Below are 111,062 nucleotides of genomic sequence, written 5' to 3' on the forward strand. Positions count from 1 at the left end.
ATGTCACGATGACCCGAGTGATGTTCTAGAAGCCCGAGTTGTTCTAGAAGGAGGTCATGTGACGGGTCTGCAACTCCCAGACGAGCTCGCCGAGCGGGCGAGGGACATCCTCGCCGGACGCGTCCAGCCGGTCCCCGCGCGGGACGCCGCCACGGTGGTCATCCTGCGTGAGGGGCCGGAGGTCTATCTGCTCCGGCGCAAGTCCACGATGGCCTTCGCCGCGGGCGCGTACGTCTTCCCCGGCGGCTCGGTCGATCCCCGTGACACCGACCACGCCGTCGCCTGGGCCGGGCCGTCTCCGGCGGACTGGGGCACGGTCTTCGGCGCGGACGAGGGGGTCGCGCGCGGGCTGGTCTGCGCGGCCGTACGGGAGACGTTCGAGGAGTCGGGGGTGCTGCTCGCGGGGCCGGGGCCCGATTCCGTGGTTGACGACACCACGGGAGACGACTGGGAGGCCGACCGGCTCGCGCTGATCGACCGGAGCCTGTCCTTCGCCGACTTCCTCGCCAAGCGCGGCCTGGTGCTCCGCTCGGATCTGCTCAAGCCGTGGGCGCACTGGATCACGCCGGAGATCGAGACCCGGCGCTTCGACACCCGCTTCTTCGCCGCCGTACTCCCCGAGGGGCAGCGCACCCGCGACGTCGGCGGCGAGGCCGACCAGGTCGACTGGAAGCGCCCGGCCGACGCCCTCGAGCTGGCGCACGAGGGCAAGATCTTCCTGATGCCACCCACCTATCGCACGCTGACCGAGCTGGCCGCCTGCGACTCCGTGGCGGACGTCCTGGCCGCGCGGCGGGAGATCGTCACGATCCTGCCCAGGGTCGTGGAGGTCGACGGCGAGTTCCAGTTGGTGACGACATGAGCGGTCTGCACATTCCGGCCGGCTCGCCCGACGGATCCCGTACGACCCACGCCGAGAACCTGCTCGCGCCCAACCCGTCGCCCATGACCCTCGACGGCACCAACACCTGGATCATCGGCGACCGGGACACCATCGTCATAGACCCGGGCCCCGACGACGAGAGGCACCTGCGCCGGGTCGCCGACCATCTGGCCGAGCGCCGGGTGAGCTGGATCCTGCTCACCCACGGCCACCACGACCACAGCGGCGGTGCCCGGCGCTTCGCCGAGCTGGTCGGCGCGCCCGTGCGGGCGCTCGACCCCAAGCACCGGCTCGGCGATGAAGGGCTGGGCGACGGCGACGTGGTGACCGCCGGTGACGTCGAGGTGCGCGTGTACGGCACGCCGGGGCACTCGTTCGACTCGCTCTGCTTCTGGCTGCCCCAGGACCAGGCCATGCTGACCGGCGACACCGTGCTCGGCCGCGGCACCACGGTGATCGCCCCCGACGGCGACCTCGCCGACTACCTGCGCAGCCTCGACCGGCTCAGGGCCATGGCCGATGAGCTGGGCGTGGCGGCACTGCTGCCGGGCCACGGACCGGTGCTGGCCGACCCGATCGGCGTACTGGACGGCTATATCGCGCACCGGCGCCAGCGCCTCGACCAGATCAGGGCGGCGCTGCGCCAGGGCGCCAAGACGCCCCGCCAGATCGTGGAGATCGTCTACAGCGACGTCGACACGTCGCTGTGGCCCGCGGCCGAGATGTCGGTACGGGCCCAGCTGGACTATCTCGACTCCCTGTAGCGGCTACCTGGAGCGGTTGTAGAGGCGGTCCATGTCGAGGATGACCACGGCCTTGGCCTCGATGCGCAGCCAGCCGCGCTGCGCGAAGTCGGCGAGGGCCTTGTTGACCGTCTCGCGGGAGGCGCCGACGAGCTGGGCCAGCTCCTCCTGGGTGAGATCGTGGTGGACGCGCAGCCCGTCGTCGGTCTTGGTGCCGAACCGCTCGGCCAGGTCGAGCAGCTGCTTGGCCACCCGGCCGGGCACATCGGTGAAGACCAGGTCGGCCAGCACGTCGTTGGTGCGCCGCAGCCGCTGGGCCAGCGCCCGCAGCAGGTGGAGCGCCACCTCGGGACGGCCGGTGAGCCAGGGGCGCAGGTCGTCGTGGCCCAGCCCGGCCAGGCGCACGTCGGTCAGCGCGGTCGCGGAGGCCGTACGGGGGCGCGGGTCGAACAGCGACAGCTCGCCGAACATCTCGCTCGGGCCGAGCACGCTGAGCAGGTTCTCGCGGCCGTCGGGCGAGGTGCGCGACAGTTTGATCTTGCCTTCGAGCACGACGTAGAGCCGGTCGCCCGTCTCGTTCTCGTGGAAGAGCGTCTGCCCCTTGGACAGCTGGACTTCGGTGATGCTCGTCCGTAGCGCCGCGGCGCTCTCGCGGTCAAGCGCGGCGAACAGGGGGGCCTTGCCCAGCACATCTTCGGTGTTCACTCTGCCTCCTCTGCTGCCATTGTGACGCACCCCACTCCAGGCGGCGCACGTAGGCTATGGGAATGCCCACTGAGTCCAGGCTCGCCCTCGTGCGTCGCGCACGCCGGATGAATCGCATCCTGGCGGAAACCTACCCCGAGGCTCATTGCGAGCTCGACTTCGGTACCCCGCTCGAACTGCTGGTCGCGACGATCCTCTCGGCGCAGTGTACGGACAAGAGGGTCAACATGGTTACTCCGCTACTTTTCGCCAAGTACCCGACGGTGGATGACTATGCGGGCGCCGACCGAGCCGAGATGGAAGAGATCATCCGCTCGACGGGGTTCTTCCGCGCCAAGACCAACAGCATCATCGGCATGGCCCAGGCGGTGTGCGAGCACCACGGCGGGGTGGTGCCCGGCAAGCTGAAAGACCTGGTCAAGCTGCCCGGCGTGGGCCGCAAGACCGCCAACGTGGTGCTCGGCAACGCCTTCGGCGTGCCCGGCCTCACCGTCGACACCCACTTCCAGCGGCTGGTCCGCCGCTTCGGCTGGACCGACGAGACCGACCCGGTCAAGATCGAGCACGTGGTGGGGGAGCTGATCCCCAAACGCGAGTGGACGATCTTCTCGCACCGGGTCATCTGGCACGGGCGCCGCATCTGCCACGCGCGTACGCCGGCCTGCGGCGTCTGCCCGCTGGCCGCCCTCTGCCCCTCGTACGGCACCGGCCCCACGGACGCCGTCAAGGCCCAGAAGCTCGTCAGACCGGGCCCGTTTTCCTAAGTAGGGAAGTCCCCGAACCCCTGGTGTGTTGGAGATTGCGTGACTCAGGTGCCCGACTGGCTCGACACACTCGCGGCGCAGGCCGTACTCACTTCGGTGCCCGCCGGGCTGCGCCCGCCCGCTGGGGGTGGGCGGCCCGCGGCGGTCCTGCTGCTGTTCGGCGAGGGGCCGCTGGGGCCCGATGTGCTGCTCATCCAGCGCAGCTCGCGCGGGCGCAGGCACGCGGGCCAGCCGGCCTTCCCCGGCGGCGGCGTGGACCCGGAGGACGGCGGGCCCGTCGGGGCGGCGCTGCGCGAGGCCGAGGAGGAGACCGGTCTCGATCCGCGGGGCGTGACCGTGCTCTGCACGATGCCCGAGCTCTACATCTGGCGCAGCGACAACCGGGTCACACCGGTCGTCGGCTGGTGGCGCACCCCGTCGGCGGTGCACGCGGCCTCGCCCGCCGAGGTGGAGTCCGTGGAGCGGGTGCCGATCGCCGAGCTGGTCGATCCGGGCAACCGGTTCACGCTGCGGCATCCGGGCGGCTACGCCGGGCCCGCGTTCCGGGTGCGCGGGATGCTGGTGTGGGGGTTCACCGCGATGGTGCTCGACGGGGTGCTGCGCGAAGGCGGGCTGGAACGGCCGTGGGATCCCGGGCGGGTGGAGGAGATGCCGCCGGACGTCCTGGACATGGCCTCACGGGGCTGAAGCACCGCTTCAGGCGGAGCTGTGGGCGGCCCGCTTCAGACGAGCGGGTCCAGGCGGTCCTGGTCGCCTGTGGCCAGGGCGACGCCGAGCGAGGCCCAGTCGGCCACGTCGGCGTCGCTGTCGGCCGCCAGCGCCCGCAGCGCGTTCAGCCCGGCCCGGTCCGGTGGGTCGCCCAGCACGTGCTGGAGCGCGTACGCGGCGCCGTACCTGACCCGCGGGTCCTCGTGCCCGGCCAGATCCATCACCGACGGTAGCGACCGGGGGTCGGCCAGGTGGCCGAAGGCGATGAGCACCGAATAGAGCACCATGACGTCGTCCTCGCTGGCCGCCAGGTAGCGCAGGACGGGCAGGATCCGATCCACGTACGCCTCGAGCATGCCCAGGATGTCCACCCCGAGCAGGCGCTGGGTGACGTCGTCCGCCGCGCAGAGCCGCCGCGCCTCGATGAAGGACTCAAGATCGCCGCGCTGCCGTAGTACGGAGATCACGTGCCAGCGCACCGCCCCGTCGGGATCGTCGTCGTCGAGAGCCGCTTCGATGAGGCCGCGCACTGTTTCGTCGTTGGGCGGCATGCCGCCCAACGTAACCAGCGCGTGTCGCCGTCCTGAGGAAGACGTGCACACTTGACCGAATCGCTGGTTACCTTTGAAACGTGCGCGGTGATCTGCTTGACCTCATATTGATCGGCCTCGTGATCGCCTTCGGCGTCTCGGGTTACCGGCAGGGCTTCATCATCGGTGCCATGAGCTTCGTCGGCTTCGTCGGCGGGGCGGTGCTCGGGGTCTTCATCGCGCCCCCCATCTCCAAGGCGGTCGTCGACGGTGACACGCCGCAGGCGTTGCTGGCCATCGTGATCGTGTTCCTGGCCGCGACGATCGGCCAGTTCGCCTCCTCGACGATCGGCGCCGTGGTGCGCAGCCATGTCACCTGGGAGCCGGCCAAGGTCGCGGACGCGGTCGGCGGTACGTTCGCCAGCGCGCTGTCTGTGCTGGTGATCGCCTGGCTGATCGGCTCGCTGATCGTGTCGACGGCATTCACCCCGCTCGTCGACCAGGTGAAGAACTCCATGCTGCTCACCACGGTCGACGACTCGATCCCGCAGACCGCGCGCAACTGGCAGCAGCCGTTCAAGAAGTTCATCGACCGGTCGGAGTTCCCGCCGGTGTTCGACGCCATCGGCGCGGGGCAACTCGTCGACGTGCCGCCGCCGGCGCGCAGCATCCTCCAGGGCGCCAAGCTCGAACGGGCGCAACGGGCCATCGTCAAGGTCCAGGGCAACGCCGAGAGCTGCAACAAGCTCATCGAGGGCACCGGCTTCGTCTACGCCAAGGACCGGATCATGACCAACGCGCACGTGGTCGCCGGTGTGACGCGTGACCTGCAGGTCCTCGCCTACGACAACAAGCGTCACCCGGCCACCGTCGTGCGCTACAACCCGCAGCGCGACATCGCCATCCTGTACGTGCCGGGGCTGGGCCTGCCGCAGCTCTCCTTCGACGGCGAGGCGGAGAAGGGCGAGAACGCCATCGTCGCCGGGTTCCCCAAGGGCCAGGGCTTCACGGCCGAGCCCGCCCGCATCCGCAGCCAGCTCAACGCCGAGGGCCCCGACATCTACCGCAGCCGCAACGTCACCAGGAAGGTGTACGCGATCCGCGGCAAGGTGCTCCCCGGCAACTCCGGCGGCCCGCTCCTGACCGTCAACGGCCAGGTGTTCGGCGTCGTCTTCGCCGCCGCGGTCAGCCAGGAGGACACGGGGTACGTACTGACGGCCAACGAGGTCAGGCCAGACGCCGACCAGGGCCGAAACGACACCACCCCGGCAGGCACGCAGGAGTGCGACTAGCCAGGCAGCTGACTGAGGATCAGCTCGATGGCCTGCGCCGGGTCGCTGTCGTCGCTCAGGCCCGACGCCGCCCGTCCCACCGAGTCGTACGGCACCCCGTACGACTGCACGCGCGCGGCACCCCGGCTGAAGAGGGTCAGCGCCCCGCGCCCGTTGCCGCGCTGCAGGTGCGTCAGCCCGACGCAGATCTGCGCCAGCCCCTGCCACAGCTCCCGCTCGTCGTCGGGGGCGCACTTCCAGCGGCCCTCGAACACCTCGTGGGCGTTGAACGGCAGGCCCTCGCTCAGGAAGCGGCGCCCGTCGGACAGGGCCTGCGGCGTGGTGGGCGCGTAGTCGTCGGGCACTCGGTCCACACCGGTCGAGCCGTAAGGCATCGGTCGGCCATAGGCGTCGCGTGGCCGGGCGTTGCGCGGCTTGCCTTCGGGGTCGCGGTCTCTCATCGGCCAGGCTCCGAATCGGACAGCCAGCCGATCAGCTCGGCGTCGAACACGTCAGGGGTCTCCTCATGGGGGAAGTGGCCTGCGCCCTCGATCAGCCGCCACCGGTATGGGGCGGCCACGTAGCGACCCGAACCGAGGGCCGTACGCGGCAGCACCCGGCGGTCGAGGGCGCCGTGCAGGTGCAGAGTGGGGGCCTCGATCTCGGCGCGCATCGTCCTGGCGAAACGCAGGCCGTCGGGGCGGAACTGGGAGCGGCCGAACCAGCGGTGATACTCCAGCGCGCAGTGGGCGACGGTCGGGATGCGGATCGCCTCGCGATAGACGTCAGCGGTCTGCTCGTCCGGCCAGCCGGGCCCCGACCAGGCGTCGAGCATCTTGCTGACCAGCGAGCCGCCGTTACGGGTGAGCCGGTGTTCGGGCAGAAACGGCACCTGGTAGCCGATCGCCGGGCTGGTCGCCCTCAGCTGGCCGAGCGGGTCGGTCAGCAGCGACCTGCGCAGCCGCAGGGGGTGCGGCGCGGACACGGTGACCAGCCGGTGTACGCACTTGGGGTCGAGCACCGCCATCGTCCAGGCGAGCAGCCCGCCCCAGTCGTGGCCGACCACGATGGCCCCGGTCTCGCCGAGCGCCCGGATCAGGCCGCTGGCGTCGCCGGCCAGTGTGGGCAGGTCATAGCCGCGCGGCGGCTTGTCGCTGCCGCCGTAGCCACGCAGGTCCACCGCGGCCGCGCGGTATCCCGCCGCCGACAGCGCCCGCAGCTGGTTGCGCCATGTCCACCAGAACTGCGGGAACCCGTGCAGCAGCAGGACCAGCGGCCCCTCACCTGCCTCCACGACGTGGAAGCGGGTGCCGCCGGCGTGCACCTGCCGGTGCTTCCACGGTCCCTCGATCTGGACGACCGACTCGTCAGGTGCCATCACTGGTCACCGGCTCTATCTCCTTCTCCGGACTGGCGATCTCCTTGAGTCCCTTGATCGACCTGGCCGTACGCTTCATCCCGGCCAGCCCCTTAAGCCTACGGATTCCGATGAACACCAGCAGCCCGGCCACCAGTAGATAGAAGACGGTGACGATGAGGAAGGCCACCCAGTTCGGCAACCATTGGGCGAGCACGTAGGCGATCGTGAACGAGGCCAGGATCAGGCACAGGTGCGCCATGAAGGCGGCGGCGGCGAACAGGCCGCCGGCCGTGCCGACCCGCTTGGCGTCGAACCTGAACTCGGCCTTGGCCAGCTCGATCTCCGAGCGGATCAGGGTCGAGATCTGATCGCTCGCCTGGGCGACCAGCGAGCCCAGGGATTCTTCCTCGGGAGTCTGGGGCATGAACGTCTCCTATCGAGGCCTGGTGGCCGTGTCAAACATCATCCAGCGCGATGCGCCGCTTGCGCATCCGTACGTGAAGCAGTAGCGCCGCCAGGACGGACGCGGTGAGGCTGGCGAACAGGATCCCGGTCGTCACAGCGTCGACCCGCTCCCGGTCGGCGCCGAACGCCAGATCGCCGATCAGCAGCGACACCGTGAACCCGATCCCGGCCAGCAGCGACACCGCCGCCATGTCCCGCCAGTGGAGCTCTTTGGACAGTTTCGCCAGGCCAAGCCGTACGGACAGCCAGGCACCGCCGAACACACCCACAAACTTCCCGATCACGAGCCCGGCTATCACTCCCAGAACTACCCGATCGGAGAAGATACCGCCGATGCTGGAGCCGTCGAGCTTCACCCCCGCCGACAGGAACGCGAAGACCGGCACCGCGAGGCCCGCGGAGATGGGGCGGAGATAGTGGTCGGCGGCCTCCGCCGGGGAGCGGGTCTCGTGCTCTCGCGTCGTGACGCGGGTGAGCAGGCCGAGCGCCACTCCGGCCACGGTCGCGTGTACGCCACTGGCCTCCACCGCGTACCAGGCGCCTACGGCCAGCGGCAGGTACATCCACAGCCGTCCGGCGCCCGAGCGCTGCAGGACCCAGTAGACGGCGATCAGGGCGGCGCCGGCCAGCAGCATGAGGAGGTTCAGATGGGCGGTGTAGAAGGCGGCGATGATGGTGATGGCGCCGAGGTCGTCGACGACCGCGCTGGTCAGCAGGAACGCCCGCAGCGCCGGAGGCATCGAGCTCGCGGTCACGGCCAGCACGGCGAGGGCGAAGGCGATGTCGGTGGCGGTGGGAATCGCCCAGCCACGCGCCGCGCCCGGCGCTCCCCAGCTCACCGCGAGGTACACGAGCGCGGGCACGGCCATGCCACAGAGGGCGGCGAAGATGGGCAGTACGGCCTTACGCAGGTTGGCCAGCTCCCCGTGGACGAACTCCTCCTTGACCTCCAGCCCCGCCACGAAGAAGAAGATCGTCAGGAGGCCGTGCTGCGCCCACTCGTAGAGCTCCATCGGGCCGAACGCGGTGTGCTGGAGCGCGGTGTAGCCCTCATGGGCGACGTTCGCCCAGATCAGCGCGGCGACCGTGGCCGCCAGCATGACGATGCCGCCGATCGTCTCGGCACGCAACGCCTCGGCCACGGTACGGGCGTAGCGAACGGTCGGTTGGAAAGGCCACATTTCGGCGGTTGGGCGCACGAGGTCTCCTTTGGCGGCTGTCGCGAGGATCGCTTCCCCGTGACGCCGACCCGACTTCCCGGCACACCGATATCCACCCTAACCCGGTAACCGGCCAAGAATGCGCACGTCACGGCGCCCGACCCTGTGCGAGATCTGAGGCCGCCCGCCACCCACGGCGGGTGGCCTCAGATCGCCGTCCTGTAGAGGAGCGGGTTTCGCCTTTCGCCCTTCGTTTCCCCCGTCAGTCTTCGCTCTTCGCCGACGGGAGCTTCTCCGAGATGAGGTCCATCACCGTGCTGTCGGCCAGCGTGGTGACATCGCCCACGCTCCGGTTCTCCGCGACGTCCCGGAGCAGCCGGCGCATGATCTTCCCCGAGCGGGTCTTGGGCAGCTCCGGCACCACCAGGATCTGGCGCGGCTTGGCGATGGGCCCGAGCGCCTTGGCCACGTGATTCCGCAGCTCAGAGGCGATATCGGCACCCTCCTCCGCGGCGCCACGCAGGATCACGAACGACACGATGGCCTGCCCGGTCACCGGGTCGGTCGCGCCCACGACGGCCGCCTCGGCGACCTTCGGGTGGCTCACCAGCGCGCTCTCCACCTCCGTCGTGGAGATGTTGTGGCCCGAGACGAGCATGACGTCGTCGACGCGGCCGAGCAGCCACAGGTCGCCGTCGGAGTCCTTCTTGGCGCCGTCGCCGGGGAAGTACATCCCCTCGAACCGGCTCCAGTACGTCTCGATGTAGCGCTGGTCGTCGCCCCAGATCGTCCGGAGCATGGCCGGCCACGGCTCGCGTACCACGAGGAAGCCGCCGCCCCCGTCGGGCACGCTGTTGCCCTGGTCGTCGACCACGTCGGCGCTGATGCCCGGCAGCGGGCGCATCGCGGCGCCCGGCTTGCCGCTGGTGACGCCCGGCAGCGGGCTGATCATGATGGCGCCGGTCTCGGTCTGCCACCAGGTGTCGACGACCGGGCAGCGGTTGTCGCCGATGTGCTCGCGGTACCAGACGTACGCCTCGGGGTTGATGGGCTCGCCGACCGAGCCGAGGATGCGCAGGCTGGACATGTCGTACTTGGCGGGGATGTCGTCGCCCCACTTCATGAACGTCCGGATCGCCGTGGGGGCGGTGTAGAGGATCGTGATCTTGTACTTCTGCACGATCTCCCAGAACCGGCCCCGGTGCGGGGTATCCGGAGTGCCCTCGTAGATGACGCTGGTCGCGCCGTTGGCGAGCGGGCCGTACACGATGTAGGAGTGTCCCGTCACCCAGCCGATGTCGGCGGTGCACCAGTAGATGTCGGTCTCCGGCTTGAGGTCGAAGACCGCGTGGTGCGTCCAGGCCGTCTGGGCCAGGTATCCGCCCGAGGTGTGCAGGATGCCCTTGGGCCGGCCGGTGGTGCCGCTGGTGTACAGGATGTACAGCGGGTCCTCGGCGTCGTGCGGCTCGGCGGTGTGCTGGTCGCTCTGCCGCTCGACCAGGTCGTGCCACCACACGTCCTTGTCGTTCGTCGCCACGTCCTGACCGGTACGCCGTACGACCAGGACGTGCTCGACCTGCGGGCACTCGGCGACGGCCTCGTCCACGGTCGGCTTGAGCGCCGAGGGGGCGCCGCGGCGGTAGCCGCCGTCGGCCGTGATGACCACCTTGGCGTCGGCGTCGTCGATGCGGCTCTTCAACGCGGTCGCCGAGAACCCGCCGAACACCACCGAGTGCACCGCGCCGATCCTGGCGCAGGCCAGCATCGCGATCGGCAGTTCGGGGATCATCGGCATGTAGACGGCGACCCGGTCGCCCTTGCGTACGCCGAGCTCCAGCAGGGCGTTGGCGGCCTTGCTGACCTCGGACTTCAGGTCGTTGTAGGTCAGGGTGCGGGTGTCGCCCTCGGGCTCACCCTCCCAGTGGTAGGCGACCTTGTCGCCGCGACCCTCTTCGACGTGGCGGTCCACGCAGTTGTAGGCGACGTTCAGCTCGCCGCCGACGAACCATTTGGCGAACGGCGCGTTCCACTCAAGCGTGGTCTCCCACCGCTTGGCCCAGGTCAGCCGGTCGGCCGCACTCTCCCAGAACGCGAGCCGGTCGGCCGACGCCTCGGCGTACGCGGCGGAGGTCACATTCGCCGCGGCCGCCAGGTCGGCCGGCGGTGCGAACCGGCGGTTCTCCTGCAGCAGGTTCGACAACGCCTGGGGCTCGTTGCCAGGGGTTTCCGGGGCCACCTCGTGCTCCTTCAAGGGCCAGATCGGACAGGTCGAGTCCCACTCCACCAGCTCACGTGCTCCGCACACAAGAGGTCTAGACAGGTCTGTACATGTGGCGCCGCGAGGGTGATCCGGTTATCAACGGGACTAACAACTGCTATTGAACTGTTGTCATTTTGGCACCACACCAATATGGAACGGGCCAATGGGTGGGTTTATTGGGTCCCCCGCTAGGGTGGAATGCCGTGAGTGATCCACTGGCTGTCATCGCGGCACTTCCCGGCGTTCCCGAGGCGGTGGAGGAGGCCAGGAAGGCCGTCGACGGGCTCTATCGCCATCGCGTCCTGCGCCGCGCGAGCCCGGCGGTCTCGGCTGAGTCGTCCCTGCGCGGGGCGCGGGCCTCGGCGGCCATCGAGGGCGTCGACGTACCTCTGGACGAGCTGCGCCGGGGCTCGATCGAGGACCCCGTCGTCCAGGGCGCCCTGCGAGCGTCGGCGGAGCTGGGCCGGTTGGGCGCCACTTGGCGCAAGGCCCCCCGCCAGGTGCTGGCCCGCCTGCACACGGTCGCCGCGGCCGGTCTCACGGACGCACTCGGCCGCCCGCGCACCGAGGACCAGGAGCTGGCGGCGCGTCTGGAGAGCCTGTTCGGGCTGCTCGAAGCGCCCACGAAGGCGCCCGCGCTCGTCCTGGCCGCCGTCGTTCACGCGGAGCTGGCCGTGCTGCGGCCTTTCGGTACGGCCGACGGCGTGGTCGCGCGCTCGGCCGGACGGCTCACGCTGGTGGAGTACGGGCTCGACCCGAAGTCGCTGGTGGCCGTCGAGGTGGGGCATCTGGAGCTGGCTTATGCCGATGGCCTGCGGTCGTACCTGACGGGGTCACCCGAGGGGGTGGCGGAGTGGGTACGACATTGTGCCGCCGCGGTCACCCTCGGCGTACGCGAGACGACCGCGATCTGCGAGGCGCTGCAGAGGGGTTGAGCTGCAAGAGAGGCTGGTCAGCGAGGCGCTGACCTGCGCGGTGCCGCGGAGGGGCCGATCTTGGGGCGCCGCAAGGGTCCTGACATAGCTGACGGCGTCTCAGTCATGAGACGCCGTCTGCCGATACGTCACACCGGGTTACCAAGCGTGCACCTCTATTCGTCGGAGCGGGACAAGCCCGTCACGACGCGCCTCCCGCGGCTGGTCGCGCGTGGGTGCCTGGTTGACGCACCCGGACAAGTGGTCCGTGTCCCCTTTGTACGACGGATCCGCCCTGATGGGAACCCCTAGAACCAAGACCTTTACCCGTGCGGGGCTCTGCGGGGGTGAAGATTTCGGGGGCCCGTGGGTTTTGTTACGGTTATCAACCTGTGACGATCACGCAGAGTGATCTGCTTTATGTGATCGTTATGGGAGCACGAAAAAAACTTGGCGAAAATGCGAGATTGCTCCTCGACGAAACTCGAGTCGATCGGGCAGCATACGGGGGTATCTCCGGAAACTGGGGCGACTGTGCATGGGTTTGGTCTGCCAGTCTCTTGCCATGCTCCGGTCAAGTGATGAAAGCTTTCTTCTGAAACGGGACCGGCTCTACCCCCCCGGAGCCGGACCGATCAGGCGACCCCCGCTCTCCCCCCCGGCGGGGGTCGCCCCATTTCTGCCCGGGGCCGTTTCCGGGTGGGTCCCTCTGCACCTGGATCCGCCCTGAGGGCCGCGCGTCGTCGCACAGGGACTCGCGCCTTCAGGCCGGTCGTCTGTTATCCACAGGGACTCCCCACCTCGAGCCCTCTCATCCACAGAACCACGTTCGGTGGCCCGCCGCCCCACCCTCGCGACGCATGGTGTACCTCCCGATCCGCAGATCAGGAGGCCCCTCATGCACCGCCCACTGGTCATCACCGAAGACCGCGACCTGCTCGACGACCTCGTCCGCATGGCTGCCGCAGCGGGAGCCCAGCTCGACGTGGCCCACGCCCCAGCCCACGCGCGCCCTTTCTGGAACCTCGCGCCCCTGGTGGTGATAGGCGGCGACCTGGCCGACGCGGTGGCCGCCACCTCACCACCCGCCCGAGACGGCGTGCTCCTGGTCACCCGCGGCCCTGAAGATCCCGACAGCTGGCGACGATGTGTGGCCGTGGGCGCCCAGGCCGTCGTCGACCTGCCGGGAGGTGAGCGGCGCCTGGTGGAGGAGTTCGCCGACGCCATGGAGCCCGATCCCCGCTCCGGCGTCGTGCTCTGCGTCATCGGCGGCCGGGGCGGGGTGGGAGCGAGCGTCCTGGCGGCCTGCCTGGCCCTGCGGGCCTCCGGCGACCGCCTGCGCACACTGCTGATCGACGCCGACCCACTGGGCGGCGGCATCGACGCGTTGCTGGGGCAGGAGGAGGCCACCGGCGCGCGCTGGGGAGACCTGGTAGCCCGCGAAGGCCGTGTCGGCTCGGCAGCCCTGCGGGCCGCGCTGCCCGCGTTCGGCGACCTGACGGTCCTGTCCTTTCACCGCGGAGAGGTACGGGCGATCCCCGCCCAGGCCATGCGCTCGGTGCTGGAAGCCGGACGCCGCGGCTTCGACGTGGTGGTCGTCGACCTACCACGCCACCTCGACCCCGCCGCCGTCGAGGCACTGACCAGGGCGAGCGGCACGCTGCTCGTGGTTATGGCCGACGTACGCGGCGTGCTGGCGGCCGCCCAGGTCCTCACAGCGGTAAACCAGCACACCTCGGACATTCGCGCGGTCATCCGTCCCGGAATCCTCGACGACGCCGTGGTGGCCAGTTCCCTCGGCATCCCCTCCGCCGGCCACCTACCCGAGCAGCCCCGCCTCCCCACCACCCTCAATCGCGGCGAACTCCCCAAACTCGGCCCCCGCACCGTCCTCGGCGCCCTCTGCACCTCCCTCCTACGCGACCTACTCCCATCGTGACCAGCCAGACGAACCCCCAGCACCCCCTACGCCCTGACAGGTCCGCTGCGCACGGTCTTCAGTTGTCCGCAATGAGGAGCGCGGTGACGTCCGCATCCGTGCCCACGCCCACCCCCACGCCGGCGCCGACGCCCACCCCCATTCCCACCCTCGCGCCGACGCCGTTGCCGACGTGGGCGTCCGGGTCCGTACTCGGGCTCCCATCCGCGTTCGTGCCTGCGCCCGCATCAACAATCTCTGTACTCGCGCTGGGACTGCCGGAACTGCTGGAGCGGACAACAGAGGTGAGCCCATGAATGCAGGAGGCGTGTCACCCGAGCTGATCGAGGCCGTCCGCGTACGGCTGGCACGGACCGGCGTCGAGCCCAGCGCCGCCCAGGTGGCAGTAGCCCTACGAGCCGAAAAATCCGTCTACGGCGACGCGGAGATCCTTGCCGTTGCCCGATCCCTTTGCGCGGACCTCATAGGAGCCGGCCCCCTGGAGCCCCTCCTGGCGGAGCCCGACGTCACTGACGTCCTGGTCAACGGCTCTCGCGAGGTATGGGTCGACGACGGCCACGGTTTGCGCAGAACCCCAGTGACGTTCGCCGACGACGGCGCCGTCCGCAGACTGGCCCAACGCCTGGCCGCCGCCGCGGGCAGACGCCTGGACGACGCCTCGCCGTACGTGGACGCCAGACTGGCCGGAGGCGTACGCCTGCACGCCGTCCTCCCACCCATCGCCTCAGGAGGCACCTGCGTGTCGCTGCGCCTGCCACCGAGACGTACATTCACGCTGCCCGACCTCGTGGCGGCGGGCACGATCCCGCAGTCGGCGGTACCTCTGCTGACGGCCATCGTGACGGCCAGGCTGGCGTTCCTGGTCACAGGTGGCACCGGCACAGGCAAGACAACGCTTCTGTCCGCGCTGCTGTCACTGGCCGATCCGGGTGAACGCCTACTGCTCGTGGAAGACTCGGCCGAACTCCGCCCGCTCCACCCTCACGTCGTACGCCTGGAGTCCCGTCCGTCAAACCTCGAAGGTGCCGGCGGTGTCGGCCTACGAGACCTGGTACGCCAGGCCCTGCGCATGCGTCCCGACCGAGTCGTGGTCGGAGAGGTCAGGGGCGCAGAGGTGGTGGACCTGCTGGCCGCCCTGAACACCGGCCACGAGGGCGGCTGCGGCACCCTGCACGCCAACGCGGCCGCCGACGTACCGCCACGGCTGGAGGCGCTGGGCTGCGCGGCGGGCTTGAGCAGGGAGGCCGTGCACAGCCAACTCGCCGCCGCCCTCGATGTGGTCATCCACCTGACCCGCAACCACTCCGACGGCCGCCGCCGCGTAGCGGAGATCTGCCTTCTGTCGAGAACCCCGACCGGCTTCGTCGAATCCTTGCCCGCCCTGACCTTCGACGCGCACGGCCGACCCCAAACCGGGCCGGGATACAACACCCTGGCGCAGAGAACGCCTCCGTAACCACCCTCCAAACCAGCTCCTACCCCCACCCATCCCACCCACCGGCACCCTGCCGCCACCCATCCCACCCACCCCCACCCGTGCCGCCAGCCATCCCACCCACCCGCATGCGGACCTCCACCCACCCACCCATACCTCCACCCACCATCCACCTGTACTTCCACCGGTGAGCTTCACCCGAGCAGACCCGCGACGAGCGAACGGAGGCCCAAAGCCGTGATCGCAGCCTTGGTGGCCGCATTGTCCACAGCAGCCGCCGTATGGCTGTGGACCGGCCCGAACACCGCCACAGCCCGCCTCAACAGGCTGACCTCAGTCCGCGAGCCATTCCCGCAGCGATCCATAAAGCACCTGATCACCCGCCCCAGCCCAGCCCGTCGCGCCGACGCCTGGCGTCAGGCATCGATCGAACTCTGCCAAGCCCTCTCAGCCGAACTGACCGCAGGCCGTACTCCGGGCGAAGCCCTCACCAGAGCGATCACCGCAGTCGACTTCCCCGACCCGGAAGCCCTACGCCCGGTGGTGGCGGCGGCAAGAGATGGCGGCGACGTGTCCACAGCCCTTCTGTCAGTGGCCCCCCAGCAGGGCGGCGAGGGACTACGCCGCCTGGCCGCCTGCTGGAACGTCAGCGTGACCGTAGGCGCGGGACTGGCAGCCCTCGTCGAGCGTGTCGGCAGCACGTTACGTTCAGCCCAAGCTCACCGCCGGGACGTCACGGCACAACTGGCAGGCCCACGCACCACTGCGAGAATGCTGGCCGCGCTCCCTGCCCTGGGCCTCCTCATGGGAAGTGCGCTGGGCATGCGCCCGCTCGCCTTCCTCTTCGGCAACCTCCCCGGCCTCGCCTGCCTCACGGCCGGAATCGCCCTCGACGCCTGCGGCCTGTGGTGGACCCACCAGATGGCAACTCGCGCCGAAAACTCATAGCGACGCCCGCTCCACCACCGCCCGCCCGGATCTCCGTCGCCCGCCCGGATCTCCGTCGGACGATCACGCCGCTCCGTCGGACGATCACGCCGCTACCTCGGACGATGACGGCGCTACCTCGGGTGATCACGCGGCTCCCTCAGATGATCGCGCGGCGCAACCAACCGGAACGGACCCCAGACGATGTTCGAGCTGCTCTCCGCAGTCTGTGCCTGCGTGGCGACCTGGCTGTGGATCCCCCCGACAACTCCGGCCGAACGCCTGACCCGCCTGCTACCACCAGAAGCCGCCCCCCAACCCGGGCCGAGGGCAGGCATGCCCCTGCACCCGACCGGAAGACACCTGCACCCACCCGGAAGACATCTACACTCACCCGGAACACACCGACTCCCGAACTCAGGCTCCACGGACCCGGATGCCGACACATTCGCCCCACCGACCTGGCTAGATCACCCCGCGGCCTCACCTCGCCGCATCAACCGCCGCACGCTGGTCGGAGCACTCGGGACCGCCCTCATCACCGCCCTACTCATAGGCGGGGGAGCCGGACTCATAGCCGCTCTGCTCGCCACCCCCATCGTCGGCGTGATCCTGCACAGACAAGTCGACCCGGAAACCCGCCGAGACAGCAAAAAGATCACCACTGACCTGCCGTTCGCCGCCGACCTGATGGCAGCTTGCCTCCTCGCCGGGCAGCCGGTCAGCGCAGCCACCGAGATAGCGGCTGGCGCGTTGGGCGGCCCGCTCGGCCAACGCCTGTCGTGGGTGAGCCGGCAACTCCGACTGGGCGCCGACCCTGACCCCACCTGGGCCTTCCTCGCCCAAGAACCCGCCACGGCACAACTGTCACGAGCGATGAGCAGAGCGGCTCAGACCGGCGCCCCGGTTGCCGACGTCCTGACGCGCCTTGCCGACGACGCCCGCCAATCCACCCGCACCACGTCTGTGGCCGCAGCCAGGAGCGTCGGCGTGAAGGCGGTAGCACCCCTCGGCCTCTGCTTCCTACCGGCCTTCGTCCTCCTGGGCATCATCCCCGTCGTCGCGGGCCTCGCCACCGCCATCACCGTCCCCTAACACCTAGTGACCCATCACCGAACGTTGGACAGGTAGTCGATCTTGGACGCGAGCAAGGCACTTGCGTCAGGTGTCAACGGGGGAAGGTCTGCCAGATGCTGTGGGCGGACCCAGCCATCACCCCAGGCGATCTGATCCGTCGCTTGTCGCTCAATATCGGCTTCTTCCTTGATCACGAAGTACGGCAGGCGCCCGGCTACCGTCCCGACCTGGCCACCCTGGACGCCCAGCGGGAGCGGATCGTGCTGGCCGGCGGCCGGGACTCCCGCCAGCACTTCCCCTACCGTCCCGGCCTCGCCCTGGCCGACCGCTGGGGGAAACCCATGATCGATTTCCCGGGCGACCACACCGGCTACTGGTCCCAGCCCGACGAGTTCGCCGCCACCCTCATCGACGTCCTGACCAGCCCGACGACCTAGGGCCACCGAATCTGGAAGGCCTGATTGATTACAGGCGCGGAACTCATCAGGCTGGCCGCTTTTTCGATGGTGGGAGGTACTCGCGCGGATCTGGCTCGTCTGGAGCGTGAGCTGGACAGCCGCCGTTACCCCGACGCCGCGGCGTTCGGGGCCTGCATCGCCGCGCTGATCACGGTCATCTGCCTGGCTCGGTGCCCGCCTTCTGGCTGGTCGAACGCCAGGTTCGCCAAGTACTGACCGCACGAGGCGTCACCAAGGCCCGACGGCTTGTATGCCGGTCAAACTGCTGTCCCCACTGGTCGGCTCATTCTGGAGGCGCCAGCCGGCATCCGTCAGATCCTGGGGATCGGCCAGTCACCACCGAGCATCCCGCAGTCCACTGGCCTGGACCTGCTCGTCATCGATCGACGAGACCTCCGCTGAAGATCACTCACATGCGAAAACGGGGCTAGCCGTCGACGATCACACCTCCGAGCGCAGTGCGGCCGGCCGGGGTGGCGACGAGTTCGACCGTGATGGTGTCGCGCAAGTGCGCTCCGAGGACGTCGGCGACGGCATCGGTGACGGTTCGTACAAGCTTGGCAATGAGCTCGTCGCTGTCGGGACGGTTGAACGCCGCCTCGCGGATGCCGAACATGATCGCGGGTGGCGCCTCGTCGACTGGCTTGCCCCGCAGACCCAGTCGTCCGGCGGGTACGCCGTCGAGGTGGATGACCGCGATGTCGCGCGCCCACTCGCCGTATACGTCGACCACCGCGTCGGTCAGCGCGGCAATCAGGGCCGTTTCGTTGCCCTGCAGCTGTGACTCCAGGACCCGGACCGTCAGGTGTGGCACGATGGACCTCCTGTTTGTTCCTAAATTAGCTTTAATCTCAAAGGTAATTGGTGAAGCGCCAGATGGTCAACAACGCGGACGGCATGACCACTGACCAGGCGGTGCGGTTCATGCTGCTGCTGATGCCCAGGATGGTCGGGCGAGCCAAGCGGCTGCCCGTCCCAGAGGCACTGCGGACGCTCGATCTCGCACCCCGCCACCTGTCACTGCTGGCCTATCTGCAGTACGACGGGTCTCTCACGGTGAGCCAGCTGGCGGAGCGACTGGAGATCGCTCCGACGACCGTCAGTCTCATGGTGGGTGACTTGTCTCGCCGCGGCGTCCTGACACGGGAAGAGGATGATGCTGACCGGCGACGACGGGTCGTCGCGATCGCACCGCAGTACGTCGAGCCGATCCGCGAGTGGCTGTCGGGCAGCGCACTGGCGTGGACCGAGGTCCTGTCCGACCTCACGCCGTCCGAACGCGCCACGATCGTGCGGACGATGCGTGCCTACGAGACCGCCTTGGGCAAACGGATGCACGGTTGAGCTGAAGATCACGCATGCGCGGAAAACGCGGCGAGCGCCTCGTCGGTCGTTCAGCCCCGAATTCCTCGATGGCCATCCGAGCTGGCGTAAGAACAGGGCAGTCTTCGCTGACCGGCCCGGCCGGCTCCTCCTAGTCTTGCCTTGGCGGCGCCCGATCGCCAGCGGTGGCCTCGACGCCTACGCGGTGCCCGGTTGCCAGCGGTGACCTCGACGCTTACTGACGCCACCGCATCGCGTAGGAGCACAGCACCACTGTGTCCACCGCTAACGCGACGGATACGCCTCTCACGGCCTGACCTGCCTTGCTGTGCTCCACCCGACGACCCGCACCCCGACGACCGGCACTCGGAAGGCCCGCACCCTGACGACCGGCACTCGGAAGGCCCGCACACGGCTCGTAAGGCCGCCCTGCACGCTTTTGAGGCCGCCGGGCGTCCCAATCAATGGCCGGTTTGGGATGCGTGAACGCCTGCGCGCTCATGAACGCCTGCGCGCTCATTCACACAGGCATGGACATGCACGGGGGAGGGCTGCCGAGCACCTACACGTACCGGATCGACGTCGGGAGCACGCGGAGAGACCAACTGTCGCAAGACGGGCAGCGCGCCCGTAAACCTCCAGGTCAGCCCCCTGCTTATGGGGCAGTCCAACGTTTTCCACAGAACGTCGTTCGGCTCATCCGACGCACGCAGCCTTGAGCCACTGTTGGACCCACGCCGGACGACACCCGGCTCCGATCACCTGGAGGCACCATGCATCATGCGGCAACCACCCCGAACGCCGCCGCCACACCGCCACAAGACCCGCCGACCGCCACACCGCCGCAAGGCCCCCCGACCGCCAAGGCAACCAGCCCAGCCGTCCGCCACCACGGCTGGCTCGCCGACAGGTGGGCCCGTTGTTCGGGACCACACCGCGAGCGCGGCATGTCCACAGCCGAATATGCCGTTGGCACGATCGCCGCGTGCGCCTTCGCGGCGTTGCTGTTCAAGGTGGTCACCAGTCCCGAGGTGCATGAGATGCTCTCGAAACTCATCGACAAGGCGCTCAACACAGCCGGATGACCGCGCCCCAAGCCGCGACCTCCAAGCGCGTGAAACGGCCGACATCAGGTTCGAGGCGGTCGGTGTCGCTCGCGAAGCGATCCGTAGCGCGTCGTAAACGGCCGACATCAGGTTCGAGGCGGTCGGTGTCGCTCGCGAAGCGATGCCTATGGCGTCGCAATTGGCCGACATCAGGTTCGAGGCGGTCGGTGTCGCTCGTGAAACGATTCGTATGGCGTCGTAATTGGCCGACATCGCGGCTGAAGCGGCGGCCGACGTCGCGCGGCTCCGTCACCGCCGAGACCGCTATGGTCCTGCCCGCGCTCATGGTCGTCTTGGCCGCCGCATTGTGGACGATCCAAGTAGTCGGGGTCCAGTTGGAATGCGTCGACGCGGCTCGCGCCGCAGCCCGGGCCGCAGCCAGAGGCGAGCCACTGGACGAAGTGCGCGAACTCGTACGATCCGCCACCCGCCCCAACGCGCAGGTGGACATCAGCCGTAGCCCGGAGAGCACAAAAGTAGAGATCTCGGTGGAGGTACGACCAGCATGGGGAGCGTCCCTGCCCGCAGTACAAGTGGCCGCCTCTGCGACAGCCGACACGGAGTCATGACACGCTGGCGCACCTCGGCGAAGAAGGATCGAGCGGCAACGTTCGTCAAGCGAGCAGACCGGGGCTCCGCGACATTGTGGGGAGTCGCGCTCATGGGCCTGCTCATGGCGGTCGCCACGGCCCTCGCTACTGTGGGCTCCGTACGCGTCGCCCGCCATCACGTACACGACGCAGCCGACCTGAGCGCACTTGCGGCGGCGAGGCTGGCAATCTTCGATCCCCAAGCAGCCTGCGACAGAGCGAAGACCGTAGCCGCGAAAAACGGCGCCCACCTCCTTCAATGCACGCTCACAGGTGAAATCGCGGATGTCCGAACCTCATTGACCATCACTCTGCCCGCCTTAGGAACCCGAACCCTGACGGGTAGGGCCCGCGCCGGCCCAAGCGAGTACCCGGCCTCGGCAGAGCACCCCCACAGATCGCAGTAGGGATGTGGCCTGTGCAGGGTGCGCACACAGTCCGAAGTAGGGATGCGGCCTGTGCGGAGCCCCCACCGACCGGAGAAGGGATGCGGCCTGTGCAGAGCACCCCACGGACCGGAGAAGGGATGCGAGCCATGGCAGGGCGCAACAAGCGGGAGCAGGAACGCAGGCCAGACAGAGCAGGCAAAGGCCGAAGGGTGTGGGCCCGATAGAGCACTCACGACAGGAGTAAGCGTGCAGACCCGGTAGAACGCGACGGCCTGCGGCGGGGTGGACCTGGTGGGGATGCGCACGAGCAAGGCCGACAGGCCAAGTGAACGAAGAGCGGGCGAGCGGGTGAGGAGCGAGTGAGCCGGACGGAGCTCGGTCGGCAGGGACGTCGGTTCCTGCTCGGCCGGAACAGGAATGTCGGTTCCTGTCTCGGCCGGAACGGGACTTCTATACCCGCTCGGCCGGGGTGACCTCCTTGATGACCACGTGCATACGCAGAGGGAAGACCTTGTCCGGCAGTTCTCCTGGCCGGTCAGATCCTTGTGCCACTGAGCAACAGGAAGAGCGGCACGCGGCGGCGGCGCGCCAGTTCGGCCAAGTCGCCGTCGAACCGCTCTTCCTGAGGGGCGCACTCACGTAGAGCCGACAGTGCAAACCCGGCGTTCATCAGCGCATCTACATAGTCCTCAACAGTCCGGTGAAACCAGACGACACTGCCGCCCAACCAGTTCCGCCGCCGTGGCCCCTTGAGGAAGTAGTCATCGACGATCCAGTTCGTGCGCGGCTTTCCCGTCCCGGCGTCATATGAGCTGAGAACGGGATGAACAACCGAAAGAATGATCCGCCCACCAGGCGAAAGGCATGTGTGGCAAGCCGTCAGCACCGCCTCCAGATCCTCGACATAGTGCAGGGCCAGACGAGAAATGATCAGATCGAACGAAGACGGCGGGGCGGAAAAGTCCTCTATGTCCGCTCGCTCGGCTCGCCCACAGGTGCCTCGAAGGGTCGCGCTGGCATCCTCCACCATGGCTGCCGAGCCATCCAGGCCCAGGTAGCTACGGCAGCCGGCGTCCAGCAGAGTCCGCCCGATGGCCGCATCCCCGCAGCCGAGATCCAAAACGCGCAGATCGGTGACCGTGCCAAGGGCATCCAGTAGCGCTGGCTCCTCCATGACGTGGTTTGGGCTCGTTATTCCACTGTGCCGATGGTCGCGATACCTCTGGGAGATCTTGGGTGAGTCGTAGAAGGAGCCACCACGCTGAGATGCAGCAGTCACGATGCGGAGTTTGACATGCTCCTCGCCCTGAAGCGGCGAAGATTCCCGTGCTGCTCACGCAGCAGTCCATGCTGCGCAAGCAGCACGAGCTGTGGAACGGGATGCATGACGCTTCAGTGTGCCACGAACGCGGAAGGTGGGGTTGTTGTGGAGTAGGTGACCTTGCTGGATGCGGTGCTGTGCAGGAGATGAAGGTCTGGCCCTTCGGTGTCGCCCTGCGGGGGGAGACATCAAACCGCCTCAAGCTGCGTTGGCTGAAGACCGTCGTGGTGAGCGTTGAGGAAAAGGCGCACGTGATGCGTCAGGTGGGGACCGGGAAGGCGAGCGTGAGCGAACCGCTGACGACGTGTCGTAACAAGAAGATGACATCGAAACCGGGGCGATGAAGTGGTCTCGGGATGAACCTGGCGGGTGCCCGTCTATTGGCTAGGTGGTGTCCGGCATGGAGGCGGCGCGAGTCCGGTCTGCGGCTTCTGCATGGAACGTGGGAAGGCGGACGCTGACACGTTCTCCCTGGCCATATGCGGCCGGGGAGGTGAGAGGGAGCGCGTCGAGCGGCAGGAACCGTAAGACGTTGAGTACCGTCGCGGCGTCCGCTGGCGGACCGGCTCGTAGTAGTGGTGAAACCCCTGTAATCGGGGTGGAGCGAAGGGGCCGGCTCATCTGTCGATTGTGTTCGCACGAACAACCGGGCGTTGTCTCGGGAGGAAGCGGGTGGGCATGTCGGAACCGCAGGATAAGCCGTTCAAGATTTCGAAGCGGCTGGTGTGGGAGGCATACGAGAGAGTCAAGGCCAGCAAGGGGGCCGCCGGAGTAGACGGACAGTCCATCGCCGACTTCGAAGCGGATTTGAAGAACAACCTGTTCAAGATCTGGAACCGGATGTCGTCGGGGACCTACTTTCCGCCTCCCGTGAAGGCGGTGGAGATACCCAAGGCTGGGGGAGGAGCCCGGATCCTCGGGGTGCCGACCGTGGCCGACAGGGTCGCCCAGACGGTGGCGGCGATGACGCTGGAACCCCGGACGGAGTCGATCTTTCATGACGACTCCTATGGATACCGGCCGCGTCGCTCTGCTTTGGACGCGGTGGCCAAGTGCCGTGAGCGGTGCTGGCGGAAGGACTGGGTGATAGATCTCGACGTCGCCAAGTTCTTCGACAGCGTGCCGTGGGACCTGATGGTCAAGGCAGTAGAGGCCAACATCACCACCGAGCAGCGGTGGGTGCTGCTGTATGTGAAGCGGTGGCTCGCCGCTGCGATCCAGCAGCCCGATGGAACCCTGGCCGAGCGGGACCGGGGAACCCCACAGGGTTCAGCGGTATCGCCGGTCCTGGCGAACCTGTTCATGCACTACGCGTTCGATACCTGGCTGCAACGCGAGTTCCCGACCGTGGAGTTCGAGCGGTACGCCGACGACGCTGTAGTGCACTGTGTGACCGAGCGGCAAGCACGCAACGTGCTGGCCGCGCTCGCGATGAGAATGCAACAGGTCGGGCTGCGGTTGCATCCCGACAAAACCAAGATCGTGTACTGCAAGGACATGCGAAGGCGAGGCTCGTCCCAGCACACGTCGTTCACGTTCCTCGGCTACACGTTCCGTCCCCGCAAGGCCCGATCATCGGGCGGGAAGGCGTTCACGGCGTTCCTGCCCGCGGTCAGCGCGGAGGCACTCAAAGCGATGGGTGAGCAGGTCCGCTCCTGGCGGATCCACCACAGAACAGGAAGCGATCTCGCAGAGCTCGCCACATGGATGAACCCCATCGTGACGGGCTGGATGACCTACTACGGCCGGTTCTACCGGTCGCAGTTGTATCCCCTCCTGCAACGCGTCAACACCTACCTGGCGCGCTGGGCGCGCAAGAAATACCGGCGGTTGCGCTCATTCAAACGGTTCAAAGCCTGGTGGGCCGGGCTCCTCAAGAGAGAACCCGGGCTTTTCCGGCACTGGGCCTGGGAGGGCCAGTCCTACTGGAAAGGGTGAGAAGAGCCGTGTAACAAGAGATTGTTACGCACGGTTCCGTGGGAGCCCAGGGCTGCGATGCTCTGGGCGACCCGACCTGACCCGCCTATCGGCAAGTCTCCACGTCCTGTCACCGCCCGTCCGGCGGCCTCGTTGTACCGATGAATCCAGGAAGTGATCTTACGGTCAGCTTGGTTGTCGCTTGCCCGTTCGATCACGAAAACCTTACCGTACGTGATTGAGCCGTCGCAAACAGTTCCAAGCACTGCACGCTCGCGCCCCAGAGGGCGCTGGCGCGCGGGTCTACACCATCGCGCCTGAAGACGGGAGCACTGGCCCACCTCTTGGTAGATCGATCGGCCGGTATGACGACGCGCTGAGGTGGACGGAGGTGTGGGTGTGCTTCCGTCTTGGCCCCTGGCTTCGTCCTGGCCCTGGCCCCGATCCGGCCCTGGGTTCCGATCCCGGTCCCAGGGCCCAATTCTGGGTCCTCGCCTCGTATGCCCCGACCTGCGCTGGGAGGCTGCGGGCTGTGAGCCTTGGTTTAGGTGGCTCCTGGTTCTGGGCCGGGGAGTGGACCCCGGCCCATGCTGAGGGCTGAGCCTCGCTCCCGCAGAGCAGGGTGGGCCGTTATTTAGCGCATTGTTCGTGAAAGCAGAGGCGTTTTTGACTTCCACGAACAATGTGGCTTGTGGGGCTGCCGGGGCTAGGTCGCAATCGAATTACGACTTCTTAGACAGAGTGTCCAAGAGTTAGATAGCTCACATAAGGTGCCGCTTACTCGTGAGTCCATGCCGTCTGGGGCCGGAGTCTGGGATAGCCCGGACCTGAGCCGTTAGGGTGCGGGTTCAGGGGCGGTCGGTGATCGACATCGGCCAAGCGGACTGCATTCCGGTCGTCGCGTGAACGCCCCAGGGTGGTCAGGCGGCGCGAGGCTCTCTATGGAGGGAAGCGCCGTGACGGTTGGCAGAGCGATAGTCGCGACGGCGGTCGTCGCGGGAACCATCGTGCTCGGTGGGTCCGCTCAGGCGGCCGTGGTGGCGCGGCAAGGTGCGGGCCCGGGGGAGATCACGTCTCCGTCCGACGGTCAGGTGGTCACGAGTGGATCCGTGCCGATCTCAGCGCATACCGGGTTAATGCAGCTCAACATGGGCGTGTACGTGGAGGGCCCCTCGACCACCAGGCAGAAGGTCGCCGGTGGGGGTGCCAACCAGACGATTTCCGGGACGTTCGACGCGGGCAGCGCACCCAACGGGACCTTCAACGTGGTCCTCAAGGGTGAGATCACCGGCAGCACCTACGCGACGAGCACCTTCAAGCTGAGGCGGCCCGCCGCCGCGCCGGACAACGTCGCCGCGGCCCTGCAGGGGGCCGAGAAGATCGTGGTGACCTGGAGCAAGGGCTCGGAGCCGGACCTCCAGTCGTACGAGGTGGCAACCAGCCAGTCCGGCATTGTGGGCAGGCTGCCCGCCGACAGCGCCTGCTCCGGATCATCGTGCAAGGCCGTGCTCGCCGTACCGACCAAGGCGGCCGGGCAGCGGGTGGGCTTCACCGTGAAGGCGTTCAGGGGCGACGGCGATGGCGGGTCGATCGAGTCCGGCAATTCTGGCGCCGCGTACGTGACCATCCCCGCACCACCGGCCGCCCAGCCGAAGAAGACGGCCACGAAACAGGAGACCACGGGCACCAAGAAGGGCGTCGAGACCCTCCCTACGCTGCCCGTCAAGAAGCACGCGCAGTCCACGGTCGCGCCCACGCACAAGGCGACCACGACGAAGAAAACCGACAAGCTCCCCGCCATGCCCGACACCGACCCCAAGGGCAATCTCCCGATCCCGACCGCCGACACGACCGGAGATTCGAGCAGGACCGACGGCCTCGCTCCGAACGGCTCCACAGGCGACGCCGACTCTGCTGCCATCGATTCCAAGGTGAAGGCCCAGTCGTCGGAGTCGGCCGCCGGAGGCATCGGCCAGTACGGCCTGTACGTCGCAGGCGGGCTCGTCTTGCTGCTGCTGGCCGCGCACGGAGGCGCGTGGGCGCGTCGCCGGTCTCTTGCCGCCGCTGGTGCTGGGGGTTCGGTGCCGCACTCGGCTGCCGCTTCGCCAAGTCTCGGCATTTCCGCTCAACCCAGTACGGATAGCGTCCCGCCCACCGCTTCGGTCCCCCGACGCCCTGCCGTGGTGCTGGCAGTCGCCAAGGTCCGACCGGCCAGTGAGCATCCTCGTACGCAGTCCCCTGAACAGTCCCGCGCGCCGGAGCGGTCGGGTGCTCAGGTGTCTGAGCGTTCGCGCGGGTCAGAGCGGCTTGGCGCCCAGGCTCCCGGAGCCTCGCGTACGCCACCAGGACGTTCCGGTGCGCAGACGCCCGCACGGTCTCGCATGCGGGCACTGGAATCCCACATGCAGGCGCTGGAACAACCTGGCTCGGCGGCGTCCGATCGACCCAGTTCGGGGGTGTCCGATCGGCCCGGCCCGGGAGCACCTGGGCTGGAAGCGTCCACCCTGGGAGGGTCCACTCCAGGGGCTTCCGGTCTGGGGGTGTCCGATCGGTTTAGTCAGGGGATTGCTGGTGTGGCCGGTTCGGGCGGCTCCGATCGGTTCGATCCAGGGGCGTCCGACCAGTTCGGTCCGGAGATGTCCGACAGATCTGGTCGGGGGGTTTCCGACAGGTTCGGTTCGGGTGGGTCCGATGGGTTCGGTTCGGGTGGGTCCGACGGGTTCGGTTCGGGTGGGTCCGAACAGCTCGGTGTGGTGTCGTCCGATCGCTTCAACTCGACAGCGTCTGGCCTGCTGGCCACGCCGTCCGCAGCACGGCGTCACGCAGAGGGGCCGAGTGCCGGTCGGGCTAACGGGCCGGTGCCGGGGCAGGCTCGTGCGCAGGTACGCGCCGCCCTCCCGCTGCACCTCAGCGACGCCGATATGGGGGCTGCTGATCCGGATGACTGGGCGTCCGGCGAGCAGGATGGCCCGGCGGGCGCTGGACAGGCTTCCTGGTTGTCCGGCGAGCAGGATGGCCCGGCGGGCGCTGGGCAGGCTTCCTGGTTGTCCGGCGAGCAGGATGGCCAGGCGGGCGCTGGGCAGGTTTCGTGGGTGTCTGGGGAGCGGGATGGCCGGGCGGATGCCGGTCGATATGACCGGGTTTCCGTTGATCAGGATGGCTGGAGGGGAGCGGCTCAGGGTGATCGAGAGCCTCTCGACCAGTCCGGTCGGATGCGTGCTGAGCTGGACGGTCGGACGGTCCGTCAGGAGCCCGTACGGATCGCGCTGCCCAGCTCGGCCGTGATCGAGGTGCCCGAGTCGGCCGCCGCCGTCACGCCGCCCGCAGTACGGATCGAGGAGCGTTGGGACGACTACCTGCCCCCTGCGCCCAGGGCGATGGAGGACAGTGGCTTCTGGGAGCGTCCGCAGCCCGGAGCGGGTGACTTCTGGGCGGCTGACGACGACGAGAACGCCTTCGCGGGCCACCGCCATCGCGGCGGCGACAGCTAACCCACGACCAACCCACCAAGCCCTCCGAAGGAGTCGGCCGGTGGGGAGCACTTGCCTCGGCCGGCGCTAGCCCTTCGGCGGGTTCCTCCGTGTCGAGGGCGTGCCTGATGCGACCGGTCTTGCCGAGATCATCGGTATGCCGTCGGACTTTGAGTCCCTGGCATGGGCACTGATGTGGTGGGTGAGGTCATCTGGCGCAGCGAGCAAGCCGTTGTTGAGCCGAGGCCGGACGGGCTCTGTTGTGCGTCAAAGGGCTGCGGATCCTTGTGAATCCTGAGTCTGGTACTGGCCGGCGTACTCGGCGGTGGGAACGGTGGGTGTGATGACGTCGATGAGCACTCCGTTGGGGTCGGCCACGATGAAGTGCCGCTGCCCGAAATCCTCGCTGCGCAGTTCGAGCACGGCCGGCAGACCTCCCCGTACCACGAGCCGTTCCCACTCCCCGTCCACGTCCTCGACCTCGAAGTTGAGCAGCAGCCCCTGAACGTGTGCGCGGTGGCCCTCGGGAAGCGTCGGATGGCGGTGGTCGAGAAGCGCGAGCTCGTAAGGCGGGGTCCCCGGCCGGCGCAGGCTCACGTACCAGTCCGCCTCGAACGTCGCCTCGAACCCGAACCACCCGACATAGAAGTCCCGGGACTCCTGCAGCAGGGAGGTGCAGAGGACCGGATAGAAGCTGGTCAGCATTACGGAAAGCTCCTTCGCATACCGTTGGTATGTCAAGCTACGCTATTGGCATACCATCGGTATGTCAACAGGGGTGGCGCGATGCACAAGGGCAGCAGGATCGAGCAGCGCGAGCAGACCCGGCGGATTCTGGTACGCGAGGGCAGGCTGTTGTTCGCGAGCCGGGGTTACGGGGCGGTGGGCCTGTCGCAGATCGTCGCCGCTGCCGGGGTGACCAAGGGCGCGCTGTACCACCATTTCGAGAGCAAGGCCGACCTGTTCCGTACAGTCCTGGAGCAGGTGCAGGGGGAGGTGGCCGAGACGGTGGCCGCGACCGCCGAGGTCCAGGACGACCCATGGGAGCAACTGGTGGCCGGGTGCCGGGCGTTCCTCACAGCCTGCACCAATCCGGACATCCAGCAGATCATGCTCATCGACGGCCCCGCAGTCCTGGGCTGGAGCGAGTGGCGCGCGCTGGACGAGGCCGCCTCCGCCCGCCATCTGGCCGAGGCGCTCTCCGGCCTCATCGAGGCAGGGGTTATCGCACGACAGCCGGTCGCCCCGCTGACTCACCTGCTGTCGGGGGCGATGAACGAGGCCGCCCTGTGGCTGGCCGGCTCCGGAGATCCCGGCGACCTGGACGACGTGTGGGCCGCCTTGTCCCGGATCCTGCAGGGGTTGCGCCTCGAGTGAGTGCGCGCATCGTTGTGTTCTACGAGTGGGTCTGGCAATGCGGTCAGTGGGTGGTCTCGCGACCAACCCGCCAAGGACCCTGAAGGAATCGGTCAGTGGGTGGTCTCGCCTCGACCAACCCGCCAAGGACCCGGAGGGATCGGTCAGCGGGTGGTCTCACCTGGGCTTATCGAGGTTCGGGCGGTCGCGCGCTGCCTGGTGCGGTGACCACAGTGGCCCCTGGGTTTGGTCCGGTCCCTGCGACAGTCCGTCGTGTCAGGGGCCCTGGAAGGTTTGTCCCGCCGGGTGGCCCGAAGGGGTTGCGCCGCCGGGCCACCCGGGCGGGATACCCCTTCGGGGAGAGGGAGAGCGGACATCCGGCGAACGTCCGTCGACACCGGACTAGCTTGCGGCGGAAGCGGAGCGTAGCAAGGTGTCCAAAAGGTGGATGGCGCCGCGTTTGTCCAGGGGCTCGTTGCCGTTGCCGCATTTGGGGGACTGGATGCAGGATGGGCAGCCGCGTTCGCATTCGCAGGAGGCGATGGCCTCGCGGGTGGCCGTGAGCCAGTCGGTGGCACGGGCGTAGCCGCGTTCGGCGAATCCGGCGCCTCCCTCGTGACCGTCGTACACGAACACCGTCAGCAGGCCCGTGTCCGCGTGAAGTTCCGTGGACACGCCGCCGATGTCCCAGCGGTCGCAGGTGGCGAAGAGGGGGAGCAGGCCGATGGCGGCGTGTTCGGCGGCGTGGGCGGCGCCGCCCAGGTCGAAGCCCTCCTGGGCCAGAGTGGCGACTTCTGAGGCGGGGAGCGTCCACCAGACCGCGCGGGTGCGGAGGGTACGCGGCGGGAGGTCCAGGGGCTCGTCGCCGAGCATCTCGCCGGACTGGAGGCGGCGTTTGAGGTACGAGACCACCTGCCTGGTCACCTCCACCTCACCGAAGTGGAGGCTGCCGGGGCCGAGGTCGTGCGAACGCAGGGAGGCGAGCACCGAGATCTCCGTCACGTCGCGCGCGAACGTCGTGTAGTCGGGCTCCGCACCGCCCACCAGGGCGACGCCGGCTTCGAGGTCGAGGAGCTCCACCAGGTACGTCTCACCCTGATGCAGGTAGACGGCGCCGGTGTGGACGGTGGTGTGGGCGGACGGCTCGTCCACGCTGCCGAGGAGACGGCCGGTCGCGGACTCCACGACCTGGATGGGCGCCCCTCCGCCGCCCCTGATATCGGCCAGGTCGGTGGCACGTTCGCGCCTGGTCCAGAACCAGCCTGCGGGGCGCTTTCTGAGCAGGCCCTCGGTGACCAGGTCGTCGAGGACGTTCGGGGTGGTGGGGCCGAAGACGGGCAGGTCGGCGTCGGTCAGCGGGATCTCCGCGGCGGCCGCGCAGAGGTGGGGGCCGAGAACGTACGGGTTGTCCGGGTCGAGCACGATCGCCTCTACGGGCTGACCGAAAAGGGCCTGGGGGTGGTGTACGAGGTAGGTGTCGAGGGGGTCGTCCCTCGCGATGAGTACGGCGAGTGCCTCCTGGCCGTCGCGGCCGGCTCGGCCCGCCTGCTGCCAGAGGGAGGCGCGGGTGCCCGGCCAGCCGGCGATCAGGACGGCGTCCAGGCCGGAGACGTCCACGCCGAGCTCAAGGGCGTTCGTGGTGGCCAGGCCCATGATGGAGCCCGAGCGGAGGGCCTTCTCCAGGAGCCTGCGGTCTTCGGCGAGGTATCCGGCCCGGTAGGCGGCGATCCGGTCTGGAAGGTCGGCCCAGTCGGCGGACTCGGACTCGGACACGGGCACGGACACGGGCACGGACTCGGGCACGGACACGGGCACGGACGCTCCCCAGGACAGCGTTCCCTGGTCTGAGCCTGGTGGAGCGGTGCCCTGGTCTGGGAGCGGTGTGGTGGTGCTGCGGGTGGAGGGTGCCGGCCGAGTGCCCTGGTCTGAGGGCGGTGGGGTGGAAAACGCTGGGTGAGTGTCCTGGGTGGGGGATGACAGGGAAGGGCGGTGGTCCGGGGACGCCATGGGGACGTCGTGGTCTGGAGACCCTGGGTGAGGGGCAGAGGGGAGCGGGGAAATGCCCCGGTCCGGGGGGATGGCGTGGCCACCAGACAGGGGGAGCGCGCCGGGATGACCTCCTGCCGGGGCGAAGGCCGTACTCGATGAGCCGCCAATCGGGGTCCCGGCCAGGGAGAAGGCGACGTCGGCGAGTTTGGCGCGGGCGGTCAGGGCGACTGTCTCGGCGCCGCGTCGGGAGCGGACGAAGGCGAGGGTGCGGACCTTCGCCAGGACGAGGTCCGTGAGGAGGTCCGCGGCCTCCGCGGTGGCCGTGCGGCGCACCGGAGCCCCCCTCTCGCCCCGTAGCTCGGTCAGGGGCGGCTCCCAGAGCGCGATGGTCGTCGCACCCTTGGGAGACCCGTCCGACGTCACCTCGGCCATCTCAAGCCCCGTCAGCCGCATCGCGAACGCCCCCGGCTCGCTGGCCGTCGCTGAGGCCAGCAGGAAGACGGGCTGCGAGCCGTAGCGGGCGCAGACGCGGCGCAGGCGGCGCAGGATCTGGGCCACGTGCGAGCCGAACACCCCGCGGTAGCCATGGCACTCGTCCACCACGACCATCCGCAGCCGCCGGAAGAACGACGACCACTGGGCGTGCCGGGGCAGGATGCTGCGGTGCAACATGTCGGGATTTGTTAGTACGTAGTTGGCGTGCTGCCGGACCCAGGTACGTTCCTCGAACGGCGTGTCGCCGTCGAAGCAGGCCGCGCGGAGCTGGGTGATGCGGAGCTCGCGGAGGCCGCGGAGCTGGTCGGCGGCCAGGGCCTTGGTAGGCGTGAGGTAAAGGACCGTGCCGCCGCCGAGGCAGGAAGTGACCGCCGGAGTGAGGTACGCGAGCGACTTCCCGGATGCCGTTCCGGTGGAAATGATCACATTTCGGCCACGATGGGCCAGATCAGCGGCTTCGTACTGGTGTGGCCACAATCCCGGGATTCCGCGGTTCGCCAAGCGCGTAACCAGGAGTTCCGGCGCCCATTTCGGCCAACCCACTTGACCCGCCTGACGTGCTGGAACATGCTCCACATGAGTGACGCGCTCATGACGTGCGGGAACACCGAGCAGGTGACCGAGGAGTGGACCTGGCCGGTGTGGGGAGGAAGCGGAGGAAGTCACTGTTTCCAGTCTGCATCCGTGGGCAAAGTCGCCGGGAATCGTGATTTCGTATAGACACAAGCCAGACGCGTGGTTGAATGCCGCGCGTCAGGGTCAGACGGTCTGGAGCCCCGTTCCAGACTGCCAGGCCCGCAAGGGTACTTTCGCAGGCGAGGCGCTGGAGGATCTGTGGATCTGAAGTTGGATCACCACAACGAGGACCGACTCACCATCGTCGAGGTTGAGGGTGAGATCGATGTCTACACGGCGCCGAGATTGCGTGAGCTCCTCATCGACCTGGTGAACAAGGGCAACTTCCACCTTCTCGTGAACATGGAGAAGGTCGACTTCCTCGACTCGACGGGCCTCGGTGTCCTGGTCGGGGGGCTCAAGCGGGTTCGGGCGCACGACGGTTCGCTCGAGCTGGTGTGCACGCAGGAGCGCATCCTCAAGATCTTCCGGATCACCGGACTCACCAAGGTCTTCGGGATCTACGCTTCGGTCGACGAGGCCAAGGAAGCTCACGGCAAAGACAAGTAGTCATGGCTACCGTCGAGCTGACGTTCAGCGCCCTCCCCGCGCATGTGCGGACCGCCCGGCTGGTCGCGACGGCGATCGCCCGGCGCACCGGCGTGGAGGAGTCACTGCTGGACGAGGTCAGGCTCGCCGTCGGTGAGGCCTGCTCCCGGGCGGTTGAGGCGCATCGCGCGCACTGCCCGGGAGAGCCCATCCGCATCGAGCTGAAAGACGACTCGGGACGGTTCGAGGTCACGGTCAGCGATCAGGCCCCCAGCGATGAGATCAAGCAGGAGCAACCTCTCGATTTGGGCATGCTCTCTGACTCGTTCATGTCGGGGTTCGGCATCGCGGTGATCGCGGGGCTGGCCGACGACGTGGAGGTGTTCCCCAGTCCGAAGGGGATGCGCATCCGCATGAGCTGGCCCGCCGCCACCAATGGTCACGCGCCAATTTAAGACAATCTTTCTTTTACGGCACGGCACGGTGGGCCCCGCCCGCCGACCGTGGCTGAGCCCTGTCCAGGGGTACGCTCCTCTGGTGATACGGGGCTGGGCGCCGATACGAGGCACGGCACCCATGGCTTCCACAAGCCAACAGCCAGAGAGCACCAAGCCACCCGACGGCCAAAGGGCACCAGCCGACAGCCGTAGGGCCGTCGCCGTCCCTTCCTAGTGACCGGCCGGGTCGTGGGTATCCATGGCCCGGCTCTGGCATGTCATCCCGGCCGTTGGCCGCTGAGGACATCTCCCAGCCGGTTGCGGGCCGTGCCCCACAGCTCGGCTTCGGCGTGTCGTCCCTCTGGGATGTCCCAAACCCATGTTTCGGGCGTGTCGTATCGGGCACCTTGTCATGGCCGTAAACCCGGGGAAATATCGGTTGTCAGATGGCAAATCGCCTTGCTGGCTGGGGATTACTGGGGGATTACTGGACGCGTGGCCAAATAGCGACCGGCAGAGCCTTCATATCCGCGCAGCCCGTGCGTAGACTCCCGGCACCGGCCAAGGTGATCCGGCGAAACTGCGGACTCAACCGGAAGCGGCACCCACAACCCGGATGGTGCCGCACCAGCCCGCCGATCTTTGCGCACCGCCCGGGCAGGACGACCGGTCTTGCCGAGGAGAACGATGTTTAGGCACATGCTGGCGGTGGAGCCAGCGTCCAATCTGGCCCTGAGCGGTAACAATCTCACCATCGTGATCGTGGTCGCCGCGGTCGCACTGATCGCCCTAGCCGTCGCCGGCGGCTTGGTGCGCGAGGTGCTGTCCGCCGACCCCGGCACGGAGCGCATGCAGGACATCGCCCGTGCCGTACAAGAGGGAGCCGCCGCCTATCTCGCGCGGCAGTTCCGCACGTTGGCGGTCTTCGTCGTCGTGATCCCTTTCCTCCTGCTCCTGCTACCGGGTGAGACCGATGTGCGCATCGGCCGCTCGATCTTCTTCGTGGTCGGGGCGGTATTCTCCGCGCTGACCGGCTTCATGGGCATGTGGCTGGCCGTACGCGGAAACGTACGCGTCGCGGCCGCCGCCCGTGAGGCGGGCGAGAAGCGCGCCATGCGCATCGCCTTCCGTACGGGCGGCGTGGCCGGCATGTTCACCGTGGGCCTCGGCCTGCTCGGTGCGGCCGTCGTCGTCTTCGTCTACCAGGGTGACGCGCCCGGTGTCCTTGAGGGCTTCGGTTTCGGCGCGGCGCTGCTGGCGATGTTCATGCGAGTCGGCGGCGGCATCTTCACCAAGGCCGCCGACGTGGGCGCCGACCTCGTCGGCAAGGTCGAGCAGGGCATCCCAGAAGACGATCCGCGCAACGCGGCGACGATCGCCGACAACGTGGGCGACAACGTCGGCGACTGCGCGGGCATGGCCGCCGACCTGTTCGAGTCGTACGCGGTCATGCTGGTCGCCAGCCTCATCCTGGGCAAGGTGGCCTTCGGCGAGCAGGGACTGATCTTCCCGCTGATCGTGCCCATGATCGGCGTGCTCACCGCGATCATCGGCATCTTCGTCACCCGGATGCGCGACGGCGACCGCAGTGGCATGGCCGCCATCAACCGCAGCTTCTTCATCTCGGCCGGGATCTCCGCCGTGCTGGTCGCGGCGGCGGCGTTCTGGTACCTGCCCAGCACCTTCAGCGACCTGACCGGCTCGGCCGTGCAGTCCACCGCCAACCCGCGGCTCATCGCCATCGGCGCGGTGATCATCGGTCTGGTTCTGGCCGGCGCCATCCAGCTGCTGACCGGCTACTTCACCGAGACGACCAGGCGTCCGGTCCGCGAGATCGGCGAGAGCTCGGCCACCGGGCCGGCGACCGTCATCCTGGCGGGCATCAGCGTCGGCCTCGAGTCGGCGGTCTACTCGGCGCTGATCATCGCCGGCGCGGTCTACGGCGCGTTCCTGCTGGGCTTCGGGAACGTGACGATCGCGCTGTTCGCGGTGGCGCTGGCCGGCACCGGCCTGCTGACCACGGTCGGCGTCATCGTCTCGATGGACACCTTCGGCCCGGTATCCGACAACGCGCAGGGCATCGCCGAGATGTCCGGTGACGTCGAGGGTGAGGGCGCGCGCGTGCTCACCAGCCTCGACGCCGTCGGCAACACGACGAAGGCCATCACCAAGGGCATCGCGATCGCCACGGCGGTGCTCGCGGCGACCGCGCTGTTCGGCGCGTTCCGCACGGCCGTGGAGCTGGAGCTCGGCAAGGCGAGCCAGGCGGCCAAGGAGGCGCTCGGCGCGTTCTCCACCTTCAGCCTGAGCATCGACCAGCCCAACGTGCTCGTCGGCCTGGTCATCGGCGCGGCGGTCGTGTTCCTGTTCTCCGGGCTGGCGATCAGCGCGGTCGGGCGGGCCGCGATGCGCGTGGTCTTCGAGGTACGCGACCAGTTCCGCAACCACCCGGGCATCATGGACGGCACCGAGAAGCCCGAGTACGGCCGCGTCGTCGACATCTGCACCCGTGACTCGCTGCGCGAGCTGGCCACGCCCGGCCTGCTGGCGGTCATGACGCCGATCGCGGTCGGGTTCGCCCTCGGGTACGCGCCGCTGGGCGCGTTCCTGGCCGGGGCCATCGCCTGCGGCACGCTCATGGCGGTCTTCCTGTCCAACTCGGGCGGTGCCTGGGACAACGCCAAGAAGCTGGTCGAGGACGGGCACCACGGCGGCAAGGGCTCCGAGGCCCACGAGGCCACGATCATCGGTGACACGGTCGGCGACCCGTTCAAGGACACGGCCGGGCCGGCCATCAACCCGCTGATCAAGGTGATGAACCTGGTGGCGCTCCTGGTGGCGCCCGCGGTGGTCCTGTACGCGGGCAACCCGGCCCTGCGCATCGGGATCACGGTCGTGGCGGTGGGCGTGGTGGTCGGCGCCATCCTCGTCTCCAAGCGCCGCTCGGTCACCAGCGAGTCGGCCAGCAACGACAACAACCGGGAGCAGCAGCCGGTGGCTTCCTAGCGACCCCGTCCGGACGCCCGCTCCTCCGAGGTCTGGGGGAGCGGGCGTTCCGCATTTCAAGAAACGAGAAGGATCGCGGGTCAGGTGCGGCACCCGCCGCCCCCGGTGGGAAACTGGGCGGATGGAAGACAAGCGGCCCAGCGGCGGCAAGGCGCTGGCCTACATTCTGCTGGCGATGCTGGCCATCCTCGCGGTGATCGTCGCGCTGGGTGTGTGGGCGACGAGAGGAACATGAGCACGTGCGTACGTTGATCGTGCTCCGCCACGCCAAGGCCGCGCAGGTCCCCGGCCTGGAAGACAGCGAGCGTCCGCTGACGCACCGGGGCGAACGCGACGCGAAGCGGGCCGGCGACGAGGTGCGGGCCCTCGGGCTGGCTCCCGACCTGGTGCTGTGCTCCCCGTCCCTGCGTACGAAGCGCACCGCCGAGCTGGCCTTCCCCGAGGTGGCGGTCAGCTATGAGCGTGACGTCTACCAGGCATACCCCGAGGAGCTGCTGGCGCTGGTCAAACTGACCGATCCAGAGCTGGAGACGGTCGTGCTGTGCGGTCACAACCCGGGCGTGCACGAGCTGGCGATCTCGCTGGCCGGGGGCGACTACGGGTTCCGGCCGGGGTCGTTCGCTGTCATCCGTACGGAAGCGAACTGGGTGGACCTGTGGCCGGGCGAGGCGCAGCTGATCACCCGCTGGGACCCCAAGGAGGGAGAGGTCAGCGGGTGAGCACGCCGTCCTCGGCGTCCGCCGCCTCCACCTCGTCCCGGGAGATCCCGAGCAGGTAGAGGATCGAGTCGAGGTAGGGGGTGTTGACCGCGGTGTCCGCCGCCTCCCGGACGACCGGCTTGGCGTTGAACGCGATCCCGAGCCCGGCCGCCGCGATCATGTCGAGGTCGTTGGCCCCATCACCGATGGCCACCGTCTGGCTGATCGGCAGCCCCGCCTCGCGGGCGAACCGCTCCAGCGCGCGGGCCTTGCCCGGCCGGTCGACGATCTCGCCGACGACGCGGCCGGTGAGCTTGCCGTCGACGACCTCCAGCACGTTCGCCGCCGAGTAGTCGATGCCCAGGTCCTCGACCAGGCTGTCGGTGATCTGGGTGAAGCCGCCGCTGACGATGGCGAAGCGGTAGTCGAGCCGCTTGAGCGTGCGGACCAGCGTACGGGCGCCGGGGGTGAGCACGACCTGCTGCCGTACCTGCTCGAACACCTCGGCCGGCAGCCCTTCGAGCAGCGCGACCCGGCGGCGCAGGGACTCGGCGAAGTCAAGCTCGCCGCGCATGGCCTCCTCGGTGACCCGGGCGACCTCTTCGAGGCAGCCCGCGTGGCCGGCCAGCAGCTCGATGACCTCGCCCTGGATGAGCGTCGAGTCGACGTCCATGACGACCAGCCGCTTGGCCCGCCGGGACAGACCGGTGCGCTGCACGGCCACGTCGACGTGCAGGGCGGCGGCCTCGGCGGCCAGCTCGACGCGGAGCGCGCTCGGGTCGGCGCCGGAGACCGACAGCTCGATGCAGGTGACCGGCCACTGGGCGAGGCGTTCGATGCGGTCGATGTTGGCGCCGGCGGCGGCGATGCGTCCGGCGATGCCCGCGATGGCGGCGGGCTGGAGCGTCGCGCCCAGCACGCTGACCGACAGGCGGCCGCGCCGGCGCTGCTCCTTGGTCTGGGAGCCGGTGGAGAGCTCCAGCTCCAGGCCGAGGTCCTCAGCCACCCGTTCGACGGCGGTCCACATGGCGCCGAGTGTGCTGCCGGTGCCGGTCGACGGACCGCCCGCGTAGGCGACGAGCACGCCGAGCGTGAGCCGCCCGCGGATGACGACCTGCTCGATGTCGGCCACGGTCACCGGAAAACCCGACAGAACTGAGAAGAGCCTCGAGGTGACGCCCGGTCGGTCCGGGCCGGTCAGGGTGATCAGGAGGGTGCGCTGGTCCACATTGAGCCAGGCTACTGGGCGTACCCTGACACATGAGCACGAGGGGCCACTATCGGCGCAGCAGCAAGTGGGTGTCACCGAACTCGTGCCAGAGATACCCCTCCCGCAACGCCGCCATGTAGGCGCGGGCGAGCGGCTCCCGCTCGGCGATCGCGGTGAGCATCATCAGGTGGCTTGACCTGGGCTCATGCAGCCCGGTGAGCAGCCCGCTCACGGCCTTGACCCCGACGTCTGGCGTCACGATGTGCCTGGTCCAGCCCGCCGAGGCGGCCACCAGCCCGTCGCCGCCGACGGCCGTCTCCAGCGCGCGCACCACGGTGGTGCCGGCGGCCACCACCCGGCCGCCGTTCGCCGTGGTCAGGTTGACCAGGCGGGCCGTGGCCGCGGGCACCTCGTACCGCTCCGCGTAGGGCGGTTCGTCCTTCTCCGGCGAGGCGACCCCGGTGTGCAGGGTGATCGGCGCGATCCCGACGCCGCGCGCCACCAGAGCCGTGACCAGCTCGACGGTGAACGGCCGGGCCGCGCTCGGCATCTCCGCGCTGCCCGGCACGGTGGCGAAGACGGTCTGGTAAGCGTCGAGCGGCCAGTCGCGCGACACGTAGGAGTAGCGGATCGGCACGCCGTGATCGCGCAGGTACGCCTCCACGTCACGGTCGAGCCTGGCTCGCCACAGGCGCGGCGTCTCGCGTTCGATGAGCCGCAGCGTCGCCCGTCCGGGCAGCGGCAGCCATTCGCCCGGCTCGCCGCCGCCGTACGGCTCGGAGGACTTCGAGGTACGGCGGCGCAGCTCGACCAGCCAGGTGCCGTCCTCGCGCGCGGTGGAGAAGTGCACGGCGAGCCGGTCGAGCCTGATGGCGGCGGGCAGCGTCGCCGAGTTGTTGACCACGATCAGGTCGCCGGGGTCGAGCAGCCCCGGCAGGTCGGTGAAGCGGCGGTGCTCCGGCGGGAGATGGCCGCGCGAGACCAGCAGCCGTACCGAGTCGCGGGTCAGCCCTCGGGCCTCGGGCGGCTCGTGCGCCGACAGGGTGTCCGGCAGCGCGAAGTCGAGCGCGGCGGTCATTGCAGGCTCACCCGGCCGCTGGCCGGACGGGCCCTGACCAGGTCGTACAGTGCCGCGGCCACCTTGGCGGGGTCCGCCCCGCCAGCCGCCTCCTCCGCGCCGACGGCGTCGGCCAGCATGCGGGTGTTCATCTCGCCGGGGTCGGCCCACCAGACGGCCAGGTCGGGTTCCTCGGCCGACAGGACGTTGGACAGCTGCTCCAGGGCGGCCTTGGTGGCGCCGTAGCCGCCCCAGCCCTCGTAGGCGCCGGTGGCGGCGTCGGAGGTGATGTTCACGATCGCGCCGCGCGTGGCGCGCAGCGCGGGCAGCGTCGCCTGGATGAGGGCCAGGGGAGCGATCACGTTGGTCTCCAGCAGGGCCCTGAACTCGTCCCTCGGGTACACCGACAGCGGAGGCAGCGGGGTCACGCCCAGCCCGCTCGCGTTGTTGACCAGCAGGTCCAGCTGGGGTACGGCCCGCGCGAGCCGCTCGACATGTGCCGGGTCGCTCACGTCACCGGCGATTGCGGTGGCGCCCAGTTCGGCCGCGACCCGCTCCAGATCCGCCGCGCCGCGGGCGGTGAGCAGGAGCTCCCATCCGGCGCCGGCGAGTGTCGTCGCCAAGGCCAGGCCGAGGCCGCGGGAGGCACCGGTGATCAGTGCGGTGTTCGTCATGTCTTGACGGTAGGAGCGCGGAACCGGCCGTACATCGGGCTGAGGGGCCGCCTCCGCCTGGGCACATGGACCTAGGACCAATGGCGCCCGGGCATGACCGCCCAGGACCATAGAGTGGGTGCCGTGGCCTCCGACAGGGACGAGATCATGCAGGCGGTGAGCACCGCCGTGCTCGCCGTGACCCGGCACCTTTCGGTGCGCGAGGTGCTGCAGGTCATCGTCCGCTCGGCCCAGCGGCTGCTCGACGCCCGCTACGCCGCGCTCGGCGTGCCGGACGAGGACGGCTCGTTCGCCGAGTTCGTCGCCGAAGGGCTGACCGACAAGCAGTGGGACGCGATCGGCCCGCTGCCCAGGCAACACGGCATGCTCGGCGCGATGCTCCGCGACGGGGCTCCGGTACGCCTGCCCGACCTGCGCGAGGACCCCAGGTTCGAGTGGTGGCCCAAGGCGCACCCGGTGATGAAGGACTTCCTCGGCGCCCCGATCCGCGACGGCGAGGAGGTGCTCGGCATCATCTTCTTGGCCAACAAGCGCTCGCCCGACGGGTTCACGGAGGCGGACCAGGACTTGCTCACCCTGTTCGCCGCGCACGCCGCCATCGCGCTGACCAACGCCAGGCTGTACGAGCGGGGCCGCGAGCTGGCCATGCTCGAAGAGCGCAACCGGATGGCCCGCGAGCTGCACGACGCCGTCACCCAGAAGCTGTTCTCGCTCAGGCTGACCGCGCAGTCCGCCGCCGTCCTGCTGCCCAGCGCCCCCGACCAGGCCGCCGCCGAGCTCGAACGCGTGCAGCGCCTGGCGGGCGAGGCGCTGGCCGAGCTCCGGGCGGTGATCGTCGAGCTGCGCCCGGCCGAGCTGGACCGGCACGGGCTGGCGGAGACGCTGGGCAAGCACGTACGCCTGCTCGACCGGCTCCATCCCGCGAGCGTCACCTTCGAGTGCGGCGAGCTGCCGCCGCTCGAGTCGGCGGTGGAGGTGGCCGTGCTGCGGGTCGCGCAGGAGGCGCTGCACAACGCGCTCAGGCACTCGGACGCCGGCCACGTCGAAGTGCGGCTGGCCGACGAGGGCGGCAAGCTGGTGCTGACCGTACGCGACGACGGCAAGGGCTTCGAGCAGGCCGAGTCGCGCGGCCTGGGCCTGGTGTCGATGAGGGACAGGGCGGAGTCCGTGGGCGGCGTCATGACCGTCGCCTCGGCCCGCGACGAGGGGACGACGGTCCGCGTGGAGGTGGGCGTGTGATCCGGGTGCTGATCGCCGACGATCACCCAGTGGTACGACAGGGCCTGCGGACCTTCCTCGACCTCCAGGAGGACATCACGGTCGTCGGCGAGGCGGCCGACGGGGCTCAGGCCGTGGAGCTGGCCGACGAGCTCGTTCCCGACGTGCTTCTGCTCGATCTGAAGATGCCGGTGCTCGACGGGCTCGGCGCGCTGGGCCGGCTCTCGGGGGCGCTCCCCAGGGTGATCGTGCTGACCTCGGTGAGCGATCGGTCCGACGTGGGTCCGGCGATGCGGGCGGGCGCCTCCGGGTTCCTCTACAAGGACGTGGATCCGAACGCGCTGGTGCAGGCGGTGCGGGCCGTACATGGAGGGCAGGTGCTGCTCGCCCCCGAGGCGGCGGAGGCGATGCTGTCCGGTGGCAACGGCGCGCCGTCGCTGACGGGTCCGGTGTCGCTGACGGAACGCGAGCGCGAGGTGCTGGCGCTCATCGCCGCCGGTCAGTCCAACCGCGAGATCGCCAGGAGCCTGTCGGTCGCCGAGAAGACGGTCAAGACGCACGTGTCCAACGTCCTGATGAAGCTCGGCGTCCAGGATCGCACCCAGGCCGCCCTGTACGCCGTCCGCCACGGGTTAGCTTGACCTCGCGATTCAGGATGACCTCGCGATGTGGATGGCCAGCTGAGTGCGGTCGCGTAGCCGCAGTTTGCGCAGGATGCTGGAGATGTGGTTCTTCACCGTGCCCTCGGTGATGAACAGCCGCCTGGCGATCTCCCGGTTGGTCGCACCATCGCCGACCAGGACGGCCACCTCGTGCTCGCGTTCGGAGAGCTGGTCGGCGAGGTCCGGCGTGGCGGGGGCGCTGCGCAGCTCGGCGACCACCCGCTCGGCGGCGACTCCGCCCAGCACGGTCTCGCCCCTGGCCGCCTTGCGGATGGCCGCCACCAGCTCGTCGGGCGGGGTGTCCTTGAGCAGGTAGCCACGGGCGCCGGCGCGCAGGCCGCCGAAGATGTAGTCGTCGTCGTCGAACGTGGTCAGGATGATCGCGGCGATGTCCAGCCGGGCGACCAGCTCGATCCCGTCCATCCTCGGCATCCGCGCGTCCACCAGCGCCACGTCGGGCCGGGCCGAGGGGAGCAGGTCGAGCGCGGCCAGCCCGTCGGCGGCCTCGCCCACGACCTCGATGCCCTCCTCCAGCTCCAGGAGCTTGCGCAGGCCCTGGCGCATCAGCACCTGATCGTCCACGATCAACACCCGGACGATCACAGGGCCGCCCCCGTTCCGGCCGGCAGGTTGACCCGTAACGCGAATCCGCCCTCCGCGCGGCTCCCCGCGTGGAGTGAGCCGCCGAGCGCGGTGACCCGCTGGCGCAGCCCGGCCAGGCCGTGCCCGCCGCAGACCTCCTCGTCCGCCGCGCCGCGCCCGTCGTCGGTGACGGCCAGCTCGACGCGGCCGTCCGAGGCGCCGAGCACGACCGCCACGCGCCGCGCCCCGGAATGGCGCGCGGCGTTGGTCAGCCCCTCCTGCAACGCCCGGTACATGACCAGTTCGGCCTCCTCGTCAAGCGCCGGCCCCGCGCCCTCCGCCTGGAACGTGACGTCGAGCCCGGTGCCCTCGAACGAGCGCGCCAGCTCGGCCAGCGCGGTGGCGCCCGCCTTGCCCTCCAGCGCCAGCGGCTTGAGCGCCCGCACCCAGCGTCTGGTGTCGGCCAGGGCCTCCACGGTGAGCTGCTGGGCCTGCCGCACCTCGGCCCACGCCTCGTCGGGGCGGGCCGAGCGGTAGCGCTGGGCGTTCTCCAGGCCAAGGTTGATCACTGTGAGGTAGTGGCCGACGGAGTCGTGCATCTCGCGCGACATGCGAGCCCGCTCCTCGGCCACTGTGAGCTCGCCCACCCTGGCCGCGTACCGCCGCAGCTTGGCGTGGGCGTCGGTCAGCTCGGCCAGCAGCCGTTCGTTGTCGGCGGCGCGCTGCCTGGCGCCCAGCAGCACGCGGGTGGCGATCAGCGCCCACACCGTGAACACGGCCATCACGATCGTCTCGGCGAGCGACCGCCAGGCATCTCGCCCCATCATCAGATTCGCGGTCAGGGTGAAACCCACCGCGACCGCGCTGAACCACACGCCGCCGCCGAACCCGAACACGGAGACGATGTGCGTGAGCACCACCACCACCAAGGGGATGGTCGTGATCGCGCTCCCGGTGCCCATCCCGCCCAGCGCGGCCAGCACGAAAAGGAGGCTGACCGCTCCATGGGTCCGCGAGGCCGCCCGATTCCACCGCAGGAACGGCCACATGCCCAGCATCGCCAGGGGAGGCACACAGAAGAACCACAATCTGTGGTCACCGGCCGCGATCTGGAGCGCGGACCAGAGAAGGATCAGGTCCGAGCCGCCGAAAAGGGCGCTCAGAATGTACGGGGCCCGCTCATCGGTGCCATGTGTCCAACGATCACTTCCGGCCACGCTTCCACGCTAACAGCGGGGATGGCGAAGCCCTCGGGGTCGGCGGCCGAACATGACCTGCGACACATACGAAGACAGGCCGTGATCGGTCTGGGGCAGGATTCGCCCGGCTCGGCCGATCTTTACGTTCGGCGATATGAACAACGCTTTCGTCAATGCTTCGACGGCCGGGAAACGCGGCACCCATCCGCTCGTGACGGTCCTGCTGGCGCAATTGATCTACGCCGCGGGGATCGTCATCGGAATGGCGCTCCTGCTGCCTCTCGGCATGCTCTTCCCCGGCAGGCAGTCGGGCCCGCTCTTCGCGGTCCTGCTGCTGCTGACGAACGTGATCCAGCACGCGCCGATCTTCGCGCTGCTGTGGCTCTGGACGCGGTTCTACGAGAAGCGCCCGTTCGTCTCGCTCGGCCTCACCTGGAGCCGCGGCGCCTGGCGGCAGCACCTGATCGGCTTCGGCCTGGGCGCGGCCTTCATCGCGGGCTGGCTGGCCCTGCAGTACGCCACGGGCAACCTGCGCGTGGACGGATCGCGGTGGAACTTCGCCCTGCTCTACCTGCTGCCCGTGGCCTACCTGGCCAGGGTCATCATGATCGCTATCGAGGAGATCCTCTTCCGGGGCTGGATCCTGCAGAGCGCCGGGGCGCGGTGGGGCGTGCCCGCGGGCATCGCCGTGTCGTCCGGGGCGTTCGCGCTCTTCCATTTCGTCGGGCCGCTGATGCTGATCGCGCCGCTGCACACCTTCCACTGGGTGCTCGCGACCAACCTGGTGCTCTGGTCGGTGCTGGCGGCGCTGCTCACGCTGACCGGGCGCAGTCTGTGGGCGGCCATGGCGTTCCACGCGACCCCGCTCTGGCTGGCCACCTACGCCTTCGTGGTGGCTGTGCCAGGGCAGCGGCTGCCGGACATGGCCGTGCTCCTGCTGAGCCAGCCGAAGGCGAGCCCGCTGGCCGGGGAGGCGGCGCTGGCCGGACCCTTCACCGGCCTGCCGACCACGCTCCTGCTGGCCGTCCTGTGCGCGGGCGCCCTCGCGGTCTACCTGAGGAGGTCTCGCGTGAGGGAAGTCACGGCCGCCGCCTGACCGTTACGGAAACCCGCGTGCGGCTATGGCCTGACCGGCTCGAAGATGGAGTGGTGCGCGGCTACGAGGGCGCGGCGTACCGCGCGGTCGAGCTCGCGCAGGGCCTCGCCGCTCGCGGCGATCTGGCCCGAGGTGAGCCCTCTCTCGTCGGCCACCCGCAGCACCGCGTCAAGCCGTGTGGCCAGAGTGGAGACGCGGTGCGCCCGTCCCGGATAGCCGGGGGCCAGCTCGCCACCGAGCCGTCCCAGCCGGTCGGGCCGCTCCGGTGCGGGGCCGTCGACCGAGGCCAGCGCGTCTGTCGCCGACCGCATCGCGATCGACAGCTCTCGCTCCGCCTCGGCCACCGAGGGCAGGTCCAGGCGTACGGGCCCCGAGGGGTGTACGGCCAGGCGTACCCCCACATAGGACGACCCGCGCAGGTCGGGCGAGGGCACGAGCCCGAGGCAGTGGCCGGAGAGCACCGCGATGACCGCCTGACCGGCCTCCACCGCGGCCGCGTTGAAGGCGGGCGGGCCGGAGAGGCCGAGCGGGTCGCCGGGCGCGGGCAGTGCGAGCCGGAGCTCGGTCAGCCCGTCGGTTCGCAGCTCGGCGAGGTAGGCACGCAACGGCAGGTCGCCCACGACGGGGCCCACGACGGGATCCACGGCAGGGCTCGCGGCGGGGCCCACGACGGCTGGACCTGCGGCGGCTTCGACCCGGTCCACGGCCTCGTCGAGGCCGACGTGACCGGCGAGCCAGGCGTTGCCCCAGGCGACCAGCGGAGGAGAGACAGGTGATTCAGGAGGCACCGATCCACGATATGCGCTCGCCCTGCAATAGGTTTGTCCCGAGCGTTACTCCTAAAGGAGGGATACGGGGATGGGTGGTCAGGTGCTGCGGCTCCAGGACGTCGCCGTCCGGCGCGACGGAGCAGCCCTGTTGCGCGGCATCGACTGGACGGTCAACGAGGACGAGCGCTGGGTCGTCATCGGGCCGAACGGAGCAGGCAAAACGACCTTGTTGCAGGTCGCGGCGACGCTGCTCTATCCGAGCGAGGGGATCGTGGAGGTGCTCGGCGAGCGGCTGGGTCAGGCCGACGTCTTCGACCTGCGGCCCCGCATCGGCCTGGCGAGCGCCGCGCTGGCCGAGCGCATTCCGCCGGAGGAGAAGGTCATCGACCTGGTCCTGACGGCGTCCTACGCGATCATGGGCCGCTGGACCGAGGAATACGACTCCAACGATGTCACCAGGGCCGTCGAGCTGATCGACATGATGGGTGCCGCGCATCTGATCAGGCGCAGGTTCGGCACTCTGTCCGAGGGTGAGCGTAAACGGGTGCAGATCGCCCGTGCGCTGATGCCCGACCCCGAGATGCTGCTGCTGGACGAGCCGGCGGCCGGGCTCGACCTGGGCGGCCGGGAGGACCTCGTACGCCGGCTGTCGGTGCTCGCCAACGACCTCCGCTCACCCACGCTGGTGCTGGTCACGCATCACGTGGAGGAGGTGCCCAACGGGTTCACCCACGGGCTGCTGCTCAAGCACGGCTCGGTCGTGGCCCAGGGGCCGCTGGAGCACGTGATGACGGCCGACAACCTGTCGCAGACGTTCGGGGTGCCGCTGACGCTCGACCGCAGCGCTGAAGGACGCTGGTACGCCCGTGCGCACTAGACGTTGGTACGCCCGCGCGCACTAGATCGCGTCAATCCGCTGAACGCCCATTAGCATTTACCAAGGCGATCCCCTCGGCCTCGGAGCGTTGGCATGTCCACGGAGCAGCTCATCGTCGCCATCGTCGTCGTCGCCGCGGTGGGGTTCGGGGTGACGCGGACGGTCCGCATCATCCCCCAGGCGACCGCGGCGATCATCGAGCGGCTCGGCCGCTATCACCGCACGCTGAAGCCGGGGCTCAACCTGGTGGTGCCGTTCGTCGACCGGATCAAGGATCTGATCGACCTCCGCGAACAGGTCGTCTCGTTCCCGCCACAGCCGGTGATCACCTCCGACAACCTCGTGGTCTCGATCGACACCGTCATCTACTTCCAGGTGACCAATCCGAAGGCGGCCACGTACGAGATCGCCAACTTCCTGGTCGGCGTCGAGCAGCTGACCGTCACCACGCTGCGTAACGTGGTCGGCGGCATGGACCTGGAGAGCACGCTGACCTCCCGCGAGGAGATCAACACCGAGCTGCGCGGCGTGCTCGACGAGGCGACCGGCAAGTGGGGCATCCGGGTCAACCGGGTCGAGCTCAAGGCCATCGACCCGCCGTCCTCCATCCAGGACTCGATGGAGAAGCAGATGCGCGCCGACCGCGACAAGCGGGCCGCGGTGCTGGCCGCGGAGGGGCAGCGGCAGGCGGCCATCCTGACGGCGGAAGGTGAGCAGCAGGCGGCGGTCCTGCGCGCCCGTGGCGAGGCGGAGGCTGCCGTGCTGCGCGCCCAGGCGGAGGCCGAGGCTCAGGCCATGCGGGCCAAGGGGCAGGCCGACGCGATCGGGATGGTGTTCAAGGCCATCCACGAGGGCAAACCGGACCAGCGGCTGCTCGCCTACCAATACCTGCAGATGCTCCCCGAGATCGCCAAGGGTGACGCCAACAAGATCTGGATCGTCCCGTCGGAGATGGGCCGGGCACTGGAGAATCTGGGCGGTCTCTTCTCGCCGCCCAAGGATGACCCCGACCGGTAGCCGGGAAAGGATCCGCCTCTAAGCTCTGTCGGATGACAGTGTGGGAGGCGGTCGCGGTGTTCGCGGCGGGGGTCGCGGCCGGAGCCATAAACGCGGTGGTCGGGTCGGGCTCGCTGATCACCTTTCCCACGCTCGTGGCCGTCGGCATCGACCCGGTCGTGGCGAACGTCTCCAACAACATCGGCCTGGTGCCCGGCTCCTTCACCGGCGCGTACGGCTACCGTGCCGAGCTCGCCGGGCAGCGCGAACGGCTGCTGCGCCTCGGGCCCGCCTCGGCGATCGGCTCGCTGATCGGCGGGATCCTGCTGCTGTTCCTCGACCCGAGGGTCTTCCAGGTCGTGGTCCCGGTGCTGATCGGGCTGGCCTGCGTACTGGTCGTGGTGCAGCCCAAGCTCAACGGCTGGCTGTCGGCCCGGCGCGAGAACGACGATCCCCACGGCGGGGTGCTGCTCTGGCTCGGCGTGCTGGGAGCGGGAATCTACGGCGGCTACTTCGGCGCGGCCCAGGGCGTGCTGCTGATCGGGCTGCTCGGCAGCTTCCTGACCGAACCCCTGCAGCGGGTGAACGCGGCCAAGAACGTGCTCTCCCTGATCGTCAACGGCACCGCGGCCGTGCTGTTCGTCTTCATCGCCCACGTGGATTGGTGGGCGGTGCTGGCGGTGGCGCTGGGGGCCACGGTGGGTGGGTTCGTCGGGGCCAAGGTCGGTCGCCGCATCCCGGCTCCGGTACTGCGGGGCATCATCGTTTGTGTGGGGATCGTGGCGATTATCAAACTGGTGTACGGATAAATACCAGGCATTCTGGGTATAAATCCGTACATGAAGGGTGATCGGGTGGAGATCGTCATCGACGCGGGCGACTCATCCCCGCGCACCTACGAGATCGCCGCCACCCGCGCGGGCCGCCGTGTCGAGGTGGCCACGCGGCGGGGGCTGGTCGAGGTCAGTGAGGTGACCAGGAGCGGCACCGCGGTGCGTACGGCGCGGTTCATGTCCAGCCGGATCCTGGCCCTGGTGGAACATCCGGCCGACGAGAGCTGAGTCAGCGGAAGTCGGCCGCGTGGTCGGTGGCCCACTGACGGAAGGTCAGCGCGGGGCGGCCGAGGAGCTTCGGGACCGTGTCCGTGATCCGCTCCGGCGTGTCCACGAACGCGCCCCAGCCCGCGAGCGCGCCGTCCACGAACCGGGCATCGCCCCAGGCGGCCAGCAGTTGCTCGCGGGCGACGTCCAGCGGCTGCTCCGCCCACCGGACCTCCCGCCCGGCCGCCTCGCCGATGATCCGCGCCTGCTCGGCCTGTGACAGCTGCTCGGGCCCACTGAGGACGTACTTGCCCCCGGCGTGCCCGGCCGAGGTGAGCACATGCACGGCCACCGCCGCGATGTCCTTCTCGTGGATCAGTGACCTGCGCGCCTCCCCGTACGGCCAGCGCACCACGCCCTGCCTGACCTGGTCGGCCCAGCCGAGCGTGTTGGCCGCGAAACCGACGGGCCGGAGGAACGTCCAGCTCAGGCCAGTGTGCCTGATCAGGCGTTCCACCTCCTGGTGGAACAGCGTCGGCGATTCACCATCGGCCAGATCCTCGACGTCGGCCGACAGGTAGACGACCCGGCGCGCGTGGGCGGCGATGACCTCCACCACGTCCCGGGCGGTCTCGGCGGCGAAGCCGGGCCAGATCAGGAAGACGGATTCGACGTCCTTCAGCGCCGGTTCCAAGGTCTCGGGGACGGACAGGTCGCCCTTGACCGCCTCGACCCCTTCCGGGAGTTTCGCCCGGTCCGGGTCGCGGACCAGGGCGCGGACCTGGAGGCCCGCCCCGGCCAGCTGGGAGACCACGTGCTTGCCTACGTTGCCGGTCGCGCCGGTCACCAGAATTCTGCTCATGGACAGGACCGTAGAACTTCAACCAATGTTTAGGTCAAGCTCCGTACCTGGAACGGCTCAGGCCATGCTCGGCCGTACCTGGAGCGTGCCGTCGCTGCGGATCCGGGTCTCGAAGGTCGGCGCGGGCGCGGTCGCCGGACCGTGCTTGACCGAGCCGTCCACCAGCCGGAACGTGCTGCCGTGCCAGGGGCAGACCACGCACGCCTCGCCGTTCTCCACGACGAGCCGGCCCTGGTGGAGTGGGCCCGCGAGGTGCGAGCACCGGTCGGCGAGCACGGTGACGCCGGAGCTGTGCCGCAGTACGAAGAGCTGGATGTAACCGAGCCGCCGCGACACGGGGCGACCCTGAGGCAGGTCGTTGACCAGGCAAAGGTCGTGCCAGCCCAACGGTACGAGATGGGTCACCTGGGGCGCGTGGTTGGCGCCCGCCGCCTGCCGATAGGCCAGATTCCCGCCCAGGTAGGCGCCGAGACCGCCGACGCTCAGACCGGCGATGGTCAGCATCTTGCCGGCGCGCTCGTTCCCGCGCAGCCGGGCCAGGAGCGAGGCGGAGAAGAACCCCAGCGCGGTCACGTTCGACAGCATGTGGACGAACCCGACACGCTGCTGCTCGCGATGGAGAGACGACCAGTCGGTCAGGCCGGCGGCCGCGGTGGGCAGCGCGCTGCCGATGCCCGTGGCCAGCAGGAGTCGCGCGGCCCGGGGATCGGTGCTGGTCCAGTCGAGCACCGCGGTAGACGTCCAGCAGCCCAGGCTGAAGGTGGCGAGCGGCGGGTGCAGTGGTTTGCCCGTGGGCACGCCGTGCAGCCAGTCGCGCAGCCGTCCCGGCCGGATCCCCTTGCGTATGGCCTTGGCCAGCACTCGGATCGGCTCGTCCATGGCTTTGGACCTCTCGAGCCGGTCGGCCAGGTCGACCGGCCCCACGAAACGCCGCGACTGCCGCCTTCTCGCTCGTACTTTCTCTTTCACGACAAGTCCCCTACCCCGGCCATAAGGGCATCACTCGGACAGGTGGCCCCTGGCGATGGAGAGCTCGACCAGCTCGAGCGCGTACGCCCCGAGCGACGGCGAGCCGTCCTCGATGAGCCGTACCTTCTCCTTGACCTGCGCGGCCGTCACCTTGAACAGCGGCCAGGTGCCGCCCTCCGTGTGATGGTTGGCCAGGATCGGCGCGAAGCGGTCGAGCGCTCGGGCGAACTTCGCCTCCGGCGTCTCCCTGGCCTCGAACTCATCCCAGAGTGCCCGCATCGCCGCCCCCTGCTCACCCGGGAGCAACGCGAAGATGCGGTCCGCGGCGGCCCGTTCCGCTGCGGGCTGGGCGGCCACCGCGGCCGTGTCGTAGATGAAGGTGTCACCGGCGTCGATCTCGACCAGGTCGTGCACGAGCAGCATGGACACCACCCGTTGGATGTCGGTGTCGGGTGGCGCGTGCTCGGCCAGGACCATGGCCAGCATGCCTACGTACCAGGAGTGCTCTGCGTCGTTCTCTCGCCGTGAGCCGTCCATGAGATGGTTGCGGCGGATGATCCGCTTCAACTTGTCGATCTCGACGGCGAAGGCGATCTGGGCGGTCAGGCGGTCCTCTTCTGGTGCGATAGTCACGCGCGACACCTTAATGTGCGGTGATCACCCCGGTTGGCAAAATCGTCACCGGAACCCCATTGAACACGGCATTTCCCGACGGAACGTCGATTGTCGACTCATCGGTCAGTATGTTCGCGCTCACCCCGGCGTGTTCGGCGGCGATCAGCTGAGCGCTGCCCGCGTGTCCCCAGCCGTGGGGCAGGCTGACCACGCCCGGCATGATCGTGTCGGTGGGTTCGAGCGGCACTCTGAGCTCCCCCGTGGCCGAGCGGACCAGGGCCTCCCCGTCCAGCCCGAGCCTGGCCACGTCGGCCGGGTTGATCTGGAGCGTGCAGGTGTTGCTGCCGCCGACCAGCGGGGCCACGTTGTGCAGCCAGCTGTTGTTGGAGCGCAGGTGGCGCCGCCCGATCAGGACGATCTCCGGCGGCTCCTGCTCCAGCCCGGCGCGCAGCCGCTCCACGTCCTCGATGAGCTGCGGTGGCGCGAGCTCGATCACCCCGGAGGCGGTCCTCAGCACCTCGCCCAGCCGGGGCTCCAGCGGCCCGAGATCCAGCCCGTGCGGGTTGTCGAGCAGCTTGCGCAGCGACAGGTCGCCCTTGCCCGTCCACTCTCCGTACGGGCCCAGCTTGAGCATCAGGTCGAGCCGTCGCTCGGCCCCGCAATCGCCTTCGAGCGCGGCCCGCAGCTCGGCCACGTCGCGCCCCTCCACGCCCGAGCCCGGCAGGCCGACCGCCTTGCGCAGCATCTGGTCGAGGACGAACTCGTCGAGATCGCCTTCCAGCCCGGAGGCGATCATGGTCAGCCGGGCCAGGATCTGCGCCTCCGACGGCTGCCCGTCCAGCGGCAGCGACGGCGGCGAGTAGCGGGCGTAGTTGCGCACCGCGAAGTTGAGCAGGGCGAAGTCGTAGTGCCCCGACTGGAGGGCCCGCGGCGGCGGCAGGATGACGTTCGCGTGCTTGGTGGTCTCGTTCAGGTAGGGGTCGACGCTGATCATGAAGTCGAGCCGCTCGAGGGCCGCGTCGAGCCGGGTGCCGTGTGGCGCGGAGAGCACCGGATTGCCGGCCACGGTGAGGAGGAACCGGATCTGCCCGTCACCGGGCGTCTCGATCTCGTCGGCGAGCGTGGCGACCGGCAACTCGCCGTTGGCCTCGGGCAGGCCCCTGACCCGGCTCTTCCACCGGCCCACGGTGTAGGGGCGGCGGGCCAGGCCGAACTCGGTGGCGGGTTTGGCGAACATGGCGCCGCCGGGCCGGTCGAGGTTGCCGGTCAGCACGTTGAGCACGTCCACCAGCCACTGGGCCAGCGTGCCGAACTCGGCCGTACACGTGCCGATCCTGGCGTAGACGGCCGCCGTCCTGGCCGCCGCCAGCTCCCTGGCCAGCCGGACGATCACCTCGGCGGGCACGCCGGTGCGGCGGGACACCACCTCGGGCGGGAAGTGCTTGGCCGCTTCGCGTAACTCCTCCAGGCCGTTGACCTCATGGGACACCGTGGTCAGGTCCTCGGCGAAGAGCGTGTGCGTGATCCCGAAGAGCAGGTAGGCGTCGGTGCCCGGACGTACGAACACGTGCTCGTCGGCCAGTCCGGCGGTCCTGGTGCGGCGGGGATCGACCACGACGAGCCGGCCGCCGCGGGCGCGCAGCGCCTTGAGCCGGCCGGGGAAGTCGGGCGCGGTGCACAGCGAGCCGTTGGACTCCAACGGGTTGGCGCCCAGCATGAGCAGGTAGTCGGTCCGGTCGAGGTCCGGCACCGGGACGGCGAGCGGATGACCGAACATCAGCCCGCTGGCGACGTGCTTGGGCATCTGGTCGGCGGTGCTGGCCGAGAAGATGTTGCGGGTGCCGAGGGACTTGAGCAGCGGCGTGCCGTAGAGCTGGCCCGCCATGTTGTGCACGTTGGGGTTGCCGAGATAGACGCCGACCGATTGGCGGCCGTGCCGCTCCGTGACCTGGTCGAGGCCCTGCTTGACGGCGGCGAACGCCTCGTCCCAGCCGACCTCGCGCCAGAGCTCGCCCTCCCTGATCAGCGGCTTGCGCAGCCGGTCGGGGTCCTCGTCCAGGCGGCCCAGGCTGGCGCCCTTGGGGCAGATGAAGCCCTTGCTGAACGGGTCCTCCTTGTCGCCCCGCACGCTCGTCACGTGCCCGCCCTCGTCGAGGGTGAGTGTCAGGCCGCACACGGCCTCGCACAGGGGACAGGTCCGGTGAACGGTCGACGTCATCACGGCTCCTGAGTTCGTCGGTGGAACTCATCTTTGCTCGTACGACACATATGGGGAAGCCCCGGAGCCCCCGCGGTCTCCGGGGCTTGCACTGGGGAGCGTTCGGCCCAGGCCCGAGCCGCCACTCCCCAGGTCATGGGCAGGCAGTCAGCCGACCTGCGGCAGGGCGAACGGCCTGGCCAGATCAGGGGGCTCCTCGAGGTCGGTCCTCAGAGAGGCCCAGGCGCGGCCGTAGAGCCGGTCGAGTCCGGGGGAGACGGCGCCGGGCAGCTCCTCACGCCGGACGATCTCCACGATCAGCAGGTGCGCCCATTTGCGGTGCCGGTAGACGTTGGCGCTCCTGGCCCAGCACGCCGCCGCGATCTCCTCGGCGTACGCCTCGAACTCCGCGGCGGAGATGCCCGCCCTGGTCATCACCAGGGCCTTCTCGCCCGTACGCGTGGGCGTGATCCACAACACCAGCGGGATCCGGCCCGCGCGGGTGTGCATGGTGGTCTCCAGGCAGGTCTTCTGCAGCCGGTGCCTGGACGCCACGCACCAGAAGTGCGCCATCACCCAGTTGCGACCGGTCCTGGTCACCGCGGGCGCGGAGATCGCGCTGGTCAGCATGATGAACGGCCACCACCGGCCCTGCTGGGTGGCGCCCAGGAGGGTCAGCACGAACAGGCTGAGCGCCCCGATCAGCAGCAACTCGGTACGAATCCGCCAGAGCCTGGCCAGCAGGCCGGTACGGGTGGGCGGCAGGTCCTCGTTGGCGGGGTAGATCTGGTTGCGCGGGTTCCTCGACATCTCAGGACACCTCCTCGGCGATTCGGGAGGGGATCGTGAGCTGGTCGAATCGGGGGTCGCGGTAGCGACGAGCGCCGAATCCGATCTTGGCGACGGTCCAGCCGCGCCGGTAGGCGAACTCATCCGGCTCCATGCAGATTTCTCGATCCGCCCATGCCATGAGTTCCCGGATCCGGGTCTTGATTCGGCTGAGTCCCTTGGTACCTTGTGAGTACATGGAACACCTCTTTCGCGGCATTACTCGAGGTGGGTTCTTTCGCCGGATCGCAGGCTGATGACCGGTGGCGCCGCAGGGTGGCAGCCCTTTTGAGCGGCTAATAGGTGGTCAGCCTGGGTCCGGCTTCTTGGTGTTTCTGCGCGCTCGAATGAGCGACATGCGCTGTGGTCAGTCAGATGCGTGCGGGGTCCTTCCGGCAAGCGGCCTCCCTGGGGCAGAGATTCAAATCCGGGACGGCGACGTTGCCGGAGGTGCGGCCCGCGTGGCCGCCAGCGATGAAGAGCGGTAGGCCCGGTGTGGTAGGCCGTGTCGTCATCTCGGCCCCCCATCCGTCGGTTACCTTCCAGGGCTCGATCGTCTCTCCCGGATGGGCCTGGTGCAATACATTCAGCAAGAGAAGATTTAGTTTTCTTCGGACCTTGCTTGATATTTTGCGGTGCAACTTGCACGTCAACTGTTAGGCGCTCCTGGCGCATGAGCGGTTCAGGGAGGTCGTCGGCTGCCGTCCCGCTCCGGGTTGGGCCCCCTCTTGCCCCTTAAGCTCACTCCGTGAAACCCTTACGGCAAGCCTCAGTGGCAGTGCTCGTGCAAGTTGCAGTGTAAGATTGGCCGAACGGCTAAGTGACCTTTCCCCGTTTCACCTTCACCTTCATTCCCGACGAGGAGAGTGGACGGTGCCATCGCAGCAGGGCAGTCCGACTGTTCGCAGGCTCAGACTCGGTCAGGAGCTACGCCTCCTCCGCGAGCGAAGGAAGCTGACGGGAGCCAGAGCGGCCGGCGATCTGGGCTGGAGTCCCAGCAAGATCAGCCGGATCGAAGCGGCCAAGACCATGCCAAGCGCCGAGGACATCAAGGCATTGGCAGAGCTCTACAAGATCGACAGTGAGAAACGTGACGAACTCTTCGCCCTGCTGAGGGATGCGGATCAGCGTGGGTGGTGGGAGGATTACGAAGACGCCCTCCCGGAGGAGTACACAAGATTCCTCGGGCTGGAAGCGGAGGCGACCTTCCAGCGCAACTGGGAACCCCAGATCGTGCCTGGTCTCCTCCAGACTGAGGACTACGCACGGGAGGTCGTCCTTTCCGTCCGTGGCATCTCACGGATCACGCACAGCGGTGTCCGGAGCCGGGTCGAGGCGCGCCTGGATCGGCAGCAGCGGGTGTTGCATCGCCCACAGCCGTCCCAGCTGCGTTTCGTGCTCGACGAGCCGGCGCTGATGCGTCGTTTCGGTGAGCCCTCGGTCATGCGTGCGCAGATGGAGCATCTCCTGGAGATGTCGCTGTTACCGCACGTCAGTGTGCAGATACTGGCGACGGATGCGGTGCACCCCGTCAACACGGGGGCGTTCATCCATCTGAAGTTCGCGGAATTCGACGATGTTGTATACCTGGAGCAGCTCTACACGGCCAACTTCGTCGAAGACCTCGAACGTGTAGCCGGATATGAGACGGCCTTCGACTACATCGAGTCCCAAGCGCTTGACGAGGACGAGTCACGTGTCCTCATCCAGCGCAAGGCCATGATGTGGCGGGGCTAGCGACAAAGATCACAACAAGGGGCAATGGTGCCCCTTTCGCCCGTTTGGGGAGAAAATGTACATCGATCCCGTGGTAGCGACCTGGCAGAAGAGCAGCTTCTGCAACGGCGCGAGCAGCTGCGTCGAAGTCGCACCCCTTGCCGACGGAAACGTCGCTTTGAGGGACGGCAAGGAGCAGGACGGTCCCGTCCTGGTCTTCACGCCGAGTGAATGGGCCGCCTTTACGGCCGGGGTCCGCGATGGCGAGTTCGACCTGACCTCGCTTGCCGCTACCGCTTCATGAAAAACGGCCCTGGCAGGTTGCTGGCACAACACCATCAGGGCCGCCACGCACTCCAGTTCGACCTTGTACGCGAGATCTGAAGATCTTCATATCTTGGCCTGAACCGCGTTGGAGATCAACTAGCCACACCAGGTTCGAAGCAGGGGATCAGTCCTCAATCGCGGAGTACGGTCTGACGACTCCAGCCGAAGAGCCCTCTGCCCTCCATTTGGACCGCCCACAACGGGCACAGCCCGCGCCGCACATGGGCGCGGGCTGTTTCACGTGCGGCGTCAGGAGAGGCCGAGGCCGTGGGAGACGCCCTGGCCCAGGTCCTTGTGGATGTTGTTCCAGTACTCCACGACGCGCTGCTTCATCTCCGAGGTGACCTCGGGGGCCGAGGCGTGCCCGACGATGTTGCTCACCAGGTGCGCGCGGTCCGTTTCTGACAGCACGTTCTCCCAGAGGGCGCGCGGCTGGACGTAGTCGTCGTCCTCCGCGTGCTTGGTGTACGCGGACCGGATGATCTCGCCTGCCACCTGGTAGTTCTCGCCCGCGTACAACGCCGGGTCCGCCGCCGGGCCGTTGACGCTGTTGGGGGCGTACACCGGGTCCTGCGAGTTGCTGAAGGTCATCGGACCGTCGAAGTTGTAGGAATTGACCGCGGCCCGCGGCTGGTTGATCGGCAGCTGCAGGTAGTTGGGGCCGATCCGGTAGCGGTGCGTGTCGGGGTAGGAGAACAGGCGGCCCTGCAGCATCTTGTCCGGTGAGGCGCCGATGCCGGGCACCAGGTTCGACGGCTCGAAGCCCGCCTGCTCCACCTCCGCGAAGTAGTTGCGCGGGTTGCGGTTCAGGGTGAACCGGCCGATCGTGATCTCGGGGTAGTCCTCGTGCGGCCACACCTTGGTCAGGTCGAACGGGTTGAAGCGGTAGTCGGCCGCGGCTTCGAACGGCATGATCTGCACGTTCACCTTCCACGACGGATGGTCGCCGGCCTCGATGGCCGTGTGCAGGTCGCGGATGTGGTGGTCGGGGTCGACGAGCAGCGCGGCCGCCTCTTCGCCCGTGTAGTTCTTGATGCCCTGCTCGGTCCTGAAGTGGTACTTCACCCAGAACTTCTGACCTCCGGCGTTGTACCAGAGGAAGGTGTGCGAGCCGAAGCCATGCATGTTCCGCCACGAGGCGGGGATGCCGCGGTCGGTCATGAGGAAGGTGACCTGGTGCGCCGACTCCGGCGACAGGGTCCAGAAGTCCCACTGCATGTTGTTGTCGCGCAGGTGGGTGTCGGCCCGGCGCTTCTGGCTGTGGATGAAGTCGGAGAACTTCTGCGGGTCGCGGATGAAGAAGATCGGGGTGTTGTTGCCGACGAGGTCGTAGTTGCCCTCTTCGGTGTAGAACTTGATCGCGAACCCGCGTGGGTCGCGGGCGGTGTCGGGGCTGCCGAGTTCGCCGGCGACGGTCGAGAAGCGCAGGAAGAGCGGGGTCTCCTTGCCCTTCTGGAAGAGGCCGGCCTTGGTGAACTGGCTGACGTCCTCGGTGATCCGCATGACACCGTGGGCGCCGCCGCCTTTGGCGTGTACGACGCGCTCGGGAACCCGTTCCCGGTTGAAGTGCGCCATTTTCTGGATCAGATAGTGATCCTGCATAAGAAGTGGGCCGTTGGGGCCGACGGAGAGCGAGTGCTCGTCGCTCGGCGCGGGAATGCCGGCGTCGTCGGTGGAGATAGGCCTGTTCGTCATCAGCGCGGTCCTCCGAAAATCATCGTTGACAGCTCGGGCAGACGCCCCAGTAGGTGACGTCGGCTTCGTCCACGACGTATCCGGCCGCGTCGACGGGCACCAGACACGGGGCGAGCCCGGTCGCGCAGTCGACGTCGGTCATGGCACCGCAGCGCCGGCAGACCAGGTGGTGGTGGTTGTCACCCACCCTGGCCTCGTAGCGCGCCGGACTGCCCATGGGTTCGATCTTGCGGAGCAGTCCGGCCTGGTGCAGCGCGTGCAGCGAGTCGTAGACGGCCTGAAGGGACACCTGACCCACACGGTCGAGCACGCCGCGGTGAACGGCTTCCACCTCGAGGTGGTCGCCTTCGCGCACGGTCCGCATGATCGCCAAGCGGGCCGCGGTCACCCGCAGCCCTGCCTGGCGAATTAGGTCGTTGTCCCCCATATCCGGACACGCTAGTGCTAAACCTGAATGATTCAAGTAAAGGACTGGTACAGGTCTCGGTCGGGCCGTACCAAGAAGAGTCTCAGCGGCGCCGTACCAGGAAGATCGAGCTCACTCCGGCCAGTACGGCCAGCGCCGCGAGCGCCACGGCGGTCGCCATCGAGGCGGAGCCGGTGCCCCCGCCCTGGCTCAAGGAGATGAACAGCGTGCCGACAGTCGACACCCCGATCACCTGGCCGAGCTGCATCACGGTGAGGAGCGCCCCGCTCGCGTCGGCGGCGTAGACGTCGTCCACCTGCTGGGTCGCCATGTTGGTCACCGCGACCTGCACGCCGAGCCCGGCGCCGATGAGCGCGCTCATGACCGCGTAGAGGACGCCGCCTCCGGAGGCGAGCCCGAGGCCCAGGTAGGCCGGCGCGGCCACCACGTAGCCGAAGGGCACGAGCGAGCGCTGCAGACCGGGCGGCAGCAGCGGCCAGCAGAGCCCCACGAGCGCGAACGCCAGCGCGCACGGCACCAGCATCATGCCCGAGGCCAGCGGCGACAGGCGCAGGTCACCCTGGAGGTGCAGCGCCGAGGTGAACAGGAACGCGCCCCAGGTGGCCGGCCCGAGCAGCAGCACGGCGAGCCCCGGCCGCATGCCGGGCGCGCGCAGCACGCCCGCGTTGACCAGCGGGCGCCCGCCGCGGCCCGTCACCCAACGCTCGACACGGACGAACACCACGAAGACCACCGCGCTCAGCGCCATCGAGGCCCAGCCCCACAGCGGCCAGCCGAGGTCCCTGCCCAGCACGAGCGGCACCACGAACAGCAGCACGGCGGCCGACAGGCTCACCAGGCCCCACGGGTCGAGCCCGCCCTGGCCGCCACCATGGTCGGCGGGGAGCACCCGAAGCCCCGCGATCAACAGCAGCGCGCCGATCGGCACCAGCACGAGGAAGACGATCCGCCAGCCGGCGCCGAGCCCGAGCAGGATCCCGCCGAGCGCCTGGCCGACCACGATGCCACCGCTCACCACCGCCGACCACAGGCCCAGCGCCCGGCCTCTGGCCGCGCCCTGGTAGTTTCGCTGGATCAGCGTCATGACCTGGGGCATCATCAGCGCGGCCCCGGCGCCCTGGGCGAGCCGGGCGGCGACCAGCGTGCCGGTCGTGGGCGCGAGCCCCGCGGCCAGCGTGGTGATCGTGAAAAAGGCGAGCCCGGCGAGAAAGGCCTTGCGGTAGCCGAGCAGGTCGCCGAGCCGGGCACCGGTGATCAACAGGACGGCGTAGACGATGGTGTATCCCGCCACGATCATCTGCAGCCCGGCACCTGATGAGTGCAGATCGGCCTCGATGGTCGGGGTGGCCACGTTGACGATGTTGACGTTCAGGATGGCCAGGAACTGTCCTACGAGGATGATCGCGAGGAGCAGCCCGCTGGCCTTGCCCTTCTCCGGCTGTACGGCCGGGATCGGGGGAGCAAGATGGGCAGATTGGGTCATAGATAGAGTCTGGCGGCAAACCAGTACCAGTAACGAGAGCCCCTTTATACTGGTATTAACAGCACCTGGATGGCTTACGCCCGCTCCACCATAGTGAAGGGGTGACCGTGACAGAGGCAAGGCGCTCCGATTTGTCGGCGTTCCTGCGCACCCGGCGCGAGCGGATCACCCCCGAGATGGTCGATCTGGCGCCCGGGCCCCGCAGGCGCACTCCCGGCCTGCGCCGTGAGGAGGTCGCCCAGCTCGCCGGGGTGGGCGTCACCTGGTACACGTGGCTGGAGCAGGGACGGCCGATCAACGCCAGCAGCCAGGTGCTCGACGCGATCTCGCGTACGCTCCGGCTCGACACCGCCGAGCGGGAGCATCTCTACCGGCTGGCGGGCCAGCCGGGCACACCCGTCCTGGCCGGCTCCACCCCGGTGACGCCGGAGATGCAGGCCATACTCGACCAGCTCGGCGCCATGCCCGCGTGCATCACCAACAGCCGCTGCGACGTGCTGGCCTGGAACCCCGCCTACGCGACGATCTTCCCCGAGATCGTCGACGCCCCGGAGGGCGAGCGCAACTCGCTCTGGCAGACGTTCGTCAGCCCTTCGTGGACGACCATGCTCGTCAACCGCGACCATGAGCTGCCGCGCGCCGTCGCCGTCTTCAGGGGTGCCTACAGCCGCCACACCGACGACCCGTGCTGGCAGGACTTCGTCCGGCGGCTCGCCGCGGAGAGCGCGGAGTTCGCCAGGCTGTGGGCCAGGCAGGACGTGGCCGAGCCCGGGCCGCGGGTGAAGACGTACGAGCACCGTGAGATGGGCCGGATCGGCTTCAGCACGACCAGCTTCCACCTCTCCTCGGCGCCGGAGACCCGCATGATCGTCTACTCGCCGCAGGACCAGCGGTGCCTCGACGCCATGACCCGCCTCATGGCCGGCGCCGCCTCGATGTCGTAACCCCGCTCCACGGCCGGCGCTGCCTCGATGTCGTGACCCCGCTCCACGGCCGGCGCTGCCTCGCCGTGACCTTGCGGTGCCTCGGCCTCATGACCGGCCTCATGACCGAAGGTCAGCGCCCCTAGGCCGCGCGCGATTCATCCGCTCATGGCATGCTCGATGGCTGAAAGTCAGGATCGAGCGGAAGTAGCCGCACATGAGAGTCCCCCGCCCCCTTCTCGCGGCGCCCCTCGCCGTGATGCTGGCCTCGGCCGCCGCGTGCTCGGCGGCCGAGTCGGAGCAGCCGCCGAAGAGCGAACAGGCGGCGGAGAAACCGAAGGACGCGTCCGTCAAAACCACCCCTGCCGCCCCCGCCCGGAAGCCGTACACGATCTCGTTCGGCGGGGACGTGCACTTCGAGGGCGGGCTTCGTAACCGGCTCGCCGCGCCGCGCACGGCGCTCGGACCGATCGCGCAGGTGCTGCGCTCGTCCGACCTGGCGATGGTCAACCTGGAGACGGCGATCACCACGGGCGGCACGCCCGCACCCGGCAAGCAGTACACATTCCGGGCGCCCGAGACGGCGTTCGGCGCGCTGAAGGCCGCCGGCGTCGACGTGGCGTCGATGGCCAACAACCACGGCATGGACTACATGGAGACCGGGCTCGCCGACTCGCTGGCGGCGATCAAGCGGAGCAAGTTCCCGATCGTGGGCATCGGGGCGAACTCCACCCAGGCCTACAAGCCGTACAGGAAGACCGTCAACGGCAACCGCGTCTCCATCATCGGGGCCACGCAGGTGCTCGACGCCGAGTTCATCCAGGCCTGGACGGCTACGTCCGACAAGGGCGGGCTCGCGTCGGCCAAGGACGAGGATCGCCTGCTCCAGGCCGTACGGCAGGCACGCAAGAACTCCGACACCGTCATCGTGCACCTGCACTGGGGCACCGAGATGCAGAAGTGCCCGAACCCGGCGCAGCTCGCGCTCGGCCCGAAGCTGGTCAAGGCGGGCGCCGACGTCGTGGTCGGCGGGCACGCGCACATCCTGCTCGGCGCCGGGTACATCGGCAACGGCTACGTCAGCTACGGCCTGGGCAACTTCGTCTTCTACAACTCCACGCCCGGTACCACCGGCAGGACCGGCGTGCTGACGCTCACCATCAAGGGCCGCAAGGTGCTCAAGGACCAGTGGACGCCCGCCACCATCCAGGGGGGTATACCGATCCCGATGACGGGCACGGCCAAGACACAGGCGGTGGCCGACTGGCGGGCCCTGCGATCCTGTACGGGGCTGGCAGCCCGCCCTTGACGAGATCTATCATTGGACTCCACGTCCAATAGGAGGTCGCCATGCGCTTGGTCGAGTCCGATGACGTACGGCTGGCGGTCTTCGAGGAAGGCGATCCCGGCGACCCCACGATCGTGCTCGTCCACGGTTATCCGGACACGCACCGGGTCTGGGACGAGGTCTCCGAGCGGCTGCGTGACCGCTTCCACGTGGTCCGCTATGACGTACGCGGTGCGGGCGCCTCGACGGCCCCACGCCATACCGGTGACTACGCCTTCCACCGGCTGGCGGCCGACCTGGCGGCGGTGCTCGACGCGATCGGCAAGCCCAGGGTCCACCTGGTCGGGCACGACTGGGGCTCGCTGCAGGGCTGGGACGCCGTGTCCCGTCCCGGCATCCGGGATCGCATCGCCTCCTTCACCAGCTTCGGCGGTCCGGGTCTCGCGCAGGCGCGCCACTTCATGCGGCACGGCAGGCGGCGCGACGTCCTGGCGCAGGCGGTCAGGTCCTGGTACATCGGCGCCTTCCGGCTCCCGGTGCTGCCCGAGCTGGCCTGGAGCACGTTCATGCCCCGGGTCCTGGAGCGGTCGATGCGGCGGGACGAGGGCCTCGAACCCAGACCGGGCCACCCGGCCGACACTCTGAGAAGCGACGCCCGCAACGGACTGCACCTCTACCGGAGCAACATGGGCGGCCATCCCAGCGGCGACGTGCCCGACCACGTTGCCGTGCCTGTTCAGCTCATCGAGGCGACGCGAGATCCGTTCGTCGGCCCGGCGCTGCTGGCCTCGCTGGGGGAGGGGGTTCCCAGGTTCTGGCATCGCAAGATCGCGGCCGGGCACTGGGTCCAGCGCAGTCACCCCGACGTCATCGCCAGGATGATCGCCGAGTTCGCCACCCACGCCGATGGCGGCGCGCCCACCAGGAGCCTGCGCGGGGCCCGCGTCGAGGAGGGGCGCAAGGCGTTCGACGGGCAATTGGTGGTGATCACCGGCGCGGGCAGCGGCATCGGGCGCGCCACCGCGCGGGCCTTCGCGGCGCACGGCGCCGAGGTGGTCTGCGCGGACCTCGATCGCGAGGCGGCGGCTCGTACGGCTGACGGCATCGCCAAGGACTTCGGCGGTACGGCACACGCCGTACGAGTCGATGTCGCCGACACCACCCAGATGGAAGACTTCGCCAGAAATATCCGCACTGAGTATGGAGTGCCGGACATTGTGGTGAACAATGCCGGGATCGCGGTCAGCGGGCCGTTCCTCGACCACTCGGTCGACGACTGGCGCAGAACCCTCGACGTCAACCTGTGGGGCGTCATCCACGGCTGCCGGCTGTTCGCCGCCCAGATGGTCGAACGCGGAGAAGGCGGCCACATCATCAACATCGCCTCGCTGGCCGCGTTCGTACCGTCGCGACTGCTGCCCGCCTACTCGACCTCGAAGGCGGCGGTGAAGATGCTGAGCGACTGCCTGAGAGCGGAACTGGCCGGACAGGGCATCGGGGTCAGCGTGATCTGCCCCGGTTTCGTGTCCACGCCCATCGCGCACAACGCCACGTACGTCGGACCGGACATGAGGGACTCGGCCGAACAAGGGCTGGCCCGCCGCGGCTACCCGCCCGAGCGCGTCGCCGCTCATATCCTCCGGGCCGTACACCGTGACCAGGCCGTTGTGCCGGTCAACGCGGAAGGGAAGATCGGTTACGCGCTGTCGAGGATCTCGCCGGGAGCGCTGCGCCGGTTCGCGAGAGTGACCGGCGTCACGAGAAATCCGCCATTCGCCAGGTAACGATCGTGCACTTGGGGGGAAGATGGAGCACGTGTCCTCCCCGATGATTGAAGACGGCTGCGCGGCGCCCAAACCGCTCCGGCGGCAGCCGACGCAGCGCCGCAGTGCCCGCCGCGTCGAGCGGATGCTCGACGCGACCGCCGAGCTGCTCGACGAGATCGGCTACGAAGGGCTCTCCACCACCCGCATCGCCGAGAGAGCCGGCGTCGCGATCGGGTCGGTCTACCAGTTCTTTCCCGACAAGCGGGCCATCACGCAGGAGCTGACCCGGCGCAACGTCGAGCAGTTCGTCTCCCGGGTCGGCCGCCGGTTCCTCGAAGAGGACTACCGCGGCTGGTGGGAGGCGGTCGACGCGATCATCGACGAGTTCGTCGACATGCACCGGAGCGTGCCCGGGTTCAGGAATCTGCGCTTCGGCGACGTGGTCGACCTCAACCTGCTCGACTCTGACTCCGACAACAACATGGTGATCGCCGGGCGGCTGCGCGGGCTGCTGCTGAAGGAGTTCGGGCTGGCCGACAGCCAGGAGCTCGACATGGCCGTGCTGGTCGCGGTCGAAGCGGGCGACGCCGTGCTGAAGCTGGCCTTCCGCCGCGATCCGGACGGCGCGCCGGAGATCATCGAGGCGGCCAAGCAGCTGATCCGCGGCTTCCTGTCCCGCCAGCTCAAGTCGTGGCCTTCGGGAGGCGCCCGGGCCCTCGATGAAGGGTCACAGCCCTCGTGAAGCGTCACGCGCCGGGCTGCTGGGCCGTCAGTGGGCCGCGTGCAGCTCTCTGAGGAGCTCCGGCAGCCAGGCGGGAGTCGAGCCGCGAGGGTCGTACCTGGACTGGAGCCGGTCGCCCGATTCCGGGACGAGCGCGGAGGCGGGCGGCGGGTGCGGCTGGGTGCGAGAGGTGTCGGTGCCCGGCGCGCACGGTGTCAGGAACGTCACCGACCGTGCGTCGCGGGCCTCCCTGATCATCCTGGTGTGCAGCCTCGCCTCAAGCGCGTGCAGGTTTCGCTCCGCCGATTCGATGGCCTCCAGTCGGGCCGAAAGGTAGCCGACCGCCCCGGGAATCACGGCGGACAGTACGACGAGGCAGACCAAAATGAAGGTCATCTGCCTGGACAGGCCCATCGCGACTCCCTCCACTAGCGGACGAGCGCGACGGTAATATCCCCTCCGACCAGCACAGACACGCTGACTGTAGGCACACTTTAACGCTACGTTGCCGAACCTGTGCGAGATCCGCGATGTGTATTGACCGGGCAAAACCGCAAGCGGCTCGGTAGTCTCGCGGTGTGGCGCATGTGACCCGTGAGCACCTTGATCGCCTGCTAGAGCAGGCACTGCTGGCCGACGACCACGGTTCGCTGGCCAAGCGGCTGTACGACGTCGCGCTCGGCTATTCGACGGGCGACGTTTCCAGGGCATCCATCCTGGTCCTGGCCGCCGAGGAATGGCGGGCGGCGGGACAGCCCGCGCGTGCGATGGAGTGTTTCCAGCGTGCGATGGAGGACGGTGGTGAGTCGAGCATCGACCCGCGAGCCGGCATCGCCGACACGCTCTTCGAGCTCGACAGGCCGGACGAGGCCAGGGAGGTCATCGAGACCATCCGTGCGGAGGGCAGAGCCACCACGGCGACCGCCCACACGATCGCCGAGACCCTGGTCGCCTACGGTGACCTGCGGGCTGGGCACGAGTGGGCGACCCAGGCGGTGCTGGCCTGCGACGAGGACGACCCCGAGCACGTGGCCCTGCTACGCACTCGCTACCGCATCAGGGTTGACCTCGGCCTACCGGAGGACGACCTCGACGCCCTGGTGTCCTGACCAGGGACGTCCCGAGAGGGCGGAGGTGACCGGCCCGGTGGTGGCGTGAGCCTGCCCACCTGCCGTGATACGTGACGCCCGGGAACCGATCGGTTCCCGGGCGTCACGTATCAGACCTCAGCCGCGGACGATGGACAGCTCGTCGTCGCCCAGGTCCACCAGCACCCGGTCGCCGTCCACGACCTCGCCCGACAGCACGGCCTTGGCCAGCTTGTCGCCGATCGCCGACTGGACCAGGCGGCGCAGCGGGCGCGCCCCGTACATCGGGTCGTATCCGGTGAGCGCCAGCCACTCGCTGGCCGCGTCGGTGACCTCCAGCGTGAGCCTGCGGTCGGCCAGCCGCTGGGCCAGGCGTTCGATCTGGAGGTCGACGATGCGCGTCAGCTCTTCCGAGCCGAGCGCGTCGAACAGGATCACGTCGTCGAGCCGGTTGAGGAACTCCGGCTTGAACGAGCTGCGCACCGCGCCCATCACGGCCTCGCGCTTGGCGCCGTTGGCCAGTTTGGGGTCGACCAGGAACTGCGAGCCGATGTTGGAGGTGAGGATCAGGATCGTGTTGCGGAAGTCGACGGTACGGCCCTGGCCGTCGGTCAGCCGGCCGTCGTCGAGCACCTGCAGCAGGATGTCGAAGACCTCGGGATGGGCCTTCTCCACCTCGTCGAGCAGCACGACCGTGTAGGGCCGCCGCCGGACGGCCTCGGTGAGCTGGCCGCCCTCCTCGTAGCCGACGTAGCCGGGAGGCGCGCCGACGAGCCGGGCGACGCTGTGCTTCTCGGAGTATTCGCTCATGTCGATGCGGGTCATCGCCCGCTCGTCGTCGAACAGGAACTCCGCCAGCGCCTTGGCCAGCTCGGTCTTGCCGACACCCGTCGGGCCGAGGAACAGGAACGAGCCCGTGGGCCTGTCGGGGTCGGAGATCCCGGCCCGGCTCCGGCGTACGGCGTCCGAGACGGCCTGTACGGCCTGCTGCTGCCCGATGAGGCGCCGCCCCAGCTCCTCCTCCATCCGCAGCAGTTTGGCCGTCTCAGCCTCCAGCAGCCGCCCCGCCGGGATGCCCGTCCAGGAGGAGATGACCTCGGCGATGTCGTCGGCGCCGACCTCCTCCTTGACCATGGCGTGGTCGGGCGTCGCGGCGTCGGAGGCGGCTTGCAGAGCCTGCTCCAGGCGCGGCACCTCGGCGTACATGAGCCGGGAGGCGGCCTCGAAGTCGCCGTCGCGCTGCGCCCGCTCAGCGCCGCTCCTGGCCTCGTCGAGCTGCTTCTTCAGCTCGCCGACCTTGTTGAGACCGGCCTTCTCCAGCTCCCAGCGGCCGACGAGGGCGTTGAGCTCCTCCTGGCGGTCGGCCAGCTCCTTGCGCAGGCGTTCGAGCCGCTGGATGGAGGCCTCGTCGGTCTCCTTGGAAAGGGCCAGCTCCTCCATCTTCATCCGGTCGACGTTGCGCTGGAGCTGGTCGATCTCGACGGGACGCGAGTCGATCTCCATGCGCAGCCGGGAGGCGGCCTCGTCGACCAGGTCGATGGCCTTGTCGGGCAGGAAGCGGTTGGTGATGTAGCGGTCGGAGAGCGCGGCGGCGGCGACCAGCGCGCTGTCGGCGATCTGGACCTGGTGGTGGGCCTCGTAGCGGCCCTTGAGCCCGCGCAGGATCGCGATCGTGTCCTCGACCGTGGGCTCGCCGACGTAGACCTGCTGGAAGCGGCGCTCCAGCGCGGGGTCCTTCTCGATGCGCTCGCGGTATTCGTCGAGCGTCGTGGCGCCGATCATGCGCAGCTCGCCGCGGGCCAGCATGGGCTTGAGCATGTTGCCCGCGTCCATCGCGCCCTCGGCGGCGCCCGCCCCGACGACCGTGTGCAGCTCGTCGATGAACGTGACGATCTGCCCGTCGCTCTCCTTGATCTCGGAGAGCACGGCCTTGAGCCGCTCCTCGAACTCGCCGCGGTATTTGGCGCCCGCGACCATCGCGCCGAGGTCGAGTGAGATGAGCCGCTTGTTGCGCAGCGACTCGGGCACGTCGCCGGCCACGATGCGCTGGGCCAGGCCCTCGACGACGGCCGTCTTGCCGACGCCGGGCTCGCCGATCAGCACCGGGTTGTTCTTGGTGCGCCGCGACAGCACCTGCACGACCCGGCGGATCTCGGAGTCGCGGCCGATGACCGGGTCGAGCTTGCCGTTGCGGGCCCGCTCGGTCAGGTCGACGCCGTATTTCTCCAGCGCCTGGTAGGTGTCCTCGGGCGTCTCACTGGTGACACGGGCGTGACCGCGTACCTTCTCGAAGGCGTCGAGCAGCGCCTGAGGCGTCGCCCCCTGGGACTTCAGCAGCTCGGCCGCCTGGCCGCCGTCGGTGGACAGGCCGACGAGCAGGTGCTCGGTGGAGACGTACTCGTCTTCGAGCCGCTTGGCCCGTTGCGCCGCGGTGTTGATCACGGTGAGCAGCTGGCGGGAGCTCGACGGCGCGCTCACGGTGGAGCCCTGCGCCTTCGGCAGCCCGGCGAGCTGCTCCTCGGCCTTGGCGCGCAGCGTCTTCCAGTCGGCGCCGACGGCTTCGAGCAGCGGAATGGCGGTGCCGCCCGTCTGGGCGAGCAGCGTGGTCAGCAGGTGGGCGGGCGCGATCTCCGGATTGCCCTCCGCGGCGGCACGCCGCATGGCCCCGGAGAGAGCTTCCTGGCTCTTCTGGGTGAGCTTGTAGTCCATGTGTTCTAGGCCCCCGGTGGCAGCTCGTAGCGGATCAGCGCCCTGACCATCTGCATCTCGGCGCGGAGGCGGTGAACCTCCTCACGCAGCCGCAGAGCCTCGTTCTCGAGCTCGAGAATCCGCTTGATGCCCGCGAGGTTGATGCCCTCCTCCTGGGAGAGCCGCTGAACCTCGCGGAGCTGGATGATGTCGCGGGTGGAGTAGAGGCGGCCGCGCCCCGCCGTGCGGCCTGGACAGACCAGTCCGAGCCGGTCGTACTGCCGCAAGGTCTGCGGATGGAGGCCCGACAGCTGTGCGGCCACCGAGATCACATAGACCGGAGTCTCGTCTGACAGGTCGAAATAGTTGGCGTCCATCGGCTACTCGCTTCTGGCTCTCTGTATGAGATCAGCCCGCGGGTCCTCGCCCGCCGTCGCGGTGTTGAACTCCGTGAGGAGCTCGCGGGACTTGTCGTCCAGTGTCTTGGGGACGAGCACCTCGACGGTGGCGAGCAGGTCGCCCTTGGTGCCGTCCTTGCGGGCGACGCCTCTGCCACGGATCCTGAACGTGCGGCCGTTGGGCGTGCCCGTCGGGATGCGCAGCGTGACCGGCAGCCCCTTGAGTATCGGCACCTTGATCTCGGCGCCGAGCGCGGCCTCGGAGAAGGTCACCGGCACCGTGATGGTCAGGTTGTCGCCCGTCCTGCCGAAGACGGCGTGCGGTTTGACGTGCGTGAGGATGTAGAGGTCGCCGGCCGGGCCGCCGTTCTCGCCCGGAGCGCCCTTCCCCTTGAGCTTGACCCGCTGTCCGTCGGCCACCCCCGCGGGGATGCGCGCCTGGATGTTGCGGGTGCTCTTGGCCCGGCCGCTGCCCTCGCACACGGGGCAGGGGTCGTCCACGAGCAGGCCGCGGCCCTTGCAGTCGCGGCAGGGCTCGGAGAAGGCGAAGTTGCCCAGGTTACGGCTGGCCGCCCCCGTGCCCTCACAGGTCGGGCAGACCCGTGGGGTGGTGCCGGCCTTGGCCCCGGTGCCGCTGCAGGCCGTGCAGGCGGCCGAGCTGGTCATTCTGAGCGACACCGTGGAGCCCTCGACCGCTTCGGAGAACGTGAGCGTGACCTCGGACTCGACGTCCTGGCCACGCCGCGGCCTGGTGGCGCTGGTCGTACGGGCCGAGCCGCCGCCACCGCGGTTGAACAGCCCGCCGAACAGGTCGCCGAGCCGCTCACCCGCCCCGTGGCCCTGCTGCTGCTGGTTGGCGGTGCCCCCGAACAGGTCGCCGAAGTCGAACGGGAAGCCGCCACTGCCGGGACGCTGGGCCCCCACCCCGGACCCGAACAGCGTGCGCGCCTCGTCGTATTCCTTGCGGCGCTTGCTGTCGGACAGGATGTCGTTGGCCTCGGAGATCTCCTTGAACTTGGTCTCCTTGGCCACGTCGCCCTGATTGGTGTCGGGGTGGTACTGCCTGGCCAGCTTGCGGTAGGCCTTCTTGATGTCTTCGGCCGTGGCTGACTTGGGCACACCAAGGACGGCGTAGTAGTCCTTCTCCAGGTAGTCCTTGGTGCTCATCTATCGCCCTTCGTTCTTCGTCAGTTGTCGTCGTCGGACGCCGGGGGGGCGTCTTCTGGCTCCGCCACGGCCACCCGCGCCGGGCGGAGCACCCGGTCACCCATCCGGTAACCGGGCTGGAGCACCTCGATCGCGGTCGGCTCGGTGACGTCCGGCGAGTAGCTGTGCATCAGCGCCTCGTGGACGGTCGGGTCGAACGGGTCGCCCTTCTGGCCGAAGGAGTTGAGCCCGAGCTTGGTGACGGCCGCTTCCAGTGACTCTGCCACTTTCGCGAAGCCACCGGTGAGCTCGCCGTGATCACGTGCCCGGCCGATGTCGTCGAGCACGGGCAGGAGCTCCTGGAGGGCGCTCGCGACGGCCTGCTCCCGCACGGCTCCGCGGTCGCGTTCGACCCGCCTGCGGTAGTTGGTGTATTCCGCCTGGAGGCGCTGCAGGTCGGACGTCCGCTCGGAGAGCTGGGCCAGCAGGTCCCCGTCCTGCGCCGCCGCCTCACTGGCGGCGGGAGGAGGGGGAGTGTCCTGGTCCTGCGGTCGTTCGCGCACCTGGCCCGTCTCCGGGTCGATCTTGCGGTTGTCGCGGATCACCGGCTCGTCGTGCCCGTTGTCACGCGTCGGCATCACTTGTCCTTCTTCGGCTGGTCTTCGTCGACGATCTCGGCTTCGACCACGTCGTCATCGGCCTTCTGCTGCTCGCCGGCCGCGGCGTCCTGCGGGGCGCCCTCGCCGCCGGGCTGCTGGGCCTGGCTCTGCGCGTAGATCGCCGAGCCCATCTTCTGGCTGACGGTCGCGAGCTTCTCGGCCGAGTTGCGGATGACGTCGGTGTCGGTGCCCTCCAGAGCCTTCTTCAGCTCGGCGAGCGACTCCTCGACCTCGGTCTTGATCTCGCCGGGGACCTTGTCGTCGTTCTCGCGGAGGAACTTCTCCGTCTGGTAGGCGAGCCCGTCGGCGTTGTTGCGGACCTCGGCCTCCTCGCGGCGCTTCTTGTCCTCGTCGGCGTAGGACTCGGCCTCGCGCATCATCCGCTCGATGTCGTCCTTCGGCAGCGCGGAGCCGCCGGTGATCGTCATCGTCTGCTCCTTGCCCGTGCCCAGGTCCTTGGCGGAGACGTTGACGATGCCGTTGGCGTCGATGTCGAAGGTGACCTCGATCTGCGGGATGCCGCGCGGCGCCGGGGCGATGCCGGTCAGCTCGAAGGTGGCCAGCTTCTTGTTGTAAGAAGCGATCTCGCGCTCGCCCTGGTAGACCTGGATCTGCACCGACGGCTGGTTGTCCTCGGCCGTGGTGAAGACCTCGGAGCGCTTGGTCGGGATCGTCGTGTTGCGCTCGATGATCTTGGTGAAGATGCCGCCCTTGGTCTCGATGCCCAGCGACAGCGGGGTCACGTCGAGCAGCAGGACGTCCTTGACCTCACCCTTGAGCACACCGGCCTGCAGGGCGGCGCCGATGGCGACGACCTCGTCCGGGTTGACGCCCTTGTTGGGCTCCTTGCCGCCGGTCAGCTCCTTGACGAGCTCGGAGACGGCGGGCATGCGGGTCGAGCCGCCGACGAGCACCACGTGGGCGATGTCGGAGATCTTGATGCCGGCGTCCTTGATGACCTGGTGGAACGGGCCCTTGGTCCGCTCGAGCAGGTCGGCGGTCAGCCGCTGGAACTCGGCCCTGGTCAGCTTCTCGTCGAGGTGCAGCGGGCCCTCGGAGGAGGCGGTGATGTAGGGCAGGTTGATGGTGGTCTCGGCCTGGCTGGACAGCTCGATCTTGGCCTTCTCGGCGGCCTCACGCAGGCGCTGGAGCGCCATCTTGTCCTTGGACAGGTCGACGCCGTGGGCGTTCTTGAACCGGTTGGCCAGCTCGTCGACGACCCGCTGGTCCCAGTCGTCACCACCGAGGTGGTTGTCGCCGGAGGTCGCCTTGACCTCGACGAAGCCGTGGCCGTCCTCCTGGCCGACGTCGAGCAGGGACACGTCGAAGGTGCCGCCGCCGAGGTCGAAGACCAGGATCGTCTGGTCCTGCTCCTTGTCGAGCCCGTAGGCGAGGGCCGCCGCGGTGGGCTCGTTGATGATGCGGAGCACGTTGAGGCCCGCGACCGTGCCGGCCTCCTTGGTGGCCTGGCGCTGCGCGTCGTTGAAGTAGGCCGGGACGGTGACCACCGCGTCGGTGATCTTCTCGCCCAGGTAGGCCTCGGCGTCCTGCTTCAGCTTCTGCAGCACGAAGGCGCTGATCTGCTGGGGGGAGAACTTCTTGCCGTCGATCTCCTGGGACCAGTTGGTGCCCATCTCCCGCTTGACGGAGCGGATGGTCCGGTCCACGTTGGTGACGGCCTGTCGCTTGGCGACCTCGCCGACCAGGACTTCGCCGTTCTTAGCGAAGGCGACCACGGACGGCGTGGTCCGCGAGCCCTGCGCGTTGGCGATGACGGTGGGCTCACCGCCCTCGAGGATCGAGACGACGGAGTTGGTCGTCCCAAGGTCGATACCTACCGCACGTGCCATGAGTACGTCCCTGTAGTTAAAGTTGAGTCGGTCAGACTCAACGTACGAATGCCCGGGGTGTTTGTCAAACAGCTTGAGCCTACTCGACTCAACCCGACCCCGGGCACCCGTATTCCCCCTGAGAGTTCCCCCCTCAAACCCTGACGAGACCCCGGCGCGACAGGGGTCGTGTGCGGGGGTCTGGTCGTTCCGTCCTGAAAGTCTCCCGTCCGATACTGGCGGACCCTGGCGCTACAAGGGTCGTGTGCCGGGGTCTGGTCGTTCCCCCCGAAAGTCCCCCACTCGAAACTGGCGGACCCTGGCGCGACAAGGGTCGTGTGCCGGGGTCTGGGTCTGGTTGAGGTTCAGGGCTTGGCGCCGTCCAGCACCTTGCGCTTGCCGAGCGGGGTCTTGAGCTTGACCGTCGTCGTCTTCTCCACCGCGATCATGATGCAGGCGACGTCCTTGGCCTTCGGGGCGGTGCCCTCGTACAGGGTGACCTTGACGCTCTTGCGCGTCTCCTTGACCTTCACCCGGTCCAGGACGGTGCACGGGGCCACGCCCGACCACCAGATGAGCTTGAGCTTGCGGCCGTGGGACGTCGGTTGCGCCTTGGTCCAGCGGACCTTGTGCGTGTTGATGGTGTCGCCCGTGGGATTGACCGGTTTCGGAGCCTTCGTGGGAGTGGTCTCAGCGGGAACACTCGCCACGGGGTCAGTGGTGACCGGCGTCTGTGGGGCGGGGGCGGTGGCCTGCTTGGCAGGCGCGGGGGCCCCGCAACTCGTCGCAAGCACCAGACATCCGGCCAGAAGAGTCGCTGTCATTGTGCGCATACCTCTTGGACGAATGGGACGGCTCGCAGGTTCAGCTACCGAATCCGGCGGGTTTCGCGCCGGCGAAGTTAGGGTGGAATATGTGCTGCGTCAGGCCCTGCTAGCCGTATCCAGGAGTGACCTCGTCGAGCGGGTCGTCACCACCTCGCCGCTGACCAGAGACGTGGTCAAGCGCTATGTCGCCGACGACGTCGAAGCGGTCGTCGCCCGGCTGACCCGCGACGGGCTGCTCGTCACCATCGCCCGCCTGGGCGAGGACGTCACCGACCGGGCGCAGGTCGAGCGTGCGGTCCAGGGCTACCTCACGCTGCTCGGCCGGCTGCCTCGCGACGCCGACGTGTCGGTCAAGTTGACCGCGCTGGGGCTGCGGCTGTCCGAGCAGCTCGCGCTCGACAACGCGGCCACCGTCTGCGAGGCCGCCGCGGCCAGGGGAGTGACGGTCACCCTCGACGCCGAGGAGCACGACACGATCCCCAGGCTCGACTCCGTGCACGCCACACTGCGCAAGGAGTATCCCGACGTGGGCATCGTGGTGCAGGCGTACCTGCCGGACGCCCGTGAGCGCTGCGAGCGGCTCGACGGCGCCCGCGTACGGCTCTGCAAGGGCGCCTACAGCGCGCCCGGCGCCCTCACCTCCCGGGCCGACATCGACCGGTCGTTCGCGCGCTGCCTCAAGGTGCTGATGGCGGGCACCGGCTATCCCATGGTCGCCACGCACGACCCGCGGCTGGTGGAGATCGCCTCGGCGCTGGCCGTACTCACCGGGCGGGACGCGACGGGCTTCGAGTATCAGATGCTGTACGGCGTGCGGCCCGCCGAGCAGGCCCGTCTGGCCGGGCTCGGCGCGCAGGTGCGCGTCTACGTGCCCTACGGCGCCGACTGGTACGCCTACCTCATGCGCCGCCTCGCCGAGCGCCCGCGCAACCTGGCCTTCTTCGCCCGGTCGCTGCTGAGCCGGCACTAGCTTCGCCCGGTCGCCCGGTCGCCCGGTCGCCCGGTCGCCCGGTCGCCCGGGTCGCCCGCGTCGCCGGTCAGCAGGCACCGGCTCGGTAGGCTACTGGGGTGATTGCGATTCTGGGCACGGGCAAGATGGGCGAGGCCCTCCTGTCCGGGCTGCTGCGAGCGGGGTTCGATCCGGGCGACATCATGGCGACGTCCCGCAGGCCGGAGCGGGCGCAGGCGCTGCGCGAGGCCTACGGCGTGCGGACCGTGACCAACACCGAGGCCGCCAAGGCCGCGGAGACGATCATCCTGGCGGTCAAGCCGCAGGACATGGCGGCGCTGCTGGCCGAGATCGCCCCCTATGTCCCCGCCGACCGCCTGGTGATCACCGCCGCGGCGGGCATCACCAGCGCCTTCGTCGAGCAGCGTCTCGGCGTCGAAGTGCCGGTCGTCAGGGTGATGTCCAACACGCCGATCCGCTTCGACGAGGCGATGAGCGTGATCTCGGCGGGCGCCCACGCGAGCGAGGAGCACCTTCAGCACACCGAGGACCTGCTCAAGCCGGTCGGCAAGGTGCTGCGCATCCCCGAGTCGCAGCAGGACGCGGCCACCGCGCTGTCGGGCAGCGGGCCCGCCTACTTCTTCTACCTGGTCGAGGCCATGGTCGACGCGGGGATCCTGCTCGGCATGCCCAGGGCGGCCGCGCTCGACATGGTCACCCAGTCGATCGTCGGCGCCGCCGTGATGCTGCGCGACTCGGGCGAGCACCCGGTGATCCTGCGCGAGGCGGTCACCTCGCCCGGCGGCACCACGATCGCGGCGATCGCCGAGCTCGAACGCCACAGCGTCCGCGCCGCCTTCCTGGCCGCCATCGAGGCCGCCCGCGACCGGAGCCGCGAGCTGGCCTCAGGCTGAGCCGCGACCGGAGCCGCGAGCCGCCCGCGACCGGAGCCGCGAGCCGGCCTCGGGCTGGGGCCGGAGTGAGTCCGGGCTGTGTCCGGCCCGAGTTCGGGAGGCCCAAGCCACCCCGGGCACCCTGCTCCTACGATGGGTCGGGTGACGATCCGTCGCGGCATCCCCCCGCTGCTCGTCCTGCTCGCGCTGACCGGCTGCTCGGCCGAGGCACCGGCCGCCGTACAACTGGCCGACGTCAAGCGCGCCCCCGTCACCGAGGTCGTCGAGGCGCCCGCCACCATCGGCGCCCGCGCCACGGCCACCCTCCGCTCGCCCGCCCAGGGCACGATCGCCCACCTGTACGTACGCGAGGGCGACCACGTGCGCAAGGGCCAGATCGTGGCCAAGATCCGTTCGCCGCAGGCCCAGGACCAGCTCAAGCAGGCCCGGCGGGCGTCGAAGTCGGCCGCGCCCGCGACCCCGAGCCTGGGCCGCCCGAACGTCCGGCTCGCCTCCTTCGACACCGGCGCGTTCGACCGCAAGGTGGCCGCGCACTTCGCCAAGGCGCGCAGGGAGGCGAAGAAGATCGACGACGCTCAGGCCCGCAGGCAGCTGCTCAGCGCCATCGGCCTGGCCGAGGCCCAGCACAAGGCGCAGTCCAGGGCCCTGAAGTCGATCACCGCGCAGCTCAACCGGTCGATCAACAGCGTGCTGGCCGGGGTCACCAGCGGGTTCGGCGGGCTGACGTCGTCCATGGCGTCGTTGCAGGCGGCCTCCAGGTCCCAGGCGAAGGCCGCGGTCAGGGCGGCGGAGAGCGCGGTGAAGTCGCTCACCGTCAAGGCGCCGTTCGGCGGGGTGGTCACGCTCGGCCGGCCCTCGGGCGGCGGCGCCGCGAGCAGCCTGAACGGCCTGCTCAGCCAGCTGCCCACCGGCGGCCAGCAGCTGCCCGCCGACACCTCCGGCGGCTCGGCGAGCGGCGGCACGCCGGTGGCGACCGGTGTTCCCGTGTCGGTGGGCGACCCGATCGTCACCGTCACGGACGTCTCGGAGCTCACGCTCTCCGCCGACATCGACGAGACCGACGTGCTGCTGGTCAAAAAGGGCACCAAGGCCACGGTCGAGCTCGACGCGGTTCCCGGCGCGGCCTACTCCGCGCGGGTAACGGGCGTCGGCGTGACGCCGATGCCCGGCACGACGGGCGGCGTCAGCTACCCGGTGCAGCTCACGCTCGGCGCGGGCCGGTTCGACGACGGTGCCGCGGCGCCCACCCCCAAACCGGGTATGAGCGCGGTGACGCGGCTGACGGTCCGCGAGTCGCCCGCCGCCATCGCGGCCCCGGCCTCGGCGATCGTCTCCAGCGGGCGCGAGAGCGTGGTCTGGGTGGTCAGGAACGGTACGGCGGAGCGCCGCGTGGTCAAGCTCGGCGCCCAGGGAGAGGCGGTGGTCGAGGTGCTGAACGGACTGTCGGTCGGTGACCGGATCGTGGTCAAGGGCGCGGACTCGGTACGGCAAGGGCAGCGACTGCCATGACCGCCGCCGCGTCGGACGCCGCATTGGAAGCCGTCGATCTCACCAGGCGCTACCAGCTCGACGGCGTCGCCGTGGAGGCGTTGCGCGGTGTGTCGCTGCGCATCGGCCGCGGCGAGTTCGTGGCCATCATCGGGCCGTCCGGGTCCGGCAAGTCCACGCTGATGCACTTACTCGGCTGCCTCGACCGGCCCACGTCCGGGCGGCTCCGGGTGAACGGGGTGGAGATGTCGCAACTGTCCGACACCCAGCTGGCCGAGCTGCGCAACAAGACGATCGGGTTCGTGTTCCAGTCGTTCCACTTGCTGGCCAGGACCTCGGCGCTGGAGAACGTGGCGCTGCCGCTGGTCTACCGGGGGGTGGGGAAGGCCGAGCGCCGGGCCAGGGCGCGGGCCGCGCTGGAGGCGGTGGGTCTGGGGCACCGGATGGAGCACCGGCCCTCGCAGATGTCCGGCGGCGAGCAGCAGCGCGTGGCGATCGCCAGGGCGCTGGTGGGCGAGCCGAAGGTGCTGCTGGCCGACGAGCCGACGGGCAATCTCGACACTCGCAACGGCGCCGAGGTCATGGCCATACTCGACCGGCTCAACAGTGACAGCGGGGTGGCCGTGGTGCTGGTCACGCACGAGCCGGAGGTCGCGGGGCACGCCCGGCGGCAGATCCACGTACGCGATGGGCTGATCGAGCTGGACACCGGCGCCCAGGAGAGCGCGGAGAGCGAGCAGAGCAAAAGGAGCGAGCAGGGCGAAAGGGAGAAGAGGAACGGCGGCGGCGCGGGGTGAGGGGGCGCGAGGCGTTCGGCATGGCGCTGGAGGCGCTGCGGGTCAACCGGATGCGCAGCGTGCTGACCATGCTCGGGGTCGTCATCGGCGTGCTCGCCGTGGTGATCCTGGTGGCCGTCGGCACCGGCGCGAAGGACGCGGTGGAGAAGGAGATCTCCGGCCTCGGCACCAACATCATCCTGGTCGTCCCTGGCCGGCTCACCGTGGGCGCGGCGCCGACCCAGAGCAAGCTCAACCTGGCCGACGTCGCGTACGTGCGGCGCGTGGTCGGCGACCCGGCCAAGGTGACGGTGTCGCTGCAGTCGGGCGAGACCGTACGCGTCGGCGGGACCGAGGCGTTCGTCACCGTCGTCGGCACCGACCAGAACCTCACCAACATCTTCGACCGCCCGCTCGACAAGGGCCGTCACCTGAGCGGGACCGACGTCGACACCCGGCGCCGGGTCGCCGTGCTCGGCTCCGAGGTGGCCGACAAGCTGTTCGGCGACCTCGATCCGATCGGGCGGCAGCTGACGATCTCCGGGGCGCGGTTCCGGGTCGTCGGCGTCTACGCCAAGATCGGCCAGACCTTCGGGGTCTCGCGCGACCAGGAGGTGCACATCCCGGTGACGACGGCCCAGCGGCTGCTCGGCGTCGCCAGGGTCAACGGCATCGCGGTGGGCGCGTCGGGGCCCGACGAGATCGAGCCGCTCCAGAGCCGGGTCGTGGCGGCGCTGACCGACAGGTATCCGGGGGAGAAGTTCTCGGCCGTCACGCAGACCCAGCTGCTCGGCACGATCGGCAGCGTGCTCGGCATGCTCACCGGCGTGCTGGCCGCCATCGCCGGCATCTCGCTGCTGGTGGGCGGCGTGGGCGTGTCCAACATCATGCTGGTCAGCGTCCGGGAGCGGACCCGTGAGATCGGGCTGCGCAAGGCGCTCGGGGCCAGGCAACGCGACGTGCTGACCCAGTTCCTGATCGAGGCGGTGCTGCTGACGACGATCGGCGGTGTCATCGGGATCCTGCTCGGCGTCGGCGGCGCCCTCGCCATCCAGGCGCTCACGCCGGTGCCCGCCTCGATCACCTGGTGGTCGATCGCGCTGGCGTTCGGCGTCTCGGCGGCGGTGGGCGTGTTCTTCGGCGTCGCGCCCGCGCGGAGGGCCGGCCGGTTGGACCCGGTCATCGCCCTCCGCGCCGAGTAACGGGATCAACGGCGATTACGCGTCGCGGCGCCGCATCAGCACGGCGCCCGCGATCACCGCGACCGCCACCCAGGCGAGGTAGACCGCGAACCCGCTCCACGGGCCCAGGGAGCCGCGGCTGTCGCCGGACACGACCAGCAAGCCGGCGTTCGTGGTGAAGTATGCGGCCACGGTCCTGCCCCACTCGCCCGGGAGCTGGATCGCGACGCTGGGCAGTACCAGGATCAGTGAGATGGCCGACACGATCGCGCCCGGCGTGTGCCTGATCAGTGTGCCCAGTCCGAGCCCGAACAGCCCGCACGCGGTCAAGTAGAGACCGGACCCGAGCGTAGCCCGCGCCACCTCCCCCATCTCGATGGACGGTGGCTGGGCGATCGCCAAGCCGACGCCCACCGCGACGGCCGACGCGACCAGGCACACGACGAGCGACACCGCGACGAACACCACGATCTTGCCGGTCAGCAGGCGCATGCGCTGGGGCACTGCCATGAGCGAGGTGCGGATCCCCCCGGTGCGGTATTCGCTGGAGATCACCAGAACGCCCAGGGTGGCCATGGAGATCGAGGCCATCATCGCCCCGGTCAGGCTCAACATGATCGCCTCCGAGCCCGGGACCGGCCCCTTGGCCATGCCCTTGGCCGAGGCGTTGAGGAGGACGGAGAAGCCCAGCATCAGCACGGCGGTGGTGGCCAGGGTCCACACCGTCGAGCGGACAGAGCGGATCTTGGTCCATTCGGACCGGAAAATGTCGATCATGATGAGTACTCCAGGCTGTCCTTGGTGAGCTCCATGTAGGCCGCTTCGAGCGAGGGCTGGACGAACGTCAGTTCCTCCAGCGGCAACCCGGCCCGCGCGGTGATCGTGCCGATCTCCAGCGGCGTCACCCCGGTCACCCTCAGGTGGTCGGTGTGCAGGTCACCGACCTTGATCAGATCGGCCACCTCGGCCAGGCGGGGCGAGCGCACCCGTACGTACGACTGAGAGCTGCGCCCGATGAACTCCGACATGCTCGTGTCGGCGATCAGCGCGCCCTTGCCGATCACCACCAGGTGGTCGGCCGTCTGCGCCATCTCGCTCATCAGGTGGCTGGAGACGAACACCGTGCGCCCCTCGGCCGCCAGCTTCCGCATGAACGTGCGGATCCACAGGATGCCGTCCGGGTCCAGCCCGTTGACGGGCTCGTCGAAGAGCAGGATCTCCGGATCGCCGAGCAGTGCGGCGGCGATGCCGAGCCGCTGCGACATGCCGAGCGAGAACCCGCCGACCCGCCGCTTGGCCACCTTGGTCAGGCCGACCTCCTCCAGCACCTCCTCCACCCTGCTCGCCGGGATGGCGTTGGTCTGGGCGATGGCCAGCAGGTGGTTGCGGGCGCTGCGCCCGCCGTGCACGGCCTTGGCGTCGAGCAGCGCGCCGACCTTGCGCAGCGGGTGCCGCAGCTCCCCGTACGGCCTGCCGTCCACGAGGACCGACCCGCCCGACGGGTGGTCCAGGCCGAGGATCATGCGCATGGTCGTCGACTTCCCGGCGCCGTTCGGTCCCAGGAACCCGGTCACCTGGCCGGGTTCGACGTCGAAGGACAGGTCCGCCACGGCCACGGTGCCGCCGTAGCGCTTGCTCAGGTTCGTTGCCCGGATCGCGGTCATGATCCAAGCGTGGCCGTGCGGGAACGGGATTTCGTCCTGCTGGAGGACCGTTCGCGGGCGCGGTCTCTGGGACCCTGCTCCTACTCTCCAGGGGTGATCAGCGCCGCCTCGTAGGCCACGATCACCGCTTGGGCCCGGTCCCGGACGCCGATCTTGGCGAACAGGCTCGTCACGTGGTTCTTGACGGTCGAGGGGGAGACGTCCAGCTCCTCGGCGATCTCCGCGTTGGACCTGCCGCGGGCGATCAGGACGAGCGTCTCGCGCTCGCGCTCGGTCAGCCCGTCCAGCTTCGTGGGAGCCGCCCGGCGGCGCGGCCGCGCCGCCCGTACGAACGTGCCGATCAGGCGGGTCAGCAGGCGCGGCGCCACGGCGGACTCCCCACGGTGCACCACACGGACGCCCTCGACCAGCTCCTCGGGGGAGACGTCCTTGGGCAGGAACCCGACGGCGCCCGCCCGCAGGGCCGCCACCACGTTCTCGTCCAGGTCGAACGTGCTCAGCGCGAGCACCCGCACACCGGGCGACTCCACGGTGATCCGTTCGGTCGCGCGAACCCCGTCGAGACCCGGCATGTGCAGGTCCATCAGCACCACGTCCGGGCGCAGCCGCTCGCACAGCGCGACCGCCTCCGCGCCGTCGGCCGCCTGGCCGACCACGCGCATGTCCGGCTGGGCGTCGAGCATGAGCTGGAAGCCCTTGCGCACCAGCGCGTGGTCGTCGGCCAGCAGTACGGTGATCATGTCGTCTCCAGGGGAATGCGGGCGCGCACCAGGAAGCCGCCCTCCAAACGGGGGCCCGTGCTCAGGAGGCCGCCGCACAGGGTCACGCGCTCGGCCATCCCGTCCAGCCCGAACCCCGGAGCAGGGGCGTTCCGGCTGCCCGCCGCGGGCAGGCCGTCGTCGATGACCTCCACCTCGACCGCCTCGCTCTCGTACGCCAGCCGGACGCTGGCCCGCGCCCCCACGGTGTGCTTGCGGGTGTTGGTCAGCGCCTCCTGCACGATCCGGTAGACGGCGTGGTCGACGGTCGTCGGCAGCGTGACGGGCTCGCCGATCACGGTCAGGCTCGTGGGCAGTCCGGCGGTCGCGGCCTCCTGGACCAGCGCCGGCAGCCGGGCGGCGCCCACCCCGGTCGCGGCGTCGGCGCCCCCCTCGACCCTGAGCAGCCCGTCCGTGGTGAACACGCCGCCGGCTCCGACCGGGTCGTCGGCCCTGAGCACGTTGAGGAGCTGGCGCATCTCCGCCAGTGCCTGACGCGCGGTCCGCTCCGCCCCGGCCAGGGCGTCATGGGCGGCGTCCTCGCTCGGCGGCAGGGTGGCCCTGGCGCCGCCGACCAGCACGTTGATGACGCTGATGTGGTGGGCCACGACATCGTGCAGTTCCCTGGCGATGCGCCGCCGCTCGGCGCGGACCGCGCTCTCGGTGGCCTCCCGCTGGCCGCGCTCCCTGAGCTCGGCGCGGACTCTGACGAACTGGCCGACGACTATGGGGGCCAGCGGGTACAACCCGATCATCCAAGCGCCGGGTACCGGCCTGGTCAGGTGGTTGGCCAGAGCGTAGACCACGCCCCCGCCGACGGCGGTGAGCGCGGCGGTCCTGCCCGGGGTGTAGCGGCCCACGCTGTAGAAGGCGATCGTCGAGGAGATGTTGGCCGACGCCATGATGCCGGCGGCCATGCCGAAGATCTCACCGGCGGTCTCGATCGCGGCGACCGTGACGGGCCGGGTCCGCCGTAACAGCAGCGGGAACGTGCTGAGAATGAAGAGGCCGGCGCCCATGGCGACGTCCGGGTAGCCCTGGCGCAGCACGGAGACCAGGCCGACGCTCGCGGCCCCGACGAGCACGGTCACCAGCGTGATGTCGAAGACGCGCGGACGCTTGAAGAAGCGCCATGCGGCCGTGACGCGTCGCATGAAGCGCATGATCCAACCCTATGTGGCAGTTATTGAAAAGCGGCGATATTTCGCCGGAACAGCCCCCGTCACCGTCTGGACGCGGCCAGTTGACGCTGCGGTAACGTCGCTTCAAGGGCGAGGGACGGGAGCAAGAATGAGTTCTACGGCACGGGCCATCTGGGACGATGCTCTCACTTCCTACGATTTCGGGCCGAGTCATCCGCTGGCGCCCGTCAGGGTGGAGCTGACGATGGCGCTCGCCCGTGAGCTCGGCGTGCTGGACAAGATCGAGGTGGTCGGCTGTGTGCCCGCCACCGACGACGAACTGGCCCTGGTGCACCGGCGCGACTACATCGAGGCCGTCAAGCGCGTCTCCGCCTCCGGCGGGGCCGACCTGTCCGTGGGGCTCGGCACGTCCGACAATCCGGCCTTCAAGGGCGTACACGATGCCTCGGCGCTCATCGCGGGCGCGACGCTCGCGGCCGCCCGCGCGGTCTGGGAGGGCACGGCCGAGCACGCGGTCAACATCTCCGGCGGTCTGCACCACGCGATGGCCGGTAACGCCAGCGGCTTCTGCGTCTACAACGATCCGGCGCTGGCCATCGCCTGGCTGCTCGCGCAGGGGGTCGGCCGCATCGCCTACGTGGACGTCGACGTGCACCACGGCGACGGCGTGCAGGCGATGTTCTACGACGATCCCCGGGTGCTGACGATCAGCCTGCACGAGAGCCCGCGCACGCTGTTCCCCGGCACCGGCTACCCGGGGGAGACGGGCGCGGAGGGCACGGCGGTCAACGTGGCGCTGCCCGCGGGCTGTGGAGACGAGGGCTGGCTGCGGGCCTTCGACTCGGTCGTGCCGCCGCTGCTGCGTGAGTTCCGGCCGGAGATCCTGGTGACCCAGCACGGCTGCGACAGCCACGCGCTCGACCCGCTCGCCAACCTGATGCTCAGCCTCGACGGTCAGCGCACCGCCTACTCCGCCCTGCACCGGCTGGCGCACGAGACGGCCGGCGGCCGGTGGCTCGCGACGGGCGGGGGCGGCTACGAGTTGGTCCAGGTGGTGCCGCGGGCCTGGACGCACCTGATGGCCGAGTTGTCCGGGCATCCGCTCGACCCGGCCACCCAGACACCCCCGGCCTGGCGGGCGTTCGTACGAGAGCGGACGGGCGAGATGCCCCCGCTGACCATGACAGACGGCCGAAATCCGGAATTTCGCGACCTAGCTGGTGGTTATGACCCAGCAGACCCCATCGACCGTGCGGTCATGGCGACCCGACAGGCGGTCTTCCCCCTGCACGGCCTCGACCCGATGCCTTAGGGAGAGTTGTGCTCAGCCGCGACCAATTCCGCGAACACCTGGTCCGCACCCGGATCGCCGGCGAGGTCGCCACGTCGCGCGAGAACAATCTCGACCACTACAGCTCGGTGGCCAACCGCGATCCCTATTACATGCTGGGACTCACCCTGGAACAGCCGTGGTCGTTCCGTGACGTCCTCGCGCAGATGGTCAAGGCGGCCGGCGTGCAGGCCGACGCGGGACACCGCTGGGGCCAGGACACCATCGACCCCGACCTGACGATCGACGCGCTCGACGCCATGGCCGACCGGATCGCCGGCGTGCTGTCGCGGGACAAGCCGCGGCTGCTGTTCGCCACCGGGCACCCCACGGGCCTGCTCGTCGTCCACTTGGCGCTCGCCCGGTTCGCCGTGGAGCGCGGGGCGACGCTGCTGACGCCGGCCGAGGGCTGGACCTACTCCGGATCGGGTTTCGGACGCGCACGTAAGATCCGCTACCTCCAGGACATCGCCATGCTCGATGACAAGGGCGGATTCGTGCACACCCACGACTCCGCCCCGATGGAGCGGATGCTGACCGTCCTGGGCGAGGTCACGCCGGACCTCGTCATCGCCGACCACGGCTGGGCGGGAGCGGCTGGAGAGGCGGGTGTGCCGACGGTGGCGTTCGCCGACAGCAACGACCCCGGACTCTTCCTCGGCGAGGCCGAAGGCAAGATCGACGTGGTCGTACCCCTCGATGACAATGTGCTACCGCGCTACTACGAGCCGCTGATCGCCCATCTTGTCACACGAGCCTCACAGGCCCTTTGAGTTCAATTCGGTCATCCCCATACTGTCTTTTCGCGCCTGCATTCCAAGAGGCTCGCAGTCCCTTTGCCAACTTTTGAGGGGGCCTGGGCGACTCTTATGTGTGACAAGTTGGACAGTTCCAACGTCCAGGCGAGGTGCTCAAGCCGGTGGTTAACCAGCGATTTTGCTGGTTTGGCTGACAGGTAGCTCCGTCAGCTGAGAAAATAGGGGGTTTGCGCTGTCGGAGTCCCGACTTACGCTGACGGCAGTACACGTGCGTGAGCAGTGGCACCAGTGGGGATAACCCGTAAACACGTGCGGAAGAGGCGTCCGATGGGTGCAGGCGAAAGACCTCTCAGTGAGGTGAAGTTCCTGACGGTGGCGGAAGTGGCCACGGTCATGCGGGTGTCCAAGATGACGGTGTACCGCCTGGTGCACTCTGGCGAGCTGCCGGCCATCCGAGTCGGTCGGTCGTTCAGGGTGCCCGAGCAGGCGGTCCACGACTATCTGCGGGAGGCCTACATCGAGGCAGGGTAGATCTTGAGGTAGCGGCGTATGCCACACGCCGTGAATGCCGTCGTGGGAGACGCCCGGTCGCCACCGAGCGGCCGGGCTCACCCCCAGGGGGCGATCCACAGCCGATCGCCGGTAGTCTGTGATCCGGTGTGCGCTCGCGCATCGGTTCAGATCTGCTATCAGTACCTGGGGGTCCCGTGGGCTCTGTGATCAAGAAGCGCCGCAAGCGGATGGCCAAGAAGAAGCACCGCAAGCTGCTCAAGAAGACGCGCATCCAGCGGCGCAACAAGAAGTAACAGACGCAGCTGCGAGGCGCTGATGACCCACACCGTGCTCGTCACCGGGGTCTCGCGCCACGTGGGCGCTCGGATGGCGAGCGTGCTCGCCGCCGACCCGGACATCAGTCGCGTCATCGGAGTGGACACCGTGCCGCCCCCCTCGCTGACGCGAGATGGCGGCATCTCCCTCGGCCGGACGGAGTTCGTCCGGGTCGATCTGCGCAGCCCCGACATCGCTCAGGTGATCGCGGCTGCCGACATCGACACCGTTGTGCACATGAGCCTGGTCAGCGCTCCGTCGCGGGGCGCGGGCAGGGCCGTGATGAAGGAGCACAACGTCATCGGCACCATGCAGTTGCTCGGTGCCTGCCAGCGGTCGGCGACCGTGCGGCGCGTGGTGGTCCGTTCGACCACCGCCGTCTACGGTTCGTCGCCACGGGATCCGGCGGTGTTCACGGAGGACCTGGAGCCGCACGACGGCCCGAGCCACGGCTACGCCAAGGACGCCGTCGAGGTGGAGGGCTACGTGCGCGGTTTCGCGCGTCGTCGGCCCGACATGGCGGTCTCGCTGCTGCGCTTCGCCAACTTCATGGGTCCCGGCGTCGACTCGCCGCTCACCCGCTACTTCATCCAGCCGGTGCTGCCGACCGTGTTCGGCTTCGACCCGCGGCTGCAGTTCGTCCATGAGGACGACGCCGTCGAGGTGCTGCGGCGGATGGCGACCGAAGATCACCCCGGCACGTACAACGTGGCCGGGGCAGGCGTGTTGCTGCTGTCGCAGTGCGCGCGCCGGGCGGGGCGGCCGTCGTTGCCGCTGTTCGCGCCCGCCTTCCGCCTGCTGGGCGATGCCGCGCGCCGCGCCGGACTGGTCGACTACTCGCCCGAGCAGGTCCGGCTGATGAGCCATGGCCGGGCGGTCGACTGCTCCAGGCTGGAGGCCGAGCTGGGCTGGAAGCCCAAGTTCACCACCGGAGCGGCTTTCGACGACTTTCTGCGCTCGCGGGGGCTGCACCCGCTCGGAGGTGTGCGGCATTGAGCGTTCCGGACGACGAGGCCCGCGTGATCCCCATCAGCTCGGCACCCTCCTTCGAGGAGCCGGAGCCGCTCGCCAGGCTGCTGGCCTTCATCCGCCGGCGCATCACCGGCGACTACGAGGTCGACGAGTTCGGCTATGACGCCGAGCTGACGGACAAGGTGCTGCTGGAGCTGATCAGGCCCCTCTACCACCACTGGTTCAGGGTCGAGACGGTCGATCTGAAGAACGTGCCCGATGAGGGCGGCGCGCTGGTCGTGGCCAACCACTCCGGCACGCTGCCGGTCGACGCGCTGATGATGCAGGTGGCGCTGCACGACGAGGCCGACCGGCCGCTGCGGCTGCTCGGCGCCGACCTGGTCTACCAGCTTCCGATGCTCGCCCACCTGTCGCGCAAGACCGGCCACACGCTGGCCTGCCGCGAGGACGCCGACCGGCTGCTGCGCAAGGGCGAGCTCGTCGGGGTGTTCCCCGAGGGGTTCAAGGGCGTCGGCAAGCCGTTCTCCGAACGCTACAAGCTGCAGCGCTTCGGCCGCGGTGGGTTCGTCGCGTCGGCGATCCGCGCCGGGGTGCCGATCCTGCCCACCGCCATCGTGGGCGCCGAGGAGATCTACCCCAAGATCGGCGATCTGCCGACGCTGGCCAGGCTGCTCGGCCTGCCCTATCTGCCGATCACCCCGCTCTTCCCGCTGCTCGGCCCGCTCGGCCTGGTGCCGCTGCCGTCGAAGTGGATGATCCAGTTCGGGGAGCCCATCCGTACCGACGAGTACGACGCGGCGGACGCCGACGACCCGGTGCTGGTGTTCAACCTCACCGATCACATCCGCGAGATCATCCAGCAGATGCTCAACGAGCTGAGGCTGCGCCGCGGCCCCGCCTTTCCGCCATTCTTCTGAACTCAACAGAATCTTGACATGATCGGTCAAGCCATCAAGGATGGGGAAACCGAGCAAGGCAAGACGGCGGCTGGACACCCATGGGTTCGACACCTAGGGAGCGTGCATGAGACGGCTCGTCGACTCCGTGCTTGTCACGAACGCCGGCGACCAGGTGATCCTGTCGACCGGCTCACGTGACGGATTATCGCTGCGGGGCGACCTCGACCGCGTCGAGCAGGCGGTCACGCTGCTGCGGGACGGCGTCGACGACAGTGAGATCCACGCGGACCGGCTGCTGGCCGACCTGGTGGCGGCGCTGACGCACATGGGGTGGCTCACCTCGGAGCCGCCGCAGTCGGCGGCCGAGTCCACGGGCCGGCTCGCCCGCCAGCACGGCTACCTGACACTTTTCGCCCCCGACGCGCGCGAGCTCCAGTCGCGGATCGCCGCCTGCACGATCATGCTCCTCGGCGTGGGCGGCATCGGCGCGGTCGCGGCCCAGCACCTGGGCGCCGCCGGGGTCGGCCGCATCGTGGCCGTCGATCCCGACGTGGTCGAGCTGCACAACCTCAACAGGCAGCTGCCGTACACGACAAGGGACGTGGGCGTGCCCAAGGTCGACGCGCTCAGCGCGCGGCTGCGTGACTTCGCGCCCGAGACCGAGGTGGTGTCCGTACGGCGGCGTGTCGCCAGTGCGGCCGACCTCGACGGCCTGCCGCACGTGGACCTCGTCCTCATCGGCGCCGACGAGCCCGCCGAGCTGGCCGACACGGTCTGGCGGTGGTGCCGCGAACGGGATGTGGCCATGAGCCGTGCGGCGGTCGCCCACGAGCACGGCCACTGGGGCCCGCTGCTGTCGCCCCGCGCGGGACACTGCCACATCTGCTTCGAGCACGCCCGTGAGGCCGGGCTGTCGCGCGAGCGGCGGCTGGAGGGCGGCCACGGTCCCACGCCGTGGTCGTTCGGCGCCACCAACACGGTCATCGCGGCCTGGGCCGTGCACGACATCGTCCAGTACATCGCCACGTCCGAGTGCCCCACGCTCAACCGCCGCGCCCACCTGGACTTCGCCCACGGTGAGCTGCACTTCCTCGACGGTCCCCGCTGCACCTGCAACCAGTAGCGGGCCGCCGGTGTTCTCCGACTGAGAACACACCGGAAGCGAAGGAAAACTATGGATCTGCAACTTACCGGCCGCGTCGCCATCGTCACCGGGGCGTCCAAGGGCATCGGCCTGGCCGTGACACAGACCCTGATCGAGGAGGGCGCCCACGTCGTCGCGGCCTCCAGGACCCGCACCCCCGAGCTGCCCGAGAAGGTGGTGCACGTGCCGGTCGACCTGATGGACCCCCAGGCGCCCGCCGAGGTGGTCGCCCGCGCGGTCGAGGAGTTCGGGCGGGTGGACATCCTGGTCAACAACGCCGGCGGCCCGCCGCCCGGCGTGACGCTGCCGCACGCCGGGTTCATGACCTCGGACGACGACACCTGGCGGGGGATGTTCGAGTTCAACCTGTTCTCGGTCATCCGGATGATCCGTTCCGCCGTACCGGTGATGCTGGAGGGCGGCGGCGGCTCGATCGTCAACGTCTCCTCCGTCACCGCCCGGCAGCCTTCGGCGGTGAACATGGACTACGGCGCGGCCAAGTCGGCCCTCACCTTCGTCAGCAAGGCGGTCGACGAGGAGTACGGCCCGCAGGGCATCCGGGTCAACACCGTCTCTCCCGGGCCCGTGCTCACCCCCTGGTGGACCGACGAGGGCGGCGCGGCTGACGTCTTCGGGGGCATGGTCGGCGCCGACCGGGACAGCGTGATCACCAAGGTGGCCCCGGAGATGATGAAGCTGACGACGGGCCGCCTGGTCACCCCGCAGGAGGTCGCCGACGCGATCGCGCTCCTGGTCTCGCCCCGCTCCGGCAGCACGGCGGGCGCCGACCTCGTGATCGACGGAGGTTGCGTCAAGGAGGTGTGAGCGCGAACTCCGCGGCTTACAGTGGCCCGCTGAACGCGGGCCACTGTGAGCGCGAACACCGCGGCTTGCGGCGGCCCGCTGAACGCGGACCACCGTGAACCTGAATGGCGGGTTGTGGTGATACATCCCTGACCGACTTCCCCCCGCAGAAGGGCGGAGATGATCACGCAACCCGCCACCAGGGGTGCGGACGCAGAGCTCGTGCACGCTTCGCTGACCGATCCTGAAGTGTTCGCCGAGCTCTTCGACCGCTACTCCGCCATGCTCTACAGGTACGTCTCCAAACGGCTGGGCCCCGAGCCCGCCGAGGACATCGTCGGCGAGACGTTCCTGGTCGCCTTCTCCCGCAGGAAGAGCTACGACCCGAGCTATCCAGACGCCCGGCCATGGCTCTTCGGCATCCTGACCAAGCTCGTCTCCCGGCATCACCGCACCGAGGCGGCCCGCTACCGCGCCCTGCAGCGCGCCCCTGTCGACGCCGACGTGGAATCCCCGGCCGACCGCGTGGCCGCCGGGGTGACCGCGCAGGCGTCGCGCCCCGAGCTGGCCAGCGCGCTGGCCGCCCTGCCCGCCAAGGACCGCGACGTGCTCCTGCTGATCGCGTGGGGCGATCTGACGTACGACGAGGTCGCGCGGGCGCTCGGCATCCCGATCGGCACCGTACGCTCCCGCCTCAACAGGGGCAGGCGGAAGGTACGCGCGGCGCTCGGCGACACCAACCCGATGCTTGAGGAGGAGTGACGATGGACGACCTGAAGATGCTCCGCGACCTCGGCAGGGAGCTCGAACACCAGCCTCCGGCGACGCTGGTCCGCCAGCGGCAGCGCCTGCTCCAGGCCAGACCGCGGCGCAGGCGGTTGACGTGGCTGCTGACGGGTCTCGTCGCGGTGGCCACGATGGCCACCGTGGCCACCGTCGCCGTGCCCACGCTGATGCTGGCGGGCCGCCAGACCGTGCCACAACCGGCAGGTGCCCGCCCAGCCAACACGAGCGGCGTGCTGAACGTGCTCCTGGTCGGCAGCGACAGCCAGGGAGGTTCGGACAGGTTCGACAACGGAGCCCGCTCCGACACGCTCCTGCTGCTGCATCTGCCGGCCGACCGGACAAAGGCCACGATCATCTCCTTCCCCAGAGACTCGATGGTGCGGATCCCCGCCTGCGGGTCCCAGCCGGCCAGGAAAGACATGATCAATCAGGCGTTCCGTATCGGCGGTCTCGCCTGTTCGGTGAAGACGGTCGAGACGCTGACGAAGGTGCGTGTCGACCACATGATGGAGGTCGAGTTCTCGGGCGTGGAGGCCATCGTGAACGCCCTCGGCGGGGTCGAGGTCACGTTGCCGCAGGCGGTGGATGACAAGAACACGAAGCTGAGGCTCTCTGCGGGCAAGCACTTGCTCAACGGCAAGCAGGCGCTGGGCTACATCCGGTTGCGTCACTACGGCGACGGGTCGGATATCCAGCGCATCAAGCGCCAGCAGGTGCTCATGATGTCGATGCTGAAGAAGGCCAAGCAGCGGCTGAAGGATCCGGCGGCCCTGCGCTCCTTCCTCACCACGGCCGGCAAGTCGTTCAAGACCGACCCGGAGTTCGACCTCGACACCATGATCGGCATCGCCGGGACGCTGGAGAAGACCAAGATGCCCTTCGTCATGGTCCCCTGGGAGCCCGATCCCGACGACCGGAACCGGATCGTGTGGAAGCAACCGGAGGCGGAGCAGCTCTTCGCCAGCTTGCGGTAGTTGCCCCTGGGGGTTCGTCCACATGACCGTCTCGATCCCTGCGACGGTCCGTGGTGGTTGAGGTCCTTGGGAGGGACACCCCCTCCGGGGGCGGAAGAAGCCGGTTTGTGGTGGCTCGGGTCCCTTGGACGGATACCCCTCCGGAGGAGGGAAGCAGCCGGTCCGTCGTGGCCGAGGTCTCCTGGAGGGGATGCCCGGGTCGGCTACTGCGTTGAGCGGTAGTGCTTGCGGAGGGCGATGCCGGCGGCGATGCCGCCGGCCACCGCTCCGACGCCCGCGGCGATCGGCAGGGCGGTCAGTGTCGCCTTTCTACCGGTGCGGAAGTCCTTGATCGGCCAGTCGTGCTTCTTGGCGTGCTCGCGCAGTTCGCTGTCGGGGTTGATGGCCACCGGCTTGCCGACCAGCGACAGCATGGGCAGGTCGTTGGCCGAGTCGCTGTAGGCGGTGCACCGGGTGAGGTCGAGGCCCTCCCGGCGGGCCAGCGCCCGCACCGCCTCGGCCTTGGCCGGGCCGTGCAGCAGGTCGCCGACCAGCCGACCGGTGTAGACGCCGTTGGTGGTCTCGGCCACGGTGCCGAGCGCGCCGGTCAGGCCGAGGCGCTGGGCGATGACCCTGGCCAGCTCGACGGGCGTGGCCGTGACCAGCCAGACGCGCTGGCCGCGGTCGAGGTGGCTCTGCGCGAGCGCTCGGGTGCCGCCCCAGATGCGGTCGGACATGACCTCGTCGTAGATCTCCTCGCCCAGCCGGATCACGTCGTCGACCTTCGCGCCCGCGACGAACGCCAGCGCGGTCTCGCGGGCCACCGCGATGTGCTCGGGGTTCTCGTTGCCGCGCAGCCGGAACACCGCCTGGCCGACGGCGAACTTGAACAGGTCAGAGGTGGTGAACAGGCCGCGCGTCGCCAGGCCCCTGGCGAAGTGGTAGATGGAGGCGCCGCGCATCATCGTGTTGTCGACGTCGAAGAAGGCGGCCGCCTGCTGGTCGGGCTCCGTAGGGGTCACCGTCACCGCGGCCGCCGCTGCGGCCTCGCCGGCGAGCTCCGCCTCCGCCTCGCGCTGTCGTCGCATTAGCCGCCACATGCGCCTCAGCTTATCGAAGGTCCGCTGAAAGCCTCGGCCTTCGGTTCGGGCCGGGGATGAATGCGGTCCTGTCAGATGGCCCGCCGGAGGCGGGACAGCCCGGGGTAAGTAGCGCGGACCCGGAAGCGGTCAGGTCGTGTTGGCGGGTCGCAGGTACCGGCTGGAGTTCGACTTCGGGCAACAGATGTTCGCCGAGCGGCTGGGCGGGATCTGCCGCAGCGTGTGGAACACCGGCCTCGAACAGCGCCGCGAATACCGGCGGCGAGGCGCCTACCTCAGTTACGAGGAGCAGTGCGCACAACTCGCCGAGGCGAAGAAGGACCCGTACTGCGACTGGCTCGCCGACGCTCCCGCCCAGGTCATCCAGCAGACGCTGAAGGACCTGGACCAGGCGTGCCGACAGCACGGCCGCGGTCACCTCCGACGGGGAGTTCTTCGACCGCCGCCACGCCGGAACCGGTAGTTTGTCCAGTCTGGTGCCACCCCCTGAGTGCAAACAGGACAGGCAGCCCGATCTGGGGTTCCTCACTCCGGGCGAGGCGGAACGCTATCTGCGGCTCCAGCGGCGGCTTGCCCGGTCGAAGAAGGGCTCCCGGCAGCGTCCGGCGAGGTGGGCCGATACCTGCGCAACGGGGCGGCGGCGAAGTCCGTCTTGAACAAGGCGATCCTGGACAAGGGCTGGTACGGCCTGGAGAGCGCCCTGCGGAGCAAGGCCCGCTACACCGGGACCGTCGTGGCGAAGGTCCCGGCCCCGTACACCTCACAAACGTGCCCGGCACCTGCCTGTGGGAAGGTGGATGAGAAGAGCCGCGAGAGCCAAGCGGTCTTCTCCTGCACCGTCTGCGGGCACACCGAGCACGCCGACATCGTCGGGGCGAAGAACACGTTGGTCAGATATCGGGCGGCCGGGCTGGTCGTTCCAGGGCGTGGAGACCCATCTGGGTCCGTGAAGCGTCAAGCACCCCGTTCCACAGCACGAGCCGCGCAAGCAGCATGAGCTGCCGCGTAAGCGGCACGGGAACCTCCGTCCCTTTAGAGCGGAGAGCAGGTCAACTAGCGCGGGGCCACAAGCCCGTCTATGTAGTCGAGGTAGCCCGTCGCCTTGTCCTGTTGATCCCCGTCCATCCGTTCGAGCATTGGTTCGACCATGTTTTTCTGGTCGCGCGCGAACCGGTTGATCTTCGGTGAGCGCGGCTCGGCCCGCTCCAGCCTCCTGATGCCGGACCGGGTCGAGTCCTCCATCTCCTTGAGCGTCTTGGTGACCAGCGGTCCGTCGCCGGACGAGCCGAGCAACTGGGCGACTTCGGCCGCCCGGGTCTTGGCCGAGACCAGCTCGCGCTCGGCTCGCTGCACGTCGTCGGTGCTGAGCCGGACCAGCGTGCTCTCCGCGGCGCGCTTGAGCGGGTAAAGCGTGTCGCCGGGCAGTGCGTGGTAGGTGGCGAAGGCCGACAGCATCATGGCCGCCGCCAGGCCGAACGTGGCGGCCTGGGAGAGCCAGGAGAGCCGCCGCCCCGGACGGCGATGGGAACGGCGGGCCCGTACGGGCTCGGGGAGGCGCTGTGCGCACAGGAGCTCGGCGCGGAGACGTTCGCGGAAGGCGGCGGCCGGACCCCCGCCCAGCGGGAGCCGTCGCAGCTCTGTGAGGTGTTCGAGCACGCGCTCGCGCGATCTGCGCGCCCTACCCATGACAGCTCCCTGACGCCGCCGGGGAATCCGATCGTGACATCTGCCTAACGACGTGCCGCTGGTGGAGGTTACGCCAGGTCGTGCTTGAGCGCCCTGGCCAGGGCCCGGATCGCTCGGAACTGCAGGGCTTTGATCGCTCCACTCTTCTTCCCCATGATCAACGCGGTCTCGGCGAGCGACAGGCCGTGCAGGAACCGCAGAACCACGCATTCCTGCTGCTCGGGATTCAGATCCTGGACGGCGCGGAGCATCCGGTCGTTGATGATGGCCGTGACGACGGCGTTCTCCGGGATGTGCGGGCCGTCGAGCGGGACGTCGATCACCTCCCCGGTCGGGATTTCCAGGCGATAGCGGCCGGACTTGAAGTGATCGGTGACCAGGTTCCTGGCGATGGTGACCAGCCAGGCGCCGAAGTCACGGCCCTGCCAGGTGAAGTCGGTGATCCGGCGAAGCGCGCGGAGAAAGGTCTCGCTGGTGAGATCCTCGGCCAGCGGATGCGAGCCGACGCGGAAGTAGATATAGCGATAGACAAGATCCACGTATCGGTCATAGAGCGTGCCAAAGGCATCCGAGTCTCCGGTCTTGGCGTGCAGCACCAGCATGCGGAGGTCATCGGGAATCTCTTCGCGCACGGCAAGCTCGCTCGTCCGGGCGGGACCAGCGACCGCTGGTGGGAGCAGCCCGGCGAACGGCCACGAGTCAGGCATCCGGTATCCCTAGGGGTAAGGGGTGCGGCGTGCTCGAACACTCTAGAAATCAACCGGAAATTCCACAATCCGCTTCGTGAAGGCATGACTAGCCGTAATCGGCCGATACCGTGTGGACCGACCCGTTCCCTCTTCGGCTACCGGCTGGGAGGCATAGTCCGGCAGCATTGGAGTCACCATGGAGATCCTCGTTGCTGTCCTAGCCTTTGTCGGTGCCCTCCTCGCCGCGATCGGCGCAGTCGCCCTGGTCCGGCGCCTGCGTGACGAGGTGGAGGGGTGGTTGATCGCCTGGACCGTTTCAGCCGTCGCGCTCTGCCTGGCGCTCGGTGCGATCGGCGTCGGCTACCTGATGGGATTCGGGGACGTCACCTTCAAGGTCTACCAACTGACCGGATCCCTCCTCGCGCCCTTCTGGCTGGCCATCGGACTGGTCCAACTCCTGTCGGAGAAGGTGCCGCCGAAATTCGCCGGCTGGCTGCTCGGGATCGCGTTCACCATCGTCGCCACCGTGGTGCTCATCTTCGACCCGGTGAGCAGGGCCGACGAGATGGGCAAGCTGCTCCCCGCGGCCGAGGGGCACTGGAACCTCATCCCGAACTACCTGCTGATCGGCGCGCACTCCATCGCCGGGCTGATCATGCTGGCGGCCGTGGTGATCGCGGCGCTGCGCTGGCGCAACGGTGACGAACTCGACACCGACAACCTGCACGCGGTCATGGTCATCGCGCCCTCGGGCATCGCGATCATCGGGGCGATGAGGTTCGCGGTGCCGGGCTTCTTCGCCACCGCGCTGTTCGTGGTGGCCGCCGCGGGCATCTGGTACGCCGTGCTGCGCCCCCTGGCGCCGTACGAGGACGACGACGAGGACGACGAGCTCGAGGGCCATCGCGGCGAGCGGCCGGCTGAGCGGTCCTCTCATGGCCGCCGGGCCATGCGGGATCGGGACCCCTTCCCCCAGCCGGACTCCTTCCCCCACTCGGAGCCGTTCCTCCCCTCGGACTCCTTCCCTCGGTCGGAGCCCTTCCCCCAGCCGCTCGCCGACATGCCGATGCAGGGCCCGCCCCAGCAACAGCAGCAGCCGCCTCCCGGTCAGCCCCGCCGGTCGGGCCTGGGTGATCTGGTGGCCGAATACCGGGCGGGCGACCAGCCGGTCGACTACGCCGCCCGGATGGCGCCGCCGCCCGACCAGGGCCCCTCGACCGGCTACATCATGAACGGCGGGCACGGCGCCGGGCCGCAGACCGGTCCCCAGGACTTCGGGATGCCCGGCACGGGCGCGGTCTACCCGGGGGCCGAGTTGTTCGCCACCGGCTCCCGCGCGGCCCAGCAGCCCCCTCAGGGCCAGCCCCCTCAGGCGCAGCCCGTGCGGACGCCGGCCCCGCAGGCCCAGCCTCAGCAGCAGGCGGCCTCCAGCAGGCCCTCACCGAGCATCTACGGCATGCTGACGGTCTTCACCCTCATGGACGGCTCAGGCGAGGCGTTCGACCGCCTGGCGGAGCTCACTGTCGAGGCCGTACGACGGGGCGAGCCCGACACGCTCATCTACGCCTGCCACGCGGTCAAATCGGCCCCGCTGCAGCGCATCGTCTATGAGCTCTACCGCGACGAGGTGGCCTACCGCGACCACCAGCGGCAGCCGCACGTCGAGCGGTTCGTCAACGAGCGCCAGGCCATGGTGCTGGCGACCAACATCATCGAGCTGAACGTCAACGCCGCCAAGGTCGTACCGCTCCCGACCGCGATGTTCTAGCTGCTCAGGGTCCTACTAGCCGCTCAGCGCGGCGCGTAGCCGGTCTTCGGAGACCCGCCAGAAGTCGTGCTGGACTCCGTCGACCAGAGTGACCGGGATCATCTCCCAGTATTTCTCCCGCAACTCCTCGGAGGAGTCGATGTCGACCTCCTCCCACGGCACACCCAGGTCTCCTGCCACGCGGGAGACGACCTCGCGCGCGTCGTCGCAGAGGTGGCAGCCCGGCCTGCCGAGCAGCGTGATGCGGTGCATGCACCCAACCGTATCGTGCCGACTTTGTGCATCGCTTCACAAAGGGATTAACCTGAAAGGCGGTTCGATTTCATTCACGCGGCCGGCAGGCCGCTCGTCCCCTGGAGCTCCGGCACGTGAAGAGCCCGTCCCAGTCCCGTGACCGCGGGATCCCCGAGGCAACGGTCGCCCGGCTCCCGTTGTACCTGCGGGCGTTGAACGGGATGGCCGAACGCGGCATCGCGACCGTCAGCTCCGAAGATCTGGCCATGGCCGCGGGCGTCAACTCCGCGAAGCTCCGCAAGGACCTGTCCCATCTGGGCTCGTACGGCACGCGAGGCGTCGGCTACGACGTCGAATACCTCGTCTACCAGATCTCCCGCGAGCTGGGCCTGACCCAAGACTGGGCCGTGGCCATCGTAGGAGTGGGTAATCTGGGCCGGGCACTGGCCAATTACGGTGGTTTCGTCTCCAGGGGCTTCCGTGTGGCCGGGCTTCTCGACGCCGACCCCGAAGTCGTGGGCGACGATATAGCGGGGTTGAATGTTGAGCACATAGACGTCCTGGAAGCCGTCATCGAACGGCGTGGAGTCTCGATCGTGGTTCTGGCGACACCCGCGATAGCGGCGCAGGAAGTCTGCGATCGTGTGGTGGCGGCCGGGGTCACCAGCATCCTGAACTTCGCGCCCGTAGTGCTTTCTGTACCAGATGGCGTGGATGTCCGTAAAGTCGACCTATCAATAGAACTGCAGATCCTTGCGTTCCATGAGCAGCGCAAAGCAGGGGGGCCACTTATGGCCGTGGACAGTCAATGAGTCTTCTCACCATCGGACTCAGCCACCGGACAGCTCCGGTGGCCATGCTCGAGCGCGTTTCGGTGTCCGGCGAGGCGCTCGTCAAGCTCCTGCACGACGTGCAGCAGGACGTGTGCGTCGCCGAGGCCATGGTGGTCTCGACGTGCAACAGAGTAGAGGTTTACGCGGCCGTCGACCGTTTCCACGGCGCCGTCACCGCGATCAGTCGCTTGCTGGGCGTCCACTCGGGCGTCCCCGTGGAAGAGTTGCAGCCGCACCTCTACGTCCACTACGAAGACCAGGCCGTCGAGCACCTGTTCGCGATGGCCTGCGGCCTCGACTCGATGGTCGTGGGCGAAGGGCAGATCCTCGGCCAGGTTCGCCGGGCGCTCACCCTGGCGCAGAAGCAGGGCACCATCGGCGCCACCCTCAACGAGCTGGTGCAGCAGGCGCTGCGGGTCGGCAAGCGCGCCCACGCCGACACCGACATCGACAAGGCGGGCGCCTCCCTCGTGACCGCCGGACTGGCGCTGGCGGGCGACCTCGCCGGGCGCCGGGCGCTGGTGGTCGGCGCGGGCTCGATGAGCTCGCTGGCCGCCACCACGCTGGCCCGCGCGGGCGTGACCGACATCGTGGTCGCCAACCGCACCTTCGAACGAGGCGTACGCCTGGCGGCGTCCGTAGGCGGCAGGGCGGTGGAGTTCGCCGCGGTTCCCCGAGAGCTCGCGACGGCCGACATCGTCATCTCCTGCACGGGCGGCGGCCGGCACGTCATCACCCCCGACATCGTCTCCCCAGGCGCGTTCCTGCTGGACCTGGCACTGCCGCACGACATCGACCCCGCTGTCCGCGAGGTGCCCGGCGTCACGCTGGTCGACCTGGAGACCATCCAGGAATCGGGCATAGGCTCAAGGGAGGGCGACACCGTCGACTCGGTGCGCAGGCTCGTCGCCGAGGAGCTGGCCGCCTTCCTCACCGCCGAGCGGGCCGCCAAGGTCACTCCGACCGTGGTGGCGCTGCGCAGCAAGGCGGCGTCCGTGGTCGAGGCAGAGCTGGGCCGGCTCCTGATGCGCATGCCCCAGCTCGACGGCAAGGCCAGGGACGAGGTGGCGCAGACTGTGCAGCGGGTCGTCGACAAGCTGCTTCACGAGCCCACCGTGCGTGTCAAACAGCTCGCCACCAGCCCGGGAGGCGATCATTATGCCGAAGCGCTGCGCGAGTTGTTCGACCTGGATCCGAAGATGCCCGAAGCCGTGAGGGAGGTGGAGTTGTGACACTGCGCTTGGGCACCCGGCGCAGCCTGATGGCGACCACGCAGTCGCAGATGGTCGCCGACTCCTACACCGAACGGACCGGGCGCGCCATCGAGCTGGTCGGCGTCACCACGTTCGGTGACGTGACCAAGGCTCAGGTGGCGCAGCTCGGTGGCACGGGCGTGTGGGTCAGCGCGCTGCGTGACAAGCTGATCGAAGGCGAGATCGACTTCGCCGTCCACTCGCTGAAAGACCTGCCGACCAAGCCGGACCCGCGGGTGACACTGGCCGCCATCGCGGCCCGGCACGATCACCGCGACGCGCTGGTCGGCCCGGCGAAGTTCGCCGACCTGCCCACCGGGGCCAGGATCGGCACCGGCTCGCTGCGCCGGATCGCCATGCTCAGGGCGCTGCGTCCCGATCTCGAGTACGTCCCGATCCGCGGCAACGCCGACACCCGGATCGGCAAGATCGCCGCCGGCGAGGTCGACGCGGTCGTGCTCGCCTCGGCGGGCCTGACCAGGATCGGCCGGGACGTGGAGATCGCGCAGATCTTCGAGGTCGAGGAGCTGCTGCCCGCGCCAGGGCAGGGCGCCCTGGCCGTGGAGTGTCTCTCCGACAACGCCGACCTGATCTCCTTCCTCGGTGTGCTCGACGACCCGCGGACGCGCTCCGCGGTGTCGGCCGAGCGCTCCGTCCTGTCCGCTCTCGAGGCCGGCTGCTCATCCCCCGTGGGTGCCTTCGCCGTCGATGACGGACAGACCCTGAACCTCACCGCCATGGTCGTCTCTATCGACGGCCAGCAGGCGGTGCGCAAGTCCGCCGCCGGCTCTCCTTCCGAGTCTGTGAAACTCGGCCAGCTCCTCGCGGCCGAGATGATCTCCGAAGGGGCCGACAGATTGATGGGGGAGCAATCCCGTTGAGCTCCGATAGTCCAACCTCCGGTTTCCTCGCGTTCGTGGGCGCGGGCCCCGGCGATCCGAACCTTCTCACGCTCCGCGGCGCCGAACTACTGGCCAAGGCCGACGCGGTCGCCCTCGACGAGGAGCTGTTCGGCTCGTTCCTGCGCCACTGCCGCGAAGGCGTGGAGATCGCGTCCGGCGACCTCGTCAAGCGCGCCAAGGCCGGGCAGTTCGTCGTACGCCTGTGCGAGGGCGACCCGATGCTGTTCTCCTCGATCGCCCGGTCGATCGAGGAGGAGGTCGCGGCCTGTGCCGCGGCGGAGGTGGACTTCGAGATCGTGCCCGGCGTGCCGCCCGCGACCGCGGTGCTCACCTACGCGGGCATCCCGCCGGCGGCCGACGTGCCGGAGTTCCGGATCGTCGACGCCGCGCACGAGCAGGACTGGGCCGCCCACGCCGCCTGCCAGGGCACGCTGGTCATCTACAACGGCCTCGCCGGGGCCGTGGCGATCGGCAAGGCGCTGGTGGCCGGTGGCAAGCCCGACAGCACGCCCGTGGCGGTCAGCAGTAGCGGCACCACCACCGAGCAGTACACCGTCGTCTCGACGCTGGCCAGGCTGCAGGCCGACATCAAGCACGCGGGCTTCACCGAGCCCGCGCTGATCGTCGTCGGCGACGCGGTCGGGCAACGCGACAAGCTGTCGTGGTTCGAGACCAAGCCGCTGTTCGGCTGGCGGGTGCTGGTGCCGCGCACCAAGGAGCAGTCCGAGAGGCTGTCCGAGCAGCTCACCTCCTACGGCGCCGTGCCGGAAGAGGTGCCGACCATCTCCGTCGAGCCGCCGCGCACGCCGCAGCAGATGGACCGCGCGATCAAGGGCCTGGTCACCGGCCGCTACGAGTGGGTGGCGTTCACCAGCTCCAACGCGGTCAAGGCGGTGCGCGAGAAGTTCGAGGAGTACGGCCTCGACGCCCGCGCCTTCGCCGGGCTGAAGGTGGCCGCCGTGGGCGACGCCACCGCGCGGGCGCTGGTCGAGTTCGGCGTCAAGCCCGACCTGCTGCCCTCGGGCGAGCAGTCGTCGGAGGGCCTGGTGGCCGAGTGGCCGCCGTACGACTCGATGCTCGACCCGATCAACCGAGTGCTTCTGCCGCGGGCGGACATTTCCACAGATACCCTCGTGGCCGGTCTGACAGAGCTAGGCTGGGAGTGCGACGACGTCACGGCCTACCGCACCGTACGAGCCGCACCGCCCCCCGCCCCGATCCGCGAGGCGATCAAGGGCGGCGGGTTCGACGCGGTGCTCTTCACCTCCTCCTCGACCGTCCGCAACCTCGTGGGCATCGCCGGCAAGCCGCACAACGTCACCGTGATCGCGGTGATCGGGCCGCAGACCGCGAAGACCGCCGAGGAGTTCGGGCTGCGCGTCGACGTCATGGCCGACCGGCCGTCGGCGTCCGCCTTGGCCGCCGCGCTGGCCGCGTACGGTGCCAAGCAACGCCAGGCGGCCCTCGCCGCCGGCGACAGCCCGCGGCGGCCGTCGCAGAACCGCAGAGGCGCCAGAAGGAGAGCCAAGTGAGTGCTGACTACCCGGTCGTCCGGCCGCGCAGGCTCCGCCGCAGCCCCGCGATCCGGCGCATGGTGGCGGGCACCAGACTGCACCCCGCGGACCTGATCCTGCCGCTGTTCGTCAAGGAGGGCATCGACCAGCCGCAGCCGGTCGCCTCGATGCCCGGCGTGTTCCAGCACACCCGCGACTCGCTGCGCAAGGCCGCCCACGAGGCCGCCGACGCCGGGGTGTCCGGGGTGATCCTGTTCGGCATCCCCGCCGTCAAGGACGCGCGGGGCTCGGCGGCCGACGACCCCGAGGGCATCCTGCAGGTCGCGCTGCGCGACGTGAGCGCCGAGGTGGGCGACGCGGTGGTGGTCATGGCCGACACCTGCCTCGACGAGTTCACCGACCACGGCCACTGCGGCGTGCTGACCGCCTCCGGCGACGTCGACAACGACGCGACGCTGGAGCGCTACGCGTCGATCGCGGTCGCCCAGGCCAGGGCCGGATCCCAGATGATCGCGCCGAGCGGCATGATGGACGGCCAGGTCGGAGCCATCAGGGCGGCGCTCGACGCCGACGGCTTCAGTGACCTGCCGATCCTCGCCTACACCGCCAAGTACGCCTCCGCCTTCTTCGGCCCCTTCCGCGAGGCCGCAGAGTGCGCGCCGCAGTTCGGCGACCGCAGCACCCACCAGCAGGACCCGGCCGGGCCGCTGGGGGACGCGATGCGCGAGCTACGCCTCGACCTCGCGGAGGGCGCCGACGCCGTCATGGTCAAGCCCGCGATGGCCTATCTGGACGTCATCAGGCGCTTCCGCGACGAGGCCGACGTGCCGGTGGCGGCCTACCAGGTGAGCGGCGAGTACGCGATGATCGAAGCCGCCGCGGCCAATGGCTGGATCGACCGCGACCGGATGATCATGGAGTCGCTGGTCGCGATCAAGCGCGCGGGCGCCGACCTGATCCTGACGTACTGGGCCACCGAGGTGGCGCGCCGCCTGTGAACCAGGGGGTTTCCCGTCGATCGCTGAGGCCTGTGCGTTAGAGTGCAATAACAAGTGCTGGTGTGTCCCGCGTGTGCTTTGCAGCCAGGAGCCGGGGCCTCTTCAGGCGCTTGGATCGACGGGAGACACCATGGTGGGGGTACCACTCGCTCGGCGTACCAAGAAACGGCCGCGCCCGACACGGATCGATACCGTCCTGGGCTATGCCGCTCTCGGCTGGCCGAGCGTGCCGGGTGCCCATCCGCTGCGTCAGGGCGCCCGCTCCTGCTCCTGTGACCGCCTCGGCTGCCCCGACCCGGGCGCGCATCCGCTGTCTCCCGCCTGGCACCTACAGGCCACGACGGACGCCACGCAGCTCACGCGCTGGTGGCGGATGGACCCCGACGCCAATGTGATTCTGCCCACCGGCCGGGTGTTCGACGTCTTCGACGTACCGCTCGACACGGGCCTGTCGGCCCTCACCCGCATCGACGGCGCCTCGGCGCACTCGGGCCCGGTCGCCGCCAACGGTGACCGGGTCCTGTTCTATGTGGCCACCCGTGGCAATCCCGACGACGAGGACGAGTGGTGGTCCTGCCAGCTCGACTGCGAGCCCGGCACCATCGAGGACAATCCGGGCCTGCGCTGGCACTGCCGCGACAGCTACGTCCTGGCCCCGCCCTCCACGCTGCCCACCGGCCAGCCCGTCTCCTGGCTGCGCCCGCCGGACGGCCGTCCGCTGCCCGATCCGCTGCGCATCCTCGACTGGCTCGCCGACTAGACCGCCGTGGCCCAGGACTAACCTGGAGCGCGTGAGCCGTACACAGAACTCCGAGGACCTGTTCGCCCGCGCCCGTGCCATCGTGCCGGGTGGCGTCAACTCCCCGGTCCGCGCGTTCGGCGCGGTCGGCGGCACGCCGCGCTTCATGGCCTCCGGGCAGGGCCCCTATCTCACCGACGTCGACGGCAACCGCTACGTCGACCTGGTCTGCTCGTGGGGGCCGATGATCCTCGGCCACCGCCACCCCGCCGTCGTCGAGGCCGTCTCATCGGCGCTCTCCCACAGCCTCTCGTACGGCACCGCCACGCCGGGCGAGGTCGAGCTGGCCGAGGAGATCGTCGCCAGGGTGGCGCCCGTGGACAAGCTCCGGCTGGTCAGCTCGGGCACCGAGGCGACGATGAGCGCGGTGCGGCTGGCCCGCGGGTTCACCGGGCGGTCGAAGGTGGTCAAGTTCGCCGGGTGCTACCACGGTCACGTGGACGCGCTGCTGGCCTCGGCGGGGTCGGGCGTGGTCACGTTCGGGCTGCCGGACACGCCTGGCGTGACGGGGGCGTCGGCGGCCGACACCATCGTGCTGCCGTACAACGACATCAGCGCGGTGGAGCAGGCGTTCGCGTCCGCTGAGATCGCCTGTGTCATCACCGAGGCGTGCCCGGCCAACATGGGCGTGGTGCCGCCGCTCGCCGGCTTCAACGCCCGCCTGCGCGAGCTGTGCACGGCCAACGGCGCGCTGCTGATCATGGACGAGGTGCTGACGGGCTTCCGGGTCTCGCCCTCGGGCTGGTACGGGCTGGACCCGGTCGACGCCGACCTGATGACCTTCGGCAAGGTCATGGGCGGCGGGTTGCCGGCGGCGGCCTTCGGCGGGCGGGCCGACGTCATGTCCTGCCTGGCACCGGAAGGGCCGGTCTACCAGGCGGGCACACTGTCGGGAAACCCGCTGGCCTGCGCCGCCGGACTTGCCACGCTACGCGCGCTCGACGCCGGCTCCTACGCCAAGGTGGACGCGGCGGCGCTGGCGGTCGGCCAGGCCGCTTCCGACGCCCTCGCCGCGGCGGGTGTGCCGCACCGGTTGCAGCGGGCGGGGAGCCTGTTCTCGGTGTTCTTCACGGATGTGCCGGTGACGGACTTCGACGGTGCGCGGGCCCAGAACACCGCGGCGTACACCGCCTTCTTCCACGCGATGCTGGATCGCGGGGTCTATCTGCCGCCGTCCGCGTACGAGGCCTGGTTCCTCTCGGCCGCTCACGACGACGAGGCGCTCGGTCAGATCGCCGACGCCCTGCCGGCAGCCGCCAAGGCTGCCGCGGCGGTCCTCTGATCGGCTACTTGCTCGGCTACTTGCTCGGTTACTTGACGCTCGGTTACTTGACGCTCGGTTACTTGGCGGCCGGCTTCTGGTAGCGGACGCGCTGGTCCCGAGCCTGCTCGGCGAGGGTCTTGAGGTAGGAGATGGTGGTCGTCTGCTGCTTCTGCGCCTTGTTGTTTCTCATGCATATATTTTCTCCTGCTACAGAGTGAAGGACAAGCGAGACTTTCTACGCTAAACCCTTTAGACTGGCTTACATGTTGGACTTGAACCGTCTCAAGGCCCTTCACGCTGTGCACATCTACGGCTCGGTGGGTGCCGCGGCCGACGCGCTCATGGTGACGCCGTCGGCCGTGTCGCAGCAGATCGCCAAGCTGGAGCGCGAGACCGGTGCCCGGCTCATGGAGCGCAACGGGCGCGGGGTGCGGCTGACAGACGCCGCCGGGCTGCTCGCCGACCACGCCGAGCGGATCCTGGCCCTGGTGGAGACCGCCGAGGCGGACTTCGAGGCGCTGCGCGGCGAGGTCGTGGGGCGGCTGAACATGTCCGCGTTCCCGACGGCGGCGCGCGGGCTGATGCCCTCCGCCCTGACCGCACTCAAGCGGCGCCATCCCGACCTGCACGTTCAGATGCACGAGCGCGAGCCGGAGCGCATCGTGCGCGACGTGGCCAGGGGTGAGCTCGACCTAGGTGTCATCCAGGACTGGCTCAACCGGCCGATCGCCCTGCCCGAAGGGTTGTCCCGGTCCACGCTGCTCGACGACATCGCCGACCTCCTGCTGCCCGCGGACCATCCGTTGGCCGGCAACAAGGAGGTCGAGCTGGCGGCGTTGCCCGCGAACGAGCGGTGGATCAGCTCCTCGCCCGGCACCGTCTGTCACGACTGGCTGGTCTACACGCTGCGTAACGCCCAGCTGGAGCCCGAGATCTCCTGCATGGCCGACGAATATCCGACCCAGATGGCGCTGGTGGCGGCCGGGCTCGGCTGCGCGATCATCCCCCGGCTGGGACGCGACTGCGTGCCCGACGGGGTGGCCGTGGTGCCGCTGCGGCCTCGGCAGTCGCGCCGCATCTACGTCATCTGGCGCAGCGACGCGGCCCGGCGGCCGGCGATCCGGGCCGCGGTCGAGGCGCTCGCCGACGCCAGCCGTACGAAGGAGAACGCCTGGGCGGTCGCCTAGCATCCGGGGCGCCTGAGATCGCGGAACGGGCAGAGCGGGATAGGCTGTGGCACACCATGGCTGAAACCACCGTAGTTCACCTGATGCGCCACGGTGAGGTGCACAATCCCGAAGGCGTCCTGTACGGCAGGCTGCCCGGCTACCACCTGTCCGAGACCGGCCGGCTGATGGCCGAGACGGTGGCCAAGTCGGTGGCGGGCCGTGACATCGTCACCCTTTACAGCTCGCCGCTCGAACGCGCGCAGGAGACCATCGCGCCCCTGGCCGCGCTGCTTGAGCTGCCGGTGCAGACCGACGAGCGGCTGATCGAGGCCGCCAACATGCTCCAGGGCCGCAAGGTCGGCCAGGGCCTGGCGGTCCTGCGTGATCCCAAGAACTACCGCTACTTCTGGAACCCGCTGCGCCCGTCCTGGGGCGAGCCCTATCCGGCGATCGTCAAGCGGATGCGCTCGATCATCGAGGAGGTCAGGGCGGAGGCGCGCGGGCACGAGGCGCTGCTGGTCAGCCACCAGCTGCCGATCTGGTCGATCAGGATGGCGGCCGAGGGTCGCCGGCTCTGGCATGACCCCCGGCGCAGGCAGTGCAATCTGGCCAGCCTCACCACGCTCACCTTCGACGGCGATCGTCTGGTCAGCGTCGGCTACAGCGAGCCCGCCGGATCACTGGCGACGGGCCCCAGCGTGCCGGGCGCCTGACCTCGCCGGTAGAGTTGCAAGCTCTACCGGTCGTAGTACAAGGAGATCTTCCTCCGTGCGCGCCAAATCCATCTCCCTCGTCCTTTCGGCCGTCCTGGTCGCGGGCGGCCTCGCGGGCTGTGCGGGCGCCAACCAGTCAGGCCAGCCGCAGGCGGGCGACACCCGTTTCGTCGCGGGCGACGGGAAGATGCAGGTGTTCGACGTCGCCGACCGCCAGGCCGCCCCCGAGATCGGCGGGCAGACCCTCGACGGCGCGACCGCCTCGCTCGCCGCCCACAAGGGCAAGGTCGTGGTGCTCAACTTCTGGGCGTCGTGGTGCGGCCCGTGCCGGGCGGAGGCGCCGGTGCTGAAGGAGGTCGCCGCCAAGACCAAGGGCCGCGTGGAGTTCCTCGGCGTCGACTTCAAGGACCGCAAGGCCGACGCGCAGGCGTTCGAACGCACCGAGCAGACCGGCTACCCGAGCATCTTCGACCAGCCGGGGCAGGTCGCGCTGCGCTTCCAGGGCACGGTGCCGCCCGCGGCCATCCCGTCCACGCTGATCATCGACGCCCAGGGCAGGATCGCCGCCAGGGCGCTGGGCGCGGTCAAGTACACCGACCTGATGGACGCGGTGACCAAGGTGCGCGATGAATGACGTCGTCGCCTCGGGCTCGCTGCTCCTGGCCGTGCCCATCGCGGTGCTGGCCGGGGTGGTGTCCTTCCTGTCGCCGTGCGTGCTGCCCCTCGTACCGGGCTACCTGTCGTACGTGACGGGCATGAGCGAGGACCCCAAGCGGGGGCGGCTGGTGCTCGGCACGGTGCTGTTCGTGGCCGGCTTCGCGCTGGTGTTCGTGCTCAGCGGCGCGCTGTTCGGCGGCCTCGGCGCGGTCATGCTGGGCAACGCGGAGAAGATCACGCGGGTGCTCGGCGTGCTGACGATCCTGCTGGGCCTGGCCTTCCTGGGCGTGCTGCCCGGCCTGATGCGCGACGTACGCATCCACAAGCTGCCCGCGGCGGGACTGGCCGGGGCGCCGCTGCTGGGCGTGGTGTTCGGGCTGGGCTGGACGCCGTGCATCGGGCCCACGCTGGCCGTCGTGCTCGCGCTCGGACTGAACGAGGGCAGCGCCTCGCGTGGCGCGCTGCTCGCCGTGGCGTACGCGCTGGGCCTCGGACTGCCCTTCGTGGCCGCCGCCCTCGCCTACAGCAAGGCCCTGCGTACGTTCCGCGCGATCCGCAAGCACTCACAGCTGATCACCCGGATCGGCGGCGGCATGATGGTGGCCGTCGGCATCCTGCTGGTGACCGGCCTCTGGGGAGAGATGATCGCGACCATGCAGGGTCTGATCGGCGCCTTCAGGCCGGTGATCTGATGACCGTCGACGAGCTGGAGAAGGAGCGGGCACGGCCCGCCGGCATGGGGCCCGTGGGCTGGCTGCGCTGGGGCTGGCGCACGCTCACCTCGATGAAGACGGCGCTGATCCTGCTGTTCCTGTTCGCGCTGGCGTCCGTGCCCGGCTCGCTGGTGCCGCAGCGCGGCGTCGATCCCGACAAGGTGGCGGCGCTCTTCCAGAACGACCCGACGCTCGCCGAGTGGTACGACCGCTTCCAGCTGTTCGACGTCTTCACCTCGGCCTGGTTCGCCGCGATCTACCTGCTGCTGTTCACCTCGCTGATCGGCTGCGTACTGCCGCGCACCGCCACCTACGTGCGCGAGTTGCGCCGCCGCCCACCGGCCGCGCCGCGCAACCTGTCGCGCCTGCCGCACTTCTCGCGGCTGGACGACCCGCTGACGGTCGAGGAGGCCGCCGGGCGGCTGCGCCGGCTCCGCTTCCGCGTCGAGGTCGGCGACGGCTGGGTGGCCGCGGAGAAGGGCTACCTGCGCGAGACGGGCAACCTGCTCTTCCACGTATCCCTGCTCGCCCTGCTCGTCGCGATCGGGTTCGGTTCCCTGTACGGCTACCGCGGCAACGTGCTGGTGGTCGAGGGCGACGGCTTCGCCAACACGGTCGCCGCCTACGACCGGTTCATCCCGGGCAATCAGGTGTCGGCGGAGTCGCTGGAGCCGTTCTCGTTCACGCTCACGGACTTCCAGACCACCTACCAGGTCGAGGGCCCCAAGAGGGGGCAGGAGCTCGACTACTCCGCCTACATGAAGGTCAACGACGCGCCCGGGGCGCCCATGCGCGACTACACGCTCAAGGTCAACGAGCCGCTGGAGGTCAACGGCACGCAGACCTACCTCCTCGGCCACGGCTACGCGCCCGTGTTCAAGGTCACCGACGGCAAGGGGCAGGTCGCCTTCGAAGGGCCCGTCCCCTGCCTGATCGAGATCAAGCTCACGCTCACCTCGGGCTGCGTGGTCAAGGTGCCCGACGCCCAGCCGTCGCAGCTCGGGTTCCTGCTGCGCTTCCTGCCCACGGGTGACGGCGCGGGGGCCTCTCTGTTCCCCGGCGCGCTCAACCCCCAGGTCCAGCTCCTCGGGGCCTTCTCCGGTGACCTGGGCGTACGCTCCGGGCGGCCGCAGTCCGTCTACGAGCTCGCGCCGCCCGAGGTGATGCGCAAGCTCACCCCGCTGGTCATGGGCACCGGCCAGGCACCACTCGCGGTCGGGGGGTCGCTCCCCCTGCCCAAGGGGGCGGGAAAGCTGGAGTTCACCGGGGTCAAGGAGTGGATGACGCTCCAGATCGCCTACGATCCCGGGCGGCTGCCCGCCCTGATCGCCGCGGGCACGGCCGTGGTCGCCATCGCGCTGTCGCTGATGATCCGCCGCCGCCGGGTGTGGGTGCGGGTCAAGGACGGCGTGGCCGAGGTCGGCGGTCTTACCCGTACCGAAGGGTCCGCGGCGGGCTTCACCGAGGAGTTCGCCGACATCGTCAAGGTCCTATCAGCTGGAGGCAAGGATGCCCGCTGAGCAGCAACTGGCCGGGGTGAGCGACCTCTTCGTCGTCGCCGCCGTCCTGCTCTATCTGGCCGCCATGATCGGGTTCGCGCTGGAGCTGGCCTTCGGTCGCTCCAAGGCCGACTCGGCCGCCGTACCCGCCAGGCAGCCCGTGGGAGCCGGAGTCGGCTCGGCGGGCGGCTCCTCAGACGCCCCTGCCGCTTCGGACGGCCCTGTCGTTCCGGAGACAGTCGTCGAGCCGCCGGCCTGGGCGGGCAAGGCCGGCTGGGCGGCCATGACGCTCGGCTGGCTCGGCTGGGCCGCGAACCTGGCCGCCATCGTCACCCGGGGCCTAGCCGTGGACCGGTGGCCCTGGGGCAACATGTACGAGTTCGTGGTGGCCATCTGCTTCGCCGCGGTCACCGCCTTCCTCGGCACCCAGCTCCGGCAGAACGTCCGCTTCCTCGGTGCCTTCGTCATGGTGACGGCCGCACTGGGGCTCGGCTTCGCGGTCAAGGTCCTCTACACGGCGGCGGGTCCGGTCGTGCCGGCGCTCAACTCGTACTGGGTGGCCATCCACGTGACGGCGGCGATCCTGGCGAGCGGCCTGTTCATCGTGGCCGGTGTGGCGGGCATCCTCTACCTGATCCGCGGCGATGGGATGTCACGGCTGCCGTCGCGGGCCGACCTGGAGCGGGCGGCCCACCGCGCGATCGTCTTCGCCTTCCCGGTGTGGACCTTCGCCGTCATCGCCGGTGCTCTCTGGGCCGACAAGGCTTGGGGCCGTTACTGGGGCTGGGACCCCAAGGAGGTCTGGGCCTTCATCACGTGGGTGGCTTACGCCGCCTACCTCCACGCTCGGGTCACCGCGGGATGGCGTGGGCGCGCGGCGACGATCGTGCAGCTCTTGGCGTTCGGGTGCCTGCTGTTCAACCTGGTGGGAGTCAACATGTTCATCTCGGGGCTGCACAGCTACGCGGATGTGTCGTCGGGGTGATCGTCTGTGCCACGGCCGTCTCCTTTCGTGTGACGGTCCGTGGTGGCTGGGGTCCCTGAGGGGATACCCCCTTCGGGGGCAGGGAAGCGGGCGGCCCCTTGTGGCTGATGGCCCTGTGGGGATGCCCCTTCGGGCGCGGAAGAAGTCGGTCCGTCGTGGTTAGGGCCCCTGGGGGATGCCTCCTCCGGAGGAGGGGGAGAAGACGGTCCGTGGCCCTTGGAGGTTGCCCCGTCCGGGGAGCGGAAGTAGCTGGTCCGTGGTGCTGGGGTTGCTTGGAGGGGTACCGCGTTGTGGCAGGGGCCCCATGGAGGGACGCCCCCGTCATGGGCGACGGAGAGCGGACGGTCGGGGACGCCGCTCTAGCTGTCGTCGCCGCGCATGCGGCGGTCGAGGTCGCGGAGGAATTCGGGGTCGTCGTCCGGGCCCTTGGGGGCCGAGTGGCGGCGGGAGCCCGGTCGCGGGGGGACCGGCCAGGTCTCGCGGGGCTTCTGGGGGCGGCCGCGGATCATCCAGACGGCCCCGCCCACCAGGGGAACCAGCGCGACGACGAGCACCCAGAGCGGTTTTGGTACGTTCCTTACCTCTTCCTCCGGCGTGGTGATGACGTCGAACAACGAGTAGAGCCAGAAGGCCAGCAGCGCCAAGCCGATAACGACACCTACCATGTCCGAACTGTAAGCCATTCGCGTCGTGATCGTGTTTTCCCGTTGTCCCATTTCAGGTGACTCCAGCGAGACCTACGTCGTACGGTGGACTCGATTCAGCGGCGTCCGCCCGCTGGGACCGCCGTTCGGGGCGGCCGGGTGCCATGCGCGCGGGCGTCTCACGGCGTTGAGGGGTGCGATGGCCTTTTCTAACGACAAGGGCCGCCATCGGCGGGGTCGTTGGTGGCGGCGCGGGTCGTATCTCTTCTCCCGCCGCAGTGAGGCGCCCCCCGACGCGGATCGCTCCTTCTGGACGAACGACCGGAGTGCGCCCCCCGGCAGGCCCAGCCCGGCCGGACGGCCGGACCGGGCCCGCGAAGACCGCCCCGGGCGGCTGTCCTGGCCGTGGCGGCCCGGCGCCGGCGGGGACCGGCAGGGATGGCCCGGCAGGGACCAGCGCGGCGGGGACAGGCGCGGGTGGCCCGGTTCCGAGGGTGGGGCCAAGCGCCGCGACCGCCTGGCGTCCGAGCGGCCGGATCACGAGCGGTCGGACCGCGAGTACGTGGAGCGCAAGCGAGCCGATCGGGATTGGCCAGGACGCATGTGGCCGGGCCGGGAGCCCGCCGGGCGGGACTCGATCGGGAGTGAGGGGAGCTTCGCGCTGTTCGGTTGGCGGGGTCGCGAGCAGCGCCAGGCCGGCGGAGACGGTTCCGAGGGGTGGTCCTGGGCGGGGCACCGCCAACAGGAGGACTTCCGCCAGCAGGAAGAGTTCCGCCAGCAGGAGGAGTTCCACCGACAGGAGAGGTTCCGGCAGGCGGAGGAGTTCCGGCAGTGGGACGCCGCCGAAGCCGGGCAGTCGCAGCGTTGGGAGGCCGCTGAAGCCGGAGAACCGCGGCGCTGGGATGCAGCCGAAGCCGGAGAGCCGCGGCGGTGGGAGGCAGGGGAGCGGCTGTCGGCCGCCGTGGTGGACCGCCCCCAGTACACGTGGCACGACTTCGAGCTCGACGACGTGGTGCTCCGGGCGCGACCCAACCGCCCCGACGCTCCCTCGCTCGGCGACGGCCTGCGGCACTGCGGGAAGCTGGAGACCATCCTGCACCGTCAGTGGGACGCCCGGGAGGGGCCGCCGTCGCCGGAGGTGGTGCGGGCCGTCGAGAGTCTGGCCATGCTGCCCGACCTGCTGAAGGAGAAGCTCGCCGCGGGCCTCGAAGGCATCTACGTGGGCCCGGGCGGCGTACCGGATCTGGACGACATGGGCTACCTGCGCGGCGCCCCCCTGCCGTCCGGCCGGGCCTCATGGGACATCTGCGCCGGAGCCTACGGCGACGGGAAGATCGTGGTGGGTGACCGCCCCTCACCCACGCCCGACGTGATGATGCACGAGGTCGGGCACGCCATCGACGACGTCGACTCGGCTTACGGCGATTGGGTTTCCGATTCGCGGGAATTCGCGAAGCTGTACGAGGACATCACGCCGCTCCTGGTCTCCGCGTTCCACCGCCAGGGGGACGGGCTGGGGCGCAAGGAGTTCTTCGCCGACGCGTTCGCCGCGATCGCCTCGCGCCAGCGACCGGCCCTCGTCGACATGCTGGGCGGCGACACC

General features: G+C 69.3%; 113 protein-coding genes (1 of these 113 only partly in view). 70 read left to right on the forward strand and 43 right to left on the reverse strand.

Annotated features, from left to right (window positions below; all coding sequences use genetic code 11):
* The first annotated feature begins 67 nt into the window (after positions 1–67).
* Entirely contained in the window at positions 68–862 is a 795-nt protein-coding gene (locus tag ACGFJ2_RS28735; RefSeq protein ID WP_393473982.1) for an NUDIX hydrolase, read from the forward strand.
* Positions 859–1,647, forward strand: coding sequence for an MBL fold metallo-hydrolase (locus ACGFJ2_RS28740; protein WP_357954475.1), 789 nt, complete (start codon positions 859–861; stop codon positions 1,645–1,647). Before ACGFJ2_RS28735 ends, ACGFJ2_RS28740 begins: the two co-directional genes overlap by 4 nt.
* Before the next feature lie 3 nt (positions 1,648–1,650).
* On the opposite strand, the gene ACGFJ2_RS28745 is transcribed toward ACGFJ2_RS28740, so the two are convergent.
* On the reverse strand, positions 1,651–2,331 hold the full coding sequence (locus ACGFJ2_RS28745; protein ID WP_185069893.1) for a Crp/Fnr family transcriptional regulator: 681 nt from the start codon (positions 2,329–2,331) through the stop codon (positions 1,651–1,653).
* A 56-nt stretch (positions 2,332–2,387) separates the two neighbouring features.
* Here ACGFJ2_RS28745 and nth point away from each other — a divergent pair, with 56 nt between their 5' ends.
* Both nth and ACGFJ2_RS28755 read left to right on the forward strand, forming a co-directional pair.
* On the forward strand, positions 2,388–3,095 hold the full coding sequence (gene nth, locus ACGFJ2_RS28750; protein WP_393473374.1) for an endonuclease III: 708 nt from the start codon (positions 2,388–2,390) through the stop codon (positions 3,093–3,095).
* Positions 3,096–3,134: 39 nt separating this feature from the next.
* Positions 3,135–3,782, forward strand: coding sequence for an NUDIX hydrolase (locus ACGFJ2_RS28755; RefSeq protein ID WP_393473377.1), 648 nt, complete (start codon positions 3,135–3,137; stop codon positions 3,780–3,782).
* Between the two features lie 35 nt (positions 3,783–3,817).
* On the opposite strand, the gene ACGFJ2_RS28760 is transcribed toward ACGFJ2_RS28755, so the two are convergent.
* Positions 3,818–4,354 carry a HEAT repeat domain-containing protein gene (locus ACGFJ2_RS28760; protein WP_357954482.1) on the reverse strand — a complete coding sequence of 179 codons (537 nt, stop codon included), beginning with the start codon at positions 4,352–4,354 and terminating at the stop codon, positions 3,818–3,820.
* Positions 4,355–4,434: 80 nt separating this feature from the next.
* On the opposite strand from ACGFJ2_RS28760, the gene ACGFJ2_RS28765 reads away from it, so the two are divergent.
* Positions 4,435–5,625 carry a MarP family serine protease gene (locus tag ACGFJ2_RS28765; protein ID WP_357653652.1) on the forward strand — a complete coding sequence of 397 codons (1,191 nt, stop codon included), beginning with the start codon at positions 4,435–4,437 and terminating at the stop codon, positions 5,623–5,625.
* On the opposite strand, the gene ACGFJ2_RS28770 is transcribed toward ACGFJ2_RS28765, so the two are convergent.
* The 5 genes from ACGFJ2_RS28770 to acs all read right to left on the reverse strand — a co-directional run bounded on the left by ACGFJ2_RS28770 (position 5,622) and on the right by acs (position 10,825).
* Positions 5,622–6,065, reverse strand: a complete 444-nt coding sequence (locus ACGFJ2_RS28770) for a DUF309 domain-containing protein (protein ID WP_357954485.1) — start codon at positions 6,063–6,065, stop codon at positions 5,622–5,624. The two genes, ACGFJ2_RS28765 and ACGFJ2_RS28770, sit on opposite strands and share 4 nt — an antisense overlap.
* The gene (locus ACGFJ2_RS28775) at positions 6,062–6,982 is read right to left on the reverse strand and encodes an alpha/beta hydrolase (protein WP_357954487.1); all 921 of its coding nucleotides are present in this window, start codon (positions 6,980–6,982) and stop codon (positions 6,062–6,064) included. The genes ACGFJ2_RS28770 and ACGFJ2_RS28775 overlap by 4 nt, the downstream gene beginning before the upstream one ends.
* A complete protein-coding gene (locus tag ACGFJ2_RS28780) occupies positions 6,972–7,388 on the reverse strand; it encodes a phage holin family protein (protein WP_357954489.1) in 417 nt (138 codons plus the stop codon). Before ACGFJ2_RS28780 ends, ACGFJ2_RS28775 begins: the two co-directional genes overlap by 11 nt.
* Before the next feature lie 31 nt (positions 7,389–7,419).
* Complete coding sequence (gene nhaA / locus ACGFJ2_RS28785) at positions 7,420–8,628, reverse strand: Na+/H+ antiporter NhaA (RefSeq protein WP_357954491.1); 1,209 nt, start codon at positions 8,626–8,628, stop codon at positions 7,420–7,422.
* A 223-nt stretch (positions 8,629–8,851) separates the two neighbouring features.
* Positions 8,852–10,825: an acetate--CoA ligase gene (acs, locus tag ACGFJ2_RS28790; RefSeq protein ID WP_357954493.1), complete on the reverse strand. Its 1,974-nt coding sequence runs from the start codon at positions 10,823–10,825 to the stop codon at positions 8,852–8,854.
* A gap of 227 nt (positions 10,826–11,052) precedes the next feature.
* Between acs and ACGFJ2_RS28795 the strand changes: the two genes are divergently transcribed.
* The 7 genes from ACGFJ2_RS28795 (at position 11,053) to ACGFJ2_RS28825 (ending at position 17,815) form a co-directional block, all read left to right on the forward strand.
* The gene (locus tag ACGFJ2_RS28795) at positions 11,053–11,784 is read left to right on the forward strand and encodes an oxidoreductase (protein ID WP_393473386.1); all 732 of its coding nucleotides are present in this window, start codon (positions 11,053–11,055) and stop codon (positions 11,782–11,784) included.
* Between the two features lie 877 nt (positions 11,785–12,661).
* On the forward strand, positions 12,662–13,702 hold the full coding sequence (gene ssd / locus ACGFJ2_RS28800; RefSeq protein WP_393473389.1) for a septum site-determining protein Ssd: 1,041 nt from the start codon (positions 12,662–12,664) through the stop codon (positions 13,700–13,702).
* 292 nt (positions 13,703–13,994) lie between these two features.
* Positions 13,995–15,158: a TadA family conjugal transfer-associated ATPase gene (locus ACGFJ2_RS28805; RefSeq protein ID WP_358180312.1), complete on the forward strand. Its 1,164-nt coding sequence runs from the start codon at positions 13,995–13,997 to the stop codon at positions 15,156–15,158.
* A gap of 216 nt (positions 15,159–15,374) precedes the next feature.
* Positions 15,375–16,085: a type II secretion system F family protein gene (locus tag ACGFJ2_RS28810; protein WP_393473392.1), complete on the forward strand. Its 711-nt coding sequence runs from the start codon at positions 15,375–15,377 to the stop codon at positions 16,083–16,085.
* A gap of 585 nt (positions 16,086–16,670) precedes the next feature.
* Positions 16,671–17,159, forward strand: a complete 489-nt coding sequence (locus ACGFJ2_RS28815) for a type II secretion system F family protein (RefSeq protein ID WP_393473395.1) — start codon at positions 16,671–16,673, stop codon at positions 17,157–17,159.
* A gap of 143 nt (positions 17,160–17,302) precedes the next feature.
* Positions 17,303–17,578, forward strand: coding sequence for a hypothetical protein (locus tag ACGFJ2_RS28820; protein ID WP_357954505.1), 276 nt, complete (start codon positions 17,303–17,305; stop codon positions 17,576–17,578).
* Positions 17,579–17,644: 66 nt separating this feature from the next.
* Positions 17,645–17,815, forward strand: coding sequence for a hypothetical protein (locus ACGFJ2_RS28825; RefSeq protein WP_357954508.1), 171 nt, complete (start codon positions 17,645–17,647; stop codon positions 17,813–17,815).
* 211 nt (positions 17,816–18,026) lie between these two features.
* On the opposite strand, the gene ACGFJ2_RS28830 is transcribed toward ACGFJ2_RS28825, so the two are convergent.
* Positions 18,027–18,413, reverse strand: a complete 387-nt coding sequence (locus ACGFJ2_RS28830; protein ID WP_357954511.1) for a tautomerase family protein — start codon at positions 18,411–18,413, stop codon at positions 18,027–18,029.
* 50 nt (positions 18,414–18,463) lie between these two features.
* Here ACGFJ2_RS28830 and ACGFJ2_RS28835 point away from each other — a divergent pair, with 50 nt between their 5' ends.
* Positions 18,464–18,943 (forward strand): helix-turn-helix domain-containing protein, encoded by a 480-nt coding sequence (locus ACGFJ2_RS28835; RefSeq protein ID WP_357954513.1) that lies wholly within the window; start codon positions 18,464–18,466, stop codon positions 18,941–18,943.
* A 752-nt stretch (positions 18,944–19,695) separates the two neighbouring features.
* A complete protein-coding gene (locus tag ACGFJ2_RS28840) occupies positions 19,696–20,007 on the forward strand; it encodes a DUF4244 domain-containing protein (protein WP_393473400.1) in 312 nt (103 codons plus the stop codon).
* Here ACGFJ2_RS28840 and ACGFJ2_RS28845 read toward each other — a convergent pair.
* Positions 19,991–20,281: a hypothetical protein gene (locus ACGFJ2_RS28845; protein WP_393473403.1), complete on the reverse strand. Its 291-nt coding sequence runs from the start codon at positions 20,279–20,281 to the stop codon at positions 19,991–19,993. The two genes, ACGFJ2_RS28840 and ACGFJ2_RS28845, sit on opposite strands and share 17 nt — an antisense overlap.
* A 13-nt stretch (positions 20,282–20,294) precedes the next feature.
* Between ACGFJ2_RS28845 and ACGFJ2_RS28850 the strand changes: the two genes are divergently transcribed.
* Both ACGFJ2_RS28850 and ACGFJ2_RS28855 read left to right on the forward strand, forming a co-directional pair.
* Positions 20,295–20,597, forward strand: a complete 303-nt coding sequence (locus tag ACGFJ2_RS28850; protein ID WP_358180330.1) for a TadE family type IV pilus minor pilin — start codon at positions 20,295–20,297, stop codon at positions 20,595–20,597.
* Positions 20,594–21,025, forward strand: coding sequence for an Rv3654c family TadE-like protein (locus ACGFJ2_RS28855; RefSeq protein ID WP_357954518.1), 432 nt, complete (start codon positions 20,594–20,596; stop codon positions 21,023–21,025). The genes ACGFJ2_RS28850 and ACGFJ2_RS28855 overlap by 4 nt, the downstream gene beginning before the upstream one ends.
* Before the next feature lie 517 nt (positions 21,026–21,542).
* On the opposite strand, the gene ACGFJ2_RS28860 is transcribed toward ACGFJ2_RS28855, so the two are convergent.
* A complete protein-coding gene (locus ACGFJ2_RS28860) occupies positions 21,543–22,181 on the reverse strand; it encodes a class I SAM-dependent methyltransferase (protein ID WP_393473408.1) in 639 nt (212 codons plus the stop codon).
* Positions 22,182–22,333: 152 nt separating this feature from the next.
* Here ACGFJ2_RS28860 and ACGFJ2_RS28865 point away from each other — a divergent pair, with 152 nt between their 5' ends.
* From ACGFJ2_RS28865 to ACGFJ2_RS28875, 3 genes are all read left to right on the forward strand, one after another.
* Positions 22,334–22,672, forward strand: a complete 339-nt coding sequence (locus tag ACGFJ2_RS28865) for a hypothetical protein (protein ID WP_393473411.1) — start codon at positions 22,334–22,336, stop codon at positions 22,670–22,672.
* A 334-nt stretch (positions 22,673–23,006) separates the two neighbouring features.
* Positions 23,007–24,266 (forward strand): group II intron reverse transcriptase/maturase, encoded by a 1,260-nt coding sequence (ltrA, locus tag ACGFJ2_RS28870; protein WP_393473985.1) that lies wholly within the window; start codon positions 23,007–23,009, stop codon positions 24,264–24,266.
* 935 nt (positions 24,267–25,201) lie between these two features.
* Complete coding sequence (locus tag ACGFJ2_RS28875) at positions 25,202–27,736, forward strand: hypothetical protein (protein ID WP_393473414.1); 2,535 nt, start codon at positions 25,202–25,204, stop codon at positions 27,734–27,736.
* A gap of 246 nt (positions 27,737–27,982) precedes the next feature.
* Here ACGFJ2_RS28875 and ACGFJ2_RS28880 read toward each other — a convergent pair whose 3' ends face one another.
* Positions 27,983–28,420 (reverse strand): VOC family protein, encoded by a 438-nt coding sequence (locus tag ACGFJ2_RS28880; RefSeq protein ID WP_357954524.1) that lies wholly within the window; start codon positions 28,418–28,420, stop codon positions 27,983–27,985.
* Positions 28,421–28,501: 81 nt separating this feature from the next.
* Between ACGFJ2_RS28880 and ACGFJ2_RS28885 the strand changes: the two genes are divergently transcribed.
* Positions 28,502–29,092: a TetR/AcrR family transcriptional regulator gene (locus ACGFJ2_RS28885; RefSeq protein WP_393473418.1), complete on the forward strand. Its 591-nt coding sequence runs from the start codon at positions 28,502–28,504 to the stop codon at positions 29,090–29,092.
* Positions 29,093–29,473: 381 nt separating this feature from the next.
* Here the strand turns inward: ACGFJ2_RS28885 and ACGFJ2_RS28890 are convergent, their stop codons facing one another.
* Complete coding sequence (locus tag ACGFJ2_RS28890; RefSeq protein WP_393473421.1) at positions 29,474–31,981, reverse strand: DEAD/DEAH box helicase; 2,508 nt, start codon at positions 31,979–31,981, stop codon at positions 29,474–29,476.
* A gap of 408 nt (positions 31,982–32,389) precedes the next feature.
* Between ACGFJ2_RS28890 and ACGFJ2_RS28895 the strand changes: the two genes are divergently transcribed.
* The 4 genes from ACGFJ2_RS28895 to ACGFJ2_RS28910 all read left to right on the forward strand — a co-directional run bounded on the left by ACGFJ2_RS28895 (position 32,390) and on the right by ACGFJ2_RS28910 (position 36,881).
* Positions 32,390–32,740 (forward strand): STAS domain-containing protein, encoded by a 351-nt coding sequence (locus ACGFJ2_RS28895; RefSeq protein WP_020542579.1) that lies wholly within the window; start codon positions 32,390–32,392, stop codon positions 32,738–32,740.
* A 2-nt stretch (positions 32,741–32,742) separates the two neighbouring features.
* Positions 32,743–33,174, forward strand: a complete 432-nt coding sequence (locus ACGFJ2_RS28900) for an ATP-binding protein (RefSeq protein ID WP_225299083.1) — start codon at positions 32,743–32,745, stop codon at positions 33,172–33,174.
* Between the two features lie 669 nt (positions 33,175–33,843).
* A complete protein-coding gene (locus ACGFJ2_RS28905; RefSeq protein ID WP_357954528.1) occupies positions 33,844–36,162 on the forward strand; it encodes a sodium-translocating pyrophosphatase in 2,319 nt (772 codons plus the stop codon).
* Between the two features lie 239 nt (positions 36,163–36,401).
* Positions 36,402–36,881: a SixA phosphatase family protein gene (locus tag ACGFJ2_RS28910; RefSeq protein ID WP_393473426.1), complete on the forward strand. Its 480-nt coding sequence runs from the start codon at positions 36,402–36,404 to the stop codon at positions 36,879–36,881.
* Here ACGFJ2_RS28910 and serB read toward each other — a convergent pair.
* From serB to ACGFJ2_RS28925, 3 genes are read right to left on the reverse strand one after another with little or no spacing between them, the layout of a single operon-like run.
* The gene (serB, locus tag ACGFJ2_RS28915; protein WP_357954532.1) at positions 36,871–38,088 is read right to left on the reverse strand and encodes a phosphoserine phosphatase SerB; all 1,218 of its coding nucleotides are present in this window, start codon (positions 38,086–38,088) and stop codon (positions 36,871–36,873) included. The two genes, ACGFJ2_RS28910 and serB, sit on opposite strands and share 11 nt — an antisense overlap.
* A gap of 49 nt (positions 38,089–38,137) precedes the next feature.
* On the reverse strand, positions 38,138–39,148 hold the full coding sequence (locus tag ACGFJ2_RS28920) for an S-adenosylmethionine:tRNA ribosyltransferase-isomerase (protein WP_393473430.1): 1,011 nt from the start codon (positions 39,146–39,148) through the stop codon (positions 38,138–38,140).
* Positions 39,145–39,801, reverse strand: a complete 657-nt coding sequence (locus tag ACGFJ2_RS28925) for an SDR family NAD(P)-dependent oxidoreductase (RefSeq protein ID WP_393473433.1) — start codon at positions 39,799–39,801, stop codon at positions 39,145–39,147. The genes ACGFJ2_RS28920 and ACGFJ2_RS28925 overlap by 4 nt, the downstream gene beginning before the upstream one ends.
* 123 nt (positions 39,802–39,924) lie before the next feature.
* Between ACGFJ2_RS28925 and ACGFJ2_RS28930 the strand changes: the two genes are divergently transcribed.
* Together ACGFJ2_RS28930 and ACGFJ2_RS28935 are read left to right on the forward strand one after the other, a co-directional pair.
* Positions 39,925–41,040, forward strand: a complete 1,116-nt coding sequence (locus tag ACGFJ2_RS28930; RefSeq protein ID WP_358180348.1) for a GAF domain-containing sensor histidine kinase — start codon at positions 39,925–39,927, stop codon at positions 41,038–41,040.
* The gene (locus ACGFJ2_RS28935) at positions 41,037–41,660 is read left to right on the forward strand and encodes a response regulator (RefSeq protein ID WP_393473437.1); all 624 of its coding nucleotides are present in this window, start codon (positions 41,037–41,039) and stop codon (positions 41,658–41,660) included. The genes ACGFJ2_RS28930 and ACGFJ2_RS28935 overlap by 4 nt, the downstream gene beginning before the upstream one ends.
* A 9-nt stretch (positions 41,661–41,669) precedes the next feature.
* Here ACGFJ2_RS28935 and ACGFJ2_RS28940 read toward each other — a convergent pair whose 3' ends face one another.
* Together ACGFJ2_RS28940 and ACGFJ2_RS28945 are read right to left on the reverse strand one after the other, a co-directional pair.
* Positions 41,670–42,269, reverse strand: a complete 600-nt coding sequence (locus ACGFJ2_RS28940; protein ID WP_393473440.1) for a response regulator — start codon at positions 42,267–42,269, stop codon at positions 41,670–41,672.
* An 11-nt stretch (positions 42,270–42,280) separates the two neighbouring features.
* Positions 42,281–43,480, reverse strand: a complete 1,200-nt coding sequence (locus ACGFJ2_RS28945) for a sensor histidine kinase (RefSeq protein WP_393473443.1) — start codon at positions 43,478–43,480, stop codon at positions 42,281–42,283.
* A gap of 136 nt (positions 43,481–43,616) precedes the next feature.
* Between ACGFJ2_RS28945 and ACGFJ2_RS28950 the strand changes: the two genes are divergently transcribed.
* Entirely contained in the window at positions 43,617–44,558 is a 942-nt protein-coding gene (locus ACGFJ2_RS28950) for a CPBP family intramembrane glutamic endopeptidase (RefSeq protein WP_393473446.1), read from the forward strand.
* A gap of 23 nt (positions 44,559–44,581) precedes the next feature.
* Here the strand turns inward: ACGFJ2_RS28950 and ACGFJ2_RS28955 are convergent, their stop codons facing one another.
* Positions 44,582–45,346 carry a hypothetical protein gene (locus ACGFJ2_RS28955; RefSeq protein ID WP_393473449.1) on the reverse strand — a complete coding sequence of 255 codons (765 nt, stop codon included), beginning with the start codon at positions 45,344–45,346 and terminating at the stop codon, positions 44,582–44,584.
* A 70-nt stretch (positions 45,347–45,416) separates the two neighbouring features.
* Here ACGFJ2_RS28955 and ACGFJ2_RS28960 point away from each other — a divergent pair, with 70 nt between their 5' ends.
* From ACGFJ2_RS28960 to ACGFJ2_RS28975, 4 genes are all read left to right on the forward strand, one after another.
* Positions 45,417–46,205 carry an ABC transporter ATP-binding protein gene (locus ACGFJ2_RS28960; RefSeq protein ID WP_225299059.1) on the forward strand — a complete coding sequence of 263 codons (789 nt, stop codon included), beginning with the start codon at positions 45,417–45,419 and terminating at the stop codon, positions 46,203–46,205.
* A 93-nt stretch (positions 46,206–46,298) separates the two neighbouring features.
* Positions 46,299–47,222 carry an SPFH domain-containing protein gene (locus ACGFJ2_RS28965; RefSeq protein ID WP_357954550.1) on the forward strand — a complete coding sequence of 308 codons (924 nt, stop codon included), beginning with the start codon at positions 46,299–46,301 and terminating at the stop codon, positions 47,220–47,222.
* Positions 47,223–47,254: 32 nt separating this feature from the next.
* Positions 47,255–48,010 (forward strand): sulfite exporter TauE/SafE family protein, encoded by a 756-nt coding sequence (locus tag ACGFJ2_RS28970; RefSeq protein WP_357954553.1) that lies wholly within the window; start codon positions 47,255–47,257, stop codon positions 48,008–48,010.
* A 30-nt stretch (positions 48,011–48,040) separates the two neighbouring features.
* On the forward strand, positions 48,041–48,262 hold the full coding sequence (locus ACGFJ2_RS28975; RefSeq protein ID WP_357954555.1) for a hypothetical protein: 222 nt from the start codon (positions 48,041–48,043) through the stop codon (positions 48,260–48,262).
* 1 nt (position 48,263) lies between these two features.
* Here ACGFJ2_RS28975 and ACGFJ2_RS28980 read toward each other — a convergent pair whose 3' ends face one another.
* From ACGFJ2_RS28980 to ACGFJ2_RS29005, 6 genes are all read right to left on the reverse strand, one after another.
* Complete coding sequence (locus tag ACGFJ2_RS28980; protein WP_393473455.1) at positions 48,264–49,103, reverse strand: NAD(P)H-binding protein; 840 nt, start codon at positions 49,101–49,103, stop codon at positions 48,264–48,266.
* Positions 49,104–49,160: 57 nt separating this feature from the next.
* The gene (locus ACGFJ2_RS28985) at positions 49,161–50,072 is read right to left on the reverse strand and encodes a Rieske 2Fe-2S domain-containing protein (RefSeq protein WP_393473458.1); all 912 of its coding nucleotides are present in this window, start codon (positions 50,070–50,072) and stop codon (positions 49,161–49,163) included.
* A 30-nt stretch (positions 50,073–50,102) separates the two neighbouring features.
* Positions 50,103–50,714, reverse strand: a complete 612-nt coding sequence (locus ACGFJ2_RS28990) for an HD domain-containing protein (RefSeq protein WP_357954561.1) — start codon at positions 50,712–50,714, stop codon at positions 50,103–50,105.
* 1 nt (position 50,715) lies between these two features.
* Positions 50,716–52,905: a molybdopterin-dependent oxidoreductase gene (locus ACGFJ2_RS28995; RefSeq protein WP_393473461.1), complete on the reverse strand. Its 2,190-nt coding sequence runs from the start codon at positions 52,903–52,905 to the stop codon at positions 50,716–50,718.
* A 147-nt stretch (positions 52,906–53,052) separates the two neighbouring features.
* The gene (locus ACGFJ2_RS29000; protein ID WP_357954565.1) at positions 53,053–53,694 is read right to left on the reverse strand and encodes a hypothetical protein; all 642 of its coding nucleotides are present in this window, start codon (positions 53,692–53,694) and stop codon (positions 53,053–53,055) included.
* A gap of 1 nt (position 53,695) precedes the next feature.
* Entirely contained in the window at positions 53,696–53,827 is a 132-nt protein-coding gene (locus tag ACGFJ2_RS29005; RefSeq protein ID WP_393473465.1) for a hypothetical protein, read from the reverse strand.
* A gap of 758 nt (positions 53,828–54,585) precedes the next feature.
* Between ACGFJ2_RS29005 and ACGFJ2_RS29010 the strand changes: the two genes are divergently transcribed.
* Together ACGFJ2_RS29010 and ACGFJ2_RS29015 are read left to right on the forward strand one after the other, a co-directional pair.
* On the forward strand, positions 54,586–55,449 hold the full coding sequence (locus ACGFJ2_RS29010; RefSeq protein ID WP_357954569.1) for a helix-turn-helix transcriptional regulator: 864 nt from the start codon (positions 54,586–54,588) through the stop codon (positions 55,447–55,449).
* Positions 55,450–55,504: 55 nt separating this feature from the next.
* The gene (locus ACGFJ2_RS29015) at positions 55,505–55,732 is read left to right on the forward strand and encodes a DUF397 domain-containing protein (RefSeq protein ID WP_357954571.1); all 228 of its coding nucleotides are present in this window, start codon (positions 55,505–55,507) and stop codon (positions 55,730–55,732) included.
* A gap of 272 nt (positions 55,733–56,004) precedes the next feature.
* On the opposite strand, the gene ACGFJ2_RS29020 is transcribed toward ACGFJ2_RS29015, so the two are convergent.
* The 3 genes from ACGFJ2_RS29020 to ACGFJ2_RS29030 form a co-directional block, all read right to left on the reverse strand.
* Entirely contained in the window at positions 56,005–57,450 is a 1,446-nt protein-coding gene (locus ACGFJ2_RS29020; protein WP_357954573.1) for a catalase, read from the reverse strand.
* Positions 57,451–57,469: 19 nt separating this feature from the next.
* Positions 57,470–57,877 (reverse strand): Fur family transcriptional regulator, encoded by a 408-nt coding sequence (locus tag ACGFJ2_RS29025; RefSeq protein WP_357954575.1) that lies wholly within the window; start codon positions 57,875–57,877, stop codon positions 57,470–57,472.
* An 82-nt stretch (positions 57,878–57,959) separates the two neighbouring features.
* Positions 57,960–59,360 (reverse strand): MFS transporter, encoded by a 1,401-nt coding sequence (locus tag ACGFJ2_RS29030; protein ID WP_393473470.1) that lies wholly within the window; start codon positions 59,358–59,360, stop codon positions 57,960–57,962.
* 107 nt (positions 59,361–59,467) lie between these two features.
* On the opposite strand from ACGFJ2_RS29030, the gene ACGFJ2_RS29035 reads away from it, so the two are divergent.
* From ACGFJ2_RS29035 to ACGFJ2_RS29050, 4 genes are all read left to right on the forward strand, one after another.
* A complete protein-coding gene (locus tag ACGFJ2_RS29035; RefSeq protein ID WP_357954579.1) occupies positions 59,468–60,304 on the forward strand; it encodes a helix-turn-helix transcriptional regulator in 837 nt (278 codons plus the stop codon).
* 196 nt (positions 60,305–60,500) lie between these two features.
* Positions 60,501–61,592 carry a CapA family protein gene (locus ACGFJ2_RS29040; protein ID WP_357954581.1) on the forward strand — a complete coding sequence of 364 codons (1,092 nt, stop codon included), beginning with the start codon at positions 60,501–60,503 and terminating at the stop codon, positions 61,590–61,592.
* A gap of 41 nt (positions 61,593–61,633) precedes the next feature.
* The gene (locus tag ACGFJ2_RS29045; protein WP_393473475.1) at positions 61,634–63,355 is read left to right on the forward strand and encodes an SDR family oxidoreductase; all 1,722 of its coding nucleotides are present in this window, start codon (positions 61,634–61,636) and stop codon (positions 63,353–63,355) included.
* A 22-nt stretch (positions 63,356–63,377) separates the two neighbouring features.
* Entirely contained in the window at positions 63,378–64,079 is a 702-nt protein-coding gene (locus tag ACGFJ2_RS29050; protein ID WP_393473478.1) for a TetR family transcriptional regulator, read from the forward strand.
* A gap of 27 nt (positions 64,080–64,106) precedes the next feature.
* On the opposite strand, the gene ACGFJ2_RS29055 is transcribed toward ACGFJ2_RS29050, so the two are convergent.
* Positions 64,107–64,472, reverse strand: coding sequence for a hypothetical protein (locus ACGFJ2_RS29055; protein ID WP_358180379.1), 366 nt, complete (start codon positions 64,470–64,472; stop codon positions 64,107–64,109).
* 164 nt (positions 64,473–64,636) lie between these two features.
* Between ACGFJ2_RS29055 and ACGFJ2_RS29060 the strand changes: the two genes are divergently transcribed.
* Positions 64,637–65,167 (forward strand): tetratricopeptide repeat protein, encoded by a 531-nt coding sequence (locus ACGFJ2_RS29060; RefSeq protein WP_225299024.1) that lies wholly within the window; start codon positions 64,637–64,639, stop codon positions 65,165–65,167.
* A 117-nt stretch (positions 65,168–65,284) separates the two neighbouring features.
* On the opposite strand, the gene clpB is transcribed toward ACGFJ2_RS29060, so the two are convergent.
* The 6 genes from clpB to ACGFJ2_RS29090 form a co-directional block, all read right to left on the reverse strand.
* A complete protein-coding gene (clpB, locus tag ACGFJ2_RS29065) occupies positions 65,285–67,855 on the reverse strand; it encodes an ATP-dependent chaperone ClpB (RefSeq protein ID WP_393473483.1) in 2,571 nt (856 codons plus the stop codon).
* 5 nt (positions 67,856–67,860) lie between these two features.
* Complete coding sequence (locus ACGFJ2_RS29070; RefSeq protein ID WP_113703558.1) at positions 67,861–68,211, reverse strand: heat shock protein transcriptional repressor HspR; 351 nt, start codon at positions 68,209–68,211, stop codon at positions 67,861–67,863.
* 3 nt (positions 68,212–68,214) lie between these two features.
* Positions 68,215–69,399, reverse strand: coding sequence for a molecular chaperone DnaJ (dnaJ, locus tag ACGFJ2_RS29075; protein WP_358180382.1), 1,185 nt, complete (start codon positions 69,397–69,399; stop codon positions 68,215–68,217).
* Positions 69,400–69,419: 20 nt separating this feature from the next.
* Positions 69,420–70,016, reverse strand: a complete 597-nt coding sequence (gene grpE / locus ACGFJ2_RS29080; protein WP_357954591.1) for a nucleotide exchange factor GrpE — start codon at positions 70,014–70,016, stop codon at positions 69,420–69,422.
* Positions 70,016–71,887: a molecular chaperone DnaK gene (dnaK, locus tag ACGFJ2_RS29085; RefSeq protein WP_393473488.1), complete on the reverse strand. Its 1,872-nt coding sequence runs from the start codon at positions 71,885–71,887 to the stop codon at positions 70,016–70,018. Before dnaK ends, grpE begins: the two co-directional genes overlap by 1 nt.
* A 344-nt stretch (positions 71,888–72,231) precedes the next feature.
* Complete coding sequence (locus tag ACGFJ2_RS29090) at positions 72,232–72,690, reverse strand: hypothetical protein (protein WP_393473491.1); 459 nt, start codon at positions 72,688–72,690, stop codon at positions 72,232–72,234.
* 91 nt (positions 72,691–72,781) lie between these two features.
* On the opposite strand from ACGFJ2_RS29090, the gene ACGFJ2_RS29095 reads away from it, so the two are divergent.
* The 5 genes from ACGFJ2_RS29095 to ACGFJ2_RS29115 all read left to right on the forward strand — a co-directional run bounded on the left by ACGFJ2_RS29095 (position 72,782) and on the right by ACGFJ2_RS29115 (position 78,022).
* Positions 72,782–73,663, forward strand: a complete 882-nt coding sequence (locus tag ACGFJ2_RS29095; protein ID WP_393473494.1) for a proline dehydrogenase family protein — start codon at positions 72,782–72,784, stop codon at positions 73,661–73,663.
* Positions 73,664–73,761: 98 nt separating this feature from the next.
* Positions 73,762–74,556, forward strand: a complete 795-nt coding sequence (proC, locus tag ACGFJ2_RS29100) for a pyrroline-5-carboxylate reductase (RefSeq protein WP_357954599.1) — start codon at positions 73,762–73,764, stop codon at positions 74,554–74,556.
* Positions 74,557–74,697: 141 nt separating this feature from the next.
* Positions 74,698–76,065 carry an HlyD family efflux transporter periplasmic adaptor subunit gene (locus tag ACGFJ2_RS29105; protein ID WP_358180388.1) on the forward strand — a complete coding sequence of 456 codons (1,368 nt, stop codon included), beginning with the start codon at positions 74,698–74,700 and terminating at the stop codon, positions 76,063–76,065.
* Positions 76,062–76,841 (forward strand): ABC transporter ATP-binding protein, encoded by a 780-nt coding sequence (locus ACGFJ2_RS29110; RefSeq protein ID WP_393473498.1) that lies wholly within the window; start codon positions 76,062–76,064, stop codon positions 76,839–76,841. Before ACGFJ2_RS29105 ends, ACGFJ2_RS29110 begins: the two co-directional genes overlap by 4 nt.
* Complete coding sequence (locus ACGFJ2_RS29115; protein WP_393473501.1) at positions 76,838–78,022, forward strand: ABC transporter permease; 1,185 nt, start codon at positions 76,838–76,840, stop codon at positions 78,020–78,022. Before ACGFJ2_RS29110 ends, ACGFJ2_RS29115 begins: the two co-directional genes overlap by 4 nt.
* A 15-nt stretch (positions 78,023–78,037) precedes the next feature.
* Here ACGFJ2_RS29115 and ACGFJ2_RS29120 read toward each other — a convergent pair whose 3' ends face one another.
* The 4 genes from ACGFJ2_RS29120 to ACGFJ2_RS29135 all read right to left on the reverse strand — a co-directional run bounded on the left by ACGFJ2_RS29120 (position 78,038) and on the right by ACGFJ2_RS29135 (position 81,577).
* The gene (locus ACGFJ2_RS29120) at positions 78,038–78,778 is read right to left on the reverse strand and encodes an ABC transporter permease subunit (RefSeq protein ID WP_358180397.1); all 741 of its coding nucleotides are present in this window, start codon (positions 78,776–78,778) and stop codon (positions 78,038–78,040) included.
* Positions 78,775–79,665: an ABC transporter ATP-binding protein gene (locus ACGFJ2_RS29125; protein ID WP_357954609.1), complete on the reverse strand. Its 891-nt coding sequence runs from the start codon at positions 79,663–79,665 to the stop codon at positions 78,775–78,777. Before ACGFJ2_RS29125 ends, ACGFJ2_RS29120 begins: the two co-directional genes overlap by 4 nt.
* Before the next feature lie 80 nt (positions 79,666–79,745).
* A complete protein-coding gene (locus ACGFJ2_RS29130; RefSeq protein WP_393473506.1) occupies positions 79,746–80,405 on the reverse strand; it encodes a response regulator in 660 nt (219 codons plus the stop codon).
* On the reverse strand, positions 80,402–81,577 hold the full coding sequence (locus tag ACGFJ2_RS29135) for a sensor histidine kinase (RefSeq protein WP_393473509.1): 1,176 nt from the start codon (positions 81,575–81,577) through the stop codon (positions 80,402–80,404). Before ACGFJ2_RS29135 ends, ACGFJ2_RS29130 begins: the two co-directional genes overlap by 4 nt.
* 136 nt (positions 81,578–81,713) lie before the next feature.
* Here ACGFJ2_RS29135 and ACGFJ2_RS29140 point away from each other — a divergent pair, with 136 nt between their 5' ends.
* From ACGFJ2_RS29140 to ACGFJ2_RS29185, 10 genes are all read left to right on the forward strand, one after another.
* A complete protein-coding gene (locus tag ACGFJ2_RS29140) occupies positions 81,714–82,877 on the forward strand; it encodes an acetoin utilization protein AcuC (protein WP_393473512.1) in 1,164 nt (387 codons plus the stop codon).
* 8 nt (positions 82,878–82,885) lie between these two features.
* On the forward strand, positions 82,886–83,668 hold the full coding sequence (locus ACGFJ2_RS29145) for a phosphatase (protein WP_357954617.1): 783 nt from the start codon (positions 82,886–82,888) through the stop codon (positions 83,666–83,668).
* A 312-nt stretch (positions 83,669–83,980) separates the two neighbouring features.
* Positions 83,981–84,184, forward strand: a complete 204-nt coding sequence (locus ACGFJ2_RS29150) for a helix-turn-helix domain-containing protein (RefSeq protein ID WP_026214222.1) — start codon at positions 83,981–83,983, stop codon at positions 84,182–84,184.
* A gap of 176 nt (positions 84,185–84,360) precedes the next feature.
* Entirely contained in the window at positions 84,361–84,459 is a 99-nt protein-coding gene (locus tag ACGFJ2_RS29155) for a 30S ribosomal protein bS22 (protein ID WP_018654693.1), read from the forward strand.
* Positions 84,460–84,481: 22 nt separating this feature from the next.
* Positions 84,482–85,477 carry an NAD-dependent epimerase/dehydratase family protein gene (locus ACGFJ2_RS29160; RefSeq protein WP_393473516.1) on the forward strand — a complete coding sequence of 332 codons (996 nt, stop codon included), beginning with the start codon at positions 84,482–84,484 and terminating at the stop codon, positions 85,475–85,477.
* The gene (locus tag ACGFJ2_RS29165) at positions 85,474–86,370 is read left to right on the forward strand and encodes a lysophospholipid acyltransferase family protein (RefSeq protein WP_393473519.1); all 897 of its coding nucleotides are present in this window, start codon (positions 85,474–85,476) and stop codon (positions 86,368–86,370) included. The genes ACGFJ2_RS29160 and ACGFJ2_RS29165 overlap by 4 nt, the downstream gene beginning before the upstream one ends.
* Before the next feature lie 106 nt (positions 86,371–86,476).
* A complete protein-coding gene (locus tag ACGFJ2_RS29170) occupies positions 86,477–87,475 on the forward strand; it encodes a HesA/MoeB/ThiF family protein (protein WP_393473522.1) in 999 nt (332 codons plus the stop codon).
* A gap of 51 nt (positions 87,476–87,526) precedes the next feature.
* Positions 87,527–88,321 carry an SDR family NAD(P)-dependent oxidoreductase gene (locus ACGFJ2_RS29175; RefSeq protein ID WP_393473525.1) on the forward strand — a complete coding sequence of 265 codons (795 nt, stop codon included), beginning with the start codon at positions 87,527–87,529 and terminating at the stop codon, positions 88,319–88,321.
* A 159-nt stretch (positions 88,322–88,480) separates the two neighbouring features.
* Positions 88,481–89,062 (forward strand): sigma-70 family RNA polymerase sigma factor, encoded by a 582-nt coding sequence (locus ACGFJ2_RS29180; protein ID WP_358180412.1) that lies wholly within the window; start codon positions 88,481–88,483, stop codon positions 89,060–89,062.
* A gap of 2 nt (positions 89,063–89,064) precedes the next feature.
* A complete protein-coding gene (locus tag ACGFJ2_RS29185) occupies positions 89,065–90,060 on the forward strand; it encodes an LCP family protein (protein ID WP_358180415.1) in 996 nt (331 codons plus the stop codon).
* A 203-nt stretch (positions 90,061–90,263) separates the two neighbouring features.
* On the opposite strand, the gene ACGFJ2_RS29190 is transcribed toward ACGFJ2_RS29185, so the two are convergent.
* Positions 90,264–91,127, reverse strand: a complete 864-nt coding sequence (locus ACGFJ2_RS29190; protein WP_358180418.1) for an HAD-IB family hydrolase — start codon at positions 91,125–91,127, stop codon at positions 90,264–90,266.
* A 151-nt stretch (positions 91,128–91,278) separates the two neighbouring features.
* Here ACGFJ2_RS29190 and ACGFJ2_RS29195 point away from each other — a divergent pair, with 151 nt between their 5' ends.
* The gene (locus ACGFJ2_RS29195) at positions 91,279–91,602 is read left to right on the forward strand and encodes a helix-turn-helix domain-containing protein (protein WP_393473530.1); all 324 of its coding nucleotides are present in this window, start codon (positions 91,279–91,281) and stop codon (positions 91,600–91,602) included.
* Between the two features lie 147 nt (positions 91,603–91,749).
* Positions 91,750–92,136, forward strand: coding sequence for a zinc ribbon domain-containing protein (locus tag ACGFJ2_RS29200; protein ID WP_393473533.1), 387 nt, complete (start codon positions 91,750–91,752; stop codon positions 92,134–92,136).
* Positions 92,137–92,192: 56 nt separating this feature from the next.
* Here ACGFJ2_RS29200 and ACGFJ2_RS29205 read toward each other — a convergent pair whose 3' ends face one another.
* Together ACGFJ2_RS29205 and ACGFJ2_RS29210 are read right to left on the reverse strand one after the other, a co-directional pair.
* Positions 92,193–92,825, reverse strand: coding sequence for a DUF5667 domain-containing protein (locus ACGFJ2_RS29205; RefSeq protein ID WP_358180427.1), 633 nt, complete (start codon positions 92,823–92,825; stop codon positions 92,193–92,195).
* A gap of 68 nt (positions 92,826–92,893) precedes the next feature.
* On the reverse strand, positions 92,894–93,532 hold the full coding sequence (locus tag ACGFJ2_RS29210; RefSeq protein WP_357655008.1) for a sigma-70 family RNA polymerase sigma factor: 639 nt from the start codon (positions 93,530–93,532) through the stop codon (positions 92,894–92,896).
* A 178-nt stretch (positions 93,533–93,710) separates the two neighbouring features.
* Here ACGFJ2_RS29210 and ACGFJ2_RS29215 point away from each other — a divergent pair, with 178 nt between their 5' ends.
* A complete protein-coding gene (locus ACGFJ2_RS29215; protein ID WP_393473537.1) occupies positions 93,711–95,282 on the forward strand; it encodes an antibiotic biosynthesis monooxygenase in 1,572 nt (523 codons plus the stop codon).
* Positions 95,283–95,297: 15 nt separating this feature from the next.
* On the opposite strand, the gene ACGFJ2_RS29220 is transcribed toward ACGFJ2_RS29215, so the two are convergent.
* Positions 95,298–95,534 (reverse strand): glutaredoxin family protein, encoded by a 237-nt coding sequence (locus ACGFJ2_RS29220; RefSeq protein WP_357954639.1) that lies wholly within the window; start codon positions 95,532–95,534, stop codon positions 95,298–95,300.
* Between the two features lie 116 nt (positions 95,535–95,650).
* Here ACGFJ2_RS29220 and ACGFJ2_RS29225 point away from each other — a divergent pair, with 116 nt between their 5' ends.
* The 13 genes from ACGFJ2_RS29225 to ccsA all read left to right on the forward strand — a co-directional run bounded on the left by ACGFJ2_RS29225 (position 95,651) and on the right by ccsA (position 108,815).
* Complete coding sequence (locus ACGFJ2_RS29225) at positions 95,651–96,328, forward strand: redox-sensing transcriptional repressor Rex (RefSeq protein ID WP_357954641.1); 678 nt, start codon at positions 95,651–95,653, stop codon at positions 96,326–96,328.
* On the forward strand, positions 96,325–97,581 hold the full coding sequence (locus tag ACGFJ2_RS29230) for a glutamyl-tRNA reductase (RefSeq protein WP_393473541.1): 1,257 nt from the start codon (positions 96,325–96,327) through the stop codon (positions 97,579–97,581). Before ACGFJ2_RS29225 ends, ACGFJ2_RS29230 begins: the two co-directional genes overlap by 4 nt.
* Positions 97,578–98,483, forward strand: a complete 906-nt coding sequence (gene hemC, locus ACGFJ2_RS29235) for a hydroxymethylbilane synthase (protein ID WP_393473544.1) — start codon at positions 97,578–97,580, stop codon at positions 98,481–98,483. The genes ACGFJ2_RS29230 and hemC overlap by 4 nt, the downstream gene beginning before the upstream one ends.
* Positions 98,480–100,036 (forward strand): bifunctional uroporphyrinogen-III C-methyltransferase/uroporphyrinogen-III synthase, encoded by a 1,557-nt coding sequence (locus ACGFJ2_RS29240; RefSeq protein WP_357954647.1) that lies wholly within the window; start codon positions 98,480–98,482, stop codon positions 100,034–100,036. Before hemC ends, ACGFJ2_RS29240 begins: the two co-directional genes overlap by 4 nt.
* Positions 100,033–101,016, forward strand: a complete 984-nt coding sequence (gene hemB / locus ACGFJ2_RS29245) for a porphobilinogen synthase (RefSeq protein ID WP_393473548.1) — start codon at positions 100,033–100,035, stop codon at positions 101,014–101,016. Before ACGFJ2_RS29240 ends, hemB begins: the two co-directional genes overlap by 4 nt.
* A 130-nt stretch (positions 101,017–101,146) precedes the next feature.
* Positions 101,147–101,776 (forward strand): bifunctional DNA primase/polymerase, encoded by a 630-nt coding sequence (locus ACGFJ2_RS29250; RefSeq protein WP_357954651.1) that lies wholly within the window; start codon positions 101,147–101,149, stop codon positions 101,774–101,776.
* A gap of 31 nt (positions 101,777–101,807) precedes the next feature.
* Positions 101,808–103,097 (forward strand): glutamate-1-semialdehyde 2,1-aminomutase, encoded by a 1,290-nt coding sequence (gene hemL / locus ACGFJ2_RS29255; RefSeq protein WP_393473551.1) that lies wholly within the window; start codon positions 101,808–101,810, stop codon positions 103,095–103,097.
* Between the two features lie 245 nt (positions 103,098–103,342).
* Positions 103,343–104,266 (forward strand): LysR substrate-binding domain-containing protein, encoded by a 924-nt coding sequence (locus tag ACGFJ2_RS29260; RefSeq protein ID WP_357954655.1) that lies wholly within the window; start codon positions 103,343–103,345, stop codon positions 104,264–104,266.
* A gap of 56 nt (positions 104,267–104,322) precedes the next feature.
* A complete protein-coding gene (locus tag ACGFJ2_RS29265; protein WP_357954659.1) occupies positions 104,323–104,961 on the forward strand; it encodes a histidine phosphatase family protein in 639 nt (212 codons plus the stop codon).
* A gap of 55 nt (positions 104,962–105,016) precedes the next feature.
* Positions 105,017–105,595: a TlpA family protein disulfide reductase gene (locus ACGFJ2_RS29270; RefSeq protein WP_393473556.1), complete on the forward strand. Its 579-nt coding sequence runs from the start codon at positions 105,017–105,019 to the stop codon at positions 105,593–105,595.
* Positions 105,588–106,310, forward strand: coding sequence for a cytochrome c biogenesis CcdA family protein (locus tag ACGFJ2_RS29275; RefSeq protein WP_393473559.1), 723 nt, complete (start codon positions 105,588–105,590; stop codon positions 106,308–106,310). Before ACGFJ2_RS29270 ends, ACGFJ2_RS29275 begins: the two co-directional genes overlap by 8 nt.
* Positions 106,310–107,851 carry a cytochrome c biogenesis protein ResB gene (locus ACGFJ2_RS29280; protein ID WP_393473562.1) on the forward strand — a complete coding sequence of 514 codons (1,542 nt, stop codon included), beginning with the start codon at positions 106,310–106,312 and terminating at the stop codon, positions 107,849–107,851. Before ACGFJ2_RS29275 ends, ACGFJ2_RS29280 begins: the two co-directional genes overlap by 1 nt.
* Complete coding sequence (gene ccsA, locus ACGFJ2_RS29285) at positions 107,841–108,815, forward strand: cytochrome c biogenesis protein CcsA (protein WP_357954669.1); 975 nt, start codon at positions 107,841–107,843, stop codon at positions 108,813–108,815. Before ACGFJ2_RS29280 ends, ccsA begins: the two co-directional genes overlap by 11 nt.
* A 359-nt stretch (positions 108,816–109,174) precedes the next feature.
* Here ccsA and ACGFJ2_RS29290 read toward each other — a convergent pair whose 3' ends face one another.
* Positions 109,175–109,480 carry a PLDc N-terminal domain-containing protein gene (locus ACGFJ2_RS29290; RefSeq protein WP_357954671.1) on the reverse strand — a complete coding sequence of 102 codons (306 nt, stop codon included), beginning with the start codon at positions 109,478–109,480 and terminating at the stop codon, positions 109,175–109,177.
* Between the two features lie 178 nt (positions 109,481–109,658).
* Here ACGFJ2_RS29290 and ACGFJ2_RS29295 point away from each other — a divergent pair, with 178 nt between their 5' ends.
* On the forward strand, positions 109,659–111,062 hold the 5' portion of the coding sequence (locus ACGFJ2_RS29295) for a hypothetical protein (RefSeq protein ID WP_393473567.1). It continues 51 nt past the right edge of the window; only the first 1,404 of its 1,455 coding nucleotides appear in the window; it begins with the start codon at positions 109,659–109,661; the stop codon falls past the right edge of the window.

Source organism: Nonomuraea sp. NPDC049028 (assembly GCF_043197735.1).
GTDB lineage: Bacteria > Actinomycetota > Actinomycetes > Streptosporangiales > Streptosporangiaceae > Nonomuraea.

Excerpts from the sequence above, each read along its gene's own strand:
- ACGFJ2_RS29005 (WP_393473465.1), bottom strand. The coding sequence starts at position 53,827 with ATGGAGCCGGATGAGTTCGCCTACCGGCGCGGCTGGACCGTCGCCAAG.
- ACGFJ2_RS29070 (WP_113703558.1), bottom strand. The coding sequence starts at position 68,211 with ATGGACGCCAACTATTTCGACCTGTCAGACGAGACTCCGGTCTATGTG.
- ACGFJ2_RS28780 (WP_357954489.1), bottom strand. The coding sequence starts at position 7,388 with ATGCCCCAGACTCCCGAGGAAGAATCCCTGGGCTCGCTGGTCGCCCAG.
- ACGFJ2_RS28995 (WP_393473461.1), bottom strand. The coding sequence starts at position 52,905 with ATGACGTCGACCGTTCACCGGACCTGTCCCCTGTGCGAGGCCGTGTGC.
- ACGFJ2_RS29230 (WP_393473541.1), top strand. The coding sequence starts at position 96,325 with ATGAGTCTTCTCACCATCGGACTCAGCCACCGGACAGCTCCGGTGGCC.
- ACGFJ2_RS28880 (WP_357954524.1), bottom strand. The coding sequence starts at position 28,420 with ATGCTGACCAGCTTCTATCCGGTCCTCTGCACCTCCCTGCTGCAGGAG.
- ACGFJ2_RS28885 (WP_393473418.1), top strand. The coding sequence starts at position 28,502 with ATGCACAAGGGCAGCAGGATCGAGCAGCGCGAGCAGACCCGGCGGATT.
- ACGFJ2_RS28860 (WP_393473408.1), bottom strand. The coding sequence starts at position 22,181 with ATGGAGGAGCCAGCGCTACTGGATGCCCTTGGCACGGTCACCGATCTG.
- ACGFJ2_RS28850 (WP_358180330.1), top strand. The coding sequence starts at position 20,295 with ATGGTCCTGCCCGCGCTCATGGTCGTCTTGGCCGCCGCATTGTGGACG.
- ACGFJ2_RS29140 (WP_393473512.1), top strand. The coding sequence starts at position 81,714 with ATGAGTTCTACGGCACGGGCCATCTGGGACGATGCTCTCACTTCCTAC.
- ACGFJ2_RS28965 (WP_357954550.1), top strand. The coding sequence starts at position 46,299 with ATGTCCACGGAGCAGCTCATCGTCGCCATCGTCGTCGTCGCCGCGGTG.
- ACGFJ2_RS28975 (WP_357954555.1), top strand. The coding sequence starts at position 48,041 with ATGAAGGGTGATCGGGTGGAGATCGTCATCGACGCGGGCGACTCATCC.
- ACGFJ2_RS29205 (WP_358180427.1), bottom strand. The coding sequence starts at position 92,825 with ATGGGTAGGGCGCGCAGATCGCGCGAGCGCGTGCTCGAACACCTCACA.
- ACGFJ2_RS28760 (WP_357954482.1), bottom strand. The coding sequence starts at position 4,354 with ATGCCGCCCAACGACGAAACAGTGCGCGGCCTCATCGAAGCGGCTCTC.
- grpE (WP_357954591.1), bottom strand. The coding sequence starts at position 70,016 with ATGCCGACGCGTGACAACGGGCACGACGAGCCGGTGATCCGCGACAAC.
- ACGFJ2_RS29055 (WP_358180379.1), bottom strand. The coding sequence starts at position 64,472 with ATGGGCCTGTCCAGGCAGATGACCTTCATTTTGGTCTGCCTCGTCGTA.
- ACGFJ2_RS28905 (WP_357954528.1), top strand. The coding sequence starts at position 33,844 with ATGTTTAGGCACATGCTGGCGGTGGAGCCAGCGTCCAATCTGGCCCTG.
- ACGFJ2_RS29160 (WP_393473516.1), top strand. The coding sequence starts at position 84,482 with ATGACCCACACCGTGCTCGTCACCGGGGTCTCGCGCCACGTGGGCGCT.
- ACGFJ2_RS29050 (WP_393473478.1), top strand. The coding sequence starts at position 63,378 with ATGGAGCACGTGTCCTCCCCGATGATTGAAGACGGCTGCGCGGCGCCC.
- ACGFJ2_RS28950 (WP_393473446.1), top strand. The coding sequence starts at position 43,617 with ATGAACAACGCTTTCGTCAATGCTTCGACGGCCGGGAAACGCGGCACC.
- ACGFJ2_RS29120 (WP_358180397.1), bottom strand. The coding sequence starts at position 78,778 with ATGATCGACATTTTCCGGTCCGAATGGACCAAGATCCGCTCTGTCCGC.
- ACGFJ2_RS29290 (WP_357954671.1), bottom strand. The coding sequence starts at position 109,480 with ATGGTAGGTGTCGTTATCGGCTTGGCGCTGCTGGCCTTCTGGCTCTAC.
- ACGFJ2_RS29030 (WP_393473470.1), bottom strand. The coding sequence starts at position 59,360 with ATGACCCAATCTGCCCATCTTGCTCCCCCGATCCCGGCCGTACAGCCG.
- ACGFJ2_RS29180 (WP_358180412.1), top strand. The coding sequence starts at position 88,481 with ATGATCACGCAACCCGCCACCAGGGGTGCGGACGCAGAGCTCGTGCAC.
- ACGFJ2_RS29040 (WP_357954581.1), top strand. The coding sequence starts at position 60,501 with ATGAGAGTCCCCCGCCCCCTTCTCGCGGCGCCCCTCGCCGTGATGCTG.
- ACGFJ2_RS29110 (WP_393473498.1), top strand. The coding sequence starts at position 76,062 with ATGACCGCCGCCGCGTCGGACGCCGCATTGGAAGCCGTCGATCTCACC.
- ACGFJ2_RS29190 (WP_358180418.1), bottom strand. The coding sequence starts at position 91,127 with ATGCGACGACAGCGCGAGGCGGAGGCGGAGCTCGCCGGCGAGGCCGCA.
- nth (WP_393473374.1), top strand. The coding sequence starts at position 2,388 with ATGGGAATGCCCACTGAGTCCAGGCTCGCCCTCGTGCGTCGCGCACGC.
- ACGFJ2_RS28770 (WP_357954485.1), bottom strand. The coding sequence starts at position 6,065 with ATGAGAGACCGCGACCCCGAAGGCAAGCCGCGCAACGCCCGGCCACGC.
- ACGFJ2_RS29260 (WP_357954655.1), top strand. The coding sequence starts at position 103,343 with ATGTTGGACTTGAACCGTCTCAAGGCCCTTCACGCTGTGCACATCTAC.
- ACGFJ2_RS28970 (WP_357954553.1), top strand. The coding sequence starts at position 47,255 with ATGACAGTGTGGGAGGCGGTCGCGGTGTTCGCGGCGGGGGTCGCGGCC.
- ACGFJ2_RS29025 (WP_357954575.1), bottom strand. The coding sequence starts at position 57,877 with ATGGGGGACAACGACCTAATTCGCCAGGCAGGGCTGCGGGTGACCGCG.
- ACGFJ2_RS28825 (WP_357954508.1), top strand. The coding sequence starts at position 17,645 with ATGGTGGGAGGTACTCGCGCGGATCTGGCTCGTCTGGAGCGTGAGCTG.
- ACGFJ2_RS29210 (WP_357655008.1), bottom strand. The coding sequence starts at position 93,532 with ATGCCTGACTCGTGGCCGTTCGCCGGGCTGCTCCCACCAGCGGTCGCT.
- ACGFJ2_RS28925 (WP_393473433.1), bottom strand. The coding sequence starts at position 39,801 with ATGACGAACACCGCACTGATCACCGGTGCCTCCCGCGGCCTCGGCCTG.
- ACGFJ2_RS29130 (WP_393473506.1), bottom strand. The coding sequence starts at position 80,405 with ATGATCACCGTACTGCTGGCCGACGACCACGCGCTGGTGCGCAAGGGC.
- ACGFJ2_RS29170 (WP_393473522.1), top strand. The coding sequence starts at position 86,477 with ATGAGACGGCTCGTCGACTCCGTGCTTGTCACGAACGCCGGCGACCAG.
- ACGFJ2_RS29175 (WP_393473525.1), top strand. The coding sequence starts at position 87,527 with ATGGATCTGCAACTTACCGGCCGCGTCGCCATCGTCACCGGGGCGTCC.
- ACGFJ2_RS29250 (WP_357954651.1), top strand. The coding sequence starts at position 101,147 with ATGGTGGGGGTACCACTCGCTCGGCGTACCAAGAAACGGCCGCGCCCG.
- ACGFJ2_RS29090 (WP_393473491.1), bottom strand. The coding sequence starts at position 72,690 with ATGACAGCGACTCTTCTGGCCGGATGTCTGGTGCTTGCGACGAGTTGC.
- ccsA (WP_357954669.1), top strand. The coding sequence starts at position 107,841 with ATGCCCGCTGAGCAGCAACTGGCCGGGGTGAGCGACCTCTTCGTCGTC.
- ACGFJ2_RS28740 (WP_357954475.1), top strand. The coding sequence starts at position 859 with ATGAGCGGTCTGCACATTCCGGCCGGCTCGCCCGACGGATCCCGTACG.
- ACGFJ2_RS28980 (WP_393473455.1), bottom strand. The coding sequence starts at position 49,103 with ATGAGCAGAATTCTGGTGACCGGCGCGACCGGCAACGTAGGCAAGCAC.
- ACGFJ2_RS29220 (WP_357954639.1), bottom strand. The coding sequence starts at position 95,534 with ATGCACCGCATCACGCTGCTCGGCAGGCCGGGCTGCCACCTCTGCGAC.
- ACGFJ2_RS28960 (WP_225299059.1), top strand. The coding sequence starts at position 45,417 with ATGGGTGGTCAGGTGCTGCGGCTCCAGGACGTCGCCGTCCGGCGCGAC.
- ACGFJ2_RS29000 (WP_357954565.1), bottom strand. The coding sequence starts at position 53,694 with ATGTCGAGGAACCCGCGCAACCAGATCTACCCCGCCAACGAGGACCTG.
- ACGFJ2_RS29150 (WP_026214222.1), top strand. The coding sequence starts at position 83,981 with ATGGGTGCAGGCGAAAGACCTCTCAGTGAGGTGAAGTTCCTGACGGTG.
- ACGFJ2_RS29215 (WP_393473537.1), top strand. The coding sequence starts at position 93,711 with ATGGAGATCCTCGTTGCTGTCCTAGCCTTTGTCGGTGCCCTCCTCGCC.
- ACGFJ2_RS29045 (WP_393473475.1), top strand. The coding sequence starts at position 61,634 with ATGCGCTTGGTCGAGTCCGATGACGTACGGCTGGCGGTCTTCGAGGAA.
- ACGFJ2_RS28840 (WP_393473400.1), top strand. The coding sequence starts at position 19,696 with ATGCATCATGCGGCAACCACCCCGAACGCCGCCGCCACACCGCCACAA.
- ACGFJ2_RS28855 (WP_357954518.1), top strand. The coding sequence starts at position 20,594 with ATGACACGCTGGCGCACCTCGGCGAAGAAGGATCGAGCGGCAACGTTC.
- ACGFJ2_RS29280 (WP_393473562.1), top strand. The coding sequence starts at position 106,310 with ATGACCGTCGACGAGCTGGAGAAGGAGCGGGCACGGCCCGCCGGCATG.
- ACGFJ2_RS29265 (WP_357954659.1), top strand. The coding sequence starts at position 104,323 with ATGGCTGAAACCACCGTAGTTCACCTGATGCGCCACGGTGAGGTGCAC.
- ACGFJ2_RS28775 (WP_357954487.1), bottom strand. The coding sequence starts at position 6,982 with ATGGCACCTGACGAGTCGGTCGTCCAGATCGAGGGACCGTGGAAGCAC.
- dnaJ (WP_358180382.1), bottom strand. The coding sequence starts at position 69,399 with ATGAGCACCAAGGACTACCTGGAGAAGGACTACTACGCCGTCCTTGGT.
- ACGFJ2_RS28900 (WP_225299083.1), top strand. The coding sequence starts at position 32,743 with ATGGCTACCGTCGAGCTGACGTTCAGCGCCCTCCCCGCGCATGTGCGG.
- ACGFJ2_RS29275 (WP_393473559.1), top strand. The coding sequence starts at position 105,588 with ATGAATGACGTCGTCGCCTCGGGCTCGCTGCTCCTGGCCGTGCCCATC.
- clpB (WP_393473483.1), bottom strand. The coding sequence starts at position 67,855 with ATGGACTACAAGCTCACCCAGAAGAGCCAGGAAGCTCTCTCCGGGGCC.
- ACGFJ2_RS29015 (WP_357954571.1), top strand. The coding sequence starts at position 55,505 with ATGTACATCGATCCCGTGGTAGCGACCTGGCAGAAGAGCAGCTTCTGC.
- ACGFJ2_RS29135 (WP_393473509.1), bottom strand. The coding sequence starts at position 81,577 with ATGCGACGCGTCACGGCCGCATGGCGCTTCTTCAAGCGTCCGCGCGTC.
- ACGFJ2_RS28920 (WP_393473430.1), bottom strand. The coding sequence starts at position 39,148 with ATGACCGCCGCGCTCGACTTCGCGCTGCCGGACACCCTGTCGGCGCAC.
- ssd (WP_393473389.1), top strand. The coding sequence starts at position 12,662 with ATGCACCGCCCACTGGTCATCACCGAAGACCGCGACCTGCTCGACGAC.
- ACGFJ2_RS29020 (WP_357954573.1), bottom strand. The coding sequence starts at position 57,450 with ATGACGAACAGGCCTATCTCCACCGACGACGCCGGCATTCCCGCGCCG.
- ACGFJ2_RS29125 (WP_357954609.1), bottom strand. The coding sequence starts at position 79,665 with ATGACCGCGATCCGGGCAACGAACCTGAGCAAGCGCTACGGCGGCACC.
- ACGFJ2_RS29185 (WP_358180415.1), top strand. The coding sequence starts at position 89,065 with ATGGACGACCTGAAGATGCTCCGCGACCTCGGCAGGGAGCTCGAACAC.
- ACGFJ2_RS28805 (WP_358180312.1), top strand. The coding sequence starts at position 13,995 with ATGAATGCAGGAGGCGTGTCACCCGAGCTGATCGAGGCCGTCCGCGTA.
- ltrA (WP_393473985.1), top strand. The coding sequence starts at position 23,007 with ATGTCGGAACCGCAGGATAAGCCGTTCAAGATTTCGAAGCGGCTGGTG.
- dnaK (WP_393473488.1), bottom strand. The coding sequence starts at position 71,887 with ATGGCACGTGCGGTAGGTATCGACCTTGGGACGACCAACTCCGTCGTC.